This is a genomic window from Streptomyces sp. NPDC088923 (assembly GCF_044749745.1).
GTDB lineage: Bacteria > Actinomycetota > Actinomycetes > Streptomycetales > Streptomycetaceae > Streptomyces.
The window spans coordinates 193,504-307,682 of record NZ_JBIVIO010000003.1 but is presented as its reverse complement, the minus strand read 5'-3'; the positions used below and the strand labels follow the sequence as shown (position 1 = coordinate 307,682).

Here is a 114,179-nt window from a genome sequence, read left to right as displayed (position 1 = left end):
TCTGGGAGTTCGTGTACTCGCAGAACTACGGCGTGATCAACACGCTCATCGGGCGGTCCGGGGACAGCAACGCCATCGACTGGCTCGGCAACCCGCACCTCAACCTGTGGGCCGTCCTCCTGGAGGCGACCTGGCGCCAGGCCGGTTACGTGATGGTCCTGTACCTGGCGGGCCTGAAGGCCGTGGACCCGAGCCTGCGCGAGGCCGCCCGCATCGACGGGGCGAACCCCTGGCAGACGTTCTGGCGGGTCGTGTTCCCGACGATGCGGCCGATCAACATCGTCATCATGGTCATCACGGTCATCGAGTCCCTGCGCGCCTTCGACCTCGTGTACATCACGAACAAGGGCATCAACGGCCTGGAGCTCCTCTCGGTCCTCGTGACGTCGAACATCGTCGGCGAGACCCAGCGGGTCGGCTTCGGGTCCGCGCTCGGTGTCGTCCTCCTGCTGATCTCCCTCGTCCCGATCTGTCTCTTCCTTCGCCAGTCCTTCCGCAAGGAGGAAACACCGTGAGTACGCAGACGGCGCCCGCGCCCGCCGTACGGGGCGGCGCCGGCCCCGCCGCCCCGGGGGGCAGGAGGCCCCGCCCGCGGGGTCAGGTCCTCTCGCAGGTCTTCCTCGTCTGCGCGTCGGTGCTGTGGCTGCTGCCGATCCTCTTCGCGCTCTACGTCGCGGTCCGCCCGTACTCGGACACGCGCAAGCACGGCTACGTGTCCCTGCCGCACAGCCTGACCCTGAGCAACTTCTCCGACGCCTGGTCCCAGGCGAACATGGGCCGGTTCTTCTGGAACTCGGCGCTGATCACGATCCCCGCGGTCGTCATCGTGCTCGTCCTGGCCTCGGGTGCCGCCTTCGTGCTCACCCGGGTCAACGTCAAGGTCAACGTCGCGCTGCTCATCGTGTTCACGGCCGGGAACCTGCTGCCGCAGCAGGTGATCATCACGCCGCTGTTCCGGATGTACCTGAAGATCCCGCTGCCCCACTTCCTCGCGGACAGCGGCCTGATGTACAACTCGGCCTTCGGCCTCATCGTCATCAACGTGGCCTTCCAGCTGGGTTTCTGCGTCTTCGTGCTGAGCAACTACATGAAGTCGGTGCCCGGCGAGATGTACGAGGCGGCCCTCGTGGACGGGGCGGGGCTGTGGACCCGCTTCTGGCGGCTCACGGTGCCGCTGTGCCGCCCGGCCCTCGCCGCGCTCGCCACGCTGCTGACGACGTGGATCTACAACGACTTCTTCTGGGCCATCACGCTGATGTCCTCCGGCGACAAGCGTCCGGTCACCTCGGCGCTCGCCAATCTCCAGGGGCAGTTCGTGACGAACCAGAACCTCATCGCGGCGGGCGCCATGATCGCCGCGATCCCGACCCTGGTCGTCTACGTCCTGCTCCAGAAGCAGTTCATCTCGGGTCTCTCGCTCGGGGCGAGCAAGGGCTGAGCGGACACGTGTCGTGGGCGGGGGCCGGAGCGTACGCGCTCCGGCCCCCGCCCTGTGCCAGGTCTCAGCGGGCTGTCACTGCCAGACCTTCACGTAGTCGATGCTCATCTTCTGCGGCAGCCGCGTACTGGCGTCGGGACCGCCGGGCCAGTCACCGCCCACGGCGTTGTTGAGGATGATGAAGAAGTCGTGGTCGAAGACCCAGGGACCGCGCGTGGCTTCGAGGGTGGCCTTGTCGACCGTGTGCATGACCTGCCCGTCCACGCGGAAGGTCATGCCCTTGCTGTTCCAGTCGACGGTGAAGGTGTGGAAGCCGGCGGCGAAGTCGGCGCCCCCGGGCAGGGTGTAGGGCGAGCCGAAGCCGTTGGCGCCGTTGTAGGCGGGCGCGTGCAGGGTCGAGTACGTCGTGCCCGGCTCCTTGCCGACGTGTTCCATGATGTCGATCTCACCGGTGTACGGCCACGGCCTGCCCTGGTCGAAGTAGTCCGCGCCCAGCATCCAGAAGGCGGGCCACAGGCCCTGCGTCCCGGACACCTTGATGCGCGCCTCGACCCGGCCGTAGGTGAACTTGAACTTCCCGTACGTGTTGAGGCGGGCCGAGGTGTACTGGCACGTGCCGCTCCCGGTCAGCGGGTCACGCGGGCACGCGGAGCCGGGGGTCTCCTCCTTGCGCGCTTCGAGGACGAGGTTGCCCGCGCCGTCGAGCGCGGCGTTCTTGTTGTTGGTGTAGTACTCCAGCTCGTTGTTGGGACCGGGGCCGGTCTCCGGTACCCACTTGCTCGCGTCGGGCGCGCGTCCCGCCGGGCCGTCGAAGTCGTCGTTGAAGACGAGCTTCGAGTAGTCCGGGTCGGCCGGGAGCGGCGGCGGCGTGGTGGGCGCGCCGCCGGTGCCCCAGACCTGGAACTCCCAGAGCGAGTAGCCGTACTGGCCGGAGCGCTGCGTGCCGTACACGCGCACGTGGCGGCCCGTGGTGTCGAGGTCGATGGTCTCCTTGAAGCCCTTGCCCGTCGTGGTCTGGTAGACGGTGCGCCAGGCGGTGCCGTTGTCCGAGACGTCGATGCGGTACGACTTCGCGTAGGCGGGGTCCCACTGGAGGACGACGCGGTGGATCGCCGCGTTCGCGCCGAGGTCCACGGCGATCCAGCCGGGATCGGTCCAGCCGCCCTCGGGGCTCGTGGCCCAGCGGCTCGCGGGGTCGCGGTCGAACGCCTTGTCGGGGCCGCACAGCCAGCAGGTGCCGTCGTTCTGCGAGGTCGAGGCGGTGCCCTGCTTCCCGTACGAGAGCAGGACGTCGCCGCCGGGCTGCGGACCGCCCCCGCCACCGGCCGAGTAGACCTGGAACTCCCAGAGCGAGTAGCCGTACTGGGTGGCGCGCTGGGTGCCGAGGAGGCGGACGTAGCGGCCCGTGCCGGAGACGTCGAGCGTCTCGTTGCCGCCGGTGCCGCCCGTCGTGGTGTGGATCGTCGTCCACTGCTGGCCGTTGGCCGAGACCTGGATCTGGTAGCCCTTGGCGTAGGCGGCTTCCCAGCGCAGCACGACCTGGCCGATGGCCGTGCTGCCGCCCAGGTCGACCTGGAGCCACTGGTTGTCGCTGAACTCGCTGGACCAGCGGGTGCCGTTGTCACCGTCGACGGCGGACGCGGCGGTGAAGGGGCCCTCCTGGCTGGAGGCGGTGGCGGGCTTGCCCTGGGAGACGAGTACGGGGGCGGCGGCGACGGCCCGCCCGGGCGCGGTCACCACCGCGAGCGAGAACAGGAGCGTCACGGCGGCGAACACGGCGAGGAGCCCCCGGGGAGGGGTTCTTCGGCGGCCGAGGGTGCGGCTTCGGGTGCGGGTGGTCATGCGAACTCCTCAACGGGAGACGGAGGTTGGGCCGAGAGAGCACTCCCTCCGCTGGGGGAGACTCGCGGCGGCGGTTGCGCCCGTCAAGAGAGCTGACCAATCGATTCAAAAAGCGACGCCGGTTTGGCCGAATCCCGAGCGGAACGGCCGGTTGCCGCGGCATCCGGTTCGAGAGATGAAGGATCTCGCCATCTCGCCCCTCCGCCGCGCACACCTCTTGACGCCAGGCGGATGGGCGCTCCATCATCCTGCTCACCGAGAGAGCACTCCCCCACTTCCGCGCCGCGAGCCCTTCGAGGCCGCCCTCCCTCCGCGCCCTCCCCCGCCCCCGCCCGCGCGATCCCGCGCCCACGCCATGGCTTCGCGCCCACGCCGCGACCTCGCGCTCGCGCGCCCCCACGCCCGTGCGCGCGGGCCCGCGCCCCCGGTCCCGCGCTCGCGCGCGACGGTGAACCCCCGGCCGACAGGGAGCGGACACAAGCCACCCGGAGGCGGAAGAATTCCCGGCGTCTGAGTTGTGGTCATTAAGTTCTGAGCTTTTCCTGAGCCAAGTCCGACCACATTTGCCGGTTTTCAAACCTAAAGAGCCGTTACCGAAAGTGGTACAACGCACCTAGTCTCCTCTCCGGAAGCGCTCCTCACCGCCCCCGCCTCATCCTTTTGAGTGAGTCTTTGGAGCAGACCCATGGGCCACGTTCCCCCGGATGCACACACCGCTTCACCGCCCGCCGAACGGCACCGTGCCCGGCTCCTGCGCTATGCACGCCTGCACGCCTCCGGCGACTTCCATCGCGCCGAGGACATCGTGCAGGAGACGATGCTGCGCGCCTGGCTGACCCTCGACGAGCTGGACCGCCAGGGCGATCAGCGTCTCCAGGCGTGGCTGTACCGCGTCGCGCGCAACCTCGCGATCGACGCGCACCGCCGCGACCGGGCCGTCCCCGTCGGCCTCGTACCCGAGGAACCGGCGCACCACGGCGGCGAGGCCGAACTCGCCGACGTTGTGGCGACCCGTCAGGTGCTGTACGAGGCGCTGTCACACCTGTCCCACGAGCACCGCGAGGTGCTCGTCCACATCCATCTGCGGGACCGCAGCCGCGCGGAGACCGCGCGCGTGACCGGAGTGCCCCAGGGCACGGTCAAGTCCCGCAACCACTACGCGCTCGAAGCCTTGCGCCGATCCCTCCCTGCCGCGTGAGGGGCGGCGATCTGTGAACAGGAACACCGATCCCTTCGACTGGTTCCGCGCCCACGCGGACGCCATCTTCCGCTGGCTCGGCATCATCGGGCTGCTCGTCCTGATCTTCGTCCTGCTGCGCTGGTGGGCGATGCGCTGGGGCGGCTGGCGACGCTGGGCGGCCCGGCTGCGGCGCGAGGGCGCGCTCACCGTCGCCGCCTTCACCGAGCCGGTCCGCTCCCTGATCCGCCACCGCCGCGCGCTGCGCGCGCTCGTCACGAGCCTCGGCGATCCCGGCACGTGGCGGGACGCCGAACTCGCGCTGGCCGCCGCCGCGCGCGACCCCGAGGCGGGCGGACGCCCGTACGCCGCCCTCGTCGGACCCGAGACCGTCACGGTGCTGCTCGCCGGGCTCGGCTCGCCCGAGCCGTGGACCTCGGCGCGTACCGCGCTGCCGCTCGTCGCGGTGCGCACGGCCGAGGAGCGGCCGCTCGTCGTGGCGCTCGGCGCGCAGCGCGCGGACGGCGCACCGGCGTGCGTCTTCCTCGACCTCACCGTCGGCCCGCCCGTGCTGAGCGTGGACGGCGACGAGCGGGCCTCGCGTGCTTTGCTCCAGGCCCTCGCCGCCCAGCTCGACGCCCGGCTGCCCGCCGGCCTGGTCACGGTCGCCGAGGGCGTGCACCCGGGCCACGCGGGCCCTGCCGTGCGCACCGCCTACCGCGAGGCCCGCGACACACCGCGGCGCCTCGGTCTCGCGCCCGTCCTGGTCGCCGCCGAGCTGCCCGATCCGCTGCCGCCGGAGATGGCGGCGGCGCCGGACGGCGCGCCCGGGGTGCGGACCCTCGTCCTGGGGGAGGCGCGCGCGTACGCCTGGCGGTTGTTCACCGACCGGTACGGCAGGGTCGCCGTCACCGGCACCCCGCTGCTGCCGCGCTGCGACGGCCTCGGCCGTGCCGTGGTGCGCACGCTGGACAACCTGCCGCCCGTGCTGCCGCCCGCCTCGGCCGTCGAGAGCGCCGCCGACCTCGTCGAGGAGAGCGAGGTCCGCGAGCCGGAGCCGGCCCACGACGCGACCGAGGAGGAGGCGAGCCCGGCCGCCCACGCCGGAGTCGCCGCCCGCCCCCTGCCCACTCCCGCGCGGCCCGACGAGGGCGCGACGCGGACCAGTTCGTGAAACGGACCACCACCCCGTGAAACTCGCTGTCAGCACCATCGCACCCGACGCAGGGCGGACCGATCATCTGCTCGACCTGCCGGAGAGCGCGACCGTCGCCGAACTCGGCACCGCACTCGGCGCGGAACGGCTGTACCTCGGTGAGCGACTCGTCAGCCCCGAGCTGCGCGTGGGGTCCGCGGGCATCCGTGCCGGGGCCGTACTCGGGCTCGGCACCCCCGTCCCCGCGGCGACCGCGACGCGCGCGTGGCAGCCGCCGCCGCGCGATCCCGTCCTCGTCGAGGTCCGCCACGTCGGCGGTCCCGGCGCCGGGCGGACCTGGCTGCTCGGCCCCGGCAGCCACGAGGTCGGGACCGATCGTGGCTGCGCGCTGCGCCTGGAGGGCGGTGGGGCGCCCGCGCGCGGCACGTGGATCACGGTCGGCATGGACGGCGCGCTCGCCTTCCGGCTCCCCGCCGACGCGGACGAAGCCCGCGACGGGCTGCGCAGTCTCACCCCGCCGCCGCCCGTGGACCCCGAGACCGGCACCCCGCTCACCACCGAGGAACCGGCCGGCCCGGTGGACGGCGGGCCCGGCGGCCACTCCCCCGCCCCGGCGGAGCCCGGCCCCGACGGGCTGCCCGCCGAGCCCGCCCCGCACCCCGCCACCGAGCGGCCCGCTCCCGACGACGGCTCGCGGGAGTGGCCCTGCCACGCCGATCTGGCCCTCGGCGACCACCTGCTGCGCCAGGCCGATCCCTTCGACGCGGACGCGGCGGTCAATCCCTCGCGCGACGGTTTCGCCGTCGAGTACAACCGGCCGCCCCGCATCGCGCCGCACCTGGACACCGAGTCGATCCGGATGCAGGGCCCGCCGGGCGAGCGGAAGAACCGCCCCTTCCCGTTCATCATGATGATGGCGCCGCTCGTCATGGGCCTCGTGATGATGAGCCTCTTCCGCACCTTCTACTTCGTCATCTTCATCTTCTTCACGCCGATGATGGCGATCGGCAACTGGCTCACGGGCCGCCGCTCGGGGCGCAAGCAGCAGGAGGAGGCGCTGCGGATCTACCGGCTGCGGCGCGCCGCGCTGGAGCGGGAGGTACGCCAGGCGACGGTCGAGGAGCGCGAACTGCGCAACGACACCTTCCCCGACCCGGCGACGGTGCTGCTGCACGCCAAGGGGCCCGGCACCCTGCTGTGGCAGCGGCGGCGCCGCGACCCGGACTTCCTGACGCTGCGGCTCGGCACCGTGACGCGGCCCTCGCTCAAGCGGATCGAGGACCACGCGCGCGAGACGAACCACCGGGCGGTCCACTGGCGGCTCGCGGACGTGCCGTACGGCCTGGAGATGACGGACCAGGGCGTGGTCGGCCTCTCGGGTCCCGGCCGGGCGCCGCGTGACCTGGCGTGCTGGGCGGTGGCTCAGGCGGCGGTCCTGCACAGCCCCCGCGATCTGCGGATCGTCGTCCTCACGACGAAGGAGCACGCGGAGTCGTGGAACTGGGTGCGCTGGCTGCCGCACCTGGACTCCGGGCGGCCGGGTTCGCCGGTCGCGATCGGCAACGACCCGGAGAGCACCGCGCACCGGGTCAACGAGCTGATCTCCGATATCCAGAACCGCGTGGCGGCCAGGTCCTCCTCGGCTCTCGCGCACACGTTGCTGCGCGAGCCGGACATCCTCGTGGTCCTCGACGGGGCGCGGCGGCTGCGCGATGTACCGGGCATGGTCCAGGTGCTTACGCAGGGGCCGGGTGTGCGGGTCTTCGGGCTCTGCGTGGACGAGCGGGAGCGGCTGCTGCCGGAGGAGTGCACGGCGGTCGTCGTCGCGGAGGGCAACCGGCTCTCGGTGCGCAGTTCGGGGGTGCCGAAGGTCGAGGACGTCCGGGCCGACCTCGTCGACGCCGCGTGGTGCGAGGAAGTGGCGCGCGCGGTGGCCCCGGTGCGGGACGTGACGGTCGACAGCGACTCGGGGCTGCCCCCGCAGGTGCGGTTGCTGCCGCTGCTCGGCCAGGAACCACCGGACCCGGCGGCGCTGGCCGGGGCCTGGGAGCGCCGTCCCGCGTCGACGACGTTCGTCCTGGGCGCCGGGTACGAGGGGCCGTTGCGGCTCGACCTGGTGCGGGACGGGCCGCACATGCTGATCGGCGGCACGACAGGGGCGGGCAAGTCGGAGCTGCTCCAGACGATGATCGCCTCGCTCGCCGCCGTGAACCGCCCCGACGAACTCACCTTCGTCCTCGTGGACTACAAGGGCGGCAGCGCCTTCCGCGAGTGCGCGGAGCTGCCGCACACGCTCGGCATGATCACCGACCTCGACGGGCACCTCGTGCAGCGCGCGCTCGCCTCGCTCGACGCGGAGCTGAAGCGGCGCGAGCGGCTGCTCGCCGAGGTGGCGGCGAAGGACCACACGGAGTACCGGGCGAAGCGGGCGCGGGAGCCGGAGCTGGCGCCGTTGCCGCGCCTCGTCCTGGTGATCGACGAGTTCGCGACGCTCGTGCGGGAGCTGCCGGAATTCGTGCCGGGGCTCATCAGTCTGGCGCAGCGCGGGCGTTCGCTCGGTCTGCACCTGGTGCTCGCGACGCAGCGCCCCGGTGGCGCGGTGAGCAACGAGATCCGCGCCAACACCAACCTGCGGGTCGCGCTGCGCGTCACGGACCGGGCCGAGAGCCAGGACATCATCAACGCGACGGACGCGGTGAGCATCTCCTCCGCGAGTCCCGGGCGGGCGCTCGTGCGGCGCGGCGCGGACGCCCCGACGCCCTTCCAGACGGCGTGGGCGGGCGCGGAGCGCGACACGGGCTCGGGGGTCTCGGCCGGTCCCGCGCGTCCGGTGCGGGAGGTCGAGCTGGCCTGGCACCGGCTCGGGCGTCCGGCCGAGTGGGGCGAGGAGGAGGAGCACGAGTGGGCGTCGGCGCCCGAGGAGGAGCCGGTCACGGACCTGCGGGTGCTCGTGGAGGCGATCGGGCGGGCGACGGAGTCGCTCGACGACTTCACGCCGCAGCCGAGTCCGTGGCTGGAGCCGCTGGAGGACCGGGTACGGGCCGAGGACCTGCCGCCCGTGCCGAAGCCGGCGCCGGGGGCGCTGCCGGCGGTGCCGTACGCCCTGCTCGACCTGCCGCAGTCGCAGGAGCGCCGCCTCGGCGTCATCGACTTCGCGAGCTTCGGGCACCTCTACGTCATCGGCTCGCCGCGCTCCGGGCGCACGCAGGTGCTGCGGACGATCGCAGGCTCGGCGGCGCTCGCGATCGGTACGGCGGACCTGCACATCTACGGGATCGACGCCTCCGGCGGCGGCCTGTCGGTCCTGGAGTCGCTGCCGCACTGCGGCGCGGTCGTCTCGCGGCACGACGCGGAGCGCCTGGAACGGCTCATCACGCGCCTCGGCCGGGAGCTGACGGAGCGCCAGCGTCTGATCGCCCAGCACAACGCGGCCGATCTCGCCGACGTGCGCGCCAAGGTCGGCAAGGACCGGCGGCCCGCACGGCTGCTGCTCCTGATCGACGGGTGGGACGCGCTCGGCTCGATGCTCGACGACTACGACGGCGGGCGCGTCTACGCGGACGTCGTCCGGTTGCTGCGCGAGGGCGCGGCGGCGGGCATCCACGTGATCGCGACCTCGGAGCGGGTCCTGCTCGGCGGACGGCTCGCGGCGCACAACGACCGCCGGTTGCTGCTGCGGCAGGCGGACCCGGGGGACTACCACGTGGCGGGGATGCCGCGCAACAAGGTGCCCGCGCACATCCCGCCGGGCCGGGGCTGGCTCGCGCCGGAGGGCATCGAGGCGCAGATCGCGCTGCTCCCCTCCGAGGGCGGGGACCAGGCGGAGGCGGTACGGGAGATCGGCAAGCGCACCACGGCGCGCGATGCCGCCCTGCCGGCCTCGCGGCGTCCCTTCCCGGTCAGGGAACTGCCCTCGGTGGTGGGCTTCCAGGAGGCGATGGACCAGGTACCGGCCGGGGAGCGGGCCCCGCTGCGGGCGCTGCTCGGGATCGGCGGGGACTCGGGCGAGCCGCTGAGCTTCGACTTCGCGACGGGCGGCGGGGCGTTCATGGTCGCGGGCCCGCCGCGGACGGGCCGCAGCACGACGCTGGCTTCGATGGCCGTCTCGCTGCTCCTGGGCGGCACCCAGCTCGTCGTCCTCACCCCGCGCGACTCGCAGTTGCGTCAGCTCGCGGCGCACGACCTCGCGAAGGTGTTCGCGGAGCCCGACCCGTCGGCGGACGCGGTCGCGCGAGCGCTGGAGGAGGTGGAGGGCCGGCCTGTCGTCGTGGTCGTGGACGACGCGGACCTCATGCTCAACTGCAAGGCGGACAAGGTGCTGCGGCAGGTGGCCTCCTCGGGCCGCGACCGGGGGCAGGGGCTGCTCCTGTCGGGGCTGCCGGAGTCGATGAGCTCGCTCGGCTGGGTGGGCATCGCACGGCGTGCCCGGCGCGGCATCCTCCTCGGCCCGAAGAGCATCGGAGAGGGCGACCTCATCGGCGCGCGCATCTCGGCGGAGCAGGTGCGCACACCGCTCGTGACGGGCCGGGGCTGGACGGCGAGCGCGGCGGGGGCGGCGATCACGGTGCAGGTGCCGCTGACGGTGCTCGGCTCGTAGGACGGACGGGGGCGGGGCGCGCGGCCCGGGGAGGATTCCCGGCGCCGTGCGCCCCGCTCGTCGTGCGGCCTCGCGTTCCCGGTCGTCCCAGCCGTCCCCAGCCGTTCGCACGCTCTCCCGCGTGCTCCGCACGTACGAAGGCCCCGCCTCCCGGTCCGGGTGGCGGGGCCTTCGTGGCCCGGGCGGCGGGGCCGCGGGGGTCAGCCCTCGTTGCCGCTCTGGGCGTTCTTGACTCCGGTGGCGATGTCGCCGTCGGAGTCGGCGATCGCCTTCGCGATGTCGTTGAAGGTGTTCGCGTACTCCTGGATGTTCTTGGCGGACGTCTTCATCTGGTTGCTGAAGTCGTGGTACGCCTCCTGGAGGGCGGGGCTCGCCTTCTCGAAGACGAGGCCGTCCTGGAGCAGACCGCTCACCGTGGTCTCCAGGTCGCCCAGCTCGGTCGAGATGTCGCTGAGCTTGGTGCCCATCGTGGTGGCGACGCGGGCGATCTCGTCGTAATCGAAAAGGACATCGGGCTGCGCCATGGTGCTGTTCTCCTCGCGGATCGGTGAAGGGGGCGGGGGCACGGGGCCCCGGGGGGCTTACTGGCCGCTGCTGTTGACCTTCTCGGCGATGTCGTGGTCCATGTCCTTCACCGAGTTCATGATCTGGCGGAACTGCTCGGCGTAGCCCTTGATGCTGTCCGTGGCCTCCTTGAGGGAGGTCGTGAACTTCTCGTACTGCGTCTGGAGGGCGGGGCTGGACTGGGTGAGGACGAGGGAGGTGTCGAGGAGGTTGTCGACCTCGGTCTTCGCCTCGTCCATGCGGGGCACGAGGGTCTGCTCGACGCTCGTGTCCAGGAGGTTGGACACTCGCTCGATCTCGGCGTACGAGAGGCTGATGTTGGCGGGCACGGGGGTGTCCTTTCTGTCGGGGGCAGGGGTCCCGGGCGTCCGGCCCGGGCCTGGTCGGTGGGGACGGGGTCAGTCGTCGTCCTCGGGTTCGGGCCAGTCCTCGTCCGGGCCGCCGCGCGTCACGGTGGTGACCTCGCCGTCCTGGTCGGTGGTGGTCATGGTCCCGGAGCCGTCCTCGTTGATGACGACCTTGGTGGAGGTCTTCGAGCCGTCCGCGTACGTCGTCTCCATCGTGTAGTCGCGGGCGTCGTAGCGGTCGCCGTCGGAGGTCTCGTGGTACTCGGGCGCGGAGTCGTACGTCGTCACCGAGGTGTAGGACTGGCCGTCGGGCGTCGTGATGGTGGAGCTCTCCTTCATCACGTTGTAGTCGTCGTCCACCTCGACCTCGACCGACACCTTGCCGTGCTCGTCCTCGTACGAGTACGACAGCGGCGGATCGTCCGCGGGCTTGGGCGGCGCGTCCCCGGGGTCGTCGGGCGCGTCGTCGTCATCGATCCAGGTGTCGCAGAAGTCCGGCGCGTCGTCGGCGCGGCACAGCTCGCCCATGTTCGCGTCGGGGTGCTCGGCGAAGTAGTCGGAGGCGCCGATCTTCTCCAGGTAGTCGTCCCACGCCGTCTTGTCGTCCTGCCACTGCTCGTACGCCTCCTTCTGGTTCTTCCAGTCGTCGAGGCCGAGGCTCTGGCTCATGAGCCCGGCGGCGGAGGAGAGCTGCGCGTCGGCGTTGAAGAAGGTGTCCGAGACGCCCGAGAAGGTGTCGGCGAGCTGGCCGAGTCCGTCCTTGGCGTCCTTGGTGCGGGAGGCGGAGTACGAGTAGAAGAGGTTGAACGCGTACGAGAGGTCGGAGCTGCCGAGCACCGCCTTGCGTTCGGAGCTGCTCGACTCGCCGACCTCCTTGAAGGCCCCGGTCGCGCCACCGCTGCCGGCCGCGTCCGCCAGCTCGTGCATCTTCTTCTGCACGATGTGCAGGTTCGAGTAGTCGATGGAGAAGTCGGGCACCCCGTACCTCCCTGGTCCCTCGGTGGCCCGGTGCTCCGGACCGGCTGTCCGCTGTGTCCACGCACGGGCCCCTCGAAAGGTTCATCCGGTGCCCGGAATCCGGGCTGAACCTTTTGGCGCTCCCGTGCGTGGACAGGTCAGCGGCCCCTCGCGGCCGGTGACCGACAGGCCGGATGGCAGCCCGGACCGGGCCGTCGTGGAAGGAGCGCGCCCCATGCCCCGCCCCTCCGACTGGAGCGCGCTCGGACTCGGCGGCGACCCGACCCCGGGCGACGCGGACCGCATCGACGAGGTCATCTCCTCGCAGGAGAACCTCGTCTCGCTCGCCGACACGATCGACGACGGCCTGACCTCGGTGCTCAACACGACGGACGGCATCTTCGTCGGGGAGACGGCCGACGCGCTGCGCAAGAAGATCGACGGGGACCTCCGCAAGTACGTCTCCTCGTTCCGGCAGGCGCACAAGGACGTGCAGGGCGCGCTGCGCACGTACGTCGACGTCATGCGGACGCAGCAGAAGCGCGCCGACGACGCGCTGAGCGCGGCCGCGGCCCTGGACGAGGACGACGACGCGGGCCGCGAGGAGCAGAAGGGGATCGCGGAGGACGCGAAGAGCCAGCTGGAGACGGCGGCGAGCACCGCGTCGGACACGATCACCGACGCCGCGTACAGCATCGCCTCGCCGATCGACGAGTGCGAGGAGTTCTGGAAGGCGCTGGGCTGGCTCGCGCTCATCCTGATCATCCCGGCGATGATCGTGGGCGGTCCGCTCGCGCTCTTCGCGATCGGCCTGAACGTCGCGCTGCTCATCAAGACGGCGATCGACTTCTCTCAGGGCAAGGCGAGCATCACCGACCTCGTGCTCTCGATCATCGGGGTGATCGCGCCGACGACGAAGGGCATCCGTCTCGGCGACCTGTGGAAGGGGCTCAAGGGCTTGGGGGCGGGCGCCTTCAAGGGGGCGGGCAACCTCTTCTCGGGCGCCAACTCGCTGGGCTCACTTGCCCGGCTCGGGCTCGGCTTCGACGACGTGTTCGCCGCCTCGGGCAACTGGCTGCGCGGCCTCAAGGGGCTCAACGGGCTGAAGATCAGCGGCGCGGGGCTGCACTTCATGCCCGGCGCCAAGGGCTTCACGATGGGGATCAACGGCATCCGCGACATCAAGCTGGTGCCCGCGGTCAGCGGCCTGACGGTCATCAACCTCGCCGGCGCGAAGACGTTCTTCGCGATGAAGACGGTGATCGGCGGCCTCAACGGCATCCGCGCCCTTGGCACGTCGCTGGTCAACACGACGGTCAACGGGCTGCGCGGGACGAACTCGCTGCGGCTGCTCCTGCCGGTCGCCGCGGACGAGCTGGGGCACGGCGTGCTCTTCGCGCTGAAGATCGGTGTCATCGACCGCGGTGTCTTCGGCCTCTACCGGTACGGGGCCTTCGCGGGCGGGCAGTTCATCGGCGCCGCGAGCAAGATCTCCGGGGGTGTCGCGCACGGTCTGCAACTGGCCCCGCCGACGGGCGGCTTCGGCTCCTTCGCGCACGTCAACCTCTCGGGATTCACGCCGACCCCGCCGACCGGCATCGGCGGCGGCTTCACCTCGGTCCACGGGCTCACCGGGGCCTCGGCGATCGGCGGCATCAACACGAGCGCCTTCCACGGCCTCGGCTCGACGATCAACTCCTCGGTCCCGGCGCTCGGCGCGAGGGTCGTCGACGTCCCGACGATCTCCACCCTCTCCGGCGTCAACGCCGTGCACATCCCCACCCTCGGCCCGATGAACGCGGTGTCCGCGCCGGGCATCGGCGCGACGCACATCCCTGGCGGGGTCACGGACGTGGGGCAGGTCGCGGCGCACGGGGTGGACGTGCCGCACCTCGGGGCGGGTGTGGGCCGCGTCGAGACGCCCGCGCTCGGCGGGCTCGGCCAGGTGCACACCCCTCAGCTCGGCTCCGTCGCCGTCCCCGCCCCCACGCAGGGGCACATCGCGGCGCCCGGCCAGATCAACGCCCCGGCCGTCCACCAGATCAACGTGCCCTCGCTCGGCTCGGTGTCGCAGGGCTCGGTCGTCGGGAAGCTGGACGCGCCCCCCGTGGGCGCCCGCGTCAGCGACCTGCCGTCCGTGAACGTGGGCGTCACCCACGTCAACCTGCCCACCACCGGGCACGTGTCGGTGCCCGCGCTCGGCAACGGCTCGGAGGTCTCGCTGCCGTCCGTGGGGCGGGTGGACATCGCGGCCGTGGGCCGGGGCACGGAGATCAACGCGCCCACCGTGAGCCGCGTCGACGTACCCTCGACCGGCGCCTCCGCCCCGGTCACCGCACCGCCGGTCGGGCACGTCGACATCCCCGCCGTCGGCGCGACGTCCGCCTCCGCCCCGCCGGTCGCGCACGTGGACGCCCCCGCCGTCCGTACCGGCGACACCACGGTGCCCCCGGCGGCGCAGGTCCACTCCCCCACGGTCCACCAGCCGGGGCAGACGCAGGTCCAGGCCCCGGCGACGTCCGGGCACGTGACGGCGGTCCCCGGGGGCGGGCAGGTCACGGTGCCGCCGCTGTCCTCGGGTGCCGGGGCGGGCGACGGCGTGAACGGCCTCGGCCACCTCAACGGCTCGGTCACGGGTATCGACGCGAAGCCCACGGCGATGCCCGCGACGACCGGCGGGCTCGCGCTGCCCGGCAGCGGCTCGCTCATCGCCGACCTGGGCAAGGGCGGGCTGATCGACCTCTCGGCGCTCGCCCAGCGCACGATCCGCGTCAACATGGTGCACGCGGTCCAGTACGACCTCCAGCACACCTTCCGCAACATGGACGAACTGCTGCCGGGAGTCGTCGTGGACGTGCGCCCGGGCACCGGTGCCGCGCGCGCCGACGTCACCGTGTCCCACACCGGCGGCCTCAGCGGGGTGACGGCCCACCACGTCCACGAGGGTGGCCGGGACATCCTGCGGATCGAGCGGACCCTCGGCGACGGCACCATGCACCGCTGGAACTACCACCTGGAGGCGTCCAGCGGCTACCCACAGATCGGCGCTATGGAGGTCGTCCCGGCCGGCACGCGCGGCAGCGGCGACGTCGAACTGACGGCACTGCCCGGCGGTTCGCACCATCCGCCCGCCGCCTCCACCTCGGCCGCCGTGCCCGTCCCGGCCCCGGCCCCGCTCACCCGGACGCTCGACGTGCCGGGCGTCAACGGGGTGCAACTGCACGTGACCCACGACGGCATGGGCGGCATCGCGCACGCCACGGTCGCGGTGCCACCCGGCGGCGGGGCGTGGACGGCGACGGTGCGGGCCGGGGATGCCCCGGGGACGCCCGGTGTCGTCCACATCGAGCAGCGGGTGAACGCGGTCGAGGTCCGGCACATGGACCTGTCCCCGCAGGACGGCGGGGGCCTGCGGGTGCTCTCCGACGAACGGTTCGTGACGCTCTCGGGCGGGCAGTTCACCGGGGCCGTGGTCGTGCTCGACTCCTCCCGGAACGTCGTGCGCCACGTGCCCGCGCCGGGTGCCACGGCGCCGGGCGTGACCCCGGGGATGGTCGGGCACGAGATACGGATGCCCTCGGGCAGCGGCTTCCAGCTCTACGACCCGGCGACGGGCCTGCCGACGCGCTCCGGGCTGCGGCTCGGCGACGGGGCGGGCGGCGAGATCCACGTGCTGCCGAGCGGGAACGGGCAGCAACTCGGCTTCACCGGCCCGGACGGGGCCCCGGCGCCCGCGCCGCAGGCGCAGGTCACCGCGCAGGCGGGCGGCGGCTTCCGCGTCCAGTACGGCGAGAGCCACGTCGTCGTGGACGCGACCGGCGCCCGTACGCACACGGTCGTACCGCTCGGCGGCACCAACGACTTCGTGCTCACCCCCGCCGGGGGCGGCGGCCACACGCTGGTGGACGCGGCGGGGGCGGCCCACGCGCGGCCCGTCACCGCGCACGGCACGGACTTCCACGTACCGGACGGGACCAACCCGCGGCTCACGCACGTGTACGACGCGCACGGCGCGCCGACGCACGACCTGCTCTCCGTCCAGCACCCGGGCTTCGCGGGCCGCGACCTGCGCCTTCCCACCGACGGCACACCTCCCACCCTCCACGGAGCCACCGTCACCCCGCAGACAGGCGGCGGCTTCCGCGTCGACGACCCGACCAACGGCCACCACATCGTCGTCGGCCCGCAGGGCACGCACACCCACGACGCCGTCCCCCTCGGCACCACCGGCGACCTCGCCCTCCGCCCCACCGGGCCCGGCCCCGCCCCCGTCACCCGCGTCGACCTCAACGGCGCCGCACGCGGCCCGATCACCACCCACGGCACCGACTTCCACGTCCCCGCCGGAACCCCGGGGCGCCACCACGTCTACGACGCCACCGGCACCCACACCCACGACACCCTCGCCCTCGGCCACCCCGGCTTCACCGGCCGCGACCTGCGCCTTCCCACCGACGGGACACCCCCCACCCTCCACGGAGCCACCGTCACCCCGCAGACCGGCGGCGGCTTCCGCATCGACGACCCGACCAACGGCCACCACATCGTCATCGGCCCGCAGGGCACGCACACCCACGACGCCGTCCCCCTCGGCACCACCGGCGACCTCGCCCTCCGCCCCACCGGGCCCGGCCCCGTCACCCGCGTCGACCTCAACGGCGCCGCACGCGGCCCGATCACCCCCCACGGCACCGACTTCCACGTACCGGACGGGACCAACCCGCACCTCACCCACGTGTACGACGGCACGGGCACGCCCACCCACGACCTGCTCGCGCTCCACGGCCACCCGCACCTCAACGGCCCGCTGCGCACCGACCCGGCGGGCGGAAACCCGTCCCTCGGGGCCGGCGACACCGTCGTGCGGCAGGACGGCGGGAGCTTCCGGGTCGAGGCGGGCGGCAACCACGCGGTCTTCGACGGGCGGGGCGCCCACACCCATGACGTGGTGCGGCTCGGCAACGCCGACGAGTACTCGCACATGCCGGTGGGCGGCGGCGCGCCACGCGTCGTGGACGCGGGCGGCACACCCGTACCGCACGCCACCGTCGTCACCCGTGCCGATGGGCACTTCGTCGCCGCCGGCACGGGCGGCAAGGTGCTGTACCGGCCCAACGGCACGGTGCACACCCAGGTCGGCCACGTCCTCGGCAGCGGGGAAGGCGTCCGCGCGTACCCGGGCGGGCACCTGGAGCTGTACAGCCGCGACATGAACCCCGTCGCCGACGTGACCGTCACCGCCAGGCCGGGCGGCGGCCACCGGGTCACCGGGGCCGATGGCCACGTGCGGCTCTTCGGCCCGGCGGGAGCCCACGAGTACACGATCACGCCGCCCGGCGCGGGCGCGCACACCTTCCGCGTCACCGACCACGCGGGCGGCGGGCACTTCGACGTCGCGCAGCTCACGGACGGTGTCGGCACCCGTTTCGTACGGACGGACACCCACGTCCTGCTCGACGGCGACATGGCACCCGTACCGATGGGCACGCACACCCTCACGCACCAGGCGGACGGCAACTACCGCCTGACGTTCAACGGCGGCGGGCGCGCGAACGAGTACGACCTCTACAACGGCAACGGACAGCTCTTCGAGCAGCGGATCAACGTCTTCGACAAGGGCACGCTCAAGAACGACCAGTTCCTCAAGGTGACCCACCCCACGGACGGCGTGACGAAGCCGAGCTGGGAGCGGGTGCGGCTCGACGGGACGGGACAGCCGGTCGCCGCTCCGGCGATCAAGAAGTGGTACGACGCGGGCACCGTGGACACGAAGGGGCTCGGCAACGGCCGGATCAAGCTGACGACGCACTCGGGCGTCGAGCTGATGGAGCGCAGGCCGCTGCCGAACGGGCACGTCCTGGACGGCTACCACTCGGCGGCGGGCGTCGGCTCCTTCGGCCGCTTCAACCAGCGCGGAGTGTGGACCGAGTTCGACGGCACCGGCACGGTCGTCGGCTCGGGCACGCGGCACTGGGGCGAGAGCGGGCGCAGCTGGTTCGACGTCACGGGGCACACCGGCACGCGCGTGCGGCACTACCAGGAGCTGCCGGACGGCGGGCACGTCCTCGCGGATGTCGGCCACCGGCCCTTCTCGCAGAGTTTCTCCGGTGACACCCGCTGGACCCGCTTTGACAGCGAGTTCAAGAAGGTCGCCGAGGGCGACCGCACGTGGGGCCCGGGCCGCGGCTTCACGGACCGCCTGCCCCACCCGAAGACCGGTGAGCAGGTCGTGGCGCAGGAGAAGTTCGGCCGTTTCAACTGGTCCGTGGACGATGTGCGGCGCCTGAACCAGATGGAGTTCGGCGCGGACGGGGTGCCGAAGAAGGACTACACGTCGTGGTCCGCGCACGGCAAGGAGAACGGCCGGGGCGTGACGCTGAAGGACGGCGGTTTCCTGGACAGCGCGCGCTTCTCCGAGCAGCGCCCGCCGCGCGCCTTCCGCTGGATCATGAGCTCCGAGTACCGGGCGGCGAACCTGGACGGCGTGCCCTGGCTCGCCAAGGACGGCCGGCTCCAGATGCACACGTGGACCGAGACCGGCGCGGGCGGCGGCGTCACGCACGGCGTGCGCTTCGTCAGCAACAACGGCACGATCACGGACATCAGCAGGGCGGGCGACCTCGTCCGCGAGACGCGCAAGCCGCTCGACGGCAAGGCCGTGACCACCGGCGACGTCGCGATGCCGGACGGGGTCGCGAAGCAGAACGGCTACCTGCCGTGGAAGCAGGGCGACGACGGCCTCAAGGGCCACCGCACCTACCAGGCGACCGACTTCGACACCACACACCTGCCGACGGGGGTCAACGCGGGCGACATCCGCTGGCAGGAGCGCTTCACCGACGACCTGGCCGACGGGAACTGGTACACCCCGAACGCGGGCAAGCAGTGGCACGTGGCCCGGATGGGTCTCGCCGACGGCTCCGTCGTGGACTTCCGTCCCCCGCCCGGCGCCACCGGGCGTGCGGGCCGGATGGACGCCGGCAGCGATTGGACGCGGTACGACCACCACGGCCTCGTCATCTCCCGCCAGGACACCTTCCCCGACCCGGCGGGCGGCGCGAACGGCATCCGGATCACCTCGCAGGGGATGCTCGACGGCACGGTGCGCTGGAGCGACGGGACGCCCGGCGGTGGCGGCATCCGCACGCTCAACCACCACCGGGGCGAGGTCACGCCGTGGGGCTGGGACCGTGAGAGCTTCCAGGACTTCGACGCGGCGGGCGCGCTCGTGCGTGACCACAGGCTGCTCGCGGACGGCACGGTGGTCGACGCCTGGAAGAACCCGCGGACGAACACCTGGCACTGGAACAAGACCGGGGCGGACGGGGAGATCAAGGGCTTCGGCAACGGCGTGGGCGACCGCGTGCGGCAGTGGTTCGACGGGAACGGCACCCAGCTCCCCAACTTCCGGCCCGGCGCCGTCTTCAAGGACTTCGACAACAACGCGGGCCACATCGTGCAGGAGATCCCGACCCGCCCGGCGAACACCCCGCACTTCCAGGACTCGCCCTACCGGGTCCGCGAATACGTACAGACCCCGGGCGGCGCCCACAACCCGCACGTGTGGAAGGAGTACGACAACGGCATCGAGCTGGGCCGCAAGACCGAACTGCCGGACGGCAGCTTCCTGGAGAGCGAGGACTGGCACAAGCAGTGGCGCCGCTTCGGCGCGGACGGCGCGAGCCTGATCGACGAGCGGACCATCCCCGGATACGTGTGGCACCGCGACACCTTCGGCCGCACCTCGCTGACGGGCCGCGAGACCAACTTCACGGGCATCCTCTCCGAGTACCGCGGCTTCAACCGCATGTGGCGCGAGCCCAACCGCTGGGAGTGGGGCCACACCGCGGGCGGCGTCAGCACGTACACGTCGTTCCCGTACAAGGCCGGGCAGGCGCTCGCCGTCGACCTGATCCAGGAGTGGCTGCTCGACTTCGGTATGAACCTGGCGGTGTACGGCATCGTCGCGGCGGCCACGGGCACGCCGTTCGGCTGGAACGAGGTCGGCAAGGCCGCGTTCGGCGCGACGGTCGGCGCGGGCGTCAAGGGGGCCTTCTCGCTCGGGCACTACGCGACGTTCCGGGGCGGGCCGTGGAAGACGGGCCTCAGCCAGGTCGACCAGGGAAACCCGTACGCGCGGCGCCCCAACGACGACTCGTGGACGGCGGAGTTCGCGGGCAACGAGAAGGTCACGCGCTGGCGTTCGGGTACCTACGACTGGGGTGTGGGCCTCATGACCGGCGCGGTCTCGGGCTTCATCTCCTCCGCCGCGAACTCCGCCATCTTCGGGGTCAGGGACGCCAACGGCGACATCGTGCACCTGCACGGCAGCGACGCGCTGCTCGCCGGCGCGGTCGGCATGGCGAGCGGGGTCGCGGGCGCGGTGAGCCTCGGCGCGGCCCGGACGGCGATGATCCAGAGCTTCGGCGGGCGCTTCTACCACCGGGGCGGCGTCTTCGACACCTTCGTCGTGGCGGGTCTCGGCAAGTTCATCGACAAGTCGTTCGCAAACCTGTACCTTTTCTCGGCCTTGCAGAAGCAGGTCTTCCCGGGCCACGACTTCTACACGGGCGAGCAGAGCAACGAGCAGAACGGGGGGCCGCAGTGACGGCCGTCAGAGTCGGCCCGCGGGGCCGCGGGGTCCACCGTACGATCGCCGCAGCGCTCGCCGCGGCCCCGGCGGGGACGACGGTGCTGGTCGCCCCGGGCACGTACGTGGAGAGCCTCGTCCTGTCGCGCCGGGTCACCGTCGAGGCGGAGAGCGGCGCGGGTTCGGTGCGGCTGCGCGCGGCGCACGGGGTCCCCGTGACGGTGACCGCGCCCGGGTGCGTGCTGCGCGAGCTGCACCTGGCCGGTTCCGATCCCGACCAGCCCGTGGTGCGGGTCGAGGACGCGGCGGGGCTGACGGCCGAGCGCTGCGAGCTGACGGGCGGCCGGGTCGAGGTGCTCGGCTCGGCGTCGGGGGCGTCGGCGGCGGCGAACGCGCGGCTGGGCGCGGAGGACACGCTGCGGGGCGAGGTGGCGGACCCGGTCGACGGGGGCGGCGTGCTCGTGCTCGACAGGACGCGGCTCAGCGGTGCGCGCGGCGCGGCGCTGCACCTCGTGGGCGACGCGCGGGCGCGGGCGGTGGACACGGAGATCTCCGAGGTCGACGGGATCGGCGCGGTCGTCTCGGGGCAGGCCGTCCTGATCGCCGAGCGCCTGCGGGTGCGGGACACCTCGGGCTCGGGTGCGCGCGCCAAGGGCGCGGGCAGGTTCCTCGCCCGCGGGAGCGTCTTCAGTGGGACGGGGCGGCACGGGGTGCTGGTCGAGGAGGACGGTGCCGTCGAACTGACGGACTGCCGGGTGGAGGAGAGCGGGCGGAGCGGGGTACGGCTCGCGCACCGCGGTCGCGCCGCCCTGCGCGAGACGCGGATCAGTGGCCCGCGCGAGCACGGCGTGCGGGCCGACGACCAGGGCGGTGTCTCGCTGCGGGACTGCCAGGTGGTGCGTCCCGGCGGGCACGGGATCAGCGCGGCGGGGGCGAGCAGCGTGCGCGTCACGGACGCGCTCCTCGCGGAGGCGCACGGGAGCGGGCTCGCGCTCGCGGGACAGGCGCGGGCGGTGCTCGAAGGGCTGCGGGTGCGCGGCGCGGGCGAGCACGGACTGCGGGTGTCGGGAGCGGCGGGCGCCGAGGTGACCGACTCCTCCGTCGCGGGGGCGCGGTTGTGCGCCGTGCACGGCGACGAGGAGGCGCGTCTCGACCTCACCGGTCTGCGCGCGGTCGGCGCGGAGACGGGGCTGCGGCTGCGTTCGGCCGCCGAGGAGGAGTCGCGGGTGCGCGCGTGCGTCTTCACCGGGCAGGGGCGCAGCGGCGTCGAGATCGGCGCGGGAACCGCGGTGTCGCTCACCGAGGTGCGGGTGAGCGGCGCCGGGGGCGCGGGCGTGACCGTGGACGCGGGCGGACGGCTGACCATGACGGGCGGCACGGTCGCGGGCGCGGCCGGCAGTGGTCTCGTCCTGGAGCGGGAGGCGACGGCCGAGGTGCGCGGGGTGCGCTTCGAGGACTGCGGCAAGAACGGCGTCCTCGTCGGCGAGCAGGTCAGCGGCACGTTCGCCCACTGCGACGTGTCGGGCACGACGTTCCCCGCCCTGCACGTCGGCAAGGGGGCGCGCGTACGGTTCCTCGGCTGCCGGGTCTTCGACAGCGCGCAGGACGTCGGTCTGGCGGACGGCGCGGAGCCGGAGTTCGAGGACTGCGCGGCGGTACGGGTCCGCACGGCGTCGCTGCCGAGCCTGTCGGACCGTACCCGGCCGCCCGCCGCGCCCGCGTACGTCGCGGGGTCCGGGGGCGACTCGCGGGCACCGGATCAGGCCACCCCGGAGGGGGAGGGCGTGCTGTGGGACCAGGGCGAGCCGGCGCCGGAGCCCGAGAGCCTGGAGGACCTGCTCGCCGAGCTGGACGAACTGGTCGGCCTCGACGGCGTCAAGCGCGACGTCAACGGCATGGTCAAGCTCATGCAGACGGTGCGGATGCGCGAGGAGGCGGGGCTGCCCGCTCCCCCGCTGAGCAGGCACCTCGTCTTCGCGGGCAACCCCGGCACGGGCAAGACGACCGTGGCCCGGCTCTACGGCAGGCTGCTGCACGGCCTCGGGCTGCTGTCGCGCGGTCACCTCGTGGAGGTGGACCGCAGTTCCCTCGTCGGCGAGTACGTCGGTCACACGGGCCCGAAGACGACGGAGGCCTTCCTGCGGGCGCGCGGCGGGGTGCTCTTCATCGACGAGGCGTACGCGCTCGCCCCGGCGGGCGCCGGCAACGACTTCGGGACGGAGGCCATCGCCACGCTCGTCAAGCTCATGGAGGACCACCGGGACGAGGTCGTCGTGATCGCGGCGGGTTATCCCGGGGACATGGACCGCTTCGTCTCCTCCAACCCCGGGCTCTCCTCCCGGTTCAGCCGGACGCTGCTCTTCGCCGACTACAGCTCGGAGGAACTGGTCAGCATCGTGGAGCACCACGCGCAGCGGCACCGGTACGAACTGACGGAGGCGGCGCGCCGGGCGCTCACCGCGCACGTCGGGACGATCCCGCGCGACGCGGGCTTCGGCAACGGCCGCACGGCCCGGCAGCTCTTCCAGGCGATGACGGAACGGCAGGCGATGCGCGTCGCCGAACTGACGTCCCCCGATTCCGCCCAGCTCATGCAGCTCGACGAGCACGACCTGCTCTGACCGACCCCTCAGGAGTTTCACACCATGCGCCCTTCGCACCGCACGCCGGAGCCGGCGGAGCCGGCCGAGCAGAGCTTCGCGGACACCTTCCGCCACCGTCCCGCCAAGGCCCCGCACGGGCTCGTGCCCGGCCGCCGGGTGTGGGTGACGCTGGGCTGGGCCGCCGCCGTCTCCGCGACCGTCACGCTCTCCGCGGTGGCCGCGCGCGGCACCCTGCTGGACAACGACGGGAAGGAGGGCCCGGCGCTCGCGGCGAGCGACACCTCGGCGCGCGTCGCGGCCGACCCGACGGCCTCGCCCTCCGGCTCGCCCGCCTCGTCCTCCCCGTCCCCCTCGTCCTCCTCGTCGAAGGAAGCAGGGAAGCCGCACGAGAGCCGGGCGGGCGGCTCGGGGGGAGGCGGCGCGGCGGGAGAGGCCCCGGCAGGCGCGCCCGCGGCCCCGGCGGCGGGGACGCGGGAAGGGAGCGGTACGGGCGGCTCGGGAGGCGGCGGGAGCGACGGCGGCGCGCCGAAGAGCGACACGAGGAGCGAGAAGGCGTCCGGCTCCTCCGGCTCGTCCGGCTCGTCCGGCTCGTCCGGCTCTTCGAAGTCCGGTTCCTCTAGTTCCTCCGGCTCCTCCGGTGGCAGCGCGCCGAAGAAGGCGCAGGCGCCCGCGCAGAACTTCTTCCGGCCGCTCGGAGCGATCGTCGGGCGGTACGGCGATTTTCAGGGCCACTGCGTGCAACTCGCGGGCAGCGCACTGAAGTTGTTCCCCTGCGACGGGGGCGCGGACCAGCAGTGGCAGTTCGCCAAGAACGGCACCCTGCGCAAGAACGGCCGCTGCCTGTCACTCGCGGGCCGCTCGACCAACGACGGCACGCACGTGGTCATGGCCGGGTGCGACACGACGAACGTCATGCAGTGGCGCTACTCGCCGGGCAACGACATCGTCAACGTCGCCGCCGACAAGTGCCTGGACGTGGCGAACGCGAGCACGAAGGCCGGTACACCGCTCCAGATCGCCATTTGCTCGGGCAACTGGGCCCAGAAGTGGAACGTGCCCTGACCGAGCGGGACTTCACGTCCTCCGCGCCCCGGGGTCCGGGGGGCCCGAACACGGCCCCCGGAAGCGGCTCCCCGGCGTCCCGGCAGCGGTTTCCCGGACGCGCCCCGCGTGCGAGCGGTCTTGACAGGGGCATTGGTCTGGACCATCTTGGGGCAGCACTTCCCGCACCACGACGGTCCGTTCCACCCCCTTCGCGTCCTCCGCCCCGGCACACCCGTGCCGGGGCACGCCCCGCTCCGGAGGCAGTCGTGCACCGTAGAAGATCCCTGTCCCGCGGCAGATCCCTCGCCGCCTCGCTCGCCGCCGCCCTCGCGCTCGGCGGCCTGCTCGCCCTCTCCCCCACGGCCTCGGCGGCCGACGCCGAGCTCGTCATCAACGGCGGCTTCGAGTCCGGTACGAGCGGCTGGAACTGTTCGGCCGGCAGCGCCTCCGCCGTCACCACACCGGCGCACGGCGGGAGTTCGGCGCTCAAGGCCGTGCCCGCCGGAAGCGACAACGCGCGGTGCGCGCAGACCGTCCGGGTCAAGCCCGACTCCGCGTACACCCTGAGCGGCTGGGTGCGGGGCGGTTACGTGTACCTCGGTGCCGCGGGGACCGGCACGACGGACGTGTCCACGTGGACGGCCTCGGCGGGCGACTGGCAGAAGCTGAGCACGTCCTTCCGCACCGGCCCCTCGACCACCTCGGTCGAGATCTACACGCACGGCTGGTACGGAACCCCCGCCTACTACGCCGACGATCTCTCCCTCGTCGGGCCGGGCGGCGACCCGGTCGCCGTGCCCGCGACCCCCGGCGGCCTGAGCGCGGCCACACCCACCGCGACCTCGGCGACTCTCACGTGGAACGCGGTGCCGGGGGCGAGCGAGTACCGCGTGTACCGGGGCGGGAGCAGGGCCGCGACGGTCACGGGGACTTCGGCGACGATCTCGGGCCTCTCGCCCGCGACCGCGTACAGCTTCCAGGTGAGCGCGGCGAACGCCTCCGGCGAATCGGCCAAGTCGGCGGCCCTGAAGGTCACGACAGCGGCGGGCGGCGACAACGGTGGAGGCACGAGCGGGCAGTTGCCCGCGCACGCCCTCGTCGGCTACCTCCACGCGAGCTTCGCCAACGGCTCCGGGTACACGCGGATGGCCGATGTGCCCGATTCCTGGGACGTCATCGACCTCGCCTTCGGCGAGCCCACCTCGGTCACCTCGGGCGACATCCGCTTCAGCCTGTGCCCCGCGAGCGAGTGCCCGGGGGTCGAGACGCCCGCCGAGTTCAAGGCGGCGATCAAGGCGAAGCAGGCCGCGGGCAAGAAGGTGCTCATCTCGATCGGCGGGCAGAACGGGCAGGTGCAGCTCACGACGGCCGCCGCGCGCGACACCTTCGTCTCCTCGGTCTCGAAGATCATCGACGAGTACGGGCTCGACGGCCTCGACATCGACTTCGAGGGCCACTCGCTCTCGCTGAACACGGGCGACACCGACTTCCGCAATCCGACCACGCCCGCGATCGTCAACCTCATCTCGGCGGTCAGGACCCTGAAGGCGAAGTACGGTTCCGGCTTCGTCCTGACGATGGCGCCCGAGACCTTCTTCGTCCAGCTCGGGTACCAGTACTACGGCTCGGGCCCCTGGGGCGGCCAGGACCCGCGCGCCGGGGCGTACCTGCCGGTGATCCACGCCCTGCGCGACGACCTGACCCTCCTGCACGTGCAGGACTACAACTCCGGCTCGATCATGGGGCTCGACAACCAGTACCACTCGATGGGCGGCGCGGACTTCCACATCGCGATGACGGACATGCTCCTCACGGGCTTCCCCGTCGCGGGCGACGCGAGCCGGGTGTTCCCCGCCCTGCGCCCCGACCAGGTCGCGATCGGCATGCCCGCGTCCACCCAGGCGGGCAACGGGTGGACGGCCCCGGGCGAAGTCACCAAAACGCTCAACTGCCTGACGAAGAAGACCGATTGCGGCGGCTACCAGACGCACGGCACCTGGCCGGCCCTGCGCGGGCTCATGACCTGGTCGATCAACTGGGACCGCTTCAACGGCGGCGAGTTCTCGAAGACCTTCGACGCCTACTTCGGCTGAACGGACCTTCAGCCGGATAACTGCCCCGTCTCCGGCCTCGGTGTCCGGCCTCGGCCCCGTCTCCGGCTCCGGGCCGGGCCGGGCCGGCCCGGCCGCGCGGTCTACCGCGGCTGACCGGCCGCCTCCTGGCGCTTGACCGTGTCCGGCGGCCGGAAACAGGCGGTGACGTCCTTGCCACGGCGGCAGGGGTGGATGTCCCAGGTGTCGGCGAGGAGGCCGACGAGGAACATGCCCCTGCCGCCGGTCGCCTCCGGTCCCACCTCGCGCGCCTTCGGGAGACCGGGCGCGGAGTCGTGGACGGTCACGTGCAGGCACTCGTTGTCCCACGTGAGCAGGAGGTGCGCCGTGCTGTGCGCGTGCACGTGCGCGTTGGTGACGAGTTCGGAGACCGTCAGCAGGACGTCGTCGGTGGTCGAGGGGGCGGTACGCGTCCAACCGAGCGTGTCGAGGTGGCCGCGCGTCCACTCGCGCGCCGCGCGCACCTCCGTGTTCAGCGGCAGCGAGCGGGCCCAGCCCACCGCCTTGAGCGAGTTCTCGTCCATGACCGTGCTCCTTCACCGTGGCCCGCGTCCTGCTGAGCGGGCGCCCCGTTCTGCCGACCGGGTGCCCCCTCAGGGCGGAGACAGACACGGACGAGGACATTTCGCACCCGCGGAAGAGACGCCGTAGGGGGAAGCCGTACGGGAGAAGCCCGCCCGGCACGGTCCACCACTCCCGCCGCCCGCCCCCTCCGCCCCGCCTCGGCCCGTCTTCGGAGCCTCCACGCCCGCAGAGCGGACCCCATGCCCGCAGAGCGGCCCCCCGCGTCGAGGCCGATTCCCGCTCCCGCTGTCTCGACAACGCGCCAACGTCCGCGACTTCCTGCCGCCCGTATTGACATGCCCGCCGCAAGCCCCGACGGTGGGAGCGCTCCCGCATCGTGACCGCCCTCCGAGGGCGGCGCTCGCGGGCGCTCGGCATCCGCATGTCCGTACCGGCCTCCCACACCGAGGAGCACCCGTTGAACGTACGAGGACCCGTCCGACCCCCCACCCCCAGACGCCGCCCGCGTGCCCTCGGGGCACTCGCCGCCCTCGCGCTCGCCGCGGGGACCGCGCTCGTCGCCGTCCAGCCCGCGGCGGCGGCCCCCGCCGCCCGCGTCGACAACCCCTACGCCGGTGCCACCACCTACGTGAACCCGGACTGGTCGGCGCTCGCGGCCGCCGAGCCCGGTGGGGACGCGGTGGCCGACGAGCCGACCTTCGTGTGGCTCGACCAGATCGCCGCGATCGAGGGCGACGCCGAGAAGCGCGGCCTGCGCGAGCACCTCGACACCGCCCTCGACCAGGGCGCGAACCTCGTCCAGCTCGTGATCTACGACCTCCCGGGCCGCGACTGCGCGGCGCTCGCGTCGAACGGCGAGCTCGGCCCCACCGAGATCGGCCGCTACGAGAGCGACTACATCGACCCGATCGCCGACATCCTCGACGACCCGGCCTACGCGAACCTGCGGATCGTCACCCTCATCGAGCCGGACTCGCTCCCGAACATCGTCACCAACGCGGGTGGCACGGCAGGCTCGACGGACGCCTGCGCCACGATGAAGGCGAACGGCAACTACGAGAAGGGCGTCGGGTACGCGCTGCACACCCTCGGCGCGATCCCCAACGTCTACAACTACGTGGACGCCGCGCACCACGGCTGGCTCGGCTGGGACAGCAACCTCGTTCCGGCCGCGCAGGAGTTCAAGAAGGCCGCCACGACGAGCGGCGCGACCGTGAACGACGTCGCCGGGTTCATCGTCAACACCGCCAACTACTCGGCCACGACGGAGCCGTACCTCAAGGTCACCGACACCGTGAACGGGCAGACCGTGCGGCAGTCGAAGTGGCTCGACTGGAACCAGTACGCCGACGAGCAGACCTTCGCGCAGGGCCTGCGCACCGCGCTCGTCGCGCAGGGCTTCGACTCCGGCATCGGCATGCTGATCGACACCTCGCGCAACGGCTGGGGCGGCTCCGCGCGACCCACGGCCCCCTCGACCGCCACGACGATCGACGGCTTCGTGGACGGCTCGCGCACCGACCGCCGCATCCACGCGGGCAACTGGTGCAACCAGTCCGGGGCCGGGCTCGGTGAACGCCCCGCCGCCTCACCCGCCGCCGGGATAGACGCGTACGTGTGGGCGAAGCCACCGGGCGAGTCGGACGGGTCGAGCAAGGCGATCGACAACGACGAGGGCAAGGGCTTCGACCGGATGTGCGACCCCACGTACACCGGCAACGGCCGCAACGGGAACAGCATGTCGGGCGCGCTCGCCGACTCCCCCGTGGCCGGGCACTGGTTCTCCGCCCAGTTCCGCCAGCTCCTCGCCAACGCCTACCCGCCGGTGGGGAGTTCGGGCGGCGGCGGTGACGAGGACACGCAGGCGCCGAGCGTCCCCACCGGGCTGAAGGTCACCGGCACGACGTCCGCCTCGGTCTCGCTGAGCTGGTCCGCGTCCACCGACAACAAGGCCGTCACCGGCTACGACGTCTACCGCGACGGCACGAAGGTGACGACGACCAGCGCCGCCTCGTACACCGACTCGGGGCTCAAGGCGTCCACCGCGTACGCCTACACGGTGCGCGCCAAGGACGCGGCGGGCAACGTCTCCGCCGCATCGGCCGCCGTCACGGGCACGACGGCGGCGAGCGGCGGCGGAGGCGGTACGGGCGCCTGCGCGGCCACCTGGAAGGCGAACACCTGGAGCGGCGGCTTCCAGGCGGACGTCACACTGAAGAACACCGGCGACAAGCCGCTCACCGCCTGGAAGGCGACCTTCACCGTCCCGTCCGGGGCGACCGTGACGAACGCCTGGAGCGCGACGGTCTCCGTCTCGGGCACGACGGCGACCGCCACGCACGTGGACTACAACACCGACATCCCGGCCGGGGGCAGCGTCTCCTTCGGCTACCAGGGCACGGGCACGTACGCGGCCCCGACCGCGGTGACGGTGAACGGGCAGAACTGCACACTGAGTTGACGTACCTGTAGTCCGCCGGGCGGTGGGGCCACGTGTCCCGCCGCCCGGTGGCGTATTCGCGCACGGCCCCTGAGAGATCGCACACTGGCCCCATGCGAAACGAAGAACTCCGGGCGATGGCCGCGCGGCTCACCGAGGTGGACGGGATCTTGGCCGTCGCGCTCGGCGGGAGCCGGGCCCGGGGCCTCCACCGGCCCGACTCGGACTACGACCTCGGCCTCTACTACCGGGGCCGGCTCGACACCACCGCGCTGCGCGCGCTCGCCGGGGAGGGCGTCGAGGTGAGCGAGCCGGGCGGCTGGGGCCCCTGGGTGAACGGCGGGGCCTGGCTGACGGTGGGCGAGGACAGGGTCGACTGGATCTACCGCGACCTGGACCGCGTGGAAGCCGTGTGGGAGGGCTGTCGCGAGGGCCGCTTCGAGACCGGTTTCCAGCCGGGGCACCCCTTGGGCTTCCACTCCCCCGCGTACGTGGGCGAGGTCGCCGTCTGCGAGGTGCTCGCCGACCCCACGGGCGCACTGACGGCGCTGCGCACGGCGACCCGCGACTACCCGCCCGCGCTGCGCGCGGCGGTGGTGGAGAACGCCCGCTGGGAGGCCCCGTTCATCCTGGCCGCCGCCCGCAAGGGCGCGAAGAGCGCGGACACGGCCTACGTGGCGGGCTGCCTCTTCCGCGCCACGGGCCTCCTCGCCCACGCCCTCCACGCCCACGCGGGCACGTACCTCCTCAACGAGAAGGGCGCCCTGCACGCGGCGGCGACCCTCCCCACGACCCCACCCGGCTTCACCCCCCGCACCCAGTCCCTCTTCGCCCACCTCGGCACCAGCCCGCAGACCCTGAACGCGGCGCTGGACGAGGCGGAGGCGCTGGTGGCGGAGGTGCTGGGGGTGGTGGGGGTGTAGCTCCGTGACGGGTGCGACGGTCGGAGCTCACCTCTGCCTCCCGGCGTTTGTCGGCCAAGTTGTCCCGCTGCCGCGTTTTCGCGGGGCGCGCGGAACAGGAAACGGGAAACACCAGCTATCGCCTTGTCGCCCCGGCGCCGCGTGCCGCACGCTTTTCGAGGTCACGCGGGGCACCGGGCGGCCGGGTGGGGAGGTCCCGTGTCACACCCGTCCGTCCTCTTCGGCACGGAGCTGCGCAGACGGCGGCTCGCAGCAGGTCTGAGCCTTCGGGCGCTCGCTTCGGCGGTGCACTACAGCACGGCGCAACTCAGCAAGGTCGAGCGCGGCCTCAAGGCGCCGAGCCGGGATCTCGTCAGGCTGTGCGACGCGGCCTTGCGGGCGCAAGGAGAACTGCTCGCCCTTGTGCCGGGCGCGAGCGGTCCGTCGGAGGAGCCGGACCAACGGGAGGGGAATGAGGAGGAATGGGAGATGCGGCTCACGGACGAGGGGGGCGGCTTTCGGGCCGTTGGACGGAGGCAGGCGGTCGCGGCGGGCGCCGCTTCGCTCATGGTGTGGCGTGCGCCGACGGCGGGGGCGCTTCCCCCAGGAACGGCCCAGGAGTTGCTGACCGCCTCGCGCACGCTGTTCACGCAGTACAGACACCTCGGGCAGAGTATGCCGCCGGGTGTGCTGCTCCCGGCGCTCGTGGCGCAGACGCACACGCTGCGCGGAGTGGCCGCGCTCTCCCGCACCGGCGCGCGGGAGCGATTGCTCACGCTGGGCTCGCGGTACGCCGAGTACATCGGCTGGCTCTTCCAGGAGGACGGGGACGAGCGGGCCGCGCTGTGGTGGACCCGTGAGGCCGTCGATCTCGCAGCGGCGGGCGGCGACCGTGCGCTCGCCGGGTACGCGCTGGTCCGCCGCGCCCTGGTGACGCTCTACCGCGAGGACGCCGCCGAAACGGTCACGCTCGCGCGCCGCGCCCAGCACTCGGCGCTGCCGCCCCGGATTCGCGGGCTCGCGGCCCAGCGCGAGGCGCAGGGCCATGCGCTGGCCGGTGACAGCGACGCGTGTCTACGGGCCCTGGACCGGGCGCGGGAACTCCTCGCGCGCGGGGAGGACTCCGGACAGCCCGTGCTCGGCACCACGCATCTGCCCGACCCGGCGGGCATGGTGACGGGCTGGTGCCTCGTCGACCTCGGCAGGCACGGCGAGGGGGCCGACCAACTGGCCGGCCACTTGGCCCGCATCGCTCCCGGCGCGATGCGCACGCACGTGCGATACGGGGTGCGGCAGGCGCTCGCGCGCGCCTTCGAGGGCGAGATCGACGAGGCATGCGCACTGACGGCCCGGCTGCTCGACAACGTGTCCGTGCTCCACTCCGCGACGGTACGGGTCGACCTGCGCCGCCTCGCCCGCGCGCTCGCCCGGCATCGCAACCACCCCGGGGTGCGGGAACTCGCTCCGCGTCTCGGCCCTTTGACGGCACTCCGCCCGTCCTGAGCACCCGCCTATCCGGAAGACCTCCACGCCCATTCCGAGAGACAGAGGTTTGTCATGCCCGAAATCTTCATCAACTACCGCACAGGTGACGGCGAATCGGCCGCCGCCCATCTCCGGGACAAGCTCGTCGAGCGCTTCGGCAACAGGCACGTGTTCTACGCATCGCGCTCCATCGAGCTGGGCGACGACTACGAGGAGAAGCTGGAGAAGGCGTTGCGACAGTGCTCGGTGCTGATCGCTGTGATCGGCCCTCGCTGGACCACTTTCGGGAAGAAGCTGGCGAGCCGGGAGGACTGGGTACGCCGGGAGATCGAGAAGGCCCTGCACTGGGGCACCCCCGTCATCCCCGTCCTGCTCGGTCGCCATATGCCGCGTATCTCGGCCGCCGATCTGCCGGAGGAACTGGCGCCTCTCGCGGATCTCCAGTCCGCCGTGTTCGACACGCACGACGTGGAAGGCGGCGTCCGGCGGATCGGGGACGCGGTGGCGACCCTGGTGCCCGGCCTGGAGGTGGAGCCGGACAGCACCGCCCCCGAACCGGGCGCGGTCGCGAACAAGACAGGCGACGTGGGCGGGAACGCGGTGCAGGCCCGGGACGTCAGCGGCGGGCTCGACTTCGGGACGCGGATGGGCGAGGTGAACGGGCAGGTCCACACCGGCAGCGGCGACCTCCTCCACAACCCGCGTTTCCACCACGGGGACCGGCATTTCCACGGGGACGGGGCGACGTACGTCGAGGGCGATCAGCGCGGTGAGACGCGGCACTACTACGGCGAGCGGCGGCGCGACGCGGAGGAGGGGCGTTGAGCGGCGCGAGCACGCGGATCGGGCGAGTGCACGGTCCAGTGCACAACGGTCCCGGCGATATGTACAACATCCTGTACCAGGAGCGCGCGTCGTGGGACTTCCGGCAGACCGCGGACGACCAGCTCGTGCACCTCAAGCAGGTGTTCGTTGCTCCCGGACGGATGGGCGAGGCGCGCGGGTGCCTGGAGGAGAGCCGTACCGTGTTCCTGGACGGTTCCCCGGGCAGCGGCCGTCAGGCAGCCGCCCGGGTGCTGCTCGCCGAGTACGGTTCCTTCCGCGAGTTGCTCCCCGGCGAGCAGGACGAACCGAGCCTGCGGGACCCCGGCCTGCTGAGCCAGGGGGACTTGGTCCTGCTCGACCTCTCGGAGGCGGACCGACACCGCTGGGCCAGGATTCACGCCGAGCTGGGCACGCTGCGAAGGTCGGCGCACACGAAGGCCGCACGACTCGTCGTGGTCATGCCGCACGGGGAATCGCTGCCACCGGAATTGGGGCGGTTTCAGGTACGGCTCGAACGCCCGCCGGAGCGGCCCGTGCTGTACCGCCACGTACGCGTCGCGAAGGTCCCCCTGCCGCTGCCACCGCCCACGGTGCCGGCAGTTGACGAGTTTCTCGGGGCCGAGGGCTCCCGCTCGACGGCGCAGATCGCTCTCTTCGCCGATCTCGTCCGGCGCGCGTACGAGGCGGACACGGCGAGTTCGTACGGCCGGTGGGCCAAGAGCGCCCTGCGCTCCTTCAGGGGCCGGGGAGCGGAGGTCGCCGCGCAGGTGGCGAAGCTGGACGACGCCGGAGCGCGGGCGCTGCTGCTCACCCTCGGCTTCCTCCACGGCGCGCACGCGGACACGATCCACGAACAGGCGGCCCTTTTGCTCCACGCGCTCGGCGGCCCCGCCGACGAGGCTCCGCTGCTCCAGCGCAAGGACCTCGCCGAGCGTCTGGATCAGATCGAGGCACGCATCGGTACGGACGGCCACGTCCGCTTTCTCGTACCCGGCCAGGACGCGGAAGTCCGCGCGCACTTCTGGGACACGATGCCGGACGTCCGGGAGCCGCTGTCACGGTGGTGCGCGCGCACCATGAGGCTGGGTTCCGGCACCGCCGGGCACTTGGCCGACGAGTACCTGCGGACAGAGCGGCCGGACGCGTTGCTCCACCTCGTTCTGTCCTGGTGCGAGGGCGCCGGCGACACCCCCCTGCTCGCGGGGGCGGCCCACCTGCTCGTCCGGGGTCTCGGCCGCTCCGCTTTCGCCTCCGGCGTACGCCGGTGGCTGTACGCGCGCTGCACCCAGCCCCGTCCCTCCCCCGGCGAAGCCCTCGTCCTTGCCCAGGTCTGCGGGAATGTCCTCGCCGTCACGCACCCGCGCCAAGCGCTCATCCGTCTGCACCACCTCGCGCGCAACGAGGAGGTCAGCGGGCACGGTGTCTCGGCGTTGCGCGCACTCGTGCTCACCGATCCGCGCGTGCTGCCACCACTGCTGGACCGGCTCCAACGGGACCAACATCCCGCCGACGCCGGCGTCTTTCTCTCCACGTGTCCGGCCGAGGCCATGACGCCGGGCGTCGCGCGTCAGGCGCGGAGCTGCTGGACTGCCGTCTTCGGCCGTTTGTCCCCGCGCACCTGGCAGCCCTATGCCGAGCGCTGGCTCCACCGCGCGGCGGGCTCACAGCTCCGAGACACCCTCCTCGTGATCCTCGTCGGTGCCGCCGCCTCGCTCCCGCGCGGACGCGGGTCGGTCTTCGCCGCCCTCTACGCCTGCGCACGGAACGCCGAGCGGACAGACCCCGAGGACCCCGCCCGTGCTGCCGCCACCTCCGCGGCGCTGCTCACCCTCATCACGGATGCCCAGCGCGGGGTCGCCACCGAGGGGAGCGTCTACGCATGACCAGTGGAAGCAAGACCGCCACAGTCTTCCTGACCGTCATCGGCGGGCTCCTGCTCGCTCTGGCGGCGGTGTGCCGGACATGGCCGGTGTGGGTGTGGCCTGTGCTCGGCGTGCTCGTCCTCGCCGTGCCACCCGTGCTCTTCGCGATCGCCGCCCGGCGGCGTGGTGAGGTGCCGGCCGCGTTCGAGGAGCAGCAGACGGCGAGCCCCGTCGAGCGCACGGAGCGGCGGATCAACGAGGTGGCGCTCCCGAGCGCGTGGCCCGACTACGACTTCCTGCTCTCGGGAACGGTGCGCTGGTGGCCACTCGCCCCGCCGGGGAGCAACGAGGTGATCGGTAATCCGGGCGGCCTCGCGGTCGAGGCCGTCCTTGAGCGGGCGCGGGTCATCACGGAGCGCCGCGAGCCCGGCCGGGTCTCCTTCGTACGGCACGAGGTGAGCGGGGCACTGAGCACGATGCGCGCGGACCGCTCGGGTCACGTACGCGCGATGGCCGAGGACATCAGGCTGGTCCTGCGCCCGCGGGATCAGGAGCGGCTTGAACGGCTGGCCGAGCTGCGCAAGCGGAAGGCGGTGTGGGAGCACGAGCGCACGCACGAGCAGAGCCGTCGCGCGTACCTCGGTGACGACGTACTGAAGGACACGGGGAGCGCGGTGGTGTGGTGGCTGGCCAGGAACGACGGGCGGATCGACAAGACCGTGGAGGACCTCGGTCTCCTCGCCCAGCTCACCTCGGCGGCCAATGACACCGAGGTCCCGGAGCGGCTGAGGGCACTGCTCGCGCCGCCGCCCGGCGAGGACGGGACGGAAAACGGTGCTGTCGATGCCTCGGTGGAGGAGCAAGTGGCGGGCTTGTTCTCGCTCTTGGACCTTCCGGACGGCGACCCTCGCCGCGTGATGCTCGCCAAGCAGTTCGCCGAGCACCTGCGCGGCCTGGACTTCCCCGAGTCGGCGGACCGGCTGCTGCGCCGCTTCGACCCGCCTGCGGAGTACCGCGCGAGGGAGACACCCGATCCGGCGGGGGGTTGAAGCGACGCTCCCTCAGAACGAGTCCCCGTACCAGTGCGCCGCCCCCTTCGCTCCCACCGTCGCCCCGATCTCGGCCGGTGTCGTGGTGAGGGGGCGGGTCATGCCGGGGTGGTGGGGGGTGGGGTGGGCGGTGGTGAGGAGGGTGGGCAGAAACGGGGTGAGGGTGGCGGGGAGGTGGGTGCGGGCGTGGTGGTGGCCGGTGCGGCGGGCCTCGTGGGCGGTGGCGGTGAGGAGGCGGGTGAGGGTGGGGGTGTCGGCGGGGTCGGCGAGGGCCAGTTCTTCGACGGTCGCGGTGCCGGGGCTCGTGTGGTGGCGGAAGGTCAGGTAGCCGGTGGCGTCGGTGGTGAGGAGGGTCGTGGTGGTGGCCGGGGGGTACCAGGCGGGGACGCGGTGGTGCCAGTCGGCGGGGGTGCGGACGGTGGTGAGGGGGCGCGCCGTGTCGTAGGCGGTGCGCAGCCGGGCGAGGTCGGGGAGGTCGGCCGCCGTCGCCGCGCGGACGCCACCGGGCGCGCGGGGCGGTGCGGTGAGGGGGCCCTCCCGGGCGGAGGCCTCGTACGTGGTCCAGCCCGCGCCCTCGTAGACCCGGGGCGTGCCGGTGAAGAGGAGGGACCAGGCGCAGCCGTCCTCCGTCATCCGGGCCACGGCGAGGTCGAGCATCCGGCGCACGTGCCCCCTGCCGCGCGCCTCGGGGAGCGTCGCGACGCCGCCGAGGCACGCGACGCGCGCTGCCGCGCCCCCGGGCGCGGTGCGCACCGGCCGCGGCTGGTAGTGGAGCGCGGCGACGAGCCGCCCTGCCTCGGTCGTGACGAGGGTACGGGCGTGGCGTTCTTCGCCGAGCGCCCACAGCGCCGCGACCGGGGCGGAGCCGAAGACCTCCGCCCACAGGGCGCGGAGGGCGGGTTCGTCGGCCTCGGTCGCGGTGCGGTGGATCGTGGTCATGGGTGCTCCCGGGATCACAGGAGGAGGTTGGCGGTCCAGCGGACGCGGGGGCCTTCCTCGGGGACGGCCTCGCGCGTGACGTTGTCCTCGATGCAGTGGGCGTGGACGAGGGTGGAGTCGCCCCGGAAGGCCGCCGGTTCGAGGCGCAGGCGGCCTCCCCTCAGTTCGGCGCCGAGGGCCCTCCAGTGGTGGACGCCCCGGGTGAGGACGGCGTGGGCGGTCGTGGCGGGGGCGGTGGAGTGGAGCGCGCCGAGGTGCCAGTGCGTGGCGGCGTCGGCCGGGCGGTGGGGGCCCGACGCGAGGAAGGTGTGTGCGGCGTTGTCGCCGCCGAGGCGCGTGGAGCCGGTCAGGCTCAGGCGCTGGGTGCCGGTGGGGGCGTCGAGGACGAGGCCGGTGTCGCGCAGCTCGCTCTCGGTGAGGCGCAGTTCCGGGCAGGTGACGGTGAGGGGTGCGGCGTCGGGGCCGCTGCCGTTCAGGGTGCAGGCGGTGAACGTCACCGTTCCCGTCCCCGCGAGGGTGTTGCCGTCGAGTCCGTCGATGACGCAGCGCGTGAAGTGGACGGGGGTGTTGACGGCGGAGTGGACGAGGACGCTCTTCGCGGGCGGGGCGAAGTGGCAGTCGGTGAGGGTCGTGGGGCGCGCCGAGCGGCTGGAGCGGCGGGTGAGCGAGAAGGTGACGGCGGTGCAGCCGCGCAGTTGGGTGCCGTCCGCGTTGACGCTGAGGGTGCCGGCCTTGTCGAAGGTGGGGCGGGCGAGGACGGTGACGTTGTCGAGCGTGAGGTCGGTGATCCTCGTGTCGGCGACGAACCAGGAGCACACGTGGTCCCGCACGGTGATGCGCTTGGCGGATGTCCCCCAGGGCGCGCCGGAGTTGGCGATGTCCATGAGCCCGGAGTTGCCCTGGTAGAGCAGGTCGTGCTCGTACTGGCCGTGGGTCGTGAAGGGGTTGCCGCCGCTGTCGTCCCCGTCGCCGTGGCAGTTGACCACCTGGCAGTGCGCGGAGGCGGTGAGGTCGCTGAGGTGGCGGACGTTGCTGCTCGTACAGTCGCTGACGCGACCGTCGAGGCAGTAGATCTGCTGGGTGAGGTAGCCCGCACCGCCGTACTCGACGGTGGGCGGGTTCTTGAGGGAGCAGCGCTCGGTCGTGAAGCGGGTGTTCCAGCGGCGCATCACGACGGGCCAGAAGGTGCCGGTGGCGTGGATGTCGCGGGCGTGGCAGTCGACCGCGTACTCGAAGGAGACGGGGTGCGAGCCGGTGTACTCGTCGTCCTTCGCGCCGGTGTCCTCGCCCGCGCCGAGGAAGACGAGGTCGCGGACGGTGACGGAGTGGACGGGCCGGACGGGGACCCAGGTCAGTTCACGTCCGGCGGGCAGTTCCCAGCCGGAGAGGTAGCCGACGCGGACGTGGCCGCCGTCGGGGATCTCGGTGATCTCGACGAGTTTCTGGAGTTCGCGTTCGTACTGACCGCCGCCCGGCACGGGCGCGCACGTGAGGCTCCACCACTCGCCGACCGCGAAGGCGCCGCTGTCGGGGACGGGGTAGAGGTCGGTGAGTTCGGGGACGGGCGCGGTGAGGGCGTGGGTGAGGGAGCGCTCGGGCTCGGTCGTGCCGGTGAAGGCGAGGACCGCGCCGAAGGGGTTGTCGTGGGTGTTGCGCGCGATGCCGCCGGTGTGGACGGTGCGGCCGCCGAAGTCGAGAGTGAAGCGGGAGCGGGTGAAGGTGTGGCGGCGGCGGAAGAGGAGATCCGTGTGGGCCTCGACGCGGGTGACCGAGGGGTCGGCCGCCATCGCGTCGAGTGCGTCGTCGGCAGTGGTACGGGGACCGAGGACGCCGAAGGAGCGGAAGTCGACGGTGCCGTCGTGGACCTGGCGCCAGCGGCCCCGGCGGGGGCGCGCGGCGGGCCTGTGGACGAGGCCGCCGTCCGGTGCGTCGCTCGCTTCCGCGTCCCAGCGCAGGAGGGTGCCGCCGCCGTCGCCGGGGGTGCGGTAGCCGCTGAGCAGGGCGTGTTCGCCGTCGGTGAGCCCGTGCGGGGAGCGGCCGAGGAGGGCGGCGAGGGTGGGCCAGGCGCGGGCGGCGGAGGCGGCTTCGGGGGTGGCGGGGGCCGCTTCGGGGGTACGGGCCTGGGCGGGCGCGGGCGCGGCGAGGAGGGCCCCGGCGGCGAGCCCGGTCCCGGCGCCCGCGCGCAGGAGGTGGCGGCGGCTCGGCGAGGCGTGGCCGGGGCTGTCCGGGGCGGGGGCGCGCGGCGCGGGTCTCTCCGGTTCCTCGTGGTCGTGCGAGGCGGTGGTTCCGGTGCTCATGGGGTCTCCGGGGATGCGCTCTCGGTGGGCAGGCTGCTGCGGTAGGGCGGCATGAAGCGGGTGCGGGGCATCTGGTCGGCGAGGACGCCGCCGTCGACGAGGAGGTGGGTGCCGGTGACGTACGCGCCCGCGTCGGAGGCGAGGAGGAGCAGGGGGCCCGCGCACTCCTCGGGGCTCGCGTAGCGGCCGAGCGGGATGCGCTCGCGGTAGGCGGCCTCGAACTCCGCGTGGGCGAGCGGGAACTCGTCGTCGATCGGGGTGTCGACCATGCCGGGGGCGAGGGTGTTGACGGTGATGCCGTGCGGGGCGAGTTCGATCGCCAGGGTCTTGCTGAGGAGGTCCACGGCGGCCTTGGAGGCGTTGTAGTGGGCGAGGCCCGCCTCGGCGACGTGGGCGTTCTTCGACGTGATGTTGATGACGCGGCCGGGGACGCCATCGGCGATCATGTGCTCGGCGAAGCGCTGGGAGAGGAAGAAGACAGCGTCCGTGTTGACGCGCATGACGTGCTGCCAGCTCGCGGGGGTGATGGTGTTGAAGCGTTCGAGCGCGGCGACCCCGGCGTTGTTGACGAGGATGTGCACGGGCCCGGCCGCCTCGCGCACCCGGTCGGCGAAGGCGGGCAGTTCCTCGGTGCGTGCGAGGTCCTGGGGGTGGAGCGCGGCGGCGCGGCCGGTGGCCCGTACCGCCCGCGCCGTCTCGTCGAGGCCCTCGGCGCCCGGCAGGTCCACGAGGAGGAGGTCGGCGCCGGCTTCGGCGAGGGCGAGGGCGAAGGCACGGCCGAGGGCCCCCGCGGCGCCGGTGACGAGGGCGGTGCGGCCGGTGAGGTCGAATCGGTCCATGGGGGCTCCAGGGGTACGAGGCCGGCGCGCCCCCACGCGAGAGGGCGCGCCGGGGTGTCAGGCCAGGCCGAGGAGGTCGAGCGCCGGGCGGTGGATGAGGGCCTCGACCGCGTCCTGGTCGAGCGGGTCGAGTCCCGGGATGCCGGGGACTCGGGCGATGCGGCGCACGCCCTCGATGGAGTCGTTCACCGTCGTGAAGGGGTAGTCGCTGCCGAAGAGGAGCTTGTCCCACACCCCGTAGTCCTGGACGAGCCGCAGGCTGTGCCAGAGCTGGAAGGGGCGGTAGTGCAGGGCGCTGATGTCCGCGTACACGTGCGGGTGCTTGCGGATGACGGCGACGCACTCGCCCTCGAAGGGGTGGCTGAGGTGCGCGAGGACCATGCGCAGCTCGGGGTGGCGCATCGCGACCCAGTCGAGGTGGCGGGGCATCGCGTACTCAAGGGGTGCCTGCGAGACGAAGGTGGTGCCGGTGTGGACGAGGAGCGGGAGGCCGTGCTCCTCGGCGTAGCCGAAGAGGTCGTCGTACGCGGGGTCGGCCGGGTCGAAGCCCGCGTACATCGGCATGATCTTGATACCGCGCAGGCCCAGTTCCTGGTGCCCGTACCGCAGTTCCTCGCGCCAGCCGGGCTGCGTCGGGTCGATCGCGAGGTAGCCGATGAGCTGCTCGGGGTGCTGCGCGACGTAGGCTGCGACGGCGGCGTCGTCCACCCACAGCCCGCTCCTGCGGGCCTTGCCGCCGACGACGACGGTGCGGGTGCCGGGCGGGGCGCTCGCCGCGTAGTCCTCGTACCGCACCGTCAGGTCGACCTCGCCCGCGTGGGCGCGCGCGGACTCGGCGCGGAAGGTGGCGTCGAAGTCGTGGCTGTGGCGGAAGAGGTGGGAGTGGACGTCGACGACGGGGCCGGAGACGGCGGGGGTGGTGGGGATGGTGCCGGTCGGGGTGGTGCTCACGTGCGGTTCCTCTTCTCCCAGCCCTCCGCGAACATGTTCCAGAAGCGGTGGCTGGGCGGGTGCTCCTCGAAGACCTCGTCGACCAGTTCGATGCCGAGTCCGGGCGCGGTGGGCAGCTCGATGTGGCCGTCCTTGACGGGCAGCGCTCCCTTGACGGCGTCGAAGACGTACGGCTCCAGGAGGCCGTCGAAGGTCTCCAGGATCTGGAAGTTGGTGATGCCGAGCACGGCGTGCACCGAGGCGGTCGTGCACAGCGGGGAGTTGGAGTTGTGCGGGGCGACGGTCATGCCGTGCGTATCGGCCTCGGCGGCGATCTTGCGCAGCTCGGTGAAGCCGCCCGCCATGGACAGATCGGGCTGGACGATGTCGACGGCGCGGGTCGCGAAGAGCTGCTTGTACTCGTGGCGGTTGTGGAAGTGCTCACCGCCCGAGATCGGGAAGGGCGCGCGTTCGCGCAGCTCCGCGTACCGCTCGATGAGGGTCCAGGGCAGGGGTTCCTCGAACCAGCCGGGCTCGTAGGGGGCGAGCGCGTCGACGAGTTGCCGCGCGGTCCCGGTGCCGAAGCGGGCGTGCCCCTCGATGAAGAGGTCCACGTCGGGGCCCACGGCCTCGCGCACCGCCGCGACGAGGTCGACGCTACGGCGCAGTTCGGCCTTCTCCAGATGGTGGAGCCCGGCGCCGAAGGGGTCGAACTTGAGCGCCGTGTAGCCGCGTGCGACGGTCTCCTCGGCCTTCGCGGCGAAGATCTCGGGCTCGCGCTCGCCGGTGTACCAGCCGTTGGCGTAGACGCGGACGCGGTCGCGGGTCGCGCCCCCTGTGAGGCGGTAGACGGGGACGCCGAGCGCCTTGCCCATGAGGTCGTGCAGGGCCTGGTCCACGCCCGAGACGACGATCCCGCCGACGTCGCCGCCGCGCAGGAAGTCGCCCTGGTACATGCGCAGCCAGATCTCCTCGGTGTCGAAGGGGTCGGCGCCGATGAGGTGGCGGTGGCCCATCGCCTCGGTGAGGGCGCAGGTCTCGCGGGGGCGGTAGGGGTGGGTGATCTCGCCGACGCCGGTCAGGCCCTCGTCGGTGTGGAGGCGGACGTAGGCGAAGTCGCGCCAGGCGGTGCCGAGCATCAGGGTCTCGACGCGGGTGATGCGCCCGGCGGGCCCGGCGGGCCGGGTGGTGTTGACGGTGAGCATCAGCGCGCTCCGCCCATGGTCGAGGTGTGGGCGAGGTCGGTGGGGGTGCCTTCGGCGAGCACGGTGCGCACGGCCTTCCCTGTCGCTTCGAGCAGCCGGTCGATGTCGTCGTCGGTGTGCGCGTACGAGACGTGGCTGCGTTTGAGGTTGAGCGGCAGCTCGAAGATCCCGTGGTCGGTGAGCGCGCGGCGCACCCCGATGAAGCGGGCGGCGTCGTTGGCGAGGAGGTCGTCGTACGTGAGCGGGGCGGGGCCGTCCATGAAGTACGTGACGAAGACGGAGCCGAAGCCGGTGACGACGGCCGGGACGTCCAGCTCGCGGTAGAGCGCGGTGAGCCCGTCGCGGGCGCGGGCGCCGAGGCGGTAGAGGTGTTCGTGGACGGGTTCCTCGCGCAGTTTGCGCAGGGTGGCGCGGGCGGCGGCGACGACCTGGGGGTGGCCGTTGTACGTGCCGGCGAAGAAGGCGGGGCCCCCGGGGCGGGTGCTGAAGAGGTCCATGAGGTCGGCCCGGCCGCCGAGCGCGCCGATGGGGGCGCCGTTGGCGATGGCCTTGCCGAGGGTCGTGAGGTCGGGGGTGATGCCGCAGATCTCCTGGTAGCCGCCGAGGCCGTGCCGGAAGCCCGTGATGACCTCGTCGAAGACGAGGACGGTGCCGGCCTTCGTGCACTCCTCGCGCAGGGTGCGCAGGAAGGTGTCGGTGGGCAGGAGGGCGCCGACGTTGTGCGGGACGGGTTCGAGGATGACGGCCGCGATGTCCGTGCCGTGCTCGGCGAAGACGCGGCGCACGGCCTCGGGGTCGTTGAAGGGCAGGACGAGGGTCGCGTCGAGTACGGGGGCGAGGATGCCGGTCGACGTGGGGTCCTTCGTGCCCACCCGCTCGGGTGCGGAGATGACGTTGAGGCTCACGGCGTCGTGCCAGCCGTGGTAGCAGCCCTGGAACTTGACGACGAGGTCGCGGCCGGTGGCCGCGCGGGCCACGCGCAGGGCGTGGAAAGTGGCCTCGCTGCCGGTGCTGGTGAGGAGGACCTTCTCCAGCGAGGGGACGAGCGCGGTGAGTTCCTCGGCGAGGGCGACCTCGGCCTCGGTGACGCCGACGCCCGCGAGGGCGAGGGTGGTGCCGGCCTCGGCGGTCGCCGCCGCGACGTCGGGGTCGTTGTGGCCGAGTACGGCGGGCCCGAAGGCCGCGTGGTAGTCGGTGAACTCCCGGCCGTGCTGGTCCCAGAAGCGCGAGCCCCGAGTCCGGGCGATGACCAGCTCGGTGAAGCCGGGGATGCTGCGCTGGCCGCTGTTGACACCCCCGGGGATGACCCGGCGGGCGCGTTCGGCGAGCGTCATGTGTGGTGCTCCTTGCGTCGAGTGCTGTCGGCCGGAGGCCCGCTCTGCTCAGCGGGATTCCGGTGCCATCCGCCGCATTCGTCGCGATTGCTGTGCCGTGGTGAGGCTCGGTGGTGGTGCTCGGGTCTCGTTTTTCAGAACAGTGTTCTGTTATTCGGAACAGCGCGCTCAGCGTAGAGCCGCCTGTTTGCGGCGTCAAGAGGCGTTCTGCGGACAGGGGATCAGGTACGGACTATCGTGTTCTGCTATGCAGAACAGTCAGCGGAAGAGTCAGGGTGAGGCGGCGGTACCGGCGGGAGAGGCGAAGTACTGGGTGAAGACCGTGGGGCGCGGCGCGGAGATCCTGGAGGCACTCGCCGCCGGGGGCCCCGGGCGGGGGCTCAGTGTCACCGAGGTGGGCAAGGCGTGCGGGATCTCCAAGAGCGCGGCCTTCGGCATCCTCCAGACGCTGCGGCACTACGGGATGGTCGCCGACGAGGGCGAGGGGATGAACCGCCGCTACCGGCTCGGGATGGCGCTCGCGCGGCTCGGGGACCGGGCCAGGGCGCAGGTCTCGCTGCGGGACGTGGCCCGTCCGGTGCTCGCGCGGCTGTCGGAAGCGACGGGGATGGCGGCGCGGGTCGCGGTGCCCGAGGCGGGGCAGGCGGTCGTGATCGACCAGGTGGACCGGGCCGTGGGGCCCGGGCTCGACCTGCGCATGGGCACGCGCGAGCTGCCGCACTGCTCGGGGCTCGGCAAGGCGCTGCTCGCCGCGCTCCCCGAGGACGAGGCGCGGGCGCTGCTCGCCGCGAGCGGGCTCCCGCGCAGGACCTCGCGCACCATCACCGACGAGCCGACCCTCCTCGCGCACCTGCGCGACGTCCGGGCCTCGGGGTACGCGCTGGACGACGAGGAGGACGCGGAGGGGATCTTCTGCATCGGGAGCGTGCTGAGGGACCACCGCGGGGAGCCGGCCGGGGCGATCAGCGTCACGGGTCTCAAACTGGACCTGCCGAGCTGGCGGTTCCAGGAGCTGGGGCGGGAAGTGCGGGACGCGGCCGGGGAGATCAGCGGGGCGCTCGGGTACGTGGTGGAAGCGGCCGGGCGACAGGGGCCCGGGGCGCTCGATACGTGAGGGGAGCGGCCGGGAGGGAAGGGCGGGGCGGAAGGGGCGGCGCGCGGGAGGGGTTGACCTCGCTCGCCGGGGGTGCTTAGGTACCGGCAATCCGGCGGGCCAGTGCCCGAGCCGGGCCGTGACCGGTTTCTCTCGGGCTGCTCTCCCGGGGTCACGGCGCGGGGCCGAGCGCCCCGCTTCCCCACCTCGCCATCCGCCCCCGCTCGTACGGGCCCGCAACGGCCTTCGTGCGACCGGTAGTCGTTCGCCGCGGGAATGCGCCACCTCACCAGCCGGTCCACCACCCGAGGTTGAGTCCCCCGTGAGCACTGCGTCCCGTCCTCCCTTCCCCGAACCACTCCCCGAGACCGAGACCGAGACCGAAGCCGAAACCGGGCCCGGCACAGCCCGCCGCAGACAACTCCTGCGGGCGGGCGGCCTCGGCGGGCTCCTGCTCGCCGCGACCGCGGCCGGCACGGCCAGCGCCTCGGCCGCGCCCGCCAAGGGCGCCCCCGCGCCCCGTACCGTCACTGACGTCAAGGCCCTGCGGGCCCTCCCGGGGCACACCCTCTCCTCCGGCGAGACCGTGCTCGTCACCGGCTACCGCACGCCGGGCGACGGCGGCGGGATGCTCCTGCGCTGGGACGCGAAGTCCGGCGCCGACGACGACGGCGGCACCGTCCTCGCCCCCAAGGGCGCGGGGAGGAAGGGCCGTTGGCTGCGCCTGCACGACGGCGTGATAGACCTCCGTTCCTTCGGTCTCTTCGGCGCGGACGCCCCCGCCGACGCCGCGCTCGACGCGCTCGTGAACGATCCGTCCGTGCACCGCGTCGAGGCGCACACCGATCTGAACTTCACCGAACGGCACACCTTCGACCGCTCGGGCATCGAACTCGACTTCGGCGGCCACCGCGTCACCACCACCGGCATCGAGCCGAACACGGACGACAACCCCTTCGGTGCCGTCCTCTACTTCAAGGGCAAACGCACCGGGACGACCGTCACCGCGAAGCTCTCGGCTCCTATGCCCGACCTCGCCGACGTCTTCGAGGTACCCGCGTCGAGCGCGTTCCAGGTCGGCGAGTGGTGGGCCGTCGAGATCGACGCGAAGCCCGGCGGCGGCCAGTACGAGAAGGAGGTGCAGCGCCTCGTCCAGGTGACGCAGCGGGTCGACGCCACGCACATCCGCGTCAACTACAAGATCGGCTGGGACCTCGCGGCGGGCCGCACCTTTAAGTGGACGAAGGTCGAGCCCGTGACCCGCAGCCACGTGCGGAACATGGTCTTCGAAGGGGTCCCCGACGCCGACCAGCTCTCCGGCTCGCACCCGGTCGCCTACGAGTACGCCGTCTCCTGCGACGTCTCCGGCATCGACGCGACCGGCACGTTCTGGCCCGTCGTGATGCGCCGCTGGTGCACGTACTTCCACACCCACCAGTGCCAGTTGAAGAACCCGTCCTCGGTGACGTGGGGCGGCGCGGGCTACCTCACCCAGCAGATCTACTGCCTGTACGGGCACGTCGAGGACTGCCACACGGCGAACGCACGCCACCTCAACGACTGGACGGCGTCCGCGTACGGCTACGTGACCAACTGCCACGGCGACGGCGACGACCAGGGCCCCTTCGTCACGCACGGGCAGTTCGAGCACGACCTCGTCTACACCGGCAACTCCGGGCTCATGACCTTCGCCAACTCGGGGACGGCCTGGGGCGGTGCCGCGAAGCGGGTCAGCGTCACGCGGCACGTGTGCTCGTGGTTCGTGGCGCGCGTCGCGGTGACCGACCTGACGCTTGAGGACATGCGCGTCATCGGCAACGCGCAGTCCGGCTCCGGGATGATCTGGATCAACGCGGACGGTGCCCAACTGCGGGGCTGCACCGCGTCCGGGCCGCTCGTGATCACGCAGACCTCGACGCGCTCGACACGTCCCACCGTCGTCGCCGACTCCGCCTTCACGCTGGGCAAGGGCGCCGAGGTGACCGCCGCGAACGTGAGCACGGCCGTGCACCTGGAACGGGTCGCGCTCGACGGACTCGACGGCGCCTCCTTCAAGGGCACCGGGCCGCTCGTGCTCCAGGAGTGCTCCTTCACGGGGAAGGCCGACGCGGCGCCCAGCACCTTCGCGCACTCCTCCACGACCGTGCGCGGTGGCCGCCACCAGGACACCGGCCTCGTGCTGAACGGCGCGAAGGACCAGGAGGTCGTGGTCGATGGGGGCGCGGTGCTCGGCGGCACCAACGCGGCCGGCGCGTTGCTCTCCCGTACGGGCGACAAGGACCGGACCGTACGGTGGCGGCTCGGCGCCTGCACGAGCGAGCCCGCGGGTGACACCGCGCACGTGCGGCTCACCGAGGGCGCCAACGAGTACCTCGCCCAGGGCGCGGTGCTCCGCGGCGGCAGCCTCGACCTCGCCGACGCCGCCTTCGCCAAGGGCTGGCTCCTGCACAGCGGGTGCGTCGAGGACGGCACGACCCGCACCCGGCTGCCCGCCGAGGGCGACCGCGTCCGGCACCAGGACGGGAACCTTCTGCTCGGCTGACCGGCCCGGGACACCGGCCCGGTGGGCGGCACCCCTGGCCGTGTGCCAACTCCCGCCGGGCCATAGCGCCCGCACCACCCCCGCACCACCCCGTACCGCGAGGACACCTCACCATGACTGCTCCACTCCGCAGCACCGCAGGGCCCGTGCGTATCGCGCTCGCCGGCGCGGGCAACCGCGGCCTGACGTACACCGACTGGATCAACGCGCATCCCGGGCGGGCCCGGCTCGTCGCCGTCGCCGACCCGCTGCCCGCCGCGCGGGCCCGTGCGGCGGCGGGCGCGGCGGGGCCCGTCGCGGAGTTCGACGACTGGCGGGGGCTGCTGCCGGGCCCCGACGGCGAGCGGATCGCGGACGCGGTGCTCGTGTGCACGCAGGACAGGGACCACGTCGAGCCCGTCCTCGCGCTCGCCCGCGCCGGGTACGCGCTGCTCACCGAGAAGCCCCTCGCGCCGGGTGAGGAGGAGACCCGCCGCCTCGTCGAAGGGGTCCTCGGCACCGGGGTGCCCTTCGCCGTGTGCCACGTCCTGCGGTACACGCCGTACACCGACCTCGTGAAGGGCGTCGTGGACAGCGGGGTGCTCGGCACGGTCACCGGGATCGAGCACCTGGAACCGGTCGGCTGGTGGCACTACGCGCACAGCTACGTGCGCGGCCCCTGGCACAGCGAGGCCGCGTCGTCCCCGATGATCCTCGCCAAGTCGAGCCACGACCTCGACTGGATCGCCTACGTGACGGGCCGCCGCATCGAAACCGTGGCGAGCTTCGGCTCGCTCGCCCACTTCCGCCCCGAGAACGCCCCCGAGAACGCGGCGAGCACGTGCCTCGCCTGCCCCGAGGCGGTCGAGTCCGCGTGCCCGTACTCGGCGCGCAAGCTCTACTACCCGGCACTGCGGAAGACCGGCGGCGCGTGGCCCGTCAGCCACGTCACCGACCGCGCGCACGGGCCGGAGGACGAGGCGGTGCTCACCGAGGCGCTGCGCTCGGGCCCGTACGGGCGGTGCGTCTACCACGCGGACAACGACGTGGTCGACAACCAGGTCGTCGCGATGCGGCTCTCCGGCGGGATCACCGGGACCTTCACGATGAGCGCCTTCACCGAGCAGACGCACCGCCAGACCCGGATCTTCGGAAGCCACGGCTGGCTGCGCGGCGACGGCGAGCGCGTCACCGTGCACGACTTCCGCGACGACACCGTCACCGTCCACGAGACGGAGGCGACCGGCTCGAACGCCGCCGAGGGGCACGGCGGTGGCGACACCGTCCTCATCGCCTCCTTCGTCGACGCGCTCGCCACCGGCGACCTCTCCCGCATCCGCTCGGGCCCCCTCGACTCGCTCGGCTCGCACCTCGCGGCGTTCGCCGCGGAACGCTCCCGCCACCGCGGGACCGTCGAGCAGGTCCCCGCCCGCTGAACCTCCCCGCTGAAGCCTCTCGCTGAACCCCCCGCGCCCCGCACCGCCGAACGCCGCCCCCTCCCCCGTACCGCCTGGAGAACACCACCATGAGAATCCGCCGCAGCCTCGCCTGTACCGCCCTCGCCCTCACGACCCTCGCGGCGACCGCCGCCTGCGGTTCGGGCAGCGGGGGCTCGGGCAAGGGCACCGTCAACGCCTGGGTCTACCCCGTCATCACCGACGAGAAGGCCAACAAGGCATACTGGGACGGCCTGGTGAAGGAGTTCGAGAAGAAGAACCCCGACATCGACGTCAAGGTCTCCACCTATCCCTGGGCCAACCGCGACACCTCCCTCGCCACCGCGCTCTCCGCGAACAAGGGCCCCGACGTCGCCTATCTCATCCCCGACCAGCTCGCCGCCTACCAGCGCAACCTGGTCCCCGCCGACGAGTACCTGCCCGCCGCCGACGCGAAGGCGCTCCGCCCGGCGGCGCGCGAGGCCGTGACCGTGGACGGCAAGGCCCTCGCGACGCCGGTCCTCATGTCCGCGTACCCGCTGCTGTGCGACAAGAAGGTCTTCGAGGCCGCCGGGCTCGCGGACCAGTACCCGAGCACGTGGGACGACCTCAACGCGCTCGCGCCGAAGCTCAAGGCGAAGGGCTACTACGCGACGAGCTACAGCGGCGACACGACCGCGACGCTCAACATGACCTTCTACCCGCTGCTCTGGCAAGCGGGCGGGGACGTCTTCGCGAAGGACAACAAGAGCGTCGCCTTCGACAGCGCGGCCGGCGTCAAGGCACTGAGCTGGCTGCGCCGTTACGTCGAGAAGGGGTGGACGCCGAAGGACCTCGTCACCTCGACGCCGAAGATGGAGCAGACCGACCTCGCCAAGAACAAGGTCGCGTGCACGTGGCAGAACACGGCCGCCGAGGTCGCGCCCTTCTGGGGCGAGGACAACATCGTCGTCCGGCAGCCGCTCAGCGCCGACACGAGCGCCGCGTACGGCACCGTGGGCACCCTCGCGGTCTTCAAGGGCGGCGACACGAAGGCCGCGGGGAAGTGGGTGAGCTTCGTGAGCTGGGCGAAGAACAGCGCGGGACTCCAGAAGCCTGGCGGCTACTTCCCGACCCGCGAGGACGCGAGCGACCTCTACCCCGGCGACGCGCGCCAGCAGGAGACCGCGAAGGCGCTCGACACCACCAAGGTCGGCCCGCTCGCGACCGCCGCGCGCGACGTCATGGGCTCGCTCGCGCCGGAGATCCAGGCCGCGCTGCTGGGCAAGAAGTGCCCGAAGGACGCGCTCGACGCGGCGGCGAAGGCCGCGGACCAGGTCATCGCGCGCAAGCGCTGAGCCGGAGCGCCGTACCGGAGGGGGTCGGGCGAGCGCGCCCCGACGCCCCCGCTCCCCCACCCCTCGCGCCGCCCCCGCGCGGCGTCCGCACCACCCCGAAGGAGGTCCCGTGTCCGCTCTCGCGGAACGCCCTCACCCCACCGGCCGGCCCCGGCGCGGGCCGCACGCCCGGCGCGAGGCCAGGATCGGTCTGCTCTTCGTCCTGCCCGCTCTCCTCCTCTTCCTCGCCTTCCGCTTCGGGCCCGGCATCGCGGGCCTGCTGCTCGGCTTCACCGACTACACCCTCGGCCAGGACACGCACTTCACCGGGCTCGACAACTTCGACCGGCTGGTGCACGACCCGCTCTTCTGGTCGGCCCTCAAGGTCACCGTCGTCTACACGGTCATGGCCGTGCCCGTCACGATCGCCGCCTCGCTCGGCCTCGCGCTCCTGACCCGCCGCGCGTTCCGGGGCTCGAAGCTCTTCCGCTCCGTCTTCTTCCTGCCGGTCGTCACGAGCCTCATCCTCGCCTCGACGGTCTTCCTGTGGATCTTCTCCTCGGACGGCCCGTGGTCGAAGGTCATGGGCTTCCTCGGACTGCCCGATCAGTCGTGGCTCGCGGATTCCGCGCTCGTACTGCCCGCGCTCGCGATCGTCGGCGTCTGGTCGCGTTGCGGGTACGGGATGCTCATCCTCCTCGCGCGCCTCCAGGAGGTGCCGCGCGAACTGGAGGAGGCGGCCCTCGTGGACGGGGCCGGGCCCTGGAAACGGTTCCGGTACATCGTCGCGCCGCAGCTCAAGGGCTCCTTCTTCTTCCTCGCGGTCATCGAGACCACCGCGAGCTTCCAGGTCTTCGACGCGGTCTACATGATGACCGGCGGCGGCCCGGCGAACGCGAGCTACAGCCTCGTCTTCCAGCTCTACGACGCCGGCTTCAAGTACTTCGACCTCGGCTACGCCAGCGCGATCGGCTGCGTCCTGTTCGTCCTGACCCTCGTGGTCGCGGCCGTCCAGCGGCTGGTCATCGGAAAGGAGAGCTGACGATGAGCGACACCGCCGAACTGCCCCGTACCGCTGCGGATTCAGGGCGGGAGGCCGCCAGGGGTTCCCTCGGGAAGCCCGCCCGGTCGTCCGCCGGAAAACGCCCGCGCGAGCCCAAGCCGTACGAGACGCTGCCCGCCGCGCTGCGGATGCGCCGCCGGGGCAAGGTGCTGCGCGGGGTGCTGCTCGTCGTCGCCGCGCTCCTCACGATCTTCCCGTTCTACGCGATGGTCGTGCTCTCGCTGAAGCCCGAGGGAGCCGTCGACCTGCCGGGCAGCCTCGCGCCGTGGCCGCTGCACGGCGGCGCGTACGGGGACGTGCTCGGCTCGCAGGACGTGCCGCGCTGGCTGCTCAACACCCTCGTGTACTCCGTCGTCTCGGTCGTCGGGGTGCTCGTGCTCTCGGCGCTCGCCGGGTACGCCTTCGCGAAGAAGCGCTTCCCCGGGCGCGAGACGATGTTCTGGTCGTTCCTGTCGATGGTCATGGTCCCGTACCACGTCACGATGATCCCGACCTTCATCCTCATCGCGAAGCTCGGCGGCGTGGACACCTACTGGGGTCTCATCCTGCCGACCCTCGCCAACGCCCAAGCCGTGTTCCTCATGCGGCAGTTCATCATGGGGCTGCCCGACGAGCTGTTCGAGGCGGCCCGTCTCGACGGCTGCTCGGAGCTCCAGATCTTCTTCCGGATCGTGCTGCCGCTCCTCAAGCCCATCCTCGCGACGCTCGGCACCTTCGTCTTCCTGTGGCACTGGAACGACTTCCTGTGGCCGCTCATCATCGGCCAGTCCACGGACATGCGCACGCTCACCGTGGGCATCGCCTCGCTCCAGCAGCAACAGGTGCCGCTCAACCAGGTACTCGCCGGTTCCGTCGTCGCTTTCGTTCCGATCTTCAGCGCCTACCTGGTGGGCCAGCGGTACTTCACCGAGGGCGTCACCGGTTCGGCCGTGAAGGGATGACCCGCACCCCCATGTCCACCACTCTTTCCTTCCCCGGGGACGAGAAGGGTCTCAAAGACCTCCTCGCCACTCCCTCCCCCGGCCTCGTCGCCGATCTCGCGGGCCTGGAGGGCGATCTCGTCCTGCTCGGCGCGGGCGGCAAGATGGGCCCGAGCCTCGCCCGGCTCGCGCGCCGCGGGCTCGACGCCGCTGGACGCGCGGACGTCACCGTGCACGCGGTCTCGCGGTGGAGCGACCGCGCGGCGGCCGACGCGCTCGCCGCCGAGAACGTCAGGCCCGTCGCCTTCGATTTGATGGCGGGCGACCCCGCCGACCTCCCCGACGCCGGGAACGTCGTCTTCATGGTCGGCGCGAAGTTCGGCTCGGCCGGGCGGCCCGACCACGCGTGGGCCGTCAATGCCGCGCTCCCCGACCGGATCGCGCGCCGCTACGCCGCCGCGCGGATCAGCGCCTTCTCGACCGGGAACGTCTACCCGCTCGTCCCCACCGCCTCGGCGGGCAGCGTCGAGAGCGACCCGGTGGGCCCGGTAGGCGAGTACGCGATGTCGTGCCTGGGCCGCGAGCGCGTCTTCACCCACCACGCCCGGGAGCACGGGCTGCGGCTCGCGCTGATCCGGCTGAACTACGCCGTCGACCTGCGGTACGGGGTCCTCGCCGACCTCGCGACGGCGGTGCGCGCGGGCAGCCCGGTGGACGTGACGACGGGACATGTCAACGTCGTGTGGCAGGGCTACGCGAACGAGGTCGCGCTGCGCTCCCTCGCCCACGCCGCGCGCGAGCCCTTCACGCTCAACCTCACCGGCCCCGAGACCGCCTCGGTGCGCCGCCTCGCCGCGCTCCTCGCCGCCGAGTTCGGGACCGAGCCCGCGTACGCCGGTACGGAGTCCGGCACGGCGCTGCTCTCGGACGCCTCGCGGTGCCACGCGCTGTTCGGCTACCCGGCTGTGCCGCTGCGCACGCTCGTCGGCTGGCAGGCCGAGTGGCTGCGGCGCGGGCTGCCGCTCTCGGGCAAGCCCACCAAGTTCCAGGTCCGCGACGGAAGGTTCTGATCACCGGTGCCCGCAATGCCCTCCCCCACACCGCTCTCCCCGCTCGCCCCCACGCCGCTCGACACGCTCGCCGCCGGCACGGTCGTCCCCGCCCACCCGCTCGCGCTCGACGCGGACCGCCGCCTCGACGAGCGCAGGCAGCGCGCCCTCACCCGCTACTACCTCGCCGCCGGGGCGGGCGGCGTCGCGGTCGGGGTGCACACGACGCAGTTCGCGATCCGCGAGCCCTCCGTCGGCCTGCTGCGCCCCGTACTCGAACTCGCCTCCGAGGTCGTCGACGAGGAGGCCGCCCGCCTGCGCCCGCCCGAGGAGGCCGCCGCGCCCTTCGTGCGGATCGCGGGCGCCTGCGGCTACACGCGGCAGGCCGTCGCCGAGGCGGAACTCGCGCGCGAACTCGGGTACGACGCCGTGCTGCTGAGCCCGCTCGTGCCCGGCGCCGACGAGGCCGGGCTCCTGGAGCGCACGCGGGCCGTGGGCGAGGTGCTGCCCGTCATCGGCTTCTACCTCCAGGAGGCGGTGGGCGGCAGGCGACTGTCCCCCGCCTACTGGAGCGCGCTCGCCGAGATCGAGTCCGTCGTCGCGATCAAGACGGCGCCCTTCGACCGCTACCGCACCGCCGACGTCGTCGCGGCCGTCGCCGCCTCGGGACGCGCGGGCGAGGTCGCGCTCTACACCGGCAACGACGACGCGATCGTGCAGGACCTCCTGACGCCGTACGGCACGGCGGAGGGCGAACGGTGGTTCGCGGGCGGGCTGCTCGGGCACTGGGCGGTGTGGACCCGCGCCGCCGTCCGGCTCTTCCACGAGGTACGGCGGGCCCGCGCGGGCGATCACGCGCTGCTCACCGAACTCCTCGCACGCGGCCCGCAGGTGACGGAGTCCAACGCGGCCGTCTTCGACGTGCGCTACGACTTCCGGGGCTGCGTCGCCGGGGTGCACGAGGTGCTGCGCCGTCAAGGGCTGCTCGCCGGGACGTGGTGCCTGGACGTGGACGAGGGGCTCTCACCGGGGCAGGCGGAGGAGATCGCCCGGGTCGTGAAGACGTATCCCTGGCTGACGGACGACGCCTTCGTCGCGGAGCACCTCGATGACTGGCTCCGCTGAGTCGGCGTCGGGGAGCCGCCCCCGCGTCGTCGTCGCCGTGCCGCCCGCGCTGCGCGCGCGACTGTTCACGGCGGCGGCGTGGGACCGGCTCTCCGCACTCGCCGAGCCGACGCTCGTGGACGCCCACGGCGACCGTACGGAGCTTGCCCGCGTCCTGCGCACGGCCCGCCCGCACGTCCTCGTCACCTCCTGGGGAACCCCCAAGATGGATGACGAACTACTGGCCTTGGCACCCGAGTTGGGGCTCCTCGCGCACACGGGCGGGGCGGTGAGCCCGTACGCGGGGCCCGAGGTGTTCGCGCGCGGGGTGAAGGTGACGCAGGCGGGCGGCGCGATGGCGCGGCCGGTCGCGGAGGTCGCGCTCACCTTCACGCTGAACCTCCTGCACCGCGTGCACCGCTTCGACCACGCGCTGCGCTCCGGGGCGCCGTGGGAGGAGGCTTCACGGGCGCCGGAGCGGCACGAGATCCTCGGCTGCCCGATCGGGGTCGTCGGGGCCTCGCGCACGGGCCGGGCCTACATCGCGCTCGTACGGGCGCTCGGCGCCGAGGTGACGGCGCACGACCCGTACCTCGGCGCCAAGGACGCGGAGCGGCTCGGCGTGCGCCGCGCGCCGCTCGACGAGGTGCTGCGCACGAGCCGCGTCCTCGCGCTGCACGCCCCTGCCGTGCCCGAGACGCGCCACCTGCTCGGCGCGCGGGAACTCGCCCTGCTCCCGGACGGCGCGGGGCTCGTCAACACCGCCCGCTCGTGGCTCGTCGACGAGGCGGCACTGCTCGCCGAGGTGCGCGGGGGGCGGCTCGACGCGGCACTCGACGTGTACGACGCGGAGCCGCTGCCCGTGGACCACCCCTTGCGCGCGCTGCCGAACGTCCTGCTGACTCCGCACCAGGCGGCGGCGACCGTCGAGGGCAGGCACGCGCTCGGCACGAGCACCGTCGCCGAGATCGCCAGGTACCTCGCGGGCGAGCCACTGCGGCACGCGGTGGGACCCGAGGCGCTCGTACGGGTCGAGTGAGCGGTGCCCGTACGGATCGGGTGAGCGGTGCCCGTACGGGGCACGTCTCGCGGCCCCCTCCCCCGGTCCGCTCAGCCCGCGTACGGGAGCGGGGGCAGTCCGCGCACGCCGGGCTCGGCGCGGAACACCGCGCCCGCGGCGGGGTCCTCGTGCGGGGCGAGGTCCTGGCGCGAGGTGGTGATGTACAGCTCGCGGTAGCCGGGGCCGCCGAAGGCGCAGGCGCTGACCTGGCGGGCGCCGACGTCGACCACGGCGTCGAGCGTCCCGTCCGGGGCGTAGCGGCGGACCGCGTGCCCGCCCCACAGAGCGATCCAGATGCCGCCCTCGGCATCGCGGGTGATCCCGTCGGGACCGCCGTCCGTCGGGTCGATCCGCACCCACGGCTCCAGCGGGCCGAAGTCGCCGGTGACCGGGTCGGGGTGGAGGCGGAAGACAGTACCGGTGCCGGTGTCGGCGTAGTGGGCCTCGCTGCCGTCCGGTGCCCAGACGAGGCCGTTGGAGATCGTGGCGTTCCGGTGCACGACGCTCGTGGTGCCGTCCGGGGCGAGCCGGTGCACGCTGCCCGCGCCGCGCCTGGCGTCGTGGGCCATCGAGCCGCAGTAGAAGCTGCCCGCCGGGTCGCAGCCGCCGTCGTTCATCCGCACCGTCGGGTCGCTCCACAGTGCGGGCCCGGGACGCACCGTCCCGTCCGGGTCCACGCGCGTGAAGCCGCGCTCGACGGCCGCGACGATCCCGCCGCCGGCGCGGGGGCGCCACGCGGCGAGCACATCGCCGAGGTGCAGCCGCTCGGGCCTCGCCGCGCCGTCGAAGGTGAGCAGGTCGCCGCGCGTCAGATCGACGATCCGCAGCCTGCCCGCCGCCGGGTCCCAGCCCGGCCCCTCGCCGTGATGGGTCACCACCTCGCTCCACCGCTCCGCGCGCACCCGTACCCCTCACGTCCGCCGTGCGGCCCCCTTCATGGGGCCGTCCGCGGCGGACGATACCCATGATCACTCAGGCCGTGCGGCATGGGTACCCAGGGCGGGGCTGAGTACGACCACGGAGGCGCGCGGCGGCGCGCGTGGCGAGTCTTGAGGAGTCACCTCGTCCCGTACGGACGGCCCGTCCCACGCGGAGGGCCCCGTCCCGTACGGACATCCCGGTCACCGAAAGGCCACGCTCATGACCACGTCCCCGCGCTCCCTCGTCGCGACCGCCCGTCGCCTGCTCCTGCGCCCGCTGCCGCTCGCCTACCTGGCGCTCGTCGCCGCCGTGGTCTGCTGGGTGCTCGCGGACCACTACCTCGTCGCGCACGCCGACGCGAGCATGGCGGGTGTGTGGATCTTCTTCTCGACCGCTCCCGTCTCACTGGCCTTCGCGGCGCTGCCGACCGCGCTGTTCTGGATCGGGCCCGTCGTCGGCGCCCTCGTGAACGCCCTGGTGCTCGGGGTGCTCGCGGAGCGGTTCGGCGGGCGCGGCCGTTCGCAATCGCGGGCCGCCTGAGGCCGTACGCGCTCGCGCCCCGCGCGGCCGGGAGCCGTCGGCCTCAGTACAGCTTGTTCACCGCCGTCACCGTCGTGCGCTGGAACGCCTTGACGGGCGCGGAGTCGAAGGCGCCGAGCTGGGCCCACTCCACGAGCGTGACCGTGCGCCCGTCGCGGCCCACCGCCCACAGCGAGACGTCGGAGGCGCCCCCGCGCGTGACCGTGTGCAGCCCGTAGACGTGGGCGCCCTCCTCGACGTCGAGCCTTCCGTAGGACTTCCGCTCCGCGGTGACGTCGGGGTCCTCGGCCGCGTGCTCCGCGCAGCGCGCGAGGCTGCGGCGGAGCACTTCCGCATAGTCGGCGGCACGCCGCTCGTCGCGCTCCACGACGACGACCTGAAGGGCGCGGGCGTCGACGTCGGTGCGGAAGGCACGGTGGCTCGCGGTCGATGGCAGGGTCTCGCCGCCGCACAGGGGCAGCGGGTCGGGGCGCCCGGCCGTGACCGGCCCCGCGTACCAGCGCGAGGAGGGGTGCGGGGGCAGCTCGCCCGCGGTCAGGTAGTGCGGGCCCGCGCTCTGCGCGAAGGCCGGCGCGGCGCCGAGCAGTCCGCCCGCGGTAAGCGCGAGAAGGGCGAGGGCGGTGCGCCAGAGCCGGCGCGGCCGGGTGAAGGTGCGGGTCATGCGGTGTCCCCCTGGTCGTACGGTCTTCCCGCTCCGTACGACGGGTGGGCACCGCAGCCCGTTGCCAAAAGCCCCTCAAACCACCCGACGGAGTGATTCCGGGCGGTCTACGGGACCGGACGCACGGGTTCGGTCACGGGATCAGCACCGCGTACGCGAGGAAGAACCCCGCGAAGAACAGCACGAGCACCCCGACCGCGATGAGCGGGGCGGCGGTCCAGCCGCGGGCCGGGTCCTTCCAGGGGCCCGCCTCCGAGGTGCTGCTCTCGGCGGGCGGGGTCTCGCCCGGGGGCACGCCGCCGCCCGGTTCGAGGCCCGTCGTGAAGCTCGGATCGGCGTCGGTGTTGGACACGGGAGTCACGTAAGTACTCATGCGTGCGGGATGCCCGCCCCGCATGCCCCGTAAGCCCCATTTGTGCGTTTAATCCTCCGCGATACTCCCGAGCCGCCCGGCACCGAGTGGCGCGTGCCGCACCGGTCGGGGCTTGCACCCCGTGGGAATCTTTGGAAATCTACTCCCGAACGAACGGTCGGTAGATGTTGAGGAGTACGACATGACCGCGACCCCCGTAGAGGGCGCGCGCCCGTCCGCACGGCGCCGCCCCAGCTTCCACACGCTCCGCGTCGCCCAGGTGGAGCGGCTGTGCGAGGACGCCGTCGCGGTCGGCTTCGACATCCCCGAGGAACTCGCCGAGCAGTACGCGCACCGTCCGGGGCAGTCGCTGACCCTGCGCCGCGAGGTGGGCAGCGGCGACGAGCGGCGCTCGTACTCGATCTGCTCCCCGGCCGGGACCACGCCCCGCATCGGAGTGCGCGAGGTGCCCGGCGGCCTCTTCTCCTCGTGGCTCGTCCACGAGGTGCGGGAGGGCGATGAGGTCGAGGTCATGTCCCCGACCGGCCTCTTCACGCCCGACCTCACGACGCCCGGGCACCACGTGCTCATCGCCGCGGGCTCCGGGATCACGCCGATGCTCTCCATCGCCGCTTCCGTGCTCGGCGCCGACGAGGACTCGCGCGTCACGCTCTTTTACGGGAACCGGCGCTCGGGCACCGTGATGTTCGCCGACGAACTGGCCGACCTGAAGGACCGCTACCCGACGCGCTTCGAGCTGGCGCACGTGCTCTCGCGCGAGCCGCGCGAGGCGGAACTGCTCAGCGGCCGGCTGGACGCCGGACGCCTCGCGGCCCTCGTCGCCGCGCTCGTGGATGTCGAGGCGGCGGACCACTGGTGGCTGTGCGGTCCGCACGGCATGGTCACCGACGCGCGCGACGTGCTCGACGGGCTCGGCGTCCCGGCCGCGCGCGTGCACCAGGAGCTGTTCTTCGCCGACGGCGAGCCCGTCACCCCGTCCGTCCGCCCGGACCGCGCCGCCACCGGCGACGGCCCCGCGAGCGAGGTCACCGTCATCCTCGACGGCCGCTCCACGACCGATGCGCTGCCGCGCGACCGCACCCTCCTCGACGGCGCCCAGGCCACCCGCTCGGACCTGCCCTTCGCCTGCAAGGGCGGCGTCTGCGGCACGTGCCGCGCGCTCGTCACCGAGGGCGAGGCGGACATGCGCCGCAACTTCGCCCTGGAGGAGAACGAGGTCGCGGCCGGGTACGTGCTGACGTGCCAGACCTTCCCCGTCTCCGAGAAGCTGACCGTCGACTACGACAGCTGAGCACCCCCGGCCGGACCCGCCGCCCCGGCCAATCGGGGCGCGACATTCCCGAGCCGTCCACCGGACCTTTGGCCACGGATCAGCCCGGTAGGGTCCGGGCGGACGGAAAGGGGACGAAGGTGTCGGACAGGGAAGCGGGACGCGGCGCGTCGGGGCGGGGCGGGGAGGCGCCCGGGAGCGGGCGGTGCACCGTCGTGGTGCTGCACGGGGGGAAGGCCGAGGGGCGGGAGCCGGCGCGGCCCTGGCAGCCGGCCGCGCTGCGCATGCGGCCGTTCGCGACGGCGCTGCGACGCGCCCTGCCGAGCCGTACCGCGGAGGTCGTCCCGGTGCGCTACCGCTACCGGGGCTGGAACGGCAGCGCCGCCGACCCGCTCCAGGACACCCTGCTCGCGCTCGACGCCCTCGCCGCGCGCGACGGTGGCCGCCCCGTCGTGCTGCTGGGGCACTCGATGGGCGGGCGCGCCGCTCTGCGCGCGGCAGGACACCCCACCGTGCACGGTGTCGTGGCGCTCGCCCCGTGGTGCCCCGAGGACGAGCCGGTCGCCCAGCTCGCGGGCCGTGAACTCGTCATCCTCCACGGCGACCAGGATCGCGTCACCGCGCCCGAGGCCTCCTGGCGGCTGCTCGCGCGGGCCCGCGAGGCGGGGGCGCGGGCCTCGGGCGTGCGGCTGACCGGCGGCGAGCACACGATGCTGCGGTACGCGGGGGCGTGGCGGCGGCTCGCGGTCGGCGCGGTGACCGGGCTGCTCGGCGCGGGCCCACTGCCGCCGGAGGTCGCGGAAGGATTCACGGCGCCCGAGCCGGTCGCGGTGGGCGCGGGGCGCGCGGCGAGGACGGGCTGAGCGGCGGGAAGCACGCGGGCGGTGATGGGCCCCCGCGGCGGCGGTCCGCGGCGGCGGGGGCCCTCTTGACACCCCCCGCCGGGCGCCGTTTGGATCGGGGCATGGATCAGCGCACGGTTCTGACGCGGCGTCGCCACGTGGACCTCTCCCGGGTGTCGAGCGCGGCGTGTCGCTCCACCACGGGTGGTATGCGCACAGGCCGCACGCGCTGAGCGGCGCCCCACCCCGTACCGCCCCTCCCCCTCCCCCGTACGGCGTCCCGTCGCGCCCCACCGAGCCCGCGCGCGCCGTGCTCCTGCCCGCACGCCCCGGCGGGTCCCCCGTGCCGAACGGAGCTTTCCCGTGTCCTTGACCTTCCACTGGTTCCTGCCCACCAACGGCGACAGCCGCGAGGTCGTGGGCGGCGGCCACGGCACCCCCGTGACCGCGAGCGGCGGCGACCGGCCACCGTCCGTCGAGTACTTGAGCCTCATCGCGCGCGCCGCCGAACAGCTGGGCTTCGAGGGCGCGTTGACGCCGACCGGCACGTGGTGCGAGGACGCCTGGCTCACGACGGCGATGATCAGTCGGCACACCGAGCGCCTCAAGTTCCTCGTCGCCTTCCGGCCCGGCGCGCTCTCACCGACGCTCGCCGCCCAGATGGCCGCCTCCTACCAGTGGCAATCGGGCGGGCGGCTGCTGCTCAACGTCGTGACCGGCGGCGAGAGCGCCGAGCAACGCGCGTTCGGGGACTTCCTCGACAAGGAGGGCCGCTATGCGCGTACGGACGAGTTCCTGCACGTCGTACGGAAGTTGTGGCGCGGGGAGATCGTGGACCACGCCGGGGAGCACCTCAGGGTCGAGGGCGCGCGCCTCGGGCGGCTCCCCGAGCCCGTGCCGCCCGTGTACTTCGGCGGCTCCTCACCCGCCGCGCTGCGCGTCGCGGCGCGGCACGCGGACGTGTACCTGACGTGGGGCGAGCCGCCCGCCGCCGTCGCGGAGAAGATCGGCGCGGTAAGGGAGTTGGCGGCCCGCGAAGGGCGTGAGGTGCGCTTCGGCGTCCGGCTGCACACGATCACGCGGGACCGCTCGGCGGACGCGTGGGCGGAGGCGGCGCGGCTGCTCGACGGGATCGACGAGAAGCTCGTCGAGGACGTCCAGCGGGGGCTGGGGCGCAGCGAGTCGGAGGGGCAGCGGCGCATGCTCGCGCTGCACGGCGGGCGGCGCGACGCACTGGAGATCCACCCGAACCTGTGGGCGGGTGTCGGACTCGTCCGGGGCGGCGCGGGCACCGCGATGGTCGGCTCGCACGAGGAGGTGGCGCGGCTCGTTGAGGAGTACCACGCCGTGGGGATCGACGAGTTCGTTCTCTCCGGTTACCCGCACCTGGAGGAGGCGTACTGGTTCGGCGAAGGAGTGCTGCCGCTCCTGGAGCGCCGGGGGCTGTGGGAGTCCCCCGTGGGGCGACCGGTCCACGCGCGCTCCTAGTCAGGCGCGCGGGTACCCCAGCATCGAGTGCGTCACCGCGCGCTCGGCACCGGTCGTGTAGTAGTGCTCGACGGCGCCCGAGAAGCGGGCCGCGTCGCCGGGGGCGAGGGGGTACGGGGTCTCGTCGGCGACGAGCGTGACGTGTCCGCAGACCACCATCACGTACTCGACGGACCCCGTGCCGTGCGTACTGGCCTGGCTGCGGCTGCGCGACGGCAGGGCCGTGCGGTACAGCTCGGTCCTGCCGTGCTCGTGGCTGGAGAAGAGGAGGTGCACCGAGATCTCGTCGTCCGGCACGGCGAGTTCGGCGGCGCGCACGATCTCGGGGCGGGGCAGCGGGCGGCGCAACAGTTCGGCGCTGCTCGTGTCGAGTGCTTCCGCGACCCGGACGAGGACTTCGACGGTCGGGTTCGCCTCGGCGCGCTCGATCTGGGAGAGCAGCGCCTTGCTGACGCCCGTGGTCGCGGAGAGTTCGCGCAGGCTCAGGCCCCGGGCCAGGCGGAGCCTGCCGAGGTTCCCCGCCAGCGCGGAGCGCACGCCCGCGACGGTCCCTGGGGCTTCCGCGCCGCTCCGGGCGCGCGGCGCCCTGGGGGCCGAAGCTGCCGTGGTTCCGCTCACCGTCTCCTCCTCCGGGCGGGGCCGCCTCACTCTATCGGGCCCGTGGCGGGCCATCAGCCTGCGGCTTCTTTGGCCGGAGCGGGGACGTCCCGCTCCTCGGGCAGCGCGGCGAGCATCCTGCGCGTCCACGCGTGCGCGGGCGTGTCGAGTACGCGCGCGGTGTCGCCCTCCTCGACGAGCCCGCCCCGGTACATGACGGCGACCCGGTCGGCGATCTGCCGGACCACGCCGAGGTCGTGGGTGATGAAGAGGATCGCGAAACCCTCCGTGCGCTGGAGTGCGCGCAGGAGGTTGAGGAGCTGGGCCTGCACGGAGACGTCGAGCGCGGCGACGGCCTCGTCGCACACGAGGAGCCGGGGCCTGGTCGCGAGGGCGCGGGCGATCGCGACGCGCTGCCGCTCGCCGCCGGAGAGCGCGGCGGGCCTGCGGTTCGCGTAGGCGGTGGGCAGCCCGACCTGCGCGAGGAGCCGCTCGACCTCGGCCGCGCGGGCCGCCCTGCCGACGGGGCCCTTGCCGCGCGCGGCGGGCGAGGTGAGTGCTTCGGCGAGCGTCGCGCCGAGGGTGCGCAGCGGGTTGAGCGAGGCGTACGGGTCCTGGAAGACGATCTGTGCCTCGGCGGCGAGCGCGCGCCGGGTCGCCGCGCCCGGCCTGGCGCCCGGCGCGAGCGTCACGCCGCCGACGCGCGCGGCGCCCGTGTCGGCGCTCTCCAGACCGAGGGCGATCCGGGCGAGCGTCGTCTTGCCGGAGCCCGACTCACCGACGAGCGCGAGGACTTCGCCGGGCGCGACGGAGAGCGAGACCGCGTCGACGGCGGGCCGTTCGGCTCCGGGGAAGGTCCGGCTGACGGCGTCGAGCGCGAGGACGGCCCCCTCGGGTTCGGCGGGCGTCGTCTCGTCCCGTACGGGGCCGGTCGCGTCGTCCGTCACCGGAGCGACGTTCCCCTGCCGCACCAGCTCGTCGATCCGTACGCACGCGCTCAGCCGCCCTTCTCCCGCGCCCGGCACCGGGACGAGCGCGAGCCGTCCCGTGCCGCACACGTCCGTGGCGTGGGCGCAGCGGGGTGCGAAGGGGCAGCCGGGGGCGCGGTGGCCGGGGGCGGGGACGAAGCCGGGGAGAGCGGGGAGTGGTTCCCTGCGGGTGCGGACGGAGGGTTCGGCGGCGAGGAGGGCTGCGGTGTAGGGGTGGCGGGGGCGGGTGCGCAAGTCGGCGGGCCGGCCGTGTTCGAGGACGGTGCCCGCGTAGAAGACGTAGACGCGGTCGCAGACCTCGAAGGCGACGCGCAGGTCGTGCGTGACGAGGACGAGGCCCATGCCCCTGTCCTTGCCGAGGCGGCCGAGGAGGTCGAGCACGGCGCGCTGGCTCGCCGCGTCGAGCGCGGTCGTCGGCTCGTCCGCGATGAGCAGGTCGGGATCGCCGGCGAGCGCGGCGGCGATGGCGACGCGCTGGCGCATCCCGCCGGACAATTCGTGCGGGTAGCGGTCGGCGAGCGCGGCGTCGAGGCCGACCTCGACGAGGCGGCGGGCGACTTCGGCGCGGCGCGCCTCCCGGGCGGCGCGGCCCCGGCCGGTGTGTTCGCGCAGTCCGTCGGCGATCTGGCGGCCGCAGGTGAGCTGCGGGTGCAGCATCGTGAACGGGTCCTGGAGCAGCAGCGTGAGGCGCCGTCCGCGCAGGGCGTGCCGGGCGAGCGGGCCGAGGGCGAGGACGTCCTCGCCGTCGAGCGCGACCGTGCCGCCCGTGACGGACACGCCCTCGGGGAGGAGTCCGGTGACGGCGCGGCTCGCGAGGGACTTGCCGCTGCCGGACTCGCCGACGACGGCGACGGCCTCGCCGCGCGCGACGTCGAGGGCGACGGAGTCGAGGAGGGCGAGCGGTGCGCCGTGCGCGCGGGCGGCGGCGACGCCGAGGTTGGTGACGTGGAGCAGGGGCGGGGCGGCGGTGGTCATGCGGACCTGCCTCGGTCGGTGAAGGATTCGAGCAGCCGGTCGCCGAGGAGGTTGAGCACGAGGGCGGCCAGTACGACGAGGACGGCGGGGGCGAGCGCGGCCGAGGGGTTGTCGTAGAGCAGGGTGCGGTTCTCGGCGAGCATGCGGCCCCAGTCGGGAGCCCCTGGTGGGACGCCGAGGCCGAGGAAGGACAGCGCGCTGAGCGAGACGATCGCGCCCGCGAAGTTGAGGAGCGTGTTGGCGACGACGACGGGCAGTACGTTGGGCCAGATGTGCCGGACCATCACGGTGGTACGGGACAGGCCGAGCGATTCGGCGGCCTCGACGTAGGCGAGGTGGCGCTGGCCGAGGACCGCCGAGCGCACGAGGCGGATGTCCCCCGGCGAGGTGAGGACGATCAGGACGCACACCGCGAGGGCGTATCCGCCGCCGCCGATGCCCGCGACGACGAGCGTGACGAGGAGCGCGGGCAGCGCGAGGAGGAGGTCGGCCCAGCGGCGGACGAGGGCGTCGGTCCAGCCGCCGAGGTAGCCGCCGAGCAGTCCGAGCACGTTGCCGAGGACCATCGAGCCGAGCGCGACGAGTGCCGCGCCGACGAGTGTGGAGCGGGCGCCCGCGACGCACATCTGGAGGATGTCGCGGCCGAGTTCGTCGGTGCCGAGCCAGTGTTCGCCGCTCGGCATCGCGACGCCCGTGACGAGGTCCTGCTCGTCCCAGTGCGGCAGGACCCACTGGCCGAGCGCCGCCATGGCGACGAGGAGGGCGAGCAGGACGCCGAGGACGAGGCCGAAGGGGCGCGGCCGCGAGCGCCGGGTCCTCGGGGGAGCCGGGACGGGCGCCGGCGCTGTGGTGGTGGTCATGCGGCGGCCTCGGTCCCGAGCGGGGCGGTGCGGCGACGGGTGGTCGTGGCGGGCACCCGCAGGCGCGCGTCGAGGAGGGGGAGCAGGAGGTCGGTCAGGAGCGTGACGAGGCAGACGGTCCCGGCGACGAGGAGCGCTTCGGCCTGGACGAGGGGCAGGTCGCGGAAGGTGATGGAGGAGACGAGGAGCTGGCCGAGGCCGGGGAGGGCGAAGACCTCCTCGACCATCACGGTTCCGGCGAGCACGTACGCGAGGACGAGGGCGGCCGAGGTGACGACGGGCACGACGGTGCCGCGCAGCACGTACCGCAGGAGCGTCGCGCGGGGCACTCCCCTGGCGCGGGCGAAGACGACGTGGTCGCGGCCGAGTTCGGCGACGACGGCGGTGCGCGTGAGCTTGAGGAGCACGGCGGTGACGGCGACGCCGAGGGCGAGCGCGGGCAGCACGAGGTGCTGGAGCCGGTCGCCCGCGCCCCCGTCGCCGGGGCCGTAGGCGGGGAACCAGCCGAGCATGAGCGCGAAGACGTAGATGAGGACGAGGGAGCCCGCGAAGGCCGGGGTGGAGAGGGCGATGACGCCGAGGCCCTGGAGGGTGCGGTCGGTGGCGCGGCGGGCGCGGAGCCCCGAGACGATGCCGCCGGGGATGCCGAGGACGAGGGCGACGGCGAAGCCGAGGCCGACGAGCTGGGCGGTGAGGCCGAGGCGGGAGCCGATCGCCGAGGAGACGCTCTCGCCGGTGCGGAGCGAGTCGCCGAGGTCGAGCCGGACGGCGTCGCCGATCCAGTGCAGGTACTGGGTGACGAAGGGGTCGTCCAGGTGGTTCTTGGCGCGGACCGCTTCGAGCGCCTCGGGGGTCGCTCCGCGCGGCCCGAGGAGGGTGCGCGCGGGGTCGCCGGGGGCGAGCTGGAGCAGGGCGAAGACGGCGACGGAGAGGACGAGGAGCAGGACGAGGGTGCCGCCGGTCCTGCGCACGACGTAGCGCGCGGGCAGGACGGGGGCGCGGCGGGGCGCGGTGGGTGTCGTCATCGTTCCTGTTCCCTGGCGGGACCGCCGAAGGTGGGGGAAGCCGTGCCGGAGGGCGTTCGGGGGATGCCACCCTCCGGCACGGCGTCGTGGGCCCGGCCCGCCGGGGGCCGGGAGGGTGCCGTGCCGGGAGACGTACGGGGGAGTGTGTCTCCCGGCACGGCGGGTGCCGCGCCCGGGGCGGTACGGGGGATGAGACGCCCCGGTGCGGCGGTCCGGCGGGCGGCGGCGTGCGCGCCGCGCGCGGAGTACTGGTGGAGCCACTCCTCGACCCGTCCGGCGGCGTCTTCGAGCCGCTCGGGGTCGGTGAACTCGTGGCCCTCGCAGGGGTAGACGAGGAGTTCGGCGGGCGCGTTCCCGGCGGCCGTGAGGACCCGGTACAGCTCGTGGGCCTGGCCGATCGGGGTGACGCGGTCCGCGAGTCCGTGCACGAGGAGGGTCGGGGTGCCCGGGCCGCCGTGCGCGGCGACGGCGGAGGCTTCGTGGAGTTCCCTGAGGCCGGGGCCGATGCGGTAGGTGTCGTCGTAGCCGCCGCCGATGACACTGGTGTGCCGGAAGCTGTACCAGTCGGTGGGTGCGGAGACGACGACGGCGCTGGTGAAGAGGGCGCTGCGGGCGGCGGCGAGGGCGGCGAGGTAGCCGCCGTAGCTGTGGCCGAGGACGGCACTCGCGCCGGGATCGGCGAGGCCGCGCGCGTGCAGGTCGCGGACGCCGGAGAGGACGTCGTCGAGATCGGCGCCGCCCGTGTCGCCGACGACGGCGCGGGCGTGGTCGAGCCCGTAGCCGCTGCTGCCGCGCGGGTTGGGGAGCAGGACGAGGTGTCCGGCGGCGGCGAGCGCGGGGCCGAGGCCGAGGACGTCGCCGGGCGCGTAGCCGCTGCTCCACTGCCAGGAGGGGCCGCCGTGGAGGAGGACGGCGAGCGGGCGGGGGCCTTCGTCGCTGTCCGGGGTGTCGAGCAGGAGGCCGTGGATCGTCGTGCCGTCCGGTGCCTGCCACGCGTGCGGGCGGCTGCGCAGCGCGGTGAGCGCGGGGTCCTGCTCCTGCGCCGGGTTGAGTCGGGTGAGGGGGCGCCACCGCCAGGCGTCCGGGCCTGTGGTCGTCGCGATGACGGCCTCGGGGGGTGTGCCGGGGGCCTCGCGCACGGCGGTGACGAGGGTGCCGTCCGCGCCGTAGGAGAGGAAGGGCTGGTAGGCGGGCCCGGTGAGCGCGGCCTCCTCCGTGCGGTGGACGGTGATGGTGCCGTCGGGGGTACGGGTCCCGGCGCGGACGCCGGTCCCCGCGAGCCCGGCGAAGCGGAGGGTGCCGTCGTCGGCGAGTTCGCACCAGGTGGTGTCCTCGATGCCGGGGAGCGTCGTGCGCGTACCGGCTTCGAGATCCAGGAGCACAGGGCGTCCCGCGACGATCGAGATGCCTTCGACGACGACGGCGTGGCGGCGGTCGGGGCTCAGGGCGGGCGCCGCGAGCTGGCCTTCGGCGCTGTGGAGGGTGCGCGCGGTGCCGTGCGCGAGGTCGAGGGCCGCGCAGCGGGCGCGGTAGTAGCCGGCGGGCAGCGGGTCGTCCGAGACGGTCGCGACGGCGAGGTCCCCGCCGCGCCAGGCGACGTTCCACACCGTCAGTCCCGCCGGGCCGACCGCGCGCAGGTTCCCGGTGGCGAGGTCGAGGAGGTGCAGCGTGCGGTGTCCCGCGTCGGGGGTGTGCCGCTCGGGGTCCGGCGCGTGGTGCAGGCGTACGGGGAGGCCGAGGTGCATGCCGTCGCGCTCGGCGCCGTCCGGGGCGACGAGGAGCAGCGCCTCGGTGCCGTCGTCGGAGACGAGCAGGTCCTCTGCCTCGCCGGGGACGTGTGCGAGGAGGCGGCTCGTGCCGTCCCCGGTGCGCAGGCGTATCCCGGCCGGGCCGCCGCTCGCCGGTTCGGCGAGGTGGAGCAGGTCGGGGGTGCCCGGTATCCAGCGCGGGGCGTACCCGGGGATGCCGTCCTCGGCGCGGGTGGGCCGCGTCGGCTCCGCGTCGGCGGGGAGCAGGTGGACGCGGGGGCCCTCGGGGTGGAAGGCGGAGACGGCGACGGCCCGGCCGTCCGGGCGCAGCCGCGCCTCGCCCGGCTGCACGAGCCGCGACATGGCCGCGCGGACCCGGCGCACGAGGCGGTGCGCGGGGCGCTCGGGGCCGGTGGCGGTGGGAGCGGGGCCGGGCATGACGTTCCGTTCGGTGGAGGGGCGGAGTGGGGGTCAGGCGGCCGCGCGGACGCGGGTCGCCCAGGGGCCGATGAAGCCGAAGGGGCCGGGTTCGAGGAGGACGTGCGCGGCGGAGAGCGCGGTCGCGGTCTGCGCCCACCACAGGGGGAGGTAGGGCAGGTCGGGCGCGGCGGTGGTGATCGCCTTCATGAGGTCCTTGCCGCGCGTTCCCGCGTCCGTGTCCGCCTTGGCGCGGTCGAGGGCGCGGTTCACGGCCGGCTTGTCGTAGTGCGCGATGTCGGTGGCGACGGCGGCGGCGTTGATGTAGGCGTCGGCGAGTTCGGCGGGGTCGCCCGTGACGGGGAAGTACCAGAGGAACTGGAGGGCTTGCCTGCCCGAGCCGAGTTCGTTCACCCACTGCTCCAGGGTGATCTCCTTGACCTTGAGCGTCACGCCGATCTTCTTGAGCGCCCCGGCGAGGGCGAGCGCGGCCTTGCCGACCTGGGGGCCGCTCGCGGGGTAGTGGAGTTCGGCGGTGAAGCCGTGCGGCACCGAGGACTTGGCGAGTTCGGCGCGGGCCGCTTCGAGGTCGTAGCCGGGCAGGTCGATGTCCGCGTAGGCGGAGCGGACCTCGCGCGGGCTCATGAGGGAGCCCCACATGTCGCGCGAGGGCAGCGCGGAGGCGACCTCGGCCCTGCCGTGCAGGAGCCCGGTGACCATGCCCTCGCGGTCGGTGGCGTGGGCGAGGGCGCGGCGCACGTGGGGGTCGTCGAAGGGGGCCTTCTTCGTGTCGAAGGCGAGGGCGACGACGGAGCGGTCCCCGGTGTAGGTGACTTCCGCGCTCGATTCCCAGGTGCGGGCCTCGTCGGGCGCGAGCTGGAGGGCACCGTCGATCGCCCCGGACCTCATCGCGACGAGGCGGGTCCCCGCGTCGGGCACGAAGGAGAGGTCGAGGCGCTTGAGCGCAGGGGGGGTGCCCCACCAGTGCGGGTTGCGCTCCAGGCTCACGTGGTCGTCGGCGGCGAACTCGGTGACGCGGTACGGGCCCGTGCCGAGCAGGAGGGTCTTCGCGGTGCCGATCCTGCCCCGGTTGCGGCGCAGGAAGGCGCGGCTGCTGACGAGCAGACCGCCGGGGCTCGTGTTCCAGGCGAAGGAGCCGTCGGGCGCCTTGAGGCGGATCGTCACCTCGTGGGCCCCGGTGACGCGTACGTCGCGGACGCCCGCGAAGGCGTAGGCGAGCGCGTTGCCGTTGCCGGGGTCGCGGATCTCCTCGATCGAGGCGAGGACGTCGTCGGGGGTGAAGGGGGTGCCGTCGGCGAAGCGGACGCCCTGACGCAGGCGGTAGACGTACGTCTTCGGGTCGGGTTGGTGCCAGGAGGTGGCGAGGCCCGGGCCGAGTTCGCCGCTGGGGCTCACCGAGAGCAGGGATTCCTGCGCGAGGCAGGCGACGGTGTAGTTGAGGACGCCGGACTCGCGGCCCACGTCGAGGCTGGAGAGCGAGGAGGGCAGGGCGAGGCGCAGCCGTTCGACGGGGACGTCCGCTCCGCGCGCGACGGGCCCGGGCCCTGCGGCGTCCGCACGGCGGGGCGGGGCACAGGCGGCGAGGAGGGGACCCGCGCCGAGCAGGCCCGCCGTGGCCCCGGCGAGCCCGAGCACCCGGCGGCGGCTGAGCGCGCCCGCAATCCCCGGTTCCATCATCCCCGCCCGTCTCTCACTCGCCGTCCACTTCTACTACCCAAGTGGGCACGGACACTAGCCGAGCCTGGAAGGGACGTCAAAGCCCCGCTTATGGGTGCGGAAAGCAGGGCCTGGAGTCGCGTCGGGATCATTGGTCACGTTTCACAGCTTCGCGGGTGGACGGAAAGCCTGTGGGGCAACAGCGAGAGTGAGCAAGGCCACACCTGGAGCGCGACCGCTCGTATACGACAGGGAGCGGGCGCGACGCTCATCGGGACCGGCTTCGGCCGCGCGAGGGCGGCGCTGCCGCGCCTGATCCACCTCGGCGCCCCCGCGCGGAGCACAGCGCCTCGGCCGACGGGGTGAACACGGTGGCCCGTACGGTCGGCAGTCAGGGTCCTGTGCCGGTGGGCCGGGGGGCGGGGCCCGGAAGGGGAATAGCTGTGATCACCGGCGCGGTTGCCGGTGGGTGACAGAGGGTCCGACGGGAAGGACAGGCATGGACATCGGCCGTATCGGCATCTGGAACACGCTGCTGAGCAAGGGGGACCCGATCGCCCAGGAGGCGACCGGGGAACTGGAGGAGCTGGGGTACGGCGCCGTGTGGCTCGGCGGGAGCAGCAGCGTGACCGGGGCCGCCGCGCTCGTCGCCGCCACGTCGCGGATCACTGTCGCCAACGGCATCCTCAGCATCTGGCAGCACACGGCCGAGGACGTCGCGGCGCAGGCGGCGGACCTCGAGGAGGCGCACCCGGACCGCTACCTCCTCGGGCTCGGCGCGAGCCACGCACCGGCGGTGAAGAACTACCACAAGCCGTACTCGACGATGGTCGCCTACCTCGACGCGCTCGACGCGGCCCCGCGCCCCGTCCCCGCCGCGCGGCGGGTGCTCGCGGCGCTCGGCCCGAAGATGCTGAAGCTCGCCGGGACCCGCGCGGCCGGCGCCCACCCGTACCTCGTGACGCCGCAGCACACCGCCGAGGCCCGCGAGATCCTCGGCCAGGGCCCGCTGCTCGCGCCCGAGGTGAAGGTGGTGCTGAGCGAGAACGCCGAGCGGGCCCGCACGATCGGCCGGCAGGTCCTGGACATGTATCTCAAGCTGCCGAACTACACGAACAACTGGCTGCGCCTCGGCTTCACCGAGGAGGACTTCCGCGCGGGCGGCAGCGACCGGCTCGTGGACGCGAACGTCATCTGGGGCTCCCCCGAGACGGTACGGGGCCGGATCGCGGAGTACCACGAGGCGGGCGCCGACCACGTCGCCGTCCAACTCCTCGACGGCCAGACGGACTCGCTGCCGCGCGCCGGGTGGCGCGAGCTGGCGGGGGTGCTGGAGCTGAAGGGCTGAGGAGGACGGGGGCGGGCGCGGGCCGGTACGGGGACCAGGCGCGAGGGAGCCGGGGCCGCCCGGCGCGAGGCGCCCGACCGTACTTCCCGGCCCCGTCCCGCTCCCCCGTACTCCCCCGGTCCCTCAGCCGCGCCCGAAGGTGTCGATGCCCGTGCGCTCGGCGGACAGAGTCCACAGCCGGGCCGCCTGCTCGGGATCGATCGCCCAGTCCTTGGCGCCGCCGCTGCCCTCGGGCGCCTCGTCGGCGGGGACGGCGACCTCGCAGTCCTCCAGGTAGAGGCCGCCGAGGCCGTCGAGGAGGGGCGAGGTCGCGGCGAAGACGGTCGTCGCCGCGCCCTGCTCGGGGGTCTTGAAGACATCGGGGTCGATCAGTTCGCCCTGCTCGTCGATCCAGCCCCGGTCCACCATCTCCCGCCGCTCCAGGTGGCGCTGGAGCGGCGTGAGGATGCCGCCCGGGTGCAGGGCGAAGGCCCGGACGCCGTCCTCGGCCGCGAGGGCGTCGAGGTGGACGGCGAAGAGCACGTTGGCCGTCTTGGCCTGCCCGTACGCCTCCCACTTGTCGTAGCCCCCGCGGAAGTCGATGTCGTCCCAGCGGATGCCGGAGCGCAGGTGACCGGCTGAGGAGAGTTCGACGACGCGGGCGCCGCCGTCCGCGAGGAGCGCGGGGCGCAGGAGGTTGGTGAGGGCGTAGTGCCCGAGGTGGTTGGTGCCGAACTGGGCCTCCCAGCCGGGTCCGACGCGGGTCTCGGGGCAGGCCATGATCCCCGCGTTGTTGATGAGGAGATCGATCGGGCGACCCGAGGCGAGGAACGCGTCGGCGAAGGCGCGGACACTGTCGAGGTCGCCGAGGTCGAGCGTGGCGACCTCGGTGTCCTCGATGCCCGCGAGCGCCTCGCGCGCCGCCTCGGGCCTGCGCGCGGGCACGACGACGTGCGCACCCGCCCCGGCGAGGGCGCGGGTGGTCTCCAGGCCGATTCCGGAGTAACCCCCGGTGACGACGGCGAGCCTGCCGCCAAGGTCGATGCCGGAGAGCACCTCGCGCGCGGTGGAGTCGTGGCCGAAGGGGGAGCCGATGGGGTGCTGCTGGCTACGGGTCATGGCGACGACGCTACGAACTGGAGCGCACTCGAAGTCAAGCGCGGCTCGCGGCTGGGGAGAATTCCCCCCGCGACGGGGGAAGCGCCCGGGGCCGCGCTACGGAGCGGGCCCGCGGGCACCCTCGGCGTGCCGGAGGCCGCCTACGGTACGTAGTTGAACTCATCCGGGTCCGGTCCCGTGCGCTCATCGCGGTTGAGGGCCGAGATCTCGGACATGTCGCCCTCCGTCAGCTCGAAGTCGAAGAGGGCGAAGTTCTCCTCGACGCGGGAGCGGGTGACGGACTTCGGGAAGACGATGTCGCCGCGCTGGATGTGCCAGCGCAGCGTGACCTGCGCCGTGCTCTTGCCGAGGCGGTTCGCGATGCTCGCGATGACCGGGTCCTTGAGGACCAGGCCCTGGGCGATCGGGGACCACGCCTCGGTCGCGATGCCGTGCTCGGCGCCGAAGGCGCGCGCCGCCTCCTGCGTGAGATAGGGGTGCACCTCGATCTGGTTGACGGCGGGGACGACCTCCGTCTCCTCCAGGAGGCGCCGCAGGTGGTGCGGCTGGAAGTTCGAGACCCCGATCGCCTTGGCGCGTCCCGAGCGGTAGATCTCCTCCAGCGCCTTCCACGTCTCGACGAAGTCGCCGACCTTCGGCAGCGGCCAGTGGATCAGGAAGAGGTCGAGATAGCCGATGTCGAGATCGGTGAGGCTCTGGTCGAAGGCGGCGAGCGCGTCGTCGTGGGCGTGGAAGCCGTTGTTGAGCTTGCTCGTGACGAAGAGCTCCGCGCGGTCGATGCCCGACTCGCGGACCGCCTGCCCGACCTCCTTCTCGTTGCCGTACATCTCGGCGGTGTCGATGTGCCGGTAGCCGACGTCGAGGGCGCTGAGCGTGGCCTCCTTCGTCTTCTCCGGCGGGACCTGGAAGACCCCGAAGCCGAGCTGGGGGATCTCCACGCCGTTGTTGAGGGTGATGTTCGGTACTGCGGGCACGTGCCTCTCCTCGGTAGGTCGGCGAGGGCGGGAGCCGTACGGTCGCACGCGGGCGAGATGCTCCACCGCCACGGGGTTCGCCTCCCCGTTTTCGGGGGGCGGAAAACCCTGTTTCGGCCTGTTTCGTCACGGTGTGCGCGGCTTGTCACTCGCGGTACGGGCTTCGGCGCCGTGGCGGAGGGGGTGGCTCCGCCACGGGTCCGCGTGCCCTCGTACGCCGCCCGCACACCGGCCCGCGCGGGTCAGCCGCTCTCGCGGGCCCTGTGGAAGCGGTCGCGGCCCTCGGCGAGGTCCACGAGCGGCGCGGGATAGTCCTCGTACGCCCCGGGATCGAGCTTCCACGGCTCGTGCACCGCGCGCCCGTCGACGCCGCGCAGCTCGGGGACCCAGCGGCGTACGTAGTCGCCTTCGCGGTCGTACTTGCGCGCCTGCGTGAGCGGGTTGAGGACGCGCCCAGGGCGGGTGTCGGTACCGGTGCCCGCGACCCACTGCCAGTTCATCTGGTTGTTCGCGAGGTCGCCGTCCACGAGGAGGTCCAGGAAGTGCGCGGCGCCGAGCCGCCAGTCGAGGTAGAGGGTCTTGGTGAGGAAGCTCGCGGCGAGAAGCCTGCCCCGGTTGTGCATCCAGCCCTCGTACGCGAGCTGGCGCATCGCGGCGTCGACGACGGGATAGCCGGTCCGGCCCTCGCGCCAGGCGGCGGCCTCGCGCTCGGCGGTGCGCCCGGTGCGCCAGCGATCGCCGCGCGGACGGTAGTCCTCGTGGGCGGCGGCGGGGCGCGCGGCGAGCACCTGGTGGTGGAAGTCCCGCCAGCACAGCTGCCGCACGAAGGCGTCGGCCCCGGCCCCGCCGAGGGCGCGTGCCCGGTGCACGCACTCGGCCGCCGAGAGCGCGCCGAAGTGGAGGTACGGGGAGAGCCGCGAGGTGCCGTCGCCCGCGAGGTCGTCGTGCAGCTCCTCGTAACGACTGACGCCGTCGCGCCGCCAGTCCGCGAGCCGCGCGCGGCCCTCGCGCTCACCGCCCCGCGCGAGCCCGGGCGAGACCCCGGTGACGTCCGCGCGGCGCGGGACCTCGTCGGAGCGGACCTTCGGGGGAACGGTCAGCTTGCGGGGCGCGCCGAGGGGCTCGCGCAGGTGCTGGGCGGCCCACTGGCGGTGGTACGGGGTGAAGACGGCGAAGTGGTCCTTGCCGCCCGGGACCACTTCGCCCGGCGGCACGGCCGTGACGACCGCCTCGTGCTCGACGAGTTCCGCGCCCGTGCCTTCGAGCGCCGCGCGCAGCCGGTCCGCACGGCTCCTCGCGTACGCGCTGAGCCCGGCCGCCACGTGCACGCGTCGCGCGCCCGTAGCGCCGACGAGTTCGCGCACGACGCGGACGGGATCGCCCGCGCGCACCACGAGCCGCCCGCCGCGCTCGCGCAGTCCCGCGTCGAGGTCGCCGAGGCAGTCGGCGAGGAAGGCGGCGCGGTTGGGCGCGAGAAAACCGGCCTTCTCGATACCGGGGTCGCGGACGAAGAGCGGCACCACCTCCTCGGCCTCGCGCACGGCGGCGCGCAGCGGCGGGTGGTCGTGCAGGCGCAGGTCGGAGGTGTAGAGGACGATCGATGCCTTCACGGCGGGCTCCGCTGGGACGTACGGGACGGTCTACCGCGATGATCGCCGGACGAGGAGCGCGGGGCGCGCTTCCCACGCGGGAGCACGGGAGTCGAACACCCGCCCTGCGCACATGCGTTCGGGGCGGAGTCCGCGCGGGCGAGGGGAACTTCCGCGCGCGGCGCGGAGGATATCGCGACCCGCGCGGGACGGGGGCGCACTCAGGCCAAGCGCTTCCGCTCCCTTGACGTGAACACGTGACTCGGTATGGTCTAGTCCAAGTGGCCCAGACCATTGGGAACTCCGGTGCTCCCGTGCCGTGTTCACCGGTCGCGGCCAGAAGCCTTCGCGCCTCTTGCACCCCCACCCTGAGAGGCCCGCCCGGACGGCACGGCGCCCCAATCGCCGCACCGCTGCCGGGCAGACCGATCGCAGTGAAGGAGAACTCATGCACGCCAAAAGGAAGTTCGCCATCGGAGCGGGCGCCGTCCTGGCCCCCGCCCTCGCCCTCACGCTCGGTGCGAGCACCGCGAGCGCCCACGGCTACATCAGCAACCCGCCGAGCAGGCAGGCCCAGTGCGCGGCCGGCACCGTCTCCTGTGGCGAGATCAAGTACGAGCCGCAGAGCGTCGAGGGGCCCAAGGGCCTGACGAGTTGCAGCGGCGGCAACTCCCGCTTCGCGGAACTCGACGACGACTCCAAGGGCTGGGTGGCGACCCCGGTCAACTCCTCGACGCAGTTCAGCTGGAAGCTCACCGCGCAGCACTCCACGAGCACCTGGCAGTACTTCGTCGGCGGCCAGAAGATAGCCGAGTTCAACGACAACGGCGCCAAGCCGGGCGCCACCGTGACCCACACCGTGAACTTCGGGAACCTGAAGGGCAAGCAGAAGGTTCTCGCGGTGTGGAACATCGCGGACACCACCAACGCCTTCTACAACTGCATCGACGTCACGGTGCGGTAGAAGTGCCCCGCAGCAAGCGGTAAGCAGTAAGCGGTAAGCAGTATTCGGCAAAGGGCACTTCGGCGAAGCACGCGCCACGGAACCGGGCCCCACCCCGGCCCGTGGTGCTTCCCCGGCCTCCCCCCTCCCCCCACACCGGCGGGCCGCCGTCACCTCCTCACGGCGGCCCGCCGCACGAATGGAGCCCCCCGTGCGCGCACGACTGCTCGCTCTCCTCTCGGCGACCGCCTCGGCCGCCGCCCTCACCACCCTCGTCCTCGGCGGCCCCACCGCCGCGGCGAGTCCGCACACGGCGAACACCGGCACGAGTCAGCACGTCTCCGCCGCCGCCTTCGTGGTGAGCCAGTCCCAGTTCGACCAGATGTTCCCTGGCCGCAACTCCTTCTACACGTACGAGGGCCTGACGGCCGCGCTCGACGCCTATCCCGGCTTCAGCGGGACCGGCAGCGACACGACACGCAAGCAGGAGGCCGCGGCCTTCCTCGCCAACGTGAGCCACGAGACCGGCGGCCTCGTCTACGTCGTCGAGCAGAACACCGCCAACTACCCCCACTACTGCGACACCTCACAGCCCTACGGCTGCCCGGCGGGGACCGACCAGTACTACGGGCGCGGCCCCATCCAGCTCAGCTGGAACTTCAACTACAAGGCGGCGGGCGACGCCCTCGGCATCGACCTGCTCAACAACCCGTCCCTGGTGGAGAAGGACGCCGCCGTCGCCTGGAAGACCGGGCTCTGGTACTGGAACACCCAGAGCGGCCCCGGCACGATGACGCCGCACGACGCGATCGTCAACGGCCGCGGCTTCGGCGAGACGATCCGCAGCATCAACGGCAGTCTGGAGTGCGACGGGAAGAACCCGGCACAGGTCCAGAGCCGCGTCGACAGCTACACGCGTTTCGCGCAGATCCTGGGCGTCGACCCGGGTGCGAACCTGAGCTGCTGAGCTGAGCTGCTGAGCGGGTACTCCCGCGACGCAACGAGGGGCGGTCCGCATGTCGCGGGCCGCCCCTCCCCTGTACTCCCCGGCAACCGGCCCCCTCAGGAAGGGCCCGCGCCCGCGCTGACCGTCGTCACCGTGAAAGTGTCCCCGCAGACACGGAAGTTCCCCGCCCGCGTCGTCATCGCCTCGCGCGAACCGGGCGGGTAGACCCGCAGCAGTTCGCCCTTCGCCCGGCAGGGACCCCCGACTCCCCCGTTGAGCGTGTGCACCTCGCTGTGCGCCTTGCCCCCCGGCGCGAGCCGGACACCGGACCCCGCTCCTCCCTCGCGCTTCGCCGGAGCGCCGATCTGCGCCCCGTCCCCCGCGAGATGGGAGACCCCGGGGTAGCCGCTGAGCACACACGTACGGCCCGAGGTGTTGGTGAAGACGAGCGAGTAGTGGATGTTGCCCGCGCCCACGTCGCCGCGCCCGAGCACGAGCCGCATCCCGGCGGAGGTGCACCGGGGGGTGCCGCCCTCCTTCGGCGCGGTGCTCGGGGGTGTCGCGGAAGCGCTCGGCACGGCACTGGGCGGGGTGTCCCGCGGAGTAGCCGGTGAGCTGTCCCGCGTACCCTCCTGCGAGCTGCCCGGCGAGGTGCTCTGCGGGGCGGAGGTGCCCGGCTGCTCCGAGCCCGTGCCCGGTGGGCTCGCCGGCCCACTGGTGGGCGCGGTGGAGGCGTCCGAGGCCGGGCGGGCCTCGTTCCCGCCGCCGTCCCCGCCGGAGCAGGCGGTGAGTGCCGCCGCGGTCAGGAGGCACAGCAGGACGCCCCGCACGGGGCGGGCCCCCGCTCCGTACCGTCCCCGCCGCCGGTTCATGCGTGTACGCGTCACGTTCCCCATGGGGCCCGTCTTCCCGCCGTGAGGGTCCCCGAACCCGACCGGGGCGGGTCGTACGGGGGTACGAGGGCGGCTCGGGGCGGCGCGCGGGGCGTGCGCGCCGCCCCTGGCAACGGGGCCGCCGCCGGGGCGGGGTCAGTCGCGGGCGGTGGTTCCCGCGGCCGTGGTGTGCGTGTAGTAGACGGACTTCTGCTGGCGGGAACGCCGGACGACGCCCTTGGCGACGAGCGCTTCGAGCGTGGTGCGCACGACGTTGCCCTTGAGCTCGCGGTCGGGGTGCTCCTCGCGGAGGGTCGCCCCGACCTCGGCGGCGGAGCGGGGCTCGCCGTGGGCCGCGAGCTGTCGGGCGATCAGCTCGCGGAGCGTGACGCGCCCCGTGGGCGCCGGGGTGGTGTCGGCGGAGGTCGCGGGGGCGGTCACGGACGAGGTGGCGGGCTTCGCCTCGGCCTCGGCGGGGGCCTTGGCAGGGGCCTTGGTCGTGGCCGGGGACTTGGCCTGCGTCTTCGGGGCGTTCTTGGCGGCGGACTTGGAGGCATCCTTGGACGCGGACTTGGCCGAGGCCTTGCCGGCGGGCTTGGTCCGGGCCGCGGGCTTCGACGTGGTGCGCGCGGGCGCCTTCTGCGCCGCCCGGGCGGCCGGGGCCGACCCGGCGGCAGGGGCCGGGACGGGGGACGGGGCCGCCTCCGGTGTCGCCGCCGCGCTCGCGTTGGCCTGCGCCGGGGTCCCCGCGCGGGCGCGCGGCACCTTCGCCGACTCGGCGGCGGGCGCCGGAGCAGGGTCCGCGGTGGTGGCGACGGGGGCGCCACCGCCGAGGGCCTGCCGCACCCCCGTCAGCATCCCCTGTTCGCGGGCGAGGACGTCGAGCCGCTCGCGCAGCGCGTCGATCTCCTCGGCGATCCTCGACTGCTCCTCGGTGTTGGCGTGCAGGTCGGCGGCGACTTTCGCCTCGTACTGCGCCTTGAGGTTCTGCGCCTCTGTGGGGTCCTGGGTCACGGACGACTCACTTCCTGGACGTGGTGGTGGTCCCCGGCCGGGGCCGGAGTGGTGCCTGCCGCGTCCGGTGGCACTCCCGCCGGATGCCGCCCGCACTGGGACGCCTTCGAGGGCATCCGCCTGCGGAGCCGGGCCAGTTCGGGAACGGGGAGGGGACGCGGTGGGCCCGAGAGTACCGCCGTCGGGGCCCGTGCGGGGCCGGGCCGCGGGAAGTGCACTCTCTCGTGGCAGGACGTACGAGAGAGGCAGCGCGCGCACGCCCCGGAAGGCGCGGCGGCGCCGGGCGGGGCCCGGCGCCGCGACGTGGTGGTGCGGGCGGCTCAGCGCGGGGTCCAGCTGTACTGGTCCCCGCCGACCCACAGCACCTTGTCGGGGTCGTCGAGGTCCTCCGCGGTGAGGCCGAGAGCGAGGGCGACCGCCACCACCTCCTTCACGTTGGTGGCCTCGCCGACCACCTGCCCGTCCGCCTCGACGACGCGGAACGGGGGGTGGGAGGGCTGGGGAGCGAGGACCACGAGACGGGGCATCATCGAGCGGGGGCTGTCTCTCTCTGTCATGCCTCACGCGTTCCACCGGCCCGCGTCCGCCACACGTACCACCGGTGCGGCTACGTCCCTCCGGGGCGGCAGCCGGAGCAGAACGGGCTGTCAACTGTCGCTCGAACGGCTTATTTTGGCTTCGCGGGCGATTATCCGTACGATCCCACGATGATCTTGACGAAATACCGGGTGGCAGCAGCCGGAGGGGCGCTCGCCGTCGCGCTGGCCCTGCTGCCGGGGGCAACCGCCCAGGCCGCGGACGAGCCCGACGCGGGCACGGCACCGCCCCAGGTGGAACTGGTCCTCGACGTCAGCGGCTCCATGCGGGCGAAGGACATCGACGGCGCCTCGCGCATGTCGGCGGCGAAGCAGTCCTTCAACGAGGTGCTCGACGCGGTCCCCGAGGACGTCGAACTCGGCATCCGCACCCTCGGCGCCGACTACCCGGGCGAGGACCGCGGGACGGGCTGCGAGGACACCCGTCAGCTCTACCCGGTCGGCCACCCGGACCGCACCGAGGCGAAGGCCGCCGTGGCGACGCTCTCCCCCACGGGGTGGACGCCGATCGGCCCGGCGCTGCTCGGCGCCGCCGACGACCTGAAGAGCGGCGAGGCGAGCAAGCGGATCGTCTTGATCACGGACGGTGAGGACACCTGCCAGCGGGACCCTTGCGAGGTGGCCCGCGAGATCGCCGCGAAGGGCGTGCACCTCGTCGTCGACACGCTGGGCCTCGTGCCCGACGCGAAGACGCGCAATCAGCTCAGCTGCATCGCCGAGGCGACCGGCGGCACGTACACGACGGTCCGGCACACGAAGGAACTCTCCGGTCGCGTCAAGCAGTTGGTGCACCGGGCGGCCGACCCCGCGGTGACTCCCTCGGCGGTTTCGGGGGCGGCGCAGTGCGCGCGGGCGCCCGAGCTGAAGACGGGTCTGTACAGCGACCGCGCGAAGGTCGGCGAGCACCGCTGGTACCGCGTCGAGCTGTTGCCCGGCAAGGAGTTGCGGGCGGCGGTGACGGTCTCGGCGGACCGCGCGGTGGCACCGGACAGCGGAGTGCAGCTGCGCGCGGTGACGGTGCACGGGCGCGAGATCGTACGGGGCGAGGCGACGGGGACGGGACGCACCGACGCGCTCTCGACGGGCTTGCGCTACCCGAAGCCGGAGAGCGACGACGACGGTGACGAGCCGCGGCCCGAGACGGTGTGCCTCCAGGTGGCGCACTCCTTCACCGACCGGGGCGCGAGCACCGCGAAGGCCCCCGGTCTGCCGCTGGAACTGACCGTCGACGTGGTGGGCGGCCCCTCGAACGGCTCGGACGTGGCCTCCTTCGGGCTCGGGCACGGCTGGTGGCTGCTCGGTCTGCTCGCGGTGGTGGGTCTGCTGACCGGACTGGTGTGGGGCTTCGTCTCGCGCTGGCGCGTGACGGTGTGGAGGAGCAACTGATGAGGATGCGGAACAAGCCCGGCGCCCTCGCGCGCCGCGCGGGGGCCGCGCTCGCCGCGCTGTGCCTCGCGCTCGGCCCGGCGGCCGCGGCACGGGCCGACGACGGGGACGACAAGGGGGCCGCGCCGACGGAGGCGGGCACCTCGTTCCGTACCGCGACCGCGCTGGACGTCGGAGAGCGGGGGACGGCGCACGCCTCGACGGGCGACTACCTGTACTGGGTGTACCCCGGGGACGCGGGACGCTCGGCGACGGTGCGCGCCGACGTGAAGCTCCCGGCGGCGAGTGCCCGGCACGGAGCGCAGACGTGGCAGGTCGACGTGTACGACGGGCTGCGGCGGCGGCAGGCGTGCCGCTACGGCGCGCAGACCCGTACGGTCGCGGCCGAGACCACCACGGTCCGGCTGTCGTGCACGCTGCGCACGGTCCGCGCCTGGGCCGAGCCCTGGGCGAACGACCCGCTGCCCGGCGCCTATTACGTACGTCTGACGGTGCTCGACGCGCCCGCGCAGGACATGGGCCTGCCGGTCGACGCGGCCGTGGAGGTGTCCACGGTCGACAAGGGCGGGGCCGAGGCCGTGGGCGGCAAGCTCGCGAAGCCGCTCCTGCCCGCCTCGGCGCCCCAGGCTCCCGAGCCGGAGGACGGCTGGTCCTCGGGTCGCTGGAACGACCGCTGGTGGTGGACGGGCGGCGGCGCGGTGCTCGGCGCGCTGTGCGGGATCGGCGGGTACGTGCTGACGCGCGGCCGGGGCCGGCCGCACGGACTGCCCCCGCGGGTCTGAGCGAGGGCGCGGTCCGTACGTCGCGCGGGAGGGGCCCGGCACCTGTGACAGGTGCCGGGCCCCTCCCGTGTCCTGCCGCGCGGTGCCGAGCCGCGGCCCGGCGGACGTACGCCCGCCGGGCCGGTGCTCAGTCGCCGGCGAACACGGCGAGGACCCCGCACAGCAGGCTCGCGACGGCGACGGCCGTGCCGAGCACGGCGGTGGCCACGCAGCGGCGGCGCAGTCGCTCGTAGCGTGCCGTGTACTCGGCGCGCAGGCTCACCGAGCGGGCGGCGACGCGGCGCAGCATCTCCTTGGAGTCGTCGAGCCGGTCGGCGGTGTAGGCGCGTTCGATGTCCTCGCGCTGCGCGGTGGTGAGCCAGGGCAGGTGCTCGGTGAAGCACCGCGCGCGCCGCTTGGCCTCGGCCACCTCTGCGTTCCACAGCAGGTACCCCTCCAGCTGGACGAGTCCGCGCGCGCTGTCGGGGGTGGGCTGCTCCACGTACGGCTCCTTGCTGTCTGCGTCAGGGCTCTGCGCGTCAGGGGCTGTGAGTGCCAGGGGCGGGATGTCACGGGTGGTGGGGCCGCGCGGGGCGGCCCCACCGGTTCACTCGCCGCGGTGGTCGCGCTCGCCGGGGGCGATGGTCACGGACTCGTGCGGGGCGTTGACGGTCTGGTCCATCGCGTTGATCGCCGGGTGGTGCAGTTCGAAGGCCGGGGACTCGCTGCGGATGCGGGGCAGGGCGTCGAAGTTGTGGCGCGGCGGCGGGCAGGAGGTGGCCCACTCCAGGGAGCGGCCGAAGCCCCAGGGGTCGTCGACCTCGACCTTCTTGCCGTACTTGGCGGTCTTCCAGACGTTGTAGAAGAACGGCAGGAGCGAGAGGCCGAGGAGGAAGGAGCTGATGGTGGACGTGGTGTTGAGCCACGTGAAGCCGTCGGCGGCCAGGTAGTCGGCGTAGCGGCGCGGCATGCCCTCGGCGCCCAGCCAGTGCTGGACGAGGAAGGTGCCGTGGAAGCCGACGAAGAGGGTCCAGAAGGTGATCTTCCCGAGCCGCTCGTCGAGCATCTTGCCGGTGAACTTGGGCCACCAGAAGTGGAATCCGGCGAACATCGCGAAGACGACGGTGCCGAAGACGACGTAGTGGAAGTGCGCGACGACGAAGTACGAGTCCGAGACGTGGAAGTCCAGCGGCGGGGCCGCGAGGATCACGCCGGTGAGGCCGCCGAAGAGGAAGGTCACGAGGAAGCCGACGGACCACAGCATCGGCGTCTCGAAGGACAGGGACCCCTTCCACATGGTCCCGATCCAGTTGAAGAACTTCACGCCCGTCGGTACGGCGATGAGGAAGGTCGTGAACGAGAAGAAGGGCAGCAGCACGCCGCCCGTCACGTACATGTGGTGCGCCCAGACCGTGATGGAGAGCCCGGCGATGGCGATGGTGGCGCCGATGAGGCCCACGTAGCCGAAGACGGGTTTGCGGGAGAAGACGGGGAAGACCTCGGTGACGATGCCGAAGAACGGCAGCGCGATGATGTAGACCTCCGGGTGGCCGAAGAACCAGAAGAGGTGCTGCCAGAGCAGCGCTCCGCCGTTGGCCGGGTCGAAAACGTGTGCGCCGAACTTGCGGTCGGCCTCCAGCGCGAGGAGCGCGGCGGCGAGGCAGGGGAAGGCGAAGATCACGAGCACCGAGGTGAGGAGCACGTTCCACACGAAGATCGGCATGCGGAAGGCGGTCATGCCGGGGGCGCGCATGCAGATGATCGTGGTGATGAAGTTGACGGCGCCGAGGATCGTGCCGAAGCCCTGGAAGGCGAGGCCCATGATCCACAGGTCGGGCCCCAGGCCCGTCGAGTGGACGGCGTCGGTGAGCGGTGAATAGGCGAACCATCCGAAGTCGGCGGCGCCCTGCGGGGTGAGGAAGCCGCTGACGACGATGAGCGAGCCGAAGAGGAACAGCCAGTACGAGAACATGTTCAGCCGCGGGAACGCGACGTCCGGCGAGCCGATCTGGAGCGGCATGATCCAGTTGGCGAAGCCGATGAAGAGCGGGGTCGCGAACATCAGCAGCATGATCGTGCCGTGCATCGTGAACGCCTGGTTGAACTGCTCCGGCGAGATGATCTCCAGTCCCGGCCGGGCGAGTTCGGCGCGCATGACGAGGGCGAGGACGCCGCCGAGGCAGAAGAAGGTGAACGAGGTGACCAGGTAGGAGGTGCCGATCACCTTGTGGTCGGTGCTGGTGATCCAGCGGATCACCCAGCCCCCTGGATACCTCTGCCGTACGGGTTCGGGGGGCGTCGGGGGACGGGAGTCCACCAGGGTGTCTGCCGAGCTCACTCGGTCTCCATTCGTCATTCGTCAAGCGGCGGGCGGGAGTTCCCGCCTGCGCCCGTATGGCGACGGAAGAGTACGAACGACACGCGGTGTGCGAGGAGCGGGACGGGCGGTAACCGCCCGATCGGCCCAGTGGGGTGCACTCGGTTGGCGGAGCGCGGGCTCAGACGGTGACGGGCCTGCCCGTGAGCTCGAAGTCGTGGCGGGCGGGGTGTCCGTCCCGTATCGCGACCCGGGCGACGGCGGAGAGCCGGGAGGGCGCCGAGGCGATGACCACGACCGTCTGCTCGGCGAGCCCGGCGGCGGCGTAGGCGCCGTCGTCGTCGGTGGTGGCACGCAGGAGCTCCCTGCCGTGGGTGCCCGTGACGGTGATGACGACGTCTCGGAGCGGGACCCCGGCGGTGTCGGTGACGCGCCCGGTGAGCTGGGGCAGCGGGAGCAGGCTCGCGGCCCGGTGCGGGGGCAGCGCCTCGGGCTGCCCGGTCTCCAGGGCCGGGTCCTCGACGGGCGGTTCGGGTACGGCGGACGCCGCGGTGTCCCGGGCCGCGGCGCGGCGGGCGCGGAGGGCGCCCAGGGCGTGCAGGACGAAGGCGGCCGCGACCCAGGCGAGCAGGACGAGGACGTGCGGCACGACGTCCTTGCCGCCGAAGTAGAAGAGCCCGCGCAGGGCTTCGATGAGGTTGCCCATCGGCATGACCGGGTGGAGGGCGCGGAAGAATCCCGGGACCATCTGCACCGGGATGGCGCCCCCGCTGGAGGGCATGCTGAGCAGCACGAACAGGCCCATGGCGACGCCGGGCAGGTACTGCTTGACGAAGGGCACGAGGCCGAGCGCGGTCTGCGAGACGGCCTGGGTCATGAGGAAGAGGAAGAGCAGCGCGAGGGGGTCGTTCGGGATGACGTTCATCCAGCGGGCGACGCCGTAGGCGACGAGGGCGAGGACCGCTCCGGCGACGGCGAGGACGAGGATCTTGTCCCGCCGCCCAAGGTTCGTGGCCCGCAGCAGCATCATCACCATGACGTAGGCGGGGATGGTGCAGGCGAGCACGACGTAGAAGAGACCGGTGCCCATGCCGTCACCGGCCGCGATGGGGGCGACCTCGGTGATCTTGAGGGCGGACTGGCCGCCCGCGTGCCGGCTGTCCCCGCCGTTCTGGGCGACGGCGGTGAACGTCTTCTGGAGGACGGATTCGAGCGAGTAGCCGTCGGCCTTGGCGGTGAAGAGTTCGGGGGCGCCGGGGCCGGGCGCGTATCCGGCGACGGCGTCGCGGTCGGTGACGGCGGCGCGGGCGGCCTGGGCGTCGTGCACCGGTACGAGGTCGAAGCCGCCGGGGACGCTGTGGTCCAGCGCGCTCTGGAGGGGCGCGGCGGTGGCCGCGGGGGCGGCGACCTTGACGTGGTGCGGGACCGGGTTGTGGAAGGGCAGGAGGTAGCAGACGAGGAACCCCGTGAACATGAACGCGGGGAACCACAGGGTGCGGACAAGGGTCAGGACCGTCTCGCGCGAGGAGCCCTCGCCGCTCGCGGCCGGGTCCGAGGCCGTGCCGGGTTCCGATCGCGCCATGGGGTGCCTTCGCCTCCTCGTGGATATATGTGCGTAAACCAATATTTAGCGACGCTAACATTAACGTGCGGTCGTGCAAAAATTCATTCGTGCAAGTTCTGGCACAGAGAGGGCAAAATCGTGAGCGACGCCCTCCGGGCCCTCCGGACGGCGACGGCGGAAGACGGACGCGGTGAGGACGACGATGCCCGAGCACCACGCGCACGCGCGGGAACCGGCCGAGGAGGACGGGGGCGGTGGGCTGCGCGCCCGCAAGAAGCTGCGGACGCGGCGGGAGCTGCGCCGGGCGGCGACCCGGCTGTACGCGGAGCGGGGAGCGGCACATGTGACCGTGCAGGACATCTGCGCGGAGGTCGGCATCTCGCCGCGTACCTTCTTCAACTACTTCGAGAGCAAGGACGACGCGCTCTTCGGACTCGACCACCGGCTGCGGGAGCGGGTCGTGGCCGGGCTGCTCGACCGTCCGGCGGCCGAGGCCCCGCTGCCCGCGCTGCGCGAGGCGATCCTCGCCGCCGTACCGGCCGTGGTGGGGGCCGACACGGAGTTCGCCCGCAGGCGGGCGCTGCTCCACGCGGAGCCCGAACTCCTGGACCGGCCGCTGCGCAACAACCGCCGGATGGAGGAAGCCGTGACGGCCGCGCTCGCGAGCCGTACCGGGGCCGCCCACGGCGACCTCTACCCGCACCTCGTGGCGGCGACGGCGCTCGCCGCGATGCGCGCCGCCCTGCGCGGCTGGGAGCCGCACAGCGGCGCCGAGGGGCTCACAGCCGCCCTGGAACAGGCGTTCGGGCTGCTCGCGGCCGGGCTCCCGGTACCGCCCGCCGAGCCCGCTCCGGTACCGGCCGGGCGGGTGGGGCGGCCGCAGGTCCCGTAACTCCAAGGGCTTCGGACAGGTGGCGGCGCGCCGGGCGGGCCCCGACCCTTGAGACGTGGGCCCGACGGTGGGTCCGCGGGAGCCGCGTACCGGCTCCGCCCGCCCTCTCCCGTACCGGTGAGCCATGACAACCTCTCCCGCGCCCGCGCAGGACCCCGGCAGTGCGGCATCCCGCGAAGGCACGGCCTGGCTGCTCGTGGACGCGAGCGCCCGCCCGGCCGAGAGCCGTGTCCTGGAGGTGTCGCGCCGCGCCGCGCGCCTCCTGGAGCGCGCGCCCGACGAACTGGTCGGCGAACGGCTGGCCGCCCTCGTACCCGAGAGCAGCCTCAACAGCGTGATCGCCCTGCTCCTGGAGGCGGCCTCGTTGCCGCGCGACGGCAGGGCGGCCAAGGTGCTGCAACCCGTGGAGTTCGCCGTCCCGAGCGGCAGCGTCATCTGCACGGCGAGCGCCCGCCGCCCGCGCGGGGACGACGGTGTGCTGCTCGTACGGATCGAGGAGAAGTCCCCGCAGCGGCGCTGGGAGGCACTGCGGCTGGGCGTCGTCCTGACCGGTGAGTCGTTGTGGCTCTACGACCACGACGAGGAGCGTTTCCGCTGGCTGGAGGGCGAACCGCCGTTCTCGCTCATGGGCCCGGACCGGGACGTGAGCCCCGAGGAGTTCCTGGCGCGGGTCCATCCCCACGACCTCGACTCCGTCGCCGCCTTCTTCGACTCGCTCGTCTCCGGGCGCACCGACAGCGGTGAACTGCTCTTCCGGCTCCGCAGGAACGGGGAGGGCGCCGGTTACCGGAAGCTGCACACACGGGCCCGCGCGGCGCGATTCGGTTTCAGCGGGACGCGCCGCGTCGTCGGCACCACGGAGGACACCACGAGACTCTTGGAGCGCCTCGACGCGCTCCAGGCGGCGTACGTCAACGAGCGCAAGCGCGGCCGGCTCGTCGGCGAACTGGCCTCGGAGTTCATCTCGGCGTCGACGGAGGAGGAGCTGACCGAGGCGGTGCTGCACCGGCTCGCGCCCGCGTTCGGCGGGGTCGGCACGCTCTTCGCGTACGGCGAGAGGGAGCACCTGCGGGTCGTCTTCGGCGACGAGATCGACCAGGCGCTCGCGAAGGAGCTGGAGGGGCTGCCGCTGAGCGCCCCCAAACCACTGCCCGAGGCGATCCGTACGGGCGAGGCGGTCTTCATCGCGAGCCGTCAGGAGTACCGCGAGCGCTGGCCGATGGCGCACAGCCTGCTCGACGCGACGGACGCGGAGTCCTTCGCGATGGTGCCGCTGCGCGCGGCGGGCCGTCAGCTCGGGGCGTGGGTCATCACCTTCCACGAGCCCGGCACCCTCACCGAGGGCGACCGGACCCTGATGCGGACCCTCGGCACGCTCGCCGGGCAGGCCCTGGAGCGGATCAGGCTCCAGGAGGCGCGCGTCGAACTGGCGCGCATCGTGCAGCGCAACATGCTCCCCGAGGTGCTGCCGCCGGTGCCGGGGGTGGAGCTGACGGCCCTGTACCACCCGGCGCAGACCGGACTCGACGTCGGCGGCGACTGGTACGACGTCGTGCCGCTCCAGGACGGCGGCGCGGCGTTCGTCATCGGCGACGTCCAGGGCCACGACCTGCACGCGGCGGGGCTCATGGGCCAGGTGCGCACGGCGCTGCGCGCGTACGCCTGGCAGGACCCGCAGCCGGGCAGGGTCCTGGAACGCACCAACGAGCTGCTGCTCCAGATGGGGGTACGGGCCTTCACGACGTGCCTGTACGTGCGCATGATGCCGGACGGCCGGCTGCGCACGGCTCGCGCGGGGCACCCCCCGATGGTGCGCCTCGACGCGGAAGGCGTGGCGACCGTGTGCGAGGACGAGACGGGCCCGCCGCTGGGCGTCCTGGAGGGGGCCCGCTACCCGGAGCGGGCTTACGACTTCTCGCGCGGGGGCATCCTGGCACTGCTCACGGACGGGGTGGTGGAGGGCCCGAGATTCACCGCGGATGAGGGCCTGCGCCGCGTCGGCGACCTCTTGGCGCGCAAGGCCCACGAGCCCCTGGACGTGCTCGCGCAGTACCTGATGTCGACAGCGGGGAGCACGGGGCACCTGGACGACTCGGCGCTGCTGCTGGTGCGGGGCGAGTGAACCCCGGCCCGCCGCCCACCCCGCGCCGTCCCCGCCTCCCTCACGTACGGATGATCCGCCCCGTCAGCCGCTCGGGCCGCAGCGCGAACCACGTCGTGCGGTCGCCGCCCGCCCACGGCGCCGACCAGGCGGCGCGTGCCAGGTCCTTCGCGCGGACGGGGTCGCTGACGTGGCGCAGGGTGCCGGTGGCGAGGACCGACCAGCCCGCGCCGAGCGCCTCGTCGACGCGGTCGACCTCGAAGGCGATCGTGCCGCCCGCGGCCTGCGCCAGCGGACCCCGCTCCGTCGAGCGCAGCGTCAGCTCACCGTCCACCAGCGTGTAGTTGAGCGGCAGGATGACCGGCCCCGTCGCCTCCGTCGAGAACCCGACGCGGCCCACGCCGTGCGTGCCGATCCTGCGGCGGCACTCCTGCTCGCCCATCTCTTCCAGGACCGGTTCGGCGGCGGCCCGCCCGCGCCCGTCCGGGTACCCGGCGGCCGTCCCGCGCAGTTCCGCGAGACTCACACCGAGGGCGTTGGCGATCCGCAGCAGCACCGCCGTACCGGGCGCCGCGTTCTCCTCCTCGATGTACCGCAGGTACGAGGGATCGGCGCCGACCGCCTGCGCGAGTTCGGCGCGGCTCAGCCCGGCCCGCGTCCTGCTGTGCGCGATGCGGCGGCCCACGTCGCTGCCCGGACCGCCCCCGGGGGCGGTGAACTGCGATACCGGAGTCATGACTCGTGCCTTCCTGGGCCGGGGCGGGACCCGTGGGCGTGCCCCCGAGGCGGTGCTAGCGGGTGGGATCAGCCGCCGGTTCGTTCCGCGAGCGTGAAGATCGCCCCCGCCGGATCGCGCAGTACGGCCCGGCGGAACTCGGGCCCGTCCTGCCGCTCGACGAGCGAACCGGAGTGCCGCGCGGCCTCGGCGACGGCCGCGTCGAGGTCCGCCACCGGGAAGTGCACCCGCCACATGGGGCGTACGAGCGGATCGGGTGCGGCCTCGACGGCGCCCGAGCTGATGCGGGCGAGCTGGCTGTCGGCGTCCCGCACCACGACGGCCTCCTGCTCGTAGCGCACTTCGGGTGCCCCCGGGGTCTCCGTGCCCCAGCCGAGCACCTCGCCGTAGAAGATCGCCGCCTCGAAGGAGTCGCGGGTGCGCAGCTCGACCCAGGCGAGCCGGCTGCGCCTGCCGATGCGGCCGGGCGTGCCGTCGTCCTGCCAGACGCCGAAGACGGCGCCGTCGCGGTCGGCGGCGAGGGCTCCGCGGCCGCGCGGCAGCCGCAGCGGGCCGATCGCGACGGTGCCGCTGCGCTCGCGGACCCGGGCGACGGTGTCGTCGATGGCGGCGACGGCGAAGAAGGGAATCCAGGCGACGGCGACCTGGTACGTGGAGGCGACGGCGCCCAGTACCGCGACCGTCACGCCCTCGGCGTCCTCCGCCACGCAGAACTCGTCCCCGAGCGCGTTGCCCCGGAAGGTCCAGCCCATCACCGCGCCGTAGAAGCGCTGCGACTCGCCGAGGTCGTGGGTCATGAGGTTCACCGCGCCGCGGGAGCCGAGTGCGCGCTCCTCGTGGCGCTGTTGCGCGGGGCTGTCCGCCGTCACCTGGGGGCCGCCTTCCTGTGGTGCCTGGGGCTGTGGTGCCTGAACGCGTGAGGTCCGCGCGCGGGCGGGCTCGTTCATCTTGGGCCGGGGCGGGGGCCGCCGCATCCGGGGACATGCCGGGAGTTCACCCCCACGCGCGGTATGCCGTAACCCTGATCGACGGACGCACGTTCACGACGTTGACCCATGACCGCTACAGAACGGAGCGCACAATGGCCAAGCGTCGCCAGCAGAAGGGCCGCAAGCACCGCCAGGTGAACCGGACGCCGCGTCCGGTCACCCGCACGGGTGCCGCCCGGCTCACGGCAGCGGCCGGAGGCCCCGAGCGCCCACGTCCGGCCGGCACGCCCGCAGCCACCACCGCGACCGCCGCCACCACCCCGGCCGCGCGGGACGCGGGCACGTCCGCCGCTCCCGAGCCCGCCGCCGCGCCCGAGGCCCCCGTCCCCGCCAGGCGCCCCGCGCTCGTGGTGGAGCTGGGGGATCTCTTCGCCCCGGCCGCTGCCGGGGGACTCGGCCGCAGCGCGGCCCGCACCTTCGCCCAGCTCAGGGAGGGCGGCACGGAAGGGCTCGCGCTCGATCAGCTCGCCGAGCGCGCGGGCTTCCAGCCGAACACGGTCGGCAAGCACCTGAGCGGGCTCGCGGAACGCGGCGTCGCGCAGCAGCGGGGCGAGCGCTGGTACGCGACGGAGCAGGCCCCCGCCCCCGCCTGAGCCCTGCCGGCCGGGGCTCGTACGGCGGCGCGGACGCGGGTGCGGGCGGCGGTGCCGCGCGCGTACGGGCACGACGCCACGTGCGCACGCGGCCCGGCGCCCGTACCCGCCGCGCGCACGCCTGCGCGCACCGAAGCCCGTACGAGCCCGGGGACCGCCTGCTCCGCGTCCCTCACCGCGCGAGCGGCAGCTGGAGTTCGGTCACCCACGTCGCCTGAGCGCCCTCGCACTCCAGGTAGACCTCTCGGGTGAGCCCGGCGGGCCGGGCGTTCTCCGTCTCCAGCCAGCGCCCCATGAGCTGTTCGGAGGCGAGGACGGTGTCCATGGAACCGTGGTGGACGAGGGTGGCCGCGCGGGCGACGGGGGGCAGCGTGAAGGTCCGCAGTCCGCTCGCCGCCGGGGCGTCGGCGCCGACCGGGAAGAGGGCGTGCACCTCGACGGGGCCCTCCTCGTCCCCCTGCTGGACGTAGTGGGCGATGCCGGGGCCCCGCGGGCGGATTCCGGCGGCTTCCATGAGATGGCACACCTCGTCGAAGAGGGGGCCGACGACGGGGGTGATCGCGGCGGGGTCGAAGGAGGCCGCGACGGCGGTCAGTCCGGCGGCGCGGACGGCGGGCAGGGTCTTGACGACGATGTCCTGGGTGGACATGTGTCCCTCGCTCTCGATGACATGGAGCCGCGCCCCGACCCGGGCGAGCCGCGCACGGGCCGCCGCCGCCTCCCGCGCGAGCTGTGCCTGACGCAGGCGCAGCATCCCGCGCAGCTCGGCCGGGGCGACGTCCTCGGCGAGGAGGCGCCCCACCTCCTGGAGGCTGAAGCCGAGTTCCTTGAGCGCGATGACACGGTTGAGGCGGCTGAGCTGGTCTGCCGTGTAGAAGCGGTATCCCGTGTGCGGGTCGGTACGGGCGGGGCGCAGCAGCCCCAGGGCGTCGTAGTGCCGCAGCATGCGGACCGACACCTGCCCGTGCCTGGCGAAGTCTCCGATGGTGAACATGACTTCCTCACTGCACGGTCTGACACGGGGGGAGAGTCAAGCACGCGTGTGCCGGGGCGCGGATCAGTGGCGGGCGGGCACGGCCCCGCCCGGCGCTTCGTGACGCAATCGTTGAACGGATTCACGGCGAGTACGGGGAGAATGAGTGGGCCCGCCGCGACCCCACCGCTCCGGACGGGACGACCCCTATCCCTCCGGGTACGCCGGATTTCGCGAGAAAGCAGGACCGCACATGGCCCACTCCCCCGAGGACAGCGAGCGCCCGGGCGGCGCCGGGGAGCGACCCGACCTCTCCAAGCCGGCCGCGCCCGAGCAGCCGCCCGGGGAGCGCGATCCTTTCGCGGTACAAGACGAGCCGCCGCGCCCGGCGGACGCCCCCGGCCCGTACGCCCACGCTCCCGGCGGCCCGTACGGCCAGGCCCCCGGGGCCTACGGTCAGGCTCCCGGCCCGTACGCCCAGGCCGCTTACGCGGCCGGGCCCGGCCCCTACGGGCAGGCGCCGGGCCGGATACCCGGGCAGGACCCGTGGGGCGGGCAGTACGGCGGGCAGTGGCAGGGCGGGAAGCCGCCGGGCGGTGGGATGGCCGTGGCCGCGCTGGTGTGCGGGATCGCGGCCGTGGTCTTCTGCTGGACCATCGCGGGCGGGATCGTCCTCGGGGTGCTCGGGATCGTCTTCGGGATCATCGCGTTCCGCCGCTCGCGCCGGACCGGGGCGCCGAACCAGGGGCTCGGCCTCGCGGGGATCATCGTCGGCGCGGTCGGCGTCGTCGGCGGCGCCATCACCCTCGGCGTGGTCATCGCCGTGGCCACGTCGGACGACTTCCAGGACTCGTACGACTCCTTCCGCAACTACTCGGAGTGCCTCCAGCACGCGCAGTCGCCCGATGAACAGCGGATGTGCAAGGAGAAGTTCGACCGCGAGCTGAACGGCTGACGGCTCCTCGGGGGGCGCTCCACGAGGGTCCCCCGCGTCACCCCACCGCGGCCTCGCCTCCGCCCCGCCCGCGCCCGCGCGGGACCCCGTTCCTGAGGCGGGAGCGGAGGGCGGCGAGGCGGGGGTAGCGCTCGCGCTGGCGCGAGGTGATGCGGTCGAGTTCCTCGATGAGGCGGGCGGAGCGCTTCTCGACGTCGAGTTCGTCGAGGACGCGGTCGGCCTCGGCGAGCAGGGCGCCGTAGAGCTGCCACTGCGCGGCCTCGGTGCGGACGAGGTCGAGGAGGAGCCCCGCGAGGTGGTCGCGTTCGGCGTGGCTCGCGTCGAGGGCGCGGGTGAGCGCGTCCTCGGCGTCCTCCGCGCCCGTCGACAGGGGGGTTGTGATGAGCGCGGCGAAGCTCTCGACGGCGCTGCCCATGTGGAGCAGCAGCCGCGCGTAGCTGTCGGCGGCCTCCTCCGGAAGGGGGCGGCGGCCCGGGCGTTTGGCGGCGAGGTCGGTGAGGGTGCGGAACTGGACCCGCTGGACGACGGCGCAGATCTCCAGCGTGTCGAGCCCGGTGCGCAGAACGACGCGGTTGAGGAGTCCCTCGCGCACGCGGGGGTTGAGACGGGTGCTCTCCTCGGCCTGGCGCAGTTCCTCGTCGACCTCGGCGATGTCGTTGTCGAGGCGGCGCGCGGCGTGCAGCCAGTCGGCGGCGCGCGAGGCGTTGTAGTCCTCGCCGACCTGGAGGGCGACCTCGTTGTAGAGGCGGCTGCTGCGGCGGGCCATCGCGGTGATGGCCTCGTTCGCCGTGCGCACGTACACGGGAGGGGCGAGGAAGAGGTTGAAGGCGAGGCCGACGCCCGCGCCGATGAGGGTCTCGTAGACGCGGTCGAGCGCGGTGTTGGCGACCTGCGAGACGCCGAGGACGAGCATCGCCGAGATGGCGACCTCGGGGACGAACTCGCCGACCCGCACGACGCGGCCGATCACGAGCGCGGTGACGATCGTCAGCCCCAGGCTCCACCAGGTGAGGCCGACGAGCGAGGAGAAGCCGCTCGCGATGAGCACACCGGCGATGACGGCGTTGACTCGGCGGATGCCGGTCCTGATCGTCGCGAAGAGGGTGACCTGCACGACGAGGAGGGCGGTGAGCGGCGCGGTGAGGGGAGCCGGTTGCGGCAGGAGGTTGACGGCGAGGACGTAGGAGATGACGGCCGCCGCCGTGGAACGCAGCGTCTGGGCGACGAGGGGCTCGGCGGTCCGGCGCGCCAGGCCCTTCACGGGTGCGGGCGCCTTGCGCGCCAGGGCGGTCACGGGTGCGGGCACTTCGGGCATTGCCTCATCTTGGCCACGCGGGCGTGAGGGAACCGCCCGGCGCGCGGGTCCCGGCAGGTGATTCGTGCGGGGGACGGGGTGGTGGCGGGTAGGGGTCAGGGGACGAGGCCCCCGCCGTACCGGGCGGGGGCGGTGACGACGGGAGCCGGGACGATGGCGGACACGACGGACGGGGCGGAGGGGGCGGAGCGCGCCTCGGCGGGAAATCCGGGGGAGGGCGGCGGGAACTCCGCGTACGGCACGAAGCCGTTCAAGCGCTCGCGCAGCCATTTCGCCGACCGGGTGACGGCGGACGGGCGGGACGGCTGGCCGGTGGAGGCGGGCAGGTACCGGCTCGTGGTGAGCAGGGCATGTCCGTGGGCGAGCCGGGCGCTCGTCTCGCGGCGGCTGCTCGGTCTGGAGGACGCGATCTCGCTCGCGGTGGCCGATCCGCTCCAGGACGACCGCAGCTGGCGGTTCACACTCGATCCGGACGGGCGCGACCCGGTGCTCGGCATCCGCTACCTGGCGGAGGCGTACGACGCCCGTGAGCGGGACTACCCGGGCGGGGTGAGCGTGCCCGCGCTCGTGGACGTGCCGAGCGGCAAGCTCGTGACCAACGACTACCAGCGACTGACGCTCGACTTCGCGACCGAGTGGAAGGAACTGCACCGGCCGGGCGCGCCCGACCTCTACCCCGAGGCGCGGCGCGACGAGATCGACGAGGTCATGGACGGCGTGTACCGCGACCTCAACAACGGGGTCTACCGCGCGGGGTTCGCCGATACGCAGGAGGTGTACGAGGAGGCGTACGAGGACGTGTTCCGGCGCCTGGCGTGGATGTCACGGCGGCTGGAGCGGCAGCGGTACCTCGTCGGGGACTCGCTGACGGAGGCGGACATCCGGGCGTTCACGACGCTCGTGCGCTTCGACGCGGTCTACCACGGCCACTTCAAGTGCAACGCCCACAAGCTCGCCGAGGACCCGGTCCTGTGGGCGTACGCCCGGGACCTGTTCCAGACGCCGGGGTTCGGGGACACGGTCGACTTCGGCCACATCAAGCGGCACTACTACGGGGTGCACCGAGGCATCAATCCGAGCGGCATCGTGCCGCGCGGCCCCGAGCCGTTGTCGGCGTGGCTGAGCCCGCACCACCGTGAGGAACTGGGCGGGTCCCCCTTCGGCGAGGGCACGCCGCCGGGTCCGGTCCCCGCCGAGGAGGCGGTGCCGCCGCTGCGCCGCGGCTGACGCCCCCCGGCGGCGGCTCATTCCTCCCGCTCGAAGTCGGCCTGCGCCTCCTCCACGTCGAGGTCGTGCCGGGCCGCGTCGTACAACTCGCGGACGAAGCCGCGCGCGGTCTCCTCCTCGGTGCCGGGCGCGGTCTCGCGCAGGCGGACGGTCCACTGCTCGATCGCTTCTTCACTCATGACTCCAGGGGACTACGGGCGCGTGGACGCCGCCACTCGGGTGAGTGGTCCCCCCGGGGTCCTCCACCCGGGGCCCGGGCTCAGCGGGGCAGCAGGGCGCGCACGCGGGGGCGCAGGACGTAGGCGCCGACCCCGGCGGCGAGGGCGAGGACGCAGAAGGAGAAGGTGAGCCCCGCGGTGCGCAGCCCGACCCCCTCGGCGAGGGCGCCGACGGCGATGACGGGCAGGGAGATGCCGACGTAGGCGAGGACGAAGTACGCGGAGAGGGTGGCGCCGCGCCGCTCGCCGGGTGCCCGTACGCCGACCGCGGTGGTGCCCGCGCGGAAGGCGAGCCCCTGCCCGAAACCGCCCAGCAGGCCGCCCGCGACGAGGAGCCACAGGGACTCCCACGCGAGCCCCGCGGCGACCAGGAGGAGTCCGGCGACGAGCACGAAACAGCCCGCGGGCAGCGCGCGGCGCACCCCGAAGCGGCCGAACGCGCTCTGTCCCGCGATGGACCCGGCGAAGACGAGGAAGACGACGAGCCCTGTCGCCGCGAGATTGCGCACGCCGAGGGTCTGGCTCAAAAAGCTCGGCGAGACGGCGGTGAAGAGGCCGAGCAGGGCGAAGCCGGCGAAGGCCGCGCAGGCGGCGGGTACGAAGACGCCGCGCACTTCGGGCGGCACGGCGAGAGCGCGCGGGCGCGGCCGGGTGCGGGGGCGGGCGTCGCGCACCGGCTCGGGCAGGGTGAGCAGGGCGAGCGCGGCGAGGACGACGAGGCCGAGGTGGACGAGGTAGGGCAGGCGCAGCGGCCAGCGGGCGTACTCGGCGAGGATTCCGGCGACGAGGGGGCCGCAGCCGAGTCCGCCCATGTTCGCCGCGGTGGCGGCGAGCGAGGCGCGGGCGGCGTGGCGTTTCGGGGCGAGGTCGAGCACGTAGGCGGTGGCGGCGCCGGAGAAGAGCCCGGCGGAGAAGCCGGAGAGGAGCCGCCCGAGGAAGAGCGCGGGCAGGCCGCCCTCGAAGACGAAGCACAGCGCGCTCGCCGCGGAGAAGCCGAGGCCCCACCAGACGGCGGCGCGCCGCCCCGCGAGGTCGGACCAGTTCCCGGCCAGGAGCAGCACCGCGATGACGCCCACCGCGTAGACGGCGAAGACGATCGTCACCATGAGCTGGCCGAAGCCGAGTTGCTCTCGGTAGAGGCCGTAGAGCGGGGTCGGGAGGGTCGTGCCCGCCATGCCGATGGCGAAGACGGCCGCGGCGAGCGGGTAACCGTGCGGGAAGCGGGGACGGGGCGCGGTCATGGAGCCCACGGTAGGCCGCGCCGTCCCGGGCCGCCCGGCCGGGGCGCGGACGTACGAGGCGGGGAGGGCTGGGTCCCTCGCGACGCCTCAGGCCGTCAGGTCCGGGCTCGTGTGGTCCTTCGTCGCCTCCGGGGCCTCCGTGACGTCGAGGAAGACCTGGTCGGCCTCGGGCCAGCGTTCCGTGAGGCCCGCCTTGACGCGTTCCATGACCAGTTCGAGCTTCTCGCTCTCGTGGCCGGGCGCGAGGTCCACGCGGGCCGCGACGAGGAGCGAGTCCTGGCCCAGGCGCATGGTGAGGAGGGTGGCCACGCCGTCGATCTCGGGCTGTGCGTCGAGGTAGGCGGTGATCGCCTCGCGTGTCTCCGGGTCGGCGCCCTCGCCGATGAGCTGATCGCGCGCGTCGGCGCCGAGCTTGAAGGCGACGAAGAGCAGCAGCACACCGATGGCGAGCGAGGCGGCGGCCTCGTAGACGACCTGCCCCGTCGTCATGTGCAGCGCCATGCCGGCGATGGCCAGCAGCACGCCGAGGACCGCCGTGCCGTCCTCCGCGACGACCGTGCGCAGCGCGGGGTCGGAGCCGATGCCGCCCTCCTGGCCGCGCACCTGGAGCAGCGCCCGCGCCAGCGAGGTGCCCTCGGCGAGGAAGGCGACGCCGAGCACGACGAGCCCGACGATGTACCCGCTCGTCGACTCCTCGCCGGACGAGCGCAGCGCCTCGACGCCCTGGAAGACGGAGAAGCAGCCGCCCATGACGAAGATGCCGACAGCGGCGAGCAGCGACCAGAAGTAGCGCTCCTTGCCGTAACCGAAGGGGTGGCCCGGGTCGGCGGGGCGCTTGCTGCGGCGCAGCGCGGCGAGCAGGAAGACCTCGTTGAGGCTGTCGGCCACGGAGTGGGCGGCCTCCGAGAGCAGCGCGGGCGAGCCGGCGAAGAGCCCGCCCACGAGCTTCGCGACGGCGATGACGAGGTTCGCGGCGAGAGCGATCCAGACGGTCAGCTTGGTGTGCGCGTCACTGCTCCTGGGGGCGGGCGTGGCACCGTCCGTCCCGGCGGAGGCGTCACGGTCCGGCGCGGCGCCCTCGCGTTCCCGCACCTCCGTCAACCGCGCCCCGCCGTCGCGTGTCCTGCCGTCGTGGGTCTCGCTCATGGGTCCTCGCTCCCTCCCCGTCGTACGTGCAGGAGGCACGCACAGCCTCCGGATACCCCGCTCCGGGCCGCTCAGGCGGGCGCTCGTGGTGGACCGTACGGGCTGTGTCCTCACCTCTTCGGCCGTGCCGCGCGGCGCGGGGGGCCCGGGGCAAGGAGGGTACGCAGGGCGGGGCCGCCTCTTTCGCGGAACGGAGCGGCGCGACCCGTACGGGACCGTACGAGACGGGGAGAGGGAGCGGGATGCCGGAACCGAAACGGCGGCCCAGCACGGACCGGGCCAGGAGAGGTGACCGGCAGGCCACCGACCGGATGCTGCGGACCCTGCTGCGCCGCCGCAAGAAGATGTACGCGGCCCAGGACGTGACGGTGACCGATCCGCCGCGCATCCGGCGCGCGGTGACCGCGGCGGCGCTCGGCAACACGATCGAGTGGTTCGACTTCGGGGTCTACGCCTATCTCGCGGGCACGCTCGGGAAGGTCTTCTTCCCGTCGAGCTCGCCCGGCGCGCAGGTCGTGCAGACCTTCGCGACCTTCGCGGCGGCCTTCCTCGTGCGGCCCCTGGGCGGGCTGGTCTTCGGACCGCTCGGGGACCGGATCGGGCGGCAGAAGGTGCTCGCCGTCACCATCATCATGATGGCGGCGAGCACCTTCGCCGTCGGCGTGCTGCCCACGTACGCCTCGGTCGGCTTCGCCGCGCCGATCCTGCTGCTCGTGTGCAGGCTCGTGCAGGGCTTCTCGACCGGCGGCGAGTACGCGGGCGCGACGACGTACATCGCCGAGTACGCGCCCGACAAGCGGCGCGGGTTCTTCGGGAGCTGGCTCGACTTCGGGACCTTCGTCGGCTACTCGCTCGGCTCGGGTCTCGTGACGGTCCTGACGACGGTGCTCGGCGAGGACGGTCTCACCGACTGGGGCTGGCGCATCCCGTTCTTCGTCGCGGGACCGCTCGGCATCATCGGGCTCTACCTGCGGCTCAAGCTGGAGGAGACCCCCGCCTTCCAGCGCGAGGAGGAGGACCGCGAGGAGGCGCTCGCCGAGGACGATCCGGTCGAGGAGGCGCGGCAGTCCGGCAAGGGCAGGCTCAAGGACATCTTCGTCCACCACTGGGAGGCGATCCTCATCTGCATGGGGCTCGTCCTGCTCTACAACGTGACCAACTACATGGTCACGTCCTACCTGCCGACGTACATGTCCGAGACCCTCGGCGAGTCGGAGACCACCGCCCAGCTCCTCGTGCTCGGCACCATGGTGCTCGTCGTGCTCACCATCACGACGGTGGGCCGCAGTTCGGACCGCTGGGGGCGGCGCCCGGTCTTCTTCTTCGGCAGCATCGCGCTCATCGTCTTCTCGATCCCCGCGTTCCTGCTCATCCGTCAGGGCGGGATCGTGCTCCCGGCGATCGGCAGCGGCATCCTCGGGCTGCTGCTCGTGACGTTCGCCGGCACGTCCGCGTCGACGCTCCCCGCTCTCTTCCCGACCCGGATCAGGTACGGGGCCCTGTCGATCGCGTTCAACATCTCGGTCTCGCTCTTCGGCGGCACGACCCCGCTCTTCGCCTCGGCCCTGGTGGAGGCGACGGGCAACGAGATGGTGCCCGCCTACTACCTCATGGTGGCGGGCGTGATCGGGCTCGTCTCGACGCTCTTCCTGCACGAGACGGCGGGCCGTCCGCTCCGCGGCTCGGGGCCGATGGTCGAGACGAGCGAGCAGGCCCGCCGCCTCGTCGCCCGCAGCCGCGTCCACGCCGGGCGTCAGGCACGGGACGTGTGGGTACGGTTGCGGCACCCGTGGCACGGGGCGGAGGCGGGGGACGAGAAGGGCGGGAAGCGGGAGTGAGACGGGTAGGCGCCGGCGTCGCCGCCCCGGCCCGCTACAGCGCCCGGTGCAGGCTGTGGAGCCCGACGTATCCGAGTTCTGGGTGGCGGAAGCCCTCGGGGAGGGTGCCGAGGATCTCGAAGCCGAGGTCGCGGTAGAGGGCGAGGGCCGGGGCGTTGGTCTCGACGACGGCGTTGTACTGGATGCGTCTGAAGCCCGCCGCGCGCGCCCAGTCGAGGCTGTACGTGACGAGGGCGCGGCCCGTGCCGCGGCCCTGGTGCGCGGGGTCGACCATGTAACTGGCGCTCGCCACGTGCGCGCCGTTGCCGGACCGGTTGGCGTACATGTTCGCGGTACCGAGGACCGTGCCCGCCTCCTCTGCGACGACGACGTGCGCCGGAGCGGGCAGCATCCACATCGCGCGGGCCTCCTCCTCCGAAGGGTGGAGGGGGTAGGCGAAGGTCTCGCCCGCCGCGCAGATGTCCCTGAGGAAGGGCCAGATGCCCCGCCAGTCGGCCGCCGTGGCCTCGCGTATCAGCATGCGGACGATCTTCCGGGGGGCGCGAGACCGCGTCAACGGCTTTTCGGCACCGCTACTTCGCGGCGGCCCGCTTCTCGCTCTCCGAGGCGGTCATCGCGTCGACGCCGCCCTTGAGGAAGGCCATCGCGAGAGTGATCGCCCCGTTGCGGTCGGCACCCTCGGGGTGCTCGACGATCTCGGTGATGACGGCGGCGGCCGCGGCGGCGGCGAGGCGCGGGCCGAGGGAGCCCGGGCGCTGCCCGGTGTCCTCGGCGAGGATGCTGGCGCCCTCCTCGATGACGGCCGCCATGCGGGCGGTCTTCACCGCCCGCAGATCGGGGTTCGCCTCGAACATGCGCACGCCCATCTCGTCGAGTTCGTCGTGACAGGCGAGTTCCTCGCGCAGCCAGCGTTCCAGCGCGTGTACGGCGGGGAGTCCGGGGGCACGCGAGCGCAGGGCCTCGGTGAGGGCCGCGACGGAGCTGTCGAAGGTGGCGAAGGCGATGTCCTGCTTGGAGCGGAAGTAGAGGGTCACCGTGCGCGGCGAGACCTCGGCAGCGGCGGCGATCTCCGCGACCGTCGTGGCGTCGAAGCCCTGCTCGGCGAAGAGTTCGAAGGCCGCGCGCGTGATGGCGGCCCGCCGTTTGGCCTTGCCCCGCTCTCGCAGCCCCGCCCCGTCAGTGACCCTGTGCATGACATCGAGCATAGCGAGGGACGCGCCGCCACGAGCCTTCGGCGCGCTGCAAATTTACCGATGACTGCAAAGATGCACTAGAGTGCAGAAATCACGCGGAGCCGGTCCGCGGAGCACAGCCTGGAACGGGAGAGGCCTGCCGTGGCACAACGTTTGTACGCGCTGGGACGTTGGGCGGCGCGCCGTCGCGGGCGAGTGCTCGCGGTGTGGCTCCTGCTGCTCGCGGTGGCGGTCGGGCTCGGCACGACGCTCAACGGGAAGCTGTCGACCGAGTTCTCGGTGCCGGGGATCGAGTCGCAGGAGGCACAGGACCTCCTGAAGGAGAAGTTCCCGGAGGCGGCCGGCGGCACCGCGCGCGTCGTCTTCGAGGCTCCCAAGGGCGACAAACTGACGGGTGCGAAGGAACAGCGCGCCATCGGGGCCACGCTCAAGAAGGTCTCCGAGGTCCCCGGTGTCCTCAAGGTCGCCGATCCCACGAAGACGGGCACCGTCTCGAAGGACCGCACGATCGCCTACGCGGACGCCGTGTTCGGCAAGCCGGCCCAGGACGTGCCGCAGTCCGCGAAGGACAAGCTCGACGACGCACTCGACGCGGCCCACGACGCGGGTCTCAAGGCCGAACTCGGCGGCACGGTCTCCACACCCCCCGTCGAGGTGGGCGGCCCCGCCGAAATCGTCGGCGTCGTCATCGCCTTCGTCGTTCTCGCGATCACGCTCGGCTCGCTGCTCGCCGCCGGGCTCCCCCTGCTCACCGCCGTCATCGGCGTCGGGGTGGGCGTGATGACGGTGCAGTTCCTGTCCCGGTTCATCGAGATGACGAACACGGCGACCATCCTGGCCCTCATGATCGGCCTCGCGGTCGGCATCGACTACGCCCTCTTCCTCGTCTCGCGCCACCGCGAACAGCTCGCGGACCCCGAGCAGGACGTGCACGACTCGATCGGGCGGGCCACGGCGACGGCGGGCAGCGCGGTCACCTTCGCCGGGATCACCGTGATCATCGCGCTCGCCGCGCTCGCGTCGGCGGGCATCCCGTTCCTGACCGTGATGGGGCTCGCGGCGGCGGGCACGGTACTCGTCGCGGTGCTGGTCGCACTCACGCTCGTACCGGCGCTCCTCGGCTTCCTCGGCGAGCGGATGCGGCCGAGGAACAAGCCGGCGGGGGCAGGGGGCACGGGGGGCGGGAAGCGCGTGCCCGGCGCCTGGGGGCTGGCCTGGGGGCGTCTCATGACACGCTTCCCGATCCCGGTCCTCGTCGTGTGCGTCGTCGGGATGCTCGCTCTCGCCGTCCCCGCGAAGAGCCTGCGCCTCGGGCTGCCGAGCAACGAGACCCAGCCCACGGCGAGCACCCAGCACAAGAGCTACGAACTCCTCCAGAAGGGCTTCGGCCCCGGCTTCAACGCGACGCTGCTCATCGCCGTCGACGGGACGAAGGTGCCCGCGAAGGAACGCGAGAGCATCGTCAAGCAGGTCGCCGCGACGGTTCAGAAGGACCCCGACGTCGCGACGCTCGCGCCCCCCGACACGAACAAGGACGGCACCCTCACGGTCCTCGGCGTCGTCCCCAAGTCCGGCCCCGACGACCAGCGCACGACGGACCTCGTGCACCGGCTGCGCGACGAGGCGACCGAGCCCGTCGACCGGGCGGGCGGCACGGCCTACGTCGCCGGGCAGACCGCCGCCGGGATCGACGTCTCGGCCAAGCTCTCCGGCGCCCTGCCGCTCTTCATCGCGATCATCGTCGTTCTGGCGCTCATCCTGCTCATGATCGCCTTCCGTTCGGTCCTCGTCCCGCTCAAGGCGGTGCTCGGCTTCCTGCTCTCGATCGCGGCGAGCCTCGGCGCGGTGGTGTGGGTCTTCCAGTACGGGCATCTCGACGGGATCTTCCAGGTCGCCGCCGCCGCGCCGATCGTCAGCTTCCTGCCGGTCCTGCTCATCGGGGTGCTCTTCGGCCTCGCGATGGACTACGAGGTGTTCCTCGTGAGCCGCATGCGCGAGCACTACCACCACCACCGCGACGCACGCGCCGCCGTCGAGCACGGCGTGGAGCGCAGCGGACGGGTCGTCACGGCGGCGGCGCTCATCATGGCCTCGGTCTTCGGCGGCTTCATCTTCAACCACGACCCGATCATCAAGTCCATCGGCTTCGCCCTGACGATCGGCGTGCTCCTCGACGCCTTCGTGGTCCGCCTCACGGTGGTCCCGGCCGTCCTCGCCCTCCTCGGCCGCTACGCGTGGGCCCTCCCCCGCTGGCTGGACAAGGCGGTCCCGAACGTGGACATCGAAGGCGACAGCCTGCCACCGCGGCCGCAGCGGGGCACGGGTGGCGCCGAGGAGTGACCCCCTGGGCCGGGGACCTCAGACGTGAGCCGCCAGGAACGCGTCGAGGAACCCGGCCACGGCGTCCGGCCGTTCGAGGTGCACGTCGTGCCCGGCCCCCGGCACTCCGAGGGACCAGGCATCGGGCCGCGCGTCGAGCATGGCCCGCACGGCGGACGGGCGCAGGATGCCGCGCTCGGCGACGAGCAGCAGGACGGGCAGTCCCGGCGCGGTCCAGGCGGGCCAGGAGGGCGCGCGGAGGAGGGCGTCGAAGAGGCGGGCGAGCACATCGACGTCGAAGCGCGGCCGCAGCCCGCCGTCCCGCTCTTCGAGACCGCCCGCCCACGCGTCACCGACCGCTCCCCCACCGAGCCACGCCGCCGCGCTCGCGCGGTCCGCGAAGGGCAGCGGCCAGGAGCGCAGCCAGCGGATCGCGGCATCGCCGGGCGCCTCGGACGCGGACCGCGCGTCCGCCTCGACAAGCGCCAGGCCCCGTACGAGAGCGGGGTGTTCGTCCGCGACGCGCAGCGCGACCCGCCCGCCGAGCGACTGTCCGACGAGCACGGCGGGCCCGGCACCGAGGCGCCCGAGCAGTGCGGCGACATCGTCGGCGTGCGCGCTCGCGCTCGTGTCGCGCGGGTGGCGCACGCTGCCGCCATGTCCGCGCAGGTCCATCGCGACCACGCGACGCCCCCGCGCCCGCAGGCGCACGGCGACCGCCTCCCACTCCCCCGCGTATCCGGCGAGGCCGTGCAGGAGCACGACGGGCGGGCCGTCACCGCCCCAGTCCAGATGGGCCACCTGCTCGGTCACGTGACACTCCTCTCCACCGCGTCGCACCGCACTCGTGGGTGCGGCCGTCATGCCGTCAGGGCCGCGAGTTCCGCGTTGGCGCGCTCGGCGACCCGCGCGAGGACCCGCCCGGCGGCGGCCAGGTCGTCGGCGGGTATCCCGGCCCAGACGCGGGCCGTGACGGGGGCGACCTCCGCGGCCGTGGCGGCGAGGAGTCCACGACCCGCGTCCGTGGGCCGCAGGTGGGCGCCGTCCGCCACGAGCAGCCGCTTGGCCAGCAGTTCGTCGAGGTCGGCGCGGAGGGCGGCCGGGTCGGCCTTGAGGTAGCCCCGCACCTCGGCGACGAGGGCGTCCGGCGTGCGCGGGGACGCGGCCGTCACGGCGGCGCGCAGGGCGATCTGCTGCTGGAAGGTGACGCCGTGCCGGGCGAGGAAGTGCTCCAGGACACCGCGGGCGGCGTAGTGGGCCAGGGCGAGGCCGCGGGCGTCCGCGGCGGGGGTGGTGGTCATGGTGTGCTCCTCCGCGTGCTCTGGTCGTGCGGTACGGGTGGAGCGAGAGGCGTGCCGAGCAGGGTGGTCAGCTCGTCGGTGAACGCGTGTGTCCGCGCGGTGCCGGGGCCGCCGAGCGGTTCCAGCAGTCGCCGGTGCAGTTCCTGGACGACGTCGACGGCCCGGCGAGCGACGTCCTGGCCCTCGTCGGTCAGGGCGAGTCGCACGGCGCGCGGATCGCGCGGGTCGCGGGTGCGCGCGAGGAGACCGGACGATTCGAGGACGCGCGCCAGCTTCGATACGTAGAGCGCCTCCAGTCCGGCGTGGTCGGCGAGCCGGCGCTGGCTGGGCCGCTCCCCCGAACGTCCCATGCCGTACAGCGAGGCGACCACGACGTACTGCGCGTGGGTCAGCCCCAGCGGCCCCACCGCCCGGTCGACCGCCACCCGCCACTTGTTGGCGAGCCGCCACACGAGATAGCCGGGGGTGGGTTCCGGCGAAGCCTTGCTCATGCGAAATAAAGTACATGGACATGATGTCCATGGCTACTAAATACGGGGAGGCGAGTGCCTGGCGGGCCGGGGAGTGCGGTGGCGGTCCCGCCGGTTCAGGTGCGGGGGCGGGGGGCAGGCGGCATGGTGGGGGAGGCGGCCCGGGGGTGTCCCGGGGCCGGTGCCGACGAGAGGTGGTGCGCGCGATGCGTGGTGCGGAGCTGCTCAGTGAAGGGTTCGGACGGATCTCGGAGGAGGTGCACGCGGCGGTCGAGGGCCTGACGGGCGAGCAACTCGGCGAACGGCTCGATCCGGAGGCGAACTCCATCGCGTGGCTCGTGTGGCACCTGAGCCGGGTGCAGGACGACCACATCGCGGATGCCGCGGGTGAGGAGCAGGTGTGGACCGGCTCCGGGTGGGCGAAGCGGCTCGGGCTGCCGTTCCCCGACGGGGCGACGGGCTACGGGATGAGCGCGGCGGAGGTCGGCCGGGTGCGGGTGAGCGAGCCGGGCCCGCTGCTGGGCTACTTCGACGCGGTGCTGGAACGGTCCCTCGCGTATGTCTCCGGGCTCTCGGACGACGACTTCGACCGCGTGGTCGACGAGAACTGGTCGCCCCCGGTCACGCTCGGCGTCCGCCTGGTGAGCGTCCTCTCGGACTGCCTCCAGCACGCCGGACAGGCGGCGTTCGTCCGGGGCGCGCTGGAACGGCGCTGAGCCCCCGGACCTCGCCCGCCCCTTCCCGTACCGACACCCCGTTGTCAGACCCCGGTGCGAGGATGCCCGGCACGTAGGCACTGCACCCACGGGACTGGGGTGACCGGGATGAGCGGGACGGCGACGACGGCGGTACGGGGACACGGGGCCGGGGAGGTGACGGCCGGGCGGGACACGGCGGGGGAGCCCGTGATGCTCGGGGAGGTGCTGCCGGAGGTGCTCCGCGCGCTCCACGTCGCGAAGAGCGCTCCGCGTGACCACGGCGGGTACGCCGGTTCCTCCGCCGCTTGAGTCCGCGGCCCGGCCTCGCGGCTCGGGTCCGCCGCTTGAGCTCTCCACCGGGGTCCGCCGTTTGAGGGCGGCGCGCGCGGCACGGCCCCGCCCCCGTGCGGGTACGGGGCGGGGCCGTGGGGCGGGCGGTCAGCCCACCGGTACCGCGTCGCGTGGCACGACGGGCCGCAGGGGGCGGCCCGGGGGCACCGGCTCGGGGCGGTCCGGCTCGGGCGGTGCGATGGCGCGGCCCCTGCGGCGAGTGTCGCCGAGGTAGTGCTCGGCCGCGTGGGCCGCCTCGCGGCTCGTACGGCGCGCCATGAGCACGCACAGCGTGTAGGCGGTCGCCTCGAAGCGGCGGCGCACCGTGCCGTTCGCGGGGTGGTCGAGCGTGAGCCGTTCCCAGGCCCGGTAACGGTCGAGCACACGCGCCACGGCACGGCGCTCGGGGCGCAGCGGTGTGGGTTCGGCGGGCGCGGGCGCGGGCTGCTGTGCGCGTACGGGCCGTACCGGCCTCGCGGGGCGGCTCGCGCCGGTGCGGCGCACCGCTCCGGCGGGCCAGACCGGTGTCCGTACGCCGTCCACGGCGCTCACCGCGCCTCGGCCCCGGTCCGCAGCGGCCGCTCGGCCGGGACGGGATCGCCCTCCTGCGGGAGCGGCAGGGGCACGGGCAGCGGCTGCGCCTCCGGGGCGAGCGCGTCGGGGACGGCCTGCGGCAGGGGCACGCGCTGGGCGTCGGCGACCCTGCGTGTGAACCAGATGGTCTTGCCGCCGTCCTCGGTGGCGCACGTGCCCCAGCTGTCGCTCAGCGCGGCGACCCGGCCGAGGCCGCCCGTGCTCGCGGAGTGCAGCCGGGGCAGCCGCGGGTCACCGTCGGAGACGGAGACGGTGAGCTGCCTGCCGCTCCAGCGCATGTCGAGCGCGCACCGCCCGTCGCGCGCCTCGGCGTGCTCCGCGACATTGCGCAGCAGTTCGTCCAGGGCCGCGCACACGGGGGCGACCTGGAGGTCCAGGCCCCAGTGGCGCAGGTGGGCGGCGGCGATGCGCCGCATCTGGGAAAGCCGCTCCCGCGTGGGTTCGCACGCGAGGTGGTAGCGGCGGTTGACCACACCAGCCATGACTCTTGGCTCCTTACCCGAAGCCCACACCCCTGCCCCCGTACACGGGGGGTGAGCGCTGACGTTCTGAGGGTCAGTGCCAATCTGGCCCGAAAGGGTGACCCCCGCAACACGAGAGGTGTCGCGGGGTGAGCGCACCGGCTCGGGAGGCGTTCAGGGAGTACGGGGCGCGGCGGCCGGCAACTCCACCGTGGTCGCGGGACGCTTCCCGCCCGAGGCCGCCGCGGTTCCTGTTCCCCCGCCCGCGTTCCGCGGCCGGCCCAGGCTCAGCGCGCTGAGCAGTCCCACGAGGACGAGAACGCCGGTGTAGAGGGTGAGCGCGCTCCAGTGGCCGTGGCCGTAGACGGTGCCGCCCGCCGAGCCGCCGAGCGCGCTGCCCACGTAGTAGAAGAACAGGTAGACGGCCGCGCCCTGCACGCCGATGACCTTCGAGCGGGCCCCGACCCAGCCGCTCGCGACGGCGTGCGCCGCGAAGAAGCCCATGGTGAAGACGACGAGCCCGGGGATCACGCCCCCGAGGCTCGGTATCAGCATGAGCGCGAGGCCGCCGAGGGTGACGAGCAGCGCGGGCACGAGGACGAGGCGACGGCTCAGGCGGTCGACGAGGCGGCCCGCGAGCGCGGAGGAGAAGGAGCCGGAGACGTAGGTGATGAAGAGCAGTCCCGCGGTGCCCTCGGAGAGCGAGAAGGGCGGGGCGATGAGGCGGAAGCCGAGGTAGTTGTAGACGGTGACGAAGGCGGCCATCGCGACGAAGCCGATGAGATAGAGGCGCAGGAGCCCGCTGTCGGGCAGGGCCCGCACGACGCCACGCGCGAGGGCGCGGGGGGACGCGCCCTTGGGGACGAAGCGGACCGAGGGCGGGATGGTGAGGCGGAAGACGAGGGCGCACACGGCGGCGATGACACCGACCGCGCCGATCGACCAGCGCCAGGAGTGGGTGATCTGGAGGACGCCGTCGGCGGCGAGCCGGCCGAGCATGCCGCCGATGCCGTTGCCCGCCACGTACAGGCCCATCGCGCCACCGAGCGAGCCGGGGTGCACCTCCTCGGAGAGGTACGACATCGCGGTGGCCTGGAGCCCGGCGAGCGCGAGGCCCTGGAGCAGGCGCAGGACAAGGAGGGCGGGGAAGTTCGGGGCGAAGGCCGAGGCGACGCCGAAGACGGCCGCCGCGCCGAGCGCGAGCGACATCATCGTGGTGCGGTTCCAGGCGTCGGAGAGCGCGGTGAGCGGGATGACGCCGATGGCCATCGCGAGCGTCGCGACGGAGACGCTGAGCGAGGCACCCGCCGGGGAGAGGTCGAGGTCGTGCGCGAGGGACGGCAGGAGCGCCTGGACGCAGTAGAGCGTCATGAAGGTGCCGAGCCCGGCGGCGAAGAGGGCACCCGACGCGCGCCGGAAGGCGGGGGTTCCCGCGCGGTGGGGCGGCGGGAGCGCGAGCGGGGCGACGTGAGTGCGGGGACCGGGGGCTGAGGAGCCCGTGGCGGAGGGGTCTTCGGCGGGGGACGAGGTCACCCCAAAAATGTATGCATGACGCATCCAATGCGTCCAATGCATGAATGCGGCCCTCCTCATCCAGCGGGGGATCGATCCCGCGCGCACCGCAAGAAACCCGCCGTCACAGGGCTGCGCAGGTCGGAACAGGGGAAGGAAACCGGCGTGCTTGATCAACAGAGGGCGAAGCTCAGGGGAGAGCTGGGGGCGTCGTGGCGGCGGCTGCGCGGGGAGGGCAGCGCGCCGCAGCGCGTGGCGCACCTGTGGGGACGGGTGCGGCGCGAGGCAACGGTGGTCCGCTCCGTACGGGCCGCCGGGGCGGCGACGCTCGCGTACGTCGTCGCGCAGCACGTGAGTGACACCCCGGCCCCGCTCACCGCCCCGCTCACCGCGCTCCTCACCGTGCAGGTGACGCTCTACGCGACCCTCACCACCGGTGTCCGCCGCGTCAACGCGGTCATCGCGGGGGTGCTCGTCGCGATCGGATTCAGCGCGCTCGTGGGGCTGACGTGGTGGAGCCTCGGGCTGCTCATCCTCGCGGCGCTCGTCGTAGGGCACCTCGTACGGGTCAGCGAGTTCGTGCCGGAGGTGGCGATCAGCGCGATGCTCGTCCTCGGCGTCAGCCGGGTCACGGACACGGCCTGGGACCGGGTGCTCGAAACGGTGATCGGCGCGGCGGTGGGACTGCTCGTCAACGTCGTGCTGGCGCCGCCGGTGTGGACCGGGACGGCGGGGGACGCGCTGGAGGACCTGGCCCGCCGGATGCGGCGGCTCCTGCTGCGGATCGGCGAGGAACTGAGCAGCAGCGACGTGCGCGAGGCGCGGGCCACGCTCCAGGAGGCACGCGACCTGGACAGGGACATCGCGGAGGTGGACGCGGCGCTGCGACAGGCCGAGGAGAGCCTCCGGTTCAACCCGCGCGTGCGCGAGGGGCTCCTCAACCGGGTCGTGCTGCGCACGGGACTCGACACGCTGGAGATCTGCACCGTGGTCCTGCGGGTGCTCGCGCGCACGTTCACGGACCTGGCGCGGGTGCGGGAGTCCGAGGACACCGCCGCGCTCTTCGAGCCGAAGGCCGCGCGGGCCGTGGAGAACCTGCTCGCGCAGGTGGCCGACGCGATCGTGAGCTTCTCCGTGCTCGTGACGCACCCGGTGAGCGAGAGCGCGGAGGCCGCCGAGGACCGGCTCGCCGCCGAACTCCACGCCGCCCGCCGCGAACGCGCCCGCGTCGGCACGCTGCTGCGCGAGAGCGCCCGCACGGAGGACGGCCACTGGTACCTGTACGGGGCACTCCTGACCGAGGTCGACCGGATACTGGCCGAACTCGACCTGGAACAGCGCTCGCAGCGGCTCCTGGACGAACTCGACCGCAACGCCCGCGAACAACGCGAACGCCACCCCCTGCTGACGCGCGCCAGGACCAGCCTGACCCGCCTCGGCGGGCGCGGACCCCGCCTGCCGAGTCAGCGCGGCGGCGCGGCAAGGGGAAGGAAGGCGCGGGCGGAAGCGGGCGGGAGGGACGGAGCCTGACACCCGAGGCGCACGAGCCGGGCCGTCCCCGGGGAGACCGTCCCCGGACAGGCCGTCCCCAGGAAGTCAGCCGTTGAGAGGTCGCCCCCCCCCCGCGACCCGCGACGCCACCCCCCACGGAGCCGCGCCCCCTCCCCCGCTCACACCCCTTCGTGCAGCCCCCGGTCCGCCGGGCCCGTCGTGAAGCGGGTGAACCTGACGGTCAGCCCGGCGCGCTCCGGGGAGCAGCAGAACGGCCCCGCCGTCGCCTCCGCCTCCGGGGCGAGGTGGGCGAGGCGGACCATGCGCCACGGGCTCGTGGCCGTCCGTGCGCGGACCGTGAGGGCGTCGCCCGTGCGGCTCACCCGGATGGTGACGTCCTGGCCGGCCCACTCGGGGACGGGGGCGAGGGACCAGTCGGAGGTGCCGTGGGTGACGACGGCGCCGAGGTGCGGGACGCCGTCGCTCGTCTCGACGCCCGCCTTGACCCAGGTCTCGGGGGCGACCCGGACGAGGACGCCCGCCTGGTCGTACAACTCGGGGAGGTCGGCGCGGAAGGTCACTTCCACGGCGCTGTCACGGGCGAAGGGCGCGAGAAGGGCGTGGCCCGTGTCCCGGACGAAGCCGTAGGACGTCGTGCGCCAGAAGTCGCTGCCCTCGGCCGCCGTGACGAGCAGCGCCCCGTCCTCCTCGTCCCCGCGGAGCGCGGGCGGCCGGTTGAGCCACTCGCCCGCCGTCCACTCCACCGTGTGCGTGCTGTCGGTCGTCATGGGCGAGAGCTTCGCACGTCCCCGGCTCCTCCGGTTGCCCCGGTGGCGCGCGGGGTGCGCCATGGAGGGGGGACACCGCACGCCGAGGAGGTGGTCACGGTGACGAAGAGCAAGCGGCTGGGCCCGCCGGGTGAGCTGGACGGTCTCGATGTCTACGCCGACGACGGCGAGAAGATCGGCGGCGTGGACGAGGTCTACCTGGACGACCGCACGGGGCGTCCCGAGTGGGTCACGGTCCGCACGGGGCTGCTCGGGCTGCGCGAGCACTTCGTGCCGCTCGCGGGCGCGGTCCGCGAGGGCCGCCGCATCACCGTCCCGTGGCCGAAGGAACTCGTACGGGAGGCACCGCGTCCCGGCGACGCGGAGGACCACATCGACGCGGCCGAGGAGAGCGCCCTGTACGCCTACTACGGGCTGCCCGAGGACACGGTGCCGGAGGAGATCGAGGGGGACGAGGGCTGAGAGCCAGGCAGAGGCGGTCCTTGCCGGTAGCTCACGGCCCCGCACCCCCGCTGCCCCGCTCCCCCTTCGCCGCCCGTCCCGCGAAGGTCCCGCGTGGCTCCCGTGAAGGGTGTGCGGCGGGCGCGGTGAAGGGTGCGCGGCGGGGTTTGGGAGCGGGAGGGCCGGTCACCCGCATCGGAACGTTTCCGATACAAGGGGTGATTTCCCATGGAGTGGATGCGCCGTGCCGCCTGCGCGGACACCGATCCCGAGCTCTTCTTCCCCGTGAGCAGCGAGGGGCCGGGGGCCGTGCAGCGCGAGGAGGCGAAGCGGGTGTGCGCCGGGTGCCCGGTGCGCGCGCAGTGCCTGGAGTACGCGCTGGAGAGCAAGCAGCGGTCGGGGGTGTGGGGCGGACTCGACGAGCACGAGCGGGCCTCGCTGCACCGCGGCCACCGGTCCCGGCTGCGTTCCTCCGGTACGGGGCGGCACTGAGCCCCGTACCGGAGGAACGGCGCGTCGGCCGCGCCCCGGCCCGCGCCGCTTCGCGCCGGGAGGGCGCTCAGGCCCGTACCGGACTCTCCTCGCTTTCGCGCGGCGGCCCTGACGGGTCGTCCCCGGTGTCGGCGAGCCGGGCGAGGACATCCTCCGTCGCCTCGGAGGGTTCGGGGAGCAGGAAGCCGAGTCCCGTGTAAAGGGCCAGCGAGACGAGGACAGGGGTCGCGACGAGCCACGTCTGCGAGGTGTCGAAGACGTAATAGACGAGCGCGTACGCGAGCAGGCCGCCCGCCCAGGAGACGAGCGCCGCGCGTGGTCCGCAGGTACGGAAGCGCGGCAGCATGCCGAGCAGCAGCGGGACGGATATCGGGCCCATGAGCGCGGCGACCCAGTTCACGACGATCTGGAGGACGCCGCCGAGGTTCTCGGCCTGCGTCGCGACCGCCATCGTCAGCAGGACGAAGACGACCGTCGTGACACGGGCCGCCTTCAGGCCCTGCGCCTGCGTCCAGCGGCGGGCGCGCGCCGAGAGCACGGGGATCATGTCGCGTGTGATGACCGCCGAGATCGCGTTGGCGTCGGAGGAGACCATCGCCATCGTGTGCGAGAAGATCCCGGCGAGTACGAGGCCGATGAGTCCGTGCGGCAGGAACGTCGTGGCCATGACGGCGTAGGAGTCGTTGGGGTTGTCGAGGCCGGGGATGAGCAGCGGCGCGGCGAACATCGGGAACATGAGCACGATCGGCCAGACGAGGTAGAGCGTGGCCGAGAGCCTGGCGCCGCGCCGGGCCTCGCTCGCGCTCGGCGCCGCCATGTAGCGCTGGGCGAGGTTCCACATGCCGCCGTTGTACTCCAGCGTCTTGACCAGGACGTAGACGAGCAGGAAGACCGTCGTGTACGTCGAGGTCGTCGGGTGCAGATGGTCGCTGGGCAGATCGCCCCACATCGTCCACACCGCAGAGATCCCGCCGAGCTTGTCGAGCACGACGACGATCATGACGACCGCGGCGGCCCCCTGGATGATGAACTGTCCCAGCTCGGTGAGGGCATCGGCCCACAGGCCGCCGATCGTGCAGTAGGCGAGCGTGATGACGCCGGTGACGAGGATGCCGACGTTGTAGTCGATCCCGGCGAAGACGTGGAGCAGGGTCGCGATGGCGAACCATTTGGCCGCGATGTCGGCGATCTTGAGGAGGCTGCCGCTCCAGGCGAGGGCCTGCTGCGTCGCGATGTTGTAGCGGCGGGCGAGGTATTCGAGCGGCGAGGCGACACCGAGCCTGGAGCGCAGCCGGTTCCAGCGGCCGGCGAAGAGCCAGCTGCCGATGCCGACGCCGATCCCGATCGAGGCGAAGGCCCAGAAGTAGACGGTGATCCCCGTCGTGTAGGCGACCCCCGCGTAGGCGACGAAGAGCACCGCGCTGTAGCCGGACATGTGGTGCGAGATCCCGGCGAGCCACCACGGCATCCGGCCCCCGGCGGTGAAGAAGTCCTTCACGTCGCCGACCCTGCGGTGCGACCACCAGCCGATCAGGACCATGAGCCCGAAGTACGCGCACATGACCGTCCAGTCGAACGCATGCATCGATGACTTCCTTTCAGCGTCCGTCATTCCGCGAAGCGTTCACGAACATGAACGCGTATGCTGTACTGGAATCTGTCCATCTCCATGAATGCGACGGAAGCTAATATGACCTCCGTCACAAGTCAACGGAGCGGACAGGGACGGCTGGAACGCATGTGCGCGGACGGCTCCGGGACGAGCAACTCCGCTGGAACAGAGGGGACTTGAAACGCGTGGCGACACCGGGCACACAGGAGGCCGCACAGACGGCACGGATGACGCGGGCGCGGGCGGCGGAGGCGGGACAGGGGGACGAGCCCGTCGCGGACGAGGAGGAGCGCGCCGCCGGTGGGACGGGGGTGAAGTCGGCCAGGAGGGCGCTGGACCTCATGGAGACCTTCGCCGCGCACGACACCTGGCTCACCCTCGCCGAGCTCCACACGCTCACCGGCTTCCCGCGCTCCAGCCTCCACGGGCTGCTCCGCACGCTCCTCGACGTGGGCTGGCTGGAGCAGGACGCGGGCGCCGCCCGCTACCGCCTCGGCATCCGCGCCCTCGTCTGCGGGACCGCGTACCTCGACCGCGATGCCGCGATGCCCTTCGCGACCGAGGCCCTGGAGCTGATCAGGGAGCGCACCGGGTTCACCGCGCACTACGCGCGGCGCAGCGGCGACCAGATCGTCTACCTGGAGACCCGGGAGGCGAAGCGCTCCACGCACCTCATCTCGCGCGTGGGCCGTTCACTGCCCGTGCACGCGACGGCGCTCGGCAAGGCACTGCTCGCCGAGCTGACCCCCGCGGAGGTCGACGCGCTCCTTCCCTCGACGCTCACCGCGCTCACCGCGCACACCGTCGTGAGCCGCGAGGGGCTGCGCGGCGAGTGCGAACGGGCGAGGGAGCTGGGGTACGCGACCGAGCGCGAGGAGGGCACGCCGGGCATCCGCTGCGTCGCCGCCGTCGTCCCCTACCGCATCCCGGCGAGCGACGCGATCAGCTGCTCGCTGCCCGTGGACCAGATCGACGACGCGGGGGTACGGGAGATCGGCGAGCTCCTCGTGGAGGTCACCGCGCGGCTCGGGCGCGAGCTGCGGCGGGCGGGGATTCGCTGAGCGCTCCCCCGCCGCCGCGGGGAAGTCATCGTCGCCCCCGCCGGGGGCCGTCACGAAGGAGCACATGCGTGGGAGCACAGCGGCTGTTGATCACCGGCGCCGCGGGCGGGGTCGGGCAGTTGATGCGGGGGCGGCTGCGCCGCCCCGGGCGGGTGCTGCGGCTCCTGGACCTCGCGCCGCAGGAGCCGGCCGCCGAGGGCGAGAACGTGGAGATCGTCACAGGCTCGGTGACCGAACCGGAGGTGATGGCCGAGGCGTGCGCGGACGTGGACGCGCTCATCCACCTCGGCGGGCTGAGCCGCGAGAACTCCTGGGAGGCGGTGCTCGCGACGAACGTCCACGGCACGCAGGTCGTCCTGGACGCGGCCCGGCAGGCCGGCGTCACGCGGGTGCTGCTCGCTTCGAGCAACCACGCGGTGGGCTTCCGTCGCGTCGACGAGGCGGGGCCCGAGGGGCTGCCCGCCGACTCCACGCCCCGCCCGGACTCGTACTACGGCGTCAGCAAGGCGGCGATCGAGGCGCTCGGCAGCCTCTACCACTCGCGGTTCGGCATGGACGTGCTCGCGCTGCGCATCGGCTCCTGCTTCGAGACGCCGCTGCCGCTCGGCCCGCGCGGCCTCGTCACCTGGCTCTCGCCCGACGACTGCGCCCGCCTCTTCGAAGCCTGCCTGAGCGCCCCTTCGCCGGGCTATCGGCTCGTGTGGGGCGTCTCGGACAACACGCGCCGCGTCTACTCGCTCGCGGAGGCGCGGGCGCTCGGCTACGAGCCGGAGGACGACGC

Annotated in this window: 94 protein-coding genes (2 of these 94 only partly in view); 48 read left to right on the top strand and 46 right to left on the bottom strand. The window is 73.3% G+C overall.

What is annotated here, in order from left to right; translation table 11 throughout:
• Together ACIP4O_RS16840 and ACIP4O_RS16835 are read left to right on the top strand one after the other, a co-directional pair.
• Positions 1 to 515: the 3' portion of a carbohydrate ABC transporter permease gene (locus ACIP4O_RS16840; protein WP_401575208.1), read on the top strand. It extends 490 nt beyond the left edge of the window; 515 of the gene's 1,005 nt are visible here — the last part of the coding sequence; the start codon falls outside the window, past its left edge; the stop codon is at positions 513 to 515.
• Positions 512 to 1,438, top strand: coding sequence for a carbohydrate ABC transporter permease (locus ACIP4O_RS16835; RefSeq protein WP_401575207.1), 927 nt, complete (start codon positions 512 to 514; stop codon positions 1,436 to 1,438). The genes ACIP4O_RS16840 and ACIP4O_RS16835 overlap by 4 nt, the downstream gene beginning before the upstream one ends.
• Positions 1,439 to 1,513: 75 nt before the next feature.
• Here the strand turns inward: ACIP4O_RS16835 and ACIP4O_RS16830 are convergent, their stop codons facing one another.
• The gene (locus ACIP4O_RS16830) at positions 1,514 to 3,280 is read right to left on the bottom strand and encodes a discoidin domain-containing protein (protein WP_401575206.1); all 1,767 of its coding nucleotides are present in this window, start codon (positions 3,278 to 3,280) and stop codon (positions 1,514 to 1,516) included.
• Positions 3,281 to 3,965: 685 nt separating this feature from the next.
• Here ACIP4O_RS16830 and ACIP4O_RS16825 point away from each other — a divergent pair.
• From ACIP4O_RS16825 to ACIP4O_RS16815, 3 genes are read left to right on the top strand one after another with little or no spacing between them, the layout of a single operon-like run.
• Positions 3,966 to 4,478 (top strand): sigma-70 family RNA polymerase sigma factor, encoded by a 513-nt coding sequence (locus ACIP4O_RS16825; protein ID WP_401575205.1) that lies wholly within the window; start codon positions 3,966 to 3,968, stop codon positions 4,476 to 4,478.
• Between the two features lie 13 nt (positions 4,479 to 4,491).
• On the top strand, positions 4,492 to 5,631 hold the full coding sequence (locus ACIP4O_RS16820) for a hypothetical protein (RefSeq protein ID WP_401575203.1): 1,140 nt from the start codon (positions 4,492 to 4,494) through the stop codon (positions 5,629 to 5,631).
• A gap of 16 nt (positions 5,632 to 5,647) precedes the next feature.
• Complete coding sequence (locus tag ACIP4O_RS16815; protein WP_401575202.1) at positions 5,648 to 10,210, top strand: FtsK/SpoIIIE domain-containing protein; 4,563 nt, start codon at positions 5,648 to 5,650, stop codon at positions 10,208 to 10,210.
• A gap of 200 nt (positions 10,211 to 10,410) precedes the next feature.
• Here the strand turns inward: ACIP4O_RS16815 and ACIP4O_RS16810 are convergent, their stop codons facing one another.
• The 3 genes from ACIP4O_RS16810 to ACIP4O_RS16800 form a co-directional block, all read right to left on the bottom strand.
• Positions 10,411 to 10,734 (bottom strand): hypothetical protein, encoded by a 324-nt coding sequence (locus ACIP4O_RS16810; protein ID WP_401575201.1) that lies wholly within the window; start codon positions 10,732 to 10,734, stop codon positions 10,411 to 10,413.
• Positions 10,735 to 10,791: 57 nt separating this feature from the next.
• A complete protein-coding gene (locus ACIP4O_RS16805) occupies positions 10,792 to 11,103 on the bottom strand; it encodes a hypothetical protein (RefSeq protein WP_008749402.1) in 312 nt (103 codons plus the stop codon).
• A gap of 69 nt (positions 11,104 to 11,172) precedes the next feature.
• Positions 11,173 to 12,099, bottom strand: coding sequence for a serine/arginine repetitive matrix protein 2 (locus ACIP4O_RS16800; protein ID WP_401575200.1), 927 nt, complete (start codon positions 12,097 to 12,099; stop codon positions 11,173 to 11,175).
• A gap of 214 nt (positions 12,100 to 12,313) precedes the next feature.
• Here ACIP4O_RS16800 and ACIP4O_RS16795 point away from each other — a divergent pair, with 214 nt between their 5' ends.
• From ACIP4O_RS16795 to ACIP4O_RS16780, 4 genes are all read left to right on the top strand, one after another.
• Positions 12,314 to 20,686, top strand: a complete 8,373-nt coding sequence (locus tag ACIP4O_RS16795; RefSeq protein ID WP_401575199.1) for a hypothetical protein — start codon at positions 12,314 to 12,316, stop codon at positions 20,684 to 20,686.
• Positions 20,683 to 23,289, top strand: a complete 2,607-nt coding sequence (locus ACIP4O_RS16790; RefSeq protein WP_401575198.1) for a right-handed parallel beta-helix repeat-containing protein — start codon at positions 20,683 to 20,685, stop codon at positions 23,287 to 23,289. Before ACIP4O_RS16795 ends, ACIP4O_RS16790 begins: the two co-directional genes overlap by 4 nt.
• A 24-nt stretch (positions 23,290 to 23,313) precedes the next feature.
• Entirely contained in the window at positions 23,314 to 24,333 is a 1,020-nt protein-coding gene (locus tag ACIP4O_RS16785) for a ricin-type beta-trefoil lectin domain protein (protein WP_401575197.1), read from the top strand.
• A gap of 248 nt (positions 24,334 to 24,581) precedes the next feature.
• Positions 24,582 to 26,408: a chitinase gene (locus ACIP4O_RS16780; RefSeq protein ID WP_401575196.1), complete on the top strand. Its 1,827-nt coding sequence runs from the start codon at positions 24,582 to 24,584 to the stop codon at positions 26,406 to 26,408.
• Between the two features lie 101 nt (positions 26,409 to 26,509).
• Here ACIP4O_RS16780 and ACIP4O_RS16775 read toward each other — a convergent pair whose 3' ends face one another.
• Entirely contained in the window at positions 26,510 to 26,950 is a 441-nt protein-coding gene (locus ACIP4O_RS16775; RefSeq protein WP_401575195.1) for an ATP-binding protein, read from the bottom strand.
• 458 nt (positions 26,951 to 27,408) lie between these two features.
• Between ACIP4O_RS16775 and ACIP4O_RS16770 the strand changes: the two genes are divergently transcribed.
• The 6 genes from ACIP4O_RS16770 to ACIP4O_RS16745 all read left to right on the top strand — a co-directional run bounded on the left by ACIP4O_RS16770 (position 27,409) and on the right by ACIP4O_RS16745 (position 35,514).
• On the top strand, positions 27,409 to 29,412 hold the full coding sequence (locus tag ACIP4O_RS16770; protein ID WP_401575497.1) for a glycoside hydrolase family 6 protein: 2,004 nt from the start codon (positions 27,409 to 27,411) through the stop codon (positions 29,410 to 29,412).
• A 92-nt stretch (positions 29,413 to 29,504) separates the two neighbouring features.
• Complete coding sequence (locus ACIP4O_RS16765; protein ID WP_401575193.1) at positions 29,505 to 30,314, top strand: nucleotidyltransferase domain-containing protein; 810 nt, start codon at positions 29,505 to 29,507, stop codon at positions 30,312 to 30,314.
• Between the two features lie 198 nt (positions 30,315 to 30,512).
• Positions 30,513 to 31,796, top strand: a complete 1,284-nt coding sequence (locus ACIP4O_RS16760) for a helix-turn-helix domain-containing protein (RefSeq protein ID WP_401575192.1) — start codon at positions 30,513 to 30,515, stop codon at positions 31,794 to 31,796.
• A 54-nt stretch (positions 31,797 to 31,850) separates the two neighbouring features.
• Positions 31,851 to 32,603, top strand: a complete 753-nt coding sequence (locus tag ACIP4O_RS16755) for a toll/interleukin-1 receptor domain-containing protein (RefSeq protein ID WP_401575191.1) — start codon at positions 31,851 to 31,853, stop codon at positions 32,601 to 32,603.
• Positions 32,604 to 32,662: 59 nt separating this feature from the next.
• A complete protein-coding gene (locus ACIP4O_RS16750; RefSeq protein WP_401575190.1) occupies positions 32,663 to 34,486 on the top strand; it encodes a hypothetical protein in 1,824 nt (607 codons plus the stop codon).
• The gene (locus ACIP4O_RS16745) at positions 34,483 to 35,514 is read left to right on the top strand and encodes a hypothetical protein (RefSeq protein ID WP_401575189.1); all 1,032 of its coding nucleotides are present in this window, start codon (positions 34,483 to 34,485) and stop codon (positions 35,512 to 35,514) included. Before ACIP4O_RS16750 ends, ACIP4O_RS16745 begins: the two co-directional genes overlap by 4 nt.
• Positions 35,515 to 35,526: 12 nt before the next feature.
• Here ACIP4O_RS16745 and ACIP4O_RS16740 read toward each other — a convergent pair whose 3' ends face one another.
• From ACIP4O_RS16740 to ACIP4O_RS16715, 6 genes are read right to left on the bottom strand one after another with little or no spacing between them, the layout of a single operon-like run.
• Positions 35,527 to 36,453, bottom strand: coding sequence for a GNAT family N-acetyltransferase (locus ACIP4O_RS16740; RefSeq protein ID WP_401575188.1), 927 nt, complete (start codon positions 36,451 to 36,453; stop codon positions 35,527 to 35,529).
• A gap of 14 nt (positions 36,454 to 36,467) precedes the next feature.
• Positions 36,468 to 38,750 (bottom strand): peptidase C14, encoded by a 2,283-nt coding sequence (locus ACIP4O_RS16735; RefSeq protein WP_401575187.1) that lies wholly within the window; start codon positions 38,748 to 38,750, stop codon positions 36,468 to 36,470.
• Positions 38,747 to 39,589: an SDR family NAD(P)-dependent oxidoreductase gene (locus ACIP4O_RS16730; RefSeq protein WP_401575186.1), complete on the bottom strand. Its 843-nt coding sequence runs from the start codon at positions 39,587 to 39,589 to the stop codon at positions 38,747 to 38,749. The genes ACIP4O_RS16735 and ACIP4O_RS16730 overlap by 4 nt, the downstream gene beginning before the upstream one ends.
• Before the next feature lie 57 nt (positions 39,590 to 39,646).
• Complete coding sequence (locus tag ACIP4O_RS16725) at positions 39,647 to 40,540, bottom strand: amidohydrolase family protein (protein WP_401575185.1); 894 nt, start codon at positions 40,538 to 40,540, stop codon at positions 39,647 to 39,649.
• A complete protein-coding gene (locus tag ACIP4O_RS16720; RefSeq protein WP_401575184.1) occupies positions 40,537 to 41,724 on the bottom strand; it encodes a mandelate racemase/muconate lactonizing enzyme family protein in 1,188 nt (395 codons plus the stop codon). Before ACIP4O_RS16720 ends, ACIP4O_RS16725 begins: the two co-directional genes overlap by 4 nt.
• The gene (locus tag ACIP4O_RS16715) at positions 41,724 to 43,058 is read right to left on the bottom strand and encodes an aspartate aminotransferase family protein (RefSeq protein WP_401575183.1); all 1,335 of its coding nucleotides are present in this window, start codon (positions 43,056 to 43,058) and stop codon (positions 41,724 to 41,726) included. Before ACIP4O_RS16715 ends, ACIP4O_RS16720 begins: the two co-directional genes overlap by 1 nt.
• A 247-nt stretch (positions 43,059 to 43,305) precedes the next feature.
• Between ACIP4O_RS16715 and ACIP4O_RS16710 the strand changes: the two genes are divergently transcribed.
• The 9 genes from ACIP4O_RS16710 to ACIP4O_RS16670 all read left to right on the top strand — a co-directional run bounded on the left by ACIP4O_RS16710 (position 43,306) and on the right by ACIP4O_RS16670 (position 54,599).
• Positions 43,306 to 44,172, top strand: a complete 867-nt coding sequence (locus tag ACIP4O_RS16710) for an IclR family transcriptional regulator (RefSeq protein ID WP_401575182.1) — start codon at positions 43,306 to 43,308, stop codon at positions 44,170 to 44,172.
• 718 nt (positions 44,173 to 44,890) lie between these two features.
• A complete protein-coding gene (locus ACIP4O_RS16705) occupies positions 44,891 to 46,693 on the top strand; it encodes a peptidase C14 (protein WP_401575495.1) in 1,803 nt (600 codons plus the stop codon).
• 113 nt (positions 46,694 to 46,806) lie between these two features.
• Entirely contained in the window at positions 46,807 to 48,108 is a 1,302-nt protein-coding gene (locus ACIP4O_RS16700; protein ID WP_401575181.1) for a Gfo/Idh/MocA family protein, read from the top strand.
• 89 nt (positions 48,109 to 48,197) lie between these two features.
• Positions 48,198 to 49,445, top strand: coding sequence for an extracellular solute-binding protein (locus ACIP4O_RS16695; RefSeq protein WP_401575180.1), 1,248 nt, complete (start codon positions 48,198 to 48,200; stop codon positions 49,443 to 49,445).
• 109 nt (positions 49,446 to 49,554) lie between these two features.
• Positions 49,555 to 50,466: a carbohydrate ABC transporter permease gene (locus ACIP4O_RS16690; RefSeq protein ID WP_401575179.1), complete on the top strand. Its 912-nt coding sequence runs from the start codon at positions 49,555 to 49,557 to the stop codon at positions 50,464 to 50,466.
• 2 nt (positions 50,467 to 50,468) lie between these two features.
• A complete protein-coding gene (locus tag ACIP4O_RS16685) occupies positions 50,469 to 51,428 on the top strand; it encodes a carbohydrate ABC transporter permease (protein ID WP_401575178.1) in 960 nt (319 codons plus the stop codon).
• Positions 51,429 to 51,439: 11 nt separating this feature from the next.
• On the top strand, positions 51,440 to 52,477 hold the full coding sequence (locus ACIP4O_RS16680) for an NAD-dependent epimerase/dehydratase family protein (RefSeq protein ID WP_401575177.1): 1,038 nt from the start codon (positions 51,440 to 51,442) through the stop codon (positions 52,475 to 52,477).
• A gap of 15 nt (positions 52,478 to 52,492) precedes the next feature.
• The gene (locus ACIP4O_RS16675; protein ID WP_401575176.1) at positions 52,493 to 53,581 is read left to right on the top strand and encodes a dihydrodipicolinate synthase family protein; all 1,089 of its coding nucleotides are present in this window, start codon (positions 52,493 to 52,495) and stop codon (positions 53,579 to 53,581) included.
• Positions 53,565 to 54,599, top strand: coding sequence for a hydroxyacid dehydrogenase (locus ACIP4O_RS16670; RefSeq protein WP_401575175.1), 1,035 nt, complete (start codon positions 53,565 to 53,567; stop codon positions 54,597 to 54,599). The genes ACIP4O_RS16675 and ACIP4O_RS16670 overlap by 17 nt, the downstream gene beginning before the upstream one ends.
• Positions 54,600 to 54,670: 71 nt before the next feature.
• Here ACIP4O_RS16670 and ACIP4O_RS16665 read toward each other — a convergent pair whose 3' ends face one another.
• Positions 54,671 to 55,495 (bottom strand): SMP-30/gluconolactonase/LRE family protein, encoded by an 825-nt coding sequence (locus ACIP4O_RS16665; protein WP_401575174.1) that lies wholly within the window; start codon positions 55,493 to 55,495, stop codon positions 54,671 to 54,673.
• A gap of 265 nt (positions 55,496 to 55,760) precedes the next feature.
• Between ACIP4O_RS16665 and ACIP4O_RS16660 the strand changes: the two genes are divergently transcribed.
• Positions 55,761 to 56,081 (top strand): SCO4225 family membrane protein, encoded by a 321-nt coding sequence (locus ACIP4O_RS16660; RefSeq protein ID WP_401575173.1) that lies wholly within the window; start codon positions 55,761 to 55,763, stop codon positions 56,079 to 56,081.
• A 43-nt stretch (positions 56,082 to 56,124) separates the two neighbouring features.
• Here ACIP4O_RS16660 and ACIP4O_RS16655 read toward each other — a convergent pair whose 3' ends face one another.
• Both ACIP4O_RS16655 and ACIP4O_RS16650 read right to left on the bottom strand, forming a co-directional pair.
• On the bottom strand, positions 56,125 to 56,742 hold the full coding sequence (locus ACIP4O_RS16655) for a hypothetical protein (protein WP_401575172.1): 618 nt from the start codon (positions 56,740 to 56,742) through the stop codon (positions 56,125 to 56,127).
• A gap of 133 nt (positions 56,743 to 56,875) precedes the next feature.
• The gene (locus tag ACIP4O_RS16650) at positions 56,876 to 57,115 is read right to left on the bottom strand and encodes a DUF6480 family protein (protein ID WP_401575171.1); all 240 of its coding nucleotides are present in this window, start codon (positions 57,113 to 57,115) and stop codon (positions 56,876 to 56,878) included.
• A 181-nt stretch (positions 57,116 to 57,296) separates the two neighbouring features.
• Between ACIP4O_RS16650 and paaE the strand changes: the two genes are divergently transcribed.
• From paaE to ACIP4O_RS16630, 4 genes are all read left to right on the top strand, one after another.
• Positions 57,297 to 58,406: a 1,2-phenylacetyl-CoA epoxidase subunit PaaE gene (gene paaE / locus ACIP4O_RS16645; RefSeq protein WP_401575170.1), complete on the top strand. Its 1,110-nt coding sequence runs from the start codon at positions 57,297 to 57,299 to the stop codon at positions 58,404 to 58,406.
• 119 nt (positions 58,407 to 58,525) lie between these two features.
• Positions 58,526 to 59,248 (top strand): alpha/beta hydrolase, encoded by a 723-nt coding sequence (locus ACIP4O_RS16640; RefSeq protein WP_401575169.1) that lies wholly within the window; start codon positions 58,526 to 58,528, stop codon positions 59,246 to 59,248.
• A 101-nt stretch (positions 59,249 to 59,349) separates the two neighbouring features.
• A complete protein-coding gene (locus tag ACIP4O_RS16635; protein WP_361324137.1) occupies positions 59,350 to 59,460 on the top strand; it encodes a putative leader peptide in 111 nt (36 codons plus the stop codon).
• 130 nt (positions 59,461 to 59,590) lie between these two features.
• A complete protein-coding gene (locus ACIP4O_RS16630; protein WP_401575168.1) occupies positions 59,591 to 60,715 on the top strand; it encodes an LLM class flavin-dependent oxidoreductase in 1,125 nt (374 codons plus the stop codon).
• Here ACIP4O_RS16630 and ACIP4O_RS16625 read toward each other — a convergent pair whose 3' ends face one another.
• From ACIP4O_RS16625 to ACIP4O_RS16600, 6 genes are all read right to left on the bottom strand, one after another.
• A complete protein-coding gene (locus ACIP4O_RS16625) occupies positions 60,716 to 61,252 on the bottom strand; it encodes a helix-turn-helix domain-containing protein (protein WP_401575167.1) in 537 nt (178 codons plus the stop codon).
• A 134-nt stretch (positions 61,253 to 61,386) separates the two neighbouring features.
• Positions 61,387 to 63,276, bottom strand: coding sequence for an ABC transporter ATP-binding protein (locus tag ACIP4O_RS16620; RefSeq protein ID WP_401575166.1), 1,890 nt, complete (start codon positions 63,274 to 63,276; stop codon positions 61,387 to 61,389).
• A complete protein-coding gene (locus ACIP4O_RS16615) occupies positions 63,273 to 64,136 on the bottom strand; it encodes an ABC transporter permease (protein WP_401575164.1) in 864 nt (287 codons plus the stop codon). Before ACIP4O_RS16615 ends, ACIP4O_RS16620 begins: the two co-directional genes overlap by 4 nt.
• The gene (locus ACIP4O_RS16610; RefSeq protein WP_401575162.1) at positions 64,133 to 65,161 is read right to left on the bottom strand and encodes an ABC transporter permease; all 1,029 of its coding nucleotides are present in this window, start codon (positions 65,159 to 65,161) and stop codon (positions 64,133 to 64,135) included. Before ACIP4O_RS16610 ends, ACIP4O_RS16615 begins: the two co-directional genes overlap by 4 nt.
• Positions 65,158 to 67,347, bottom strand: coding sequence for an alpha/beta hydrolase family protein (locus tag ACIP4O_RS16605; protein WP_401575160.1), 2,190 nt, complete (start codon positions 67,345 to 67,347; stop codon positions 65,158 to 65,160). The genes ACIP4O_RS16610 and ACIP4O_RS16605 overlap by 4 nt, the downstream gene beginning before the upstream one ends.
• Before the next feature lie 33 nt (positions 67,348 to 67,380).
• Positions 67,381 to 69,024, bottom strand: coding sequence for an ABC transporter substrate-binding protein (locus ACIP4O_RS16600; protein WP_401575159.1), 1,644 nt, complete (start codon positions 69,022 to 69,024; stop codon positions 67,381 to 67,383).
• Positions 69,025 to 69,502: 478 nt separating this feature from the next.
• Between ACIP4O_RS16600 and ACIP4O_RS16595 the strand changes: the two genes are divergently transcribed.
• Complete coding sequence (locus ACIP4O_RS16595; RefSeq protein ID WP_401575157.1) at positions 69,503 to 70,351, top strand: LLM class F420-dependent oxidoreductase; 849 nt, start codon at positions 69,503 to 69,505, stop codon at positions 70,349 to 70,351.
• A gap of 123 nt (positions 70,352 to 70,474) precedes the next feature.
• Here ACIP4O_RS16595 and ACIP4O_RS16590 read toward each other — a convergent pair whose 3' ends face one another.
• From ACIP4O_RS16590 to ACIP4O_RS16580, 3 genes are all read right to left on the bottom strand, one after another.
• Complete coding sequence (locus tag ACIP4O_RS16590) at positions 70,475 to 71,449, bottom strand: SDR family NAD(P)-dependent oxidoreductase (protein WP_401575156.1); 975 nt, start codon at positions 71,447 to 71,449, stop codon at positions 70,475 to 70,477.
• 140 nt (positions 71,450 to 71,589) lie between these two features.
• Positions 71,590 to 72,423, bottom strand: a complete 834-nt coding sequence (locus tag ACIP4O_RS16585; RefSeq protein ID WP_401575155.1) for an aldo/keto reductase — start codon at positions 72,421 to 72,423, stop codon at positions 71,590 to 71,592.
• 242 nt (positions 72,424 to 72,665) lie between these two features.
• On the bottom strand, positions 72,666 to 74,033 hold the full coding sequence (locus ACIP4O_RS16580) for a cryptochrome/photolyase family protein (RefSeq protein ID WP_401575154.1): 1,368 nt from the start codon (positions 74,031 to 74,033) through the stop codon (positions 72,666 to 72,668).
• A gap of 427 nt (positions 74,034 to 74,460) precedes the next feature.
• On the opposite strand from ACIP4O_RS16580, the gene ACIP4O_RS16575 reads away from it, so the two are divergent.
• Both ACIP4O_RS16575 and ACIP4O_RS16570 read left to right on the top strand, forming a co-directional pair.
• The gene (locus ACIP4O_RS16575) at positions 74,461 to 74,976 is read left to right on the top strand and encodes a lytic polysaccharide monooxygenase auxiliary activity family 9 protein (RefSeq protein WP_401575153.1); all 516 of its coding nucleotides are present in this window, start codon (positions 74,461 to 74,463) and stop codon (positions 74,974 to 74,976) included.
• A 190-nt stretch (positions 74,977 to 75,166) separates the two neighbouring features.
• Positions 75,167 to 75,922 carry a chitinase gene (locus ACIP4O_RS16570; RefSeq protein ID WP_401575152.1) on the top strand — a complete coding sequence of 252 codons (756 nt, stop codon included), beginning with the start codon at positions 75,167 to 75,169 and terminating at the stop codon, positions 75,920 to 75,922.
• Positions 75,923 to 76,017: 95 nt separating this feature from the next.
• On the opposite strand, the gene ACIP4O_RS16565 is transcribed toward ACIP4O_RS16570, so the two are convergent.
• The 3 genes from ACIP4O_RS16565 to ACIP4O_RS16555 all read right to left on the bottom strand — a co-directional run bounded on the left by ACIP4O_RS16565 (position 76,018) and on the right by ACIP4O_RS16555 (position 78,344).
• Positions 76,018 to 76,797, bottom strand: a complete 780-nt coding sequence (locus ACIP4O_RS16565) for a DUF4232 domain-containing protein (RefSeq protein ID WP_401575151.1) — start codon at positions 76,795 to 76,797, stop codon at positions 76,018 to 76,020.
• Positions 76,798 to 76,929: 132 nt separating this feature from the next.
• A complete protein-coding gene (locus ACIP4O_RS16560; RefSeq protein WP_401575150.1) occupies positions 76,930 to 77,787 on the bottom strand; it encodes a BlaI/MecI/CopY family transcriptional regulator in 858 nt (285 codons plus the stop codon).
• Positions 77,788 to 78,107: 320 nt separating this feature from the next.
• Complete coding sequence (locus ACIP4O_RS16555) at positions 78,108 to 78,344, bottom strand: hypothetical protein (protein ID WP_203607510.1); 237 nt, start codon at positions 78,342 to 78,344, stop codon at positions 78,108 to 78,110.
• A gap of 150 nt (positions 78,345 to 78,494) precedes the next feature.
• Between ACIP4O_RS16555 and ACIP4O_RS16550 the strand changes: the two genes are divergently transcribed.
• A complete protein-coding gene (locus ACIP4O_RS16550) occupies positions 78,495 to 79,769 on the top strand; it encodes a VWA domain-containing protein (RefSeq protein ID WP_401575149.1) in 1,275 nt (424 codons plus the stop codon).
• On the top strand, positions 79,769 to 80,551 hold the full coding sequence (locus ACIP4O_RS16545) for a hypothetical protein (RefSeq protein WP_401575147.1): 783 nt from the start codon (positions 79,769 to 79,771) through the stop codon (positions 80,549 to 80,551). The genes ACIP4O_RS16550 and ACIP4O_RS16545 overlap by 1 nt, the downstream gene beginning before the upstream one ends.
• A 127-nt stretch (positions 80,552 to 80,678) precedes the next feature.
• On the opposite strand, the gene ACIP4O_RS16540 is transcribed toward ACIP4O_RS16545, so the two are convergent.
• The 3 genes from ACIP4O_RS16540 to ACIP4O_RS16530 form a co-directional block, all read right to left on the bottom strand.
• A complete protein-coding gene (locus ACIP4O_RS16540; RefSeq protein ID WP_401575146.1) occupies positions 80,679 to 81,032 on the bottom strand; it encodes a hypothetical protein in 354 nt (117 codons plus the stop codon).
• A 105-nt stretch (positions 81,033 to 81,137) separates the two neighbouring features.
• Positions 81,138 to 82,787, bottom strand: a complete 1,650-nt coding sequence (gene ctaD / locus ACIP4O_RS16535) for a cytochrome c oxidase subunit I (protein ID WP_401575493.1) — start codon at positions 82,785 to 82,787, stop codon at positions 81,138 to 81,140.
• 241 nt (positions 82,788 to 83,028) lie between these two features.
• Positions 83,029 to 84,429, bottom strand: coding sequence for a carboxypeptidase regulatory-like domain-containing protein (locus ACIP4O_RS16530; protein WP_401575145.1), 1,401 nt, complete (start codon positions 84,427 to 84,429; stop codon positions 83,029 to 83,031).
• Between the two features lie 184 nt (positions 84,430 to 84,613).
• Here ACIP4O_RS16530 and ACIP4O_RS16525 point away from each other — a divergent pair, with 184 nt between their 5' ends.
• Together ACIP4O_RS16525 and ACIP4O_RS16520 are read left to right on the top strand one after the other, a co-directional pair.
• A complete protein-coding gene (locus ACIP4O_RS16525) occupies positions 84,614 to 85,303 on the top strand; it encodes a TetR/AcrR family transcriptional regulator (protein ID WP_401575144.1) in 690 nt (229 codons plus the stop codon).
• Positions 85,304 to 85,427: 124 nt separating this feature from the next.
• Complete coding sequence (locus ACIP4O_RS16520) at positions 85,428 to 87,425, top strand: SpoIIE family protein phosphatase (RefSeq protein WP_401575142.1); 1,998 nt, start codon at positions 85,428 to 85,430, stop codon at positions 87,423 to 87,425.
• Positions 87,426 to 87,465: 40 nt separating this feature from the next.
• Here the strand turns inward: ACIP4O_RS16520 and ACIP4O_RS16515 are convergent, their stop codons facing one another.
• Both ACIP4O_RS16515 and ACIP4O_RS16510 read right to left on the bottom strand, forming a co-directional pair.
• Positions 87,466 to 88,140, bottom strand: a complete 675-nt coding sequence (locus tag ACIP4O_RS16515) for a helix-turn-helix domain-containing protein (RefSeq protein ID WP_401575141.1) — start codon at positions 88,138 to 88,140, stop codon at positions 87,466 to 87,468.
• Between the two features lie 68 nt (positions 88,141 to 88,208).
• Entirely contained in the window at positions 88,209 to 89,009 is an 801-nt protein-coding gene (locus ACIP4O_RS16510) for a VOC family protein (RefSeq protein WP_401575140.1), read from the bottom strand.
• 212 nt (positions 89,010 to 89,221) lie between these two features.
• Between ACIP4O_RS16510 and ACIP4O_RS16505 the strand changes: the two genes are divergently transcribed.
• Positions 89,222 to 89,722, top strand: coding sequence for a hypothetical protein (locus tag ACIP4O_RS16505; protein WP_401575139.1), 501 nt, complete (start codon positions 89,222 to 89,224; stop codon positions 89,720 to 89,722).
• Between the two features lie 172 nt (positions 89,723 to 89,894).
• Here ACIP4O_RS16505 and ACIP4O_RS16500 read toward each other — a convergent pair whose 3' ends face one another.
• Entirely contained in the window at positions 89,895 to 90,716 is an 822-nt protein-coding gene (locus ACIP4O_RS16500) for a MerR family transcriptional regulator (protein ID WP_401575138.1), read from the bottom strand.
• A 232-nt stretch (positions 90,717 to 90,948) separates the two neighbouring features.
• Between ACIP4O_RS16500 and ACIP4O_RS16495 the strand changes: the two genes are divergently transcribed.
• Positions 90,949 to 91,650, top strand: a complete 702-nt coding sequence (locus ACIP4O_RS16495; RefSeq protein ID WP_401575137.1) for a DUF4190 domain-containing protein — start codon at positions 90,949 to 90,951, stop codon at positions 91,648 to 91,650.
• Between the two features lie 37 nt (positions 91,651 to 91,687).
• On the opposite strand, the gene ACIP4O_RS16490 is transcribed toward ACIP4O_RS16495, so the two are convergent.
• The gene (locus ACIP4O_RS16490; RefSeq protein ID WP_401575136.1) at positions 91,688 to 92,965 is read right to left on the bottom strand and encodes an aromatic acid exporter family protein; all 1,278 of its coding nucleotides are present in this window, start codon (positions 92,963 to 92,965) and stop codon (positions 91,688 to 91,690) included.
• Between the two features lie 153 nt (positions 92,966 to 93,118).
• Here ACIP4O_RS16490 and ACIP4O_RS16485 point away from each other — a divergent pair, with 153 nt between their 5' ends.
• The gene (locus ACIP4O_RS16485) at positions 93,119 to 94,192 is read left to right on the top strand and encodes a glutathione S-transferase family protein (RefSeq protein ID WP_401575135.1); all 1,074 of its coding nucleotides are present in this window, start codon (positions 93,119 to 93,121) and stop codon (positions 94,190 to 94,192) included.
• A gap of 17 nt (positions 94,193 to 94,209) precedes the next feature.
• Here the strand turns inward: ACIP4O_RS16485 and ACIP4O_RS16480 are convergent, their stop codons facing one another.
• From ACIP4O_RS16480 to ACIP4O_RS16470, 3 genes are all read right to left on the bottom strand, one after another.
• On the bottom strand, positions 94,210 to 94,371 hold the full coding sequence (locus tag ACIP4O_RS16480; protein WP_361335315.1) for a hypothetical protein: 162 nt from the start codon (positions 94,369 to 94,371) through the stop codon (positions 94,210 to 94,212).
• Between the two features lie 80 nt (positions 94,372 to 94,451).
• The gene (locus tag ACIP4O_RS16475; RefSeq protein ID WP_401575133.1) at positions 94,452 to 95,651 is read right to left on the bottom strand and encodes an MFS transporter; all 1,200 of its coding nucleotides are present in this window, start codon (positions 95,649 to 95,651) and stop codon (positions 94,452 to 94,454) included.
• Between the two features lie 87 nt (positions 95,652 to 95,738).
• On the bottom strand, positions 95,739 to 96,797 hold the full coding sequence (locus ACIP4O_RS16470; protein WP_401575132.1) for a cation diffusion facilitator family transporter: 1,059 nt from the start codon (positions 96,795 to 96,797) through the stop codon (positions 95,739 to 95,741).
• 311 nt (positions 96,798 to 97,108) lie between these two features.
• Between ACIP4O_RS16470 and proP the strand changes: the two genes are divergently transcribed.
• Positions 97,109 to 98,635, top strand: a complete 1,527-nt coding sequence (gene proP, locus ACIP4O_RS16465) for a glycine betaine/L-proline transporter ProP (protein ID WP_401575491.1) — start codon at positions 97,109 to 97,111, stop codon at positions 98,633 to 98,635.
• Positions 98,636 to 98,669: 34 nt separating this feature from the next.
• On the opposite strand, the gene ACIP4O_RS16460 is transcribed toward proP, so the two are convergent.
• Together ACIP4O_RS16460 and ACIP4O_RS16455 are read right to left on the bottom strand one after the other, a co-directional pair.
• Positions 98,670 to 99,155 (bottom strand): GNAT family N-acetyltransferase, encoded by a 486-nt coding sequence (locus ACIP4O_RS16460; RefSeq protein ID WP_401575131.1) that lies wholly within the window; start codon positions 99,153 to 99,155, stop codon positions 98,670 to 98,672.
• Between the two features lie 52 nt (positions 99,156 to 99,207).
• Positions 99,208 to 99,828 (bottom strand): TetR/AcrR family transcriptional regulator, encoded by a 621-nt coding sequence (locus tag ACIP4O_RS16455; protein WP_401575130.1) that lies wholly within the window; start codon positions 99,826 to 99,828, stop codon positions 99,208 to 99,210.
• Positions 99,829 to 99,969: 141 nt separating this feature from the next.
• Here ACIP4O_RS16455 and ACIP4O_RS16450 point away from each other — a divergent pair, with 141 nt between their 5' ends.
• Positions 99,970 to 102,168: an MMPL family transporter gene (locus ACIP4O_RS16450; protein WP_401575129.1), complete on the top strand. Its 2,199-nt coding sequence runs from the start codon at positions 99,970 to 99,972 to the stop codon at positions 102,166 to 102,168.
• An 18-nt stretch (positions 102,169 to 102,186) separates the two neighbouring features.
• Here the strand turns inward: ACIP4O_RS16450 and ACIP4O_RS16445 are convergent, their stop codons facing one another.
• From ACIP4O_RS16445 to ACIP4O_RS16435, 3 genes are read right to left on the bottom strand one after another with little or no spacing between them, the layout of a single operon-like run.
• Positions 102,187 to 102,960 (bottom strand): alpha/beta fold hydrolase, encoded by a 774-nt coding sequence (locus ACIP4O_RS16445; protein WP_401575128.1) that lies wholly within the window; start codon positions 102,958 to 102,960, stop codon positions 102,187 to 102,189.
• Between the two features lie 47 nt (positions 102,961 to 103,007).
• The gene (locus tag ACIP4O_RS16440) at positions 103,008 to 103,448 is read right to left on the bottom strand and encodes a MarR family transcriptional regulator (protein ID WP_401575127.1); all 441 of its coding nucleotides are present in this window, start codon (positions 103,446 to 103,448) and stop codon (positions 103,008 to 103,010) included.
• The gene (locus ACIP4O_RS16435) at positions 103,445 to 103,939 is read right to left on the bottom strand and encodes a MarR family winged helix-turn-helix transcriptional regulator (protein WP_401575126.1); all 495 of its coding nucleotides are present in this window, start codon (positions 103,937 to 103,939) and stop codon (positions 103,445 to 103,447) included. Before ACIP4O_RS16435 ends, ACIP4O_RS16440 begins: the two co-directional genes overlap by 4 nt.
• A gap of 185 nt (positions 103,940 to 104,124) precedes the next feature.
• Here ACIP4O_RS16435 and ACIP4O_RS16430 point away from each other — a divergent pair, with 185 nt between their 5' ends.
• Together ACIP4O_RS16430 and ACIP4O_RS16425 are read left to right on the top strand one after the other, a co-directional pair.
• Positions 104,125 to 104,634, top strand: a complete 510-nt coding sequence (locus tag ACIP4O_RS16430; RefSeq protein ID WP_361335293.1) for a DUF664 domain-containing protein — start codon at positions 104,125 to 104,127, stop codon at positions 104,632 to 104,634.
• Positions 104,635 to 104,742: 108 nt separating this feature from the next.
• Positions 104,743 to 104,925 carry a hypothetical protein gene (locus ACIP4O_RS16425; RefSeq protein ID WP_361335290.1) on the top strand — a complete coding sequence of 61 codons (183 nt, stop codon included), beginning with the start codon at positions 104,743 to 104,745 and terminating at the stop codon, positions 104,923 to 104,925.
• A gap of 129 nt (positions 104,926 to 105,054) precedes the next feature.
• On the opposite strand, the gene ACIP4O_RS16420 is transcribed toward ACIP4O_RS16425, so the two are convergent.
• The 3 genes from ACIP4O_RS16420 to ACIP4O_RS16410 all read right to left on the bottom strand — a co-directional run bounded on the left by ACIP4O_RS16420 (position 105,055) and on the right by ACIP4O_RS16410 (position 107,534).
• Entirely contained in the window at positions 105,055 to 105,498 is a 444-nt protein-coding gene (locus ACIP4O_RS16420) for a DUF5133 domain-containing protein (RefSeq protein WP_401575125.1), read from the bottom strand.
• Complete coding sequence (locus ACIP4O_RS16415; protein ID WP_401575124.1) at positions 105,495 to 106,022, bottom strand: ATP-binding protein; 528 nt, start codon at positions 106,020 to 106,022, stop codon at positions 105,495 to 105,497. The genes ACIP4O_RS16420 and ACIP4O_RS16415 overlap by 4 nt, the downstream gene beginning before the upstream one ends.
• 153 nt (positions 106,023 to 106,175) lie before the next feature.
• Positions 106,176 to 107,534: an MFS transporter gene (locus ACIP4O_RS16410; RefSeq protein ID WP_401575123.1), complete on the bottom strand. Its 1,359-nt coding sequence runs from the start codon at positions 107,532 to 107,534 to the stop codon at positions 106,176 to 106,178.
• Between the two features lie 144 nt (positions 107,535 to 107,678).
• Between ACIP4O_RS16410 and ACIP4O_RS16405 the strand changes: the two genes are divergently transcribed.
• Positions 107,679 to 109,043 (top strand): aromatic acid exporter family protein, encoded by a 1,365-nt coding sequence (locus ACIP4O_RS16405; RefSeq protein WP_401575122.1) that lies wholly within the window; start codon positions 107,679 to 107,681, stop codon positions 109,041 to 109,043.
• Positions 109,044 to 109,183: 140 nt separating this feature from the next.
• On the opposite strand, the gene ACIP4O_RS16400 is transcribed toward ACIP4O_RS16405, so the two are convergent.
• Positions 109,184 to 109,792: a DUF1349 domain-containing protein gene (locus ACIP4O_RS16400; protein WP_401575121.1), complete on the bottom strand. Its 609-nt coding sequence runs from the start codon at positions 109,790 to 109,792 to the stop codon at positions 109,184 to 109,186.
• A gap of 99 nt (positions 109,793 to 109,891) precedes the next feature.
• Between ACIP4O_RS16400 and ACIP4O_RS16395 the strand changes: the two genes are divergently transcribed.
• Both ACIP4O_RS16395 and ACIP4O_RS16390 read left to right on the top strand, forming a co-directional pair.
• Positions 109,892 to 110,254, top strand: coding sequence for a PRC-barrel domain-containing protein (locus ACIP4O_RS16395; protein WP_401575120.1), 363 nt, complete (start codon positions 109,892 to 109,894; stop codon positions 110,252 to 110,254).
• Positions 110,255 to 110,461: 207 nt separating this feature from the next.
• A complete protein-coding gene (locus tag ACIP4O_RS16390) occupies positions 110,462 to 110,725 on the top strand; it encodes a WhiB family transcriptional regulator (RefSeq protein ID WP_401575119.1) in 264 nt (87 codons plus the stop codon).
• A gap of 67 nt (positions 110,726 to 110,792) precedes the next feature.
• Here the strand turns inward: ACIP4O_RS16390 and ACIP4O_RS16385 are convergent, their stop codons facing one another.
• On the bottom strand, positions 110,793 to 112,310 hold the full coding sequence (locus tag ACIP4O_RS16385) for a sodium:solute symporter family protein (RefSeq protein ID WP_401575118.1): 1,518 nt from the start codon (positions 112,308 to 112,310) through the stop codon (positions 110,793 to 110,795).
• A 212-nt stretch (positions 112,311 to 112,522) separates the two neighbouring features.
• Between ACIP4O_RS16385 and ACIP4O_RS16380 the strand changes: the two genes are divergently transcribed.
• Complete coding sequence (locus ACIP4O_RS16380) at positions 112,523 to 113,398, top strand: IclR family transcriptional regulator (RefSeq protein ID WP_401575116.1); 876 nt, start codon at positions 112,523 to 112,525, stop codon at positions 113,396 to 113,398.
• Between the two features lie 68 nt (positions 113,399 to 113,466).
• Positions 113,467 to 114,179, top strand: partial view of an NAD-dependent epimerase/dehydratase family protein gene (locus tag ACIP4O_RS16375; RefSeq protein ID WP_401575115.1) — the 5' portion only. It continues 112 nt past the right edge of the window; the window shows 713 of its 825 coding nt (coding positions 1-713); it begins with the start codon at positions 113,467 to 113,469; its stop codon lies off the right edge, out of view.

Bases quoted from the DNA above. Each gene is read 5' to 3' on its own strand.
- ACIP4O_RS16785 (WP_401575197.1), top strand. From the start codon at position 23,314: ATGCGCCCTTCGCACCGCACGCCGGAGCCGGCGGAGCCGGCCGAGCAG.
- ACIP4O_RS16755 (WP_401575191.1), top strand. From the start codon at position 31,851: ATGCCCGAAATCTTCATCAACTACCGCACAGGTGACGGCGAATCGGCC.
- ACIP4O_RS16575 (WP_401575153.1), top strand. From the start codon at position 74,461: ATGCACGCCAAAAGGAAGTTCGCCATCGGAGCGGGCGCCGTCCTGGCC.
- ACIP4O_RS16650 (WP_401575171.1), bottom strand. From the start codon at position 57,115: ATGAGTACTTACGTGACTCCCGTGTCCAACACCGACGCCGATCCGAGC.
- ACIP4O_RS16655 (WP_401575172.1), bottom strand. From the start codon at position 56,742: ATGACCCGCACCTTCACCCGGCCGCGCCGGCTCTGGCGCACCGCCCTC.
- ACIP4O_RS16400 (WP_401575121.1), bottom strand. From the start codon at position 109,792: ATGACGACCGACAGCACGCACACGGTGGAGTGGACGGCGGGCGAGTGG.
- ACIP4O_RS16715 (WP_401575183.1), bottom strand. From the start codon at position 43,058: ATGACGCTCGCCGAACGCGCCCGCCGGGTCATCCCCGGGGGTGTCAAC.
- ACIP4O_RS16745 (WP_401575189.1), top strand. From the start codon at position 34,483: ATGACCAGTGGAAGCAAGACCGCCACAGTCTTCCTGACCGTCATCGGC.
- ACIP4O_RS16615 (WP_401575164.1), bottom strand. From the start codon at position 64,136: ATGACCACCACCACAGCGCCGGCGCCCGTCCCGGCTCCCCCGAGGACC.
- ACIP4O_RS16750 (WP_401575190.1), top strand. From the start codon at position 32,663: ATGTACAACATCCTGTACCAGGAGCGCGCGTCGTGGGACTTCCGGCAG.
- ACIP4O_RS16475 (WP_401575133.1), bottom strand. From the start codon at position 95,651: ATGACCGCGCCCCGTCCCCGCTTCCCGCACGGTTACCCGCTCGCCGCG.
- paaE (WP_401575170.1), top strand. From the start codon at position 57,297: ATGACCGCGACCCCCGTAGAGGGCGCGCGCCCGTCCGCACGGCGCCGC.
- ACIP4O_RS16490 (WP_401575136.1), bottom strand. From the start codon at position 92,965: ATGCCCGAAGTGCCCGCACCCGTGACCGCCCTGGCGCGCAAGGCGCCC.
- ACIP4O_RS16700 (WP_401575181.1), top strand. From the start codon at position 46,807: ATGACTGCTCCACTCCGCAGCACCGCAGGGCCCGTGCGTATCGCGCTC.
- ACIP4O_RS16525 (WP_401575144.1), top strand. From the start codon at position 84,614: ATGCCCGAGCACCACGCGCACGCGCGGGAACCGGCCGAGGAGGACGGG.
- ACIP4O_RS16680 (WP_401575177.1), top strand. From the start codon at position 51,440: ATGTCCACCACTCTTTCCTTCCCCGGGGACGAGAAGGGTCTCAAAGAC.
- ACIP4O_RS16485 (WP_401575135.1), top strand. From the start codon at position 93,119: ATGGCGGACACGACGGACGGGGCGGAGGGGGCGGAGCGCGCCTCGGCG.
- ACIP4O_RS16385 (WP_401575118.1), bottom strand. From the start codon at position 112,310: ATGCATGCGTTCGACTGGACGGTCATGTGCGCGTACTTCGGGCTCATG.
- ACIP4O_RS16775 (WP_401575195.1), bottom strand. From the start codon at position 26,950: ATGGACGAGAACTCGCTCAAGGCGGTGGGCTGGGCCCGCTCGCTGCCG.
- ACIP4O_RS16600 (WP_401575159.1), bottom strand. From the start codon at position 69,024: ATGATGGAACCGGGGATTGCGGGCGCGCTCAGCCGCCGCCGGGTGCTC.
- ACIP4O_RS16795 (WP_401575199.1), top strand. From the start codon at position 12,314: ATGCCCCGCCCCTCCGACTGGAGCGCGCTCGGACTCGGCGGCGACCCG.
- ACIP4O_RS16495 (WP_401575137.1), top strand. From the start codon at position 90,949: ATGGCCCACTCCCCCGAGGACAGCGAGCGCCCGGGCGGCGCCGGGGAG.
- ACIP4O_RS16550 (WP_401575149.1), top strand. From the start codon at position 78,495: ATGATCTTGACGAAATACCGGGTGGCAGCAGCCGGAGGGGCGCTCGCC.
- ACIP4O_RS16440 (WP_401575127.1), bottom strand. From the start codon at position 103,448: ATGACCACCACCCCCGCCGCGGACGCCCGCGGCCTCGCCCTGGCCCAC.
- ACIP4O_RS16735 (WP_401575187.1), bottom strand. From the start codon at position 38,750: ATGAGCACCGGAACCACCGCCTCGCACGACCACGAGGAACCGGAGAGA.
- ACIP4O_RS16425 (WP_361335290.1), top strand. From the start codon at position 104,743: ATGAGCGGGACGGCGACGACGGCGGTACGGGGACACGGGGCCGGGGAG.
- proP (WP_401575491.1), top strand. From the start codon at position 97,109: ATGCTGCGGACCCTGCTGCGCCGCCGCAAGAAGATGTACGCGGCCCAG.
- ACIP4O_RS16460 (WP_401575131.1), bottom strand. From the start codon at position 99,155: ATGCTGATACGCGAGGCCACGGCGGCCGACTGGCGGGGCATCTGGCCC.
- ACIP4O_RS16530 (WP_401575145.1), bottom strand. From the start codon at position 84,429: ATGGCGCGATCGGAACCCGGCACGGCCTCGGACCCGGCCGCGAGCGGC.
- ACIP4O_RS16740 (WP_401575188.1), bottom strand. From the start codon at position 36,453: ATGACCACGATCCACCGCACCGCGACCGAGGCCGACGAACCCGCCCTC.
- ACIP4O_RS16590 (WP_401575156.1), bottom strand. From the start codon at position 71,449: ATGACCCGTAGCCAGCAGCACCCCATCGGCTCCCCCTTCGGCCACGAC.
- ACIP4O_RS16710 (WP_401575182.1), top strand. From the start codon at position 43,306: ATGCAGAACAGTCAGCGGAAGAGTCAGGGTGAGGCGGCGGTACCGGCG.
- ACIP4O_RS16545 (WP_401575147.1), top strand. From the start codon at position 79,769: ATGAGGATGCGGAACAAGCCCGGCGCCCTCGCGCGCCGCGCGGGGGCC.
- ACIP4O_RS16620 (WP_401575166.1), bottom strand. From the start codon at position 63,276: ATGACCACCGCCGCCCCGCCCCTGCTCCACGTCACCAACCTCGGCGTC.
- ACIP4O_RS16685 (WP_401575178.1), top strand. From the start codon at position 50,469: ATGAGCGACACCGCCGAACTGCCCCGTACCGCTGCGGATTCAGGGCGG.
- ACIP4O_RS16830 (WP_401575206.1), bottom strand. From the start codon at position 3,280: ATGACCACCCGCACCCGAAGCCGCACCCTCGGCCGCCGAAGAACCCCT.
- ACIP4O_RS16515 (WP_401575141.1), bottom strand. From the start codon at position 88,140: ATGACTCCGGTATCGCAGTTCACCGCCCCCGGGGGCGGTCCGGGCAGC.
- ACIP4O_RS16555 (WP_203607510.1), bottom strand. From the start codon at position 78,344: ATGACAGAGAGAGACAGCCCCCGCTCGATGATGCCCCGTCTCGTGGTC.
- ACIP4O_RS16605 (WP_401575160.1), bottom strand. From the start codon at position 67,347: ATGCCCGGCCCCGCTCCCACCGCCACCGGCCCCGAGCGCCCCGCGCAC.
- ACIP4O_RS16480 (WP_361335315.1), bottom strand. From the start codon at position 94,371: ATGAGTGAAGAAGCGATCGAGCAGTGGACCGTCCGCCTGCGCGAGACC.
- ACIP4O_RS16720 (WP_401575184.1), bottom strand. From the start codon at position 41,724: ATGCTCACCGTCAACACCACCCGGCCCGCCGGGCCCGCCGGGCGCATC.
- ACIP4O_RS16455 (WP_401575130.1), bottom strand. From the start codon at position 99,828: ATGCACAGGGTCACTGACGGGGCGGGGCTGCGAGAGCGGGGCAAGGCC.
- ACIP4O_RS16695 (WP_401575180.1), top strand. From the start codon at position 48,198: ATGAGAATCCGCCGCAGCCTCGCCTGTACCGCCCTCGCCCTCACGACC.
- ACIP4O_RS16470 (WP_401575132.1), bottom strand. From the start codon at position 96,797: ATGAGCGAGACCCACGACGGCAGGACACGCGACGGCGGGGCGCGGTTG.
- ACIP4O_RS16500 (WP_401575138.1), bottom strand. From the start codon at position 90,716: ATGTTCACCATCGGAGACTTCGCCAGGCACGGGCAGGTGTCGGTCCGC.
- ACIP4O_RS16520 (WP_401575142.1), top strand. From the start codon at position 85,428: ATGACAACCTCTCCCGCGCCCGCGCAGGACCCCGGCAGTGCGGCATCC.
- ACIP4O_RS16730 (WP_401575186.1), bottom strand. From the start codon at position 39,589: ATGGACCGATTCGACCTCACCGGCCGCACCGCCCTCGTCACCGGCGCC.
- ACIP4O_RS16675 (WP_401575176.1), top strand. From the start codon at position 52,493: ATGCCCTCCCCCACACCGCTCTCCCCGCTCGCCCCCACGCCGCTCGAC.
- ACIP4O_RS16810 (WP_401575201.1), bottom strand. From the start codon at position 10,734: ATGGCGCAGCCCGATGTCCTTTTCGATTACGACGAGATCGCCCGCGTC.
- ACIP4O_RS16825 (WP_401575205.1), top strand. From the start codon at position 3,966: ATGGGCCACGTTCCCCCGGATGCACACACCGCTTCACCGCCCGCCGAA.
- ACIP4O_RS16505 (WP_401575139.1), top strand. From the start codon at position 89,222: ATGGCCAAGCGTCGCCAGCAGAAGGGCCGCAAGCACCGCCAGGTGAAC.
- ACIP4O_RS16610 (WP_401575162.1), bottom strand. From the start codon at position 65,161: ATGACGACACCCACCGCGCCCCGCCGCGCCCCCGTCCTGCCCGCGCGC.
- ACIP4O_RS16660 (WP_401575173.1), top strand. From the start codon at position 55,761: ATGACCACGTCCCCGCGCTCCCTCGTCGCGACCGCCCGTCGCCTGCTC.
- ACIP4O_RS16670 (WP_401575175.1), top strand. From the start codon at position 53,565: ATGACTGGCTCCGCTGAGTCGGCGTCGGGGAGCCGCCCCCGCGTCGTC.
- ACIP4O_RS16435 (WP_401575126.1), bottom strand. From the start codon at position 103,939: ATGAGCAAGGCTTCGCCGGAACCCACCCCCGGCTATCTCGTGTGGCGG.
- ACIP4O_RS16635 (WP_361324137.1), top strand. From the start codon at position 59,350: ATGGATCAGCGCACGGTTCTGACGCGGCGTCGCCACGTGGACCTCTCC.
- ACIP4O_RS16565 (WP_401575151.1), bottom strand. From the start codon at position 76,797: ATGGGGAACGTGACGCGTACACGCATGAACCGGCGGCGGGGACGGTAC.
- ACIP4O_RS16390 (WP_401575119.1), top strand. From the start codon at position 110,462: ATGGAGTGGATGCGCCGTGCCGCCTGCGCGGACACCGATCCCGAGCTC.
- ACIP4O_RS16415 (WP_401575124.1), bottom strand. From the start codon at position 106,022: ATGGCTGGTGTGGTCAACCGCCGCTACCACCTCGCGTGCGAACCCACG.
- ACIP4O_RS16430 (WP_361335293.1), top strand. From the start codon at position 104,125: ATGCGTGGTGCGGAGCTGCTCAGTGAAGGGTTCGGACGGATCTCGGAG.
- ACIP4O_RS16595 (WP_401575157.1), top strand. From the start codon at position 69,503: ATGGACATCGGCCGTATCGGCATCTGGAACACGCTGCTGAGCAAGGGG.
- ACIP4O_RS16765 (WP_401575193.1), top strand. From the start codon at position 29,505: ATGCGAAACGAAGAACTCCGGGCGATGGCCGCGCGGCTCACCGAGGTG.